The 115,343-nt window shown below is 70.9% G+C and carries 74 protein-coding genes, 3 tRNA genes and 3 pseudogenes (2 of these 80 running past the window's edge); 30 read left to right on the forward strand and 50 right to left on the reverse strand.

Annotated elements, in window-relative coordinates:
• Positions 1-141: pseudogene (locus QQG74_RS30560) on the reverse strand (NAD(P)-binding domain-containing protein) (its annotated part extends 723 nt beyond the left edge of the window); the annotation flags it as partial.
• Positions 142-213: 72 nt separating this feature from the next.
• Here QQG74_RS30560 and QQG74_RS30565 point away from each other — a divergent pair.
• Both QQG74_RS30565 and QQG74_RS30570 read left to right on the forward strand, forming a co-directional pair.
• Positions 214-885 (forward strand): MerR family transcriptional regulator, encoded by a 672-nt coding sequence (locus tag QQG74_RS30565; protein WP_341718077.1) that lies wholly within the window; start codon positions 214-216, stop codon positions 883-885.
• A gap of 89 nt (positions 886-974) precedes the next feature.
• Entirely contained in the window at positions 975-1,727 is a 753-nt protein-coding gene (locus QQG74_RS30570) for a DUF559 domain-containing protein (RefSeq protein ID WP_341718078.1), read from the forward strand.
• A gap of 858 nt (positions 1,728-2,585) precedes the next feature.
• Here the strand turns inward: QQG74_RS30570 and QQG74_RS30575 are convergent.
• From QQG74_RS30575 to QQG74_RS30605, 7 genes are all read right to left on the reverse strand, one after another.
• Positions 2,586-3,848: a sigma-70 family RNA polymerase sigma factor gene (locus QQG74_RS30575; RefSeq protein ID WP_341718079.1), complete on the reverse strand. Its 1,263-nt coding sequence runs from the start codon at positions 3,846-3,848 to the stop codon at positions 2,586-2,588.
• Positions 3,845-4,180 (reverse strand): YciI family protein, encoded by a 336-nt coding sequence (locus QQG74_RS30580; protein WP_341718080.1) that lies wholly within the window; start codon positions 4,178-4,180, stop codon positions 3,845-3,847. Before QQG74_RS30580 ends, QQG74_RS30575 begins: the two co-directional genes overlap by 4 nt.
• Positions 4,181-4,301: 121 nt before the next feature.
• Positions 4,302-4,835 (reverse strand): alpha/beta hydrolase, encoded by a 534-nt coding sequence (locus QQG74_RS30585; protein WP_341718081.1) that lies wholly within the window; start codon positions 4,833-4,835, stop codon positions 4,302-4,304.
• Between the two features lie 190 nt (positions 4,836-5,025).
• Positions 5,026-5,880 carry a hypothetical protein gene (locus QQG74_RS30590; protein WP_341718082.1) on the reverse strand — a complete coding sequence of 285 codons (855 nt, stop codon included), beginning with the start codon at positions 5,878-5,880 and terminating at the stop codon, positions 5,026-5,028.
• A complete protein-coding gene (locus QQG74_RS30595) occupies positions 5,877-6,518 on the reverse strand; it encodes a hypothetical protein (RefSeq protein ID WP_341718083.1) in 642 nt (213 codons plus the stop codon). The genes QQG74_RS30590 and QQG74_RS30595 overlap by 4 nt, the downstream gene beginning before the upstream one ends.
• Positions 6,519-6,573: 55 nt before the next feature.
• Positions 6,574-7,206 carry a hypothetical protein gene (locus QQG74_RS30600; protein ID WP_341718084.1) on the reverse strand — a complete coding sequence of 211 codons (633 nt, stop codon included), beginning with the start codon at positions 7,204-7,206 and terminating at the stop codon, positions 6,574-6,576.
• A gap of 41 nt (positions 7,207-7,247) precedes the next feature.
• Positions 7,248-9,200 (reverse strand): metallophosphoesterase family protein, encoded by a 1,953-nt coding sequence (locus QQG74_RS30605; protein ID WP_341718085.1) that lies wholly within the window; start codon positions 9,198-9,200, stop codon positions 7,248-7,250.
• A 213-nt stretch (positions 9,201-9,413) separates the two neighbouring features.
• Here QQG74_RS30605 and QQG74_RS30610 point away from each other — a divergent pair, with 213 nt between their 5' ends.
• Positions 9,414-9,938 carry a hypothetical protein gene (locus tag QQG74_RS30610; protein ID WP_341718086.1) on the forward strand — a complete coding sequence of 175 codons (525 nt, stop codon included), beginning with the start codon at positions 9,414-9,416 and terminating at the stop codon, positions 9,936-9,938.
• A 106-nt stretch (positions 9,939-10,044) separates the two neighbouring features.
• Here the strand turns inward: QQG74_RS30610 and QQG74_RS30615 are convergent, their stop codons facing one another.
• Positions 10,045-11,688 (reverse strand): hypothetical protein, encoded by a 1,644-nt coding sequence (locus tag QQG74_RS30615; RefSeq protein WP_341718087.1) that lies wholly within the window; start codon positions 11,686-11,688, stop codon positions 10,045-10,047.
• Positions 11,689-11,864: 176 nt separating this feature from the next.
• Between QQG74_RS30615 and QQG74_RS30620 the strand changes: the two genes are divergently transcribed.
• Positions 11,865-14,606, forward strand: coding sequence for a hypothetical protein (locus QQG74_RS30620; protein ID WP_341718088.1), 2,742 nt, complete (start codon positions 11,865-11,867; stop codon positions 14,604-14,606).
• Between the two features lie 79 nt (positions 14,607-14,685).
• Here the strand turns inward: QQG74_RS30620 and QQG74_RS30625 are convergent, their stop codons facing one another.
• Entirely contained in the window at positions 14,686-15,990 is a 1,305-nt protein-coding gene (locus QQG74_RS30625; protein ID WP_341718089.1) for an NYN domain-containing protein, read from the reverse strand.
• Between the two features lie 88 nt (positions 15,991-16,078).
• Here QQG74_RS30625 and QQG74_RS30630 point away from each other — a divergent pair, with 88 nt between their 5' ends.
• On the forward strand, positions 16,079-17,026 hold the full coding sequence (locus QQG74_RS30630) for a DUF817 domain-containing protein (protein ID WP_341718090.1): 948 nt from the start codon (positions 16,079-16,081) through the stop codon (positions 17,024-17,026).
• Positions 17,027-17,190: 164 nt separating this feature from the next.
• Positions 17,191-22,656, forward strand: a complete 5,466-nt coding sequence (locus QQG74_RS30635) for a carboxyl transferase domain-containing protein (protein WP_341718091.1) — start codon at positions 17,191-17,193, stop codon at positions 22,654-22,656.
• Between the two features lie 73 nt (positions 22,657-22,729).
• Here QQG74_RS30635 and QQG74_RS30640 read toward each other — a convergent pair whose 3' ends face one another.
• From QQG74_RS30640 to QQG74_RS30650, 3 genes are all read right to left on the reverse strand, one after another.
• A complete protein-coding gene (locus QQG74_RS30640) occupies positions 22,730-23,671 on the reverse strand; it encodes a hypothetical protein (RefSeq protein ID WP_341718092.1) in 942 nt (313 codons plus the stop codon).
• 214 nt (positions 23,672-23,885) lie between these two features.
• Entirely contained in the window at positions 23,886-25,043 is a 1,158-nt protein-coding gene (locus tag QQG74_RS30645; RefSeq protein WP_341718093.1) for a HAMP domain-containing sensor histidine kinase, read from the reverse strand.
• Positions 25,040-25,696 (reverse strand): response regulator transcription factor, encoded by a 657-nt coding sequence (locus tag QQG74_RS30650; RefSeq protein ID WP_341718094.1) that lies wholly within the window; start codon positions 25,694-25,696, stop codon positions 25,040-25,042. The genes QQG74_RS30645 and QQG74_RS30650 overlap by 4 nt, the downstream gene beginning before the upstream one ends.
• 159 nt (positions 25,697-25,855) lie before the next feature.
• Here QQG74_RS30650 and QQG74_RS30655 point away from each other — a divergent pair, with 159 nt between their 5' ends.
• From QQG74_RS30655 to QQG74_RS30670, 4 genes are read left to right on the forward strand one after another with little or no spacing between them, the layout of a single operon-like run.
• Complete coding sequence (locus QQG74_RS30655; RefSeq protein ID WP_341718095.1) at positions 25,856-26,389, forward strand: hypothetical protein; 534 nt, start codon at positions 25,856-25,858, stop codon at positions 26,387-26,389.
• 14 nt (positions 26,390-26,403) lie between these two features.
• The gene (locus QQG74_RS30660) at positions 26,404-27,456 is read left to right on the forward strand and encodes a peptidoglycan-binding protein (protein WP_341718096.1); all 1,053 of its coding nucleotides are present in this window, start codon (positions 26,404-26,406) and stop codon (positions 27,454-27,456) included.
• Positions 27,453-28,148 carry an ABC transporter ATP-binding protein gene (locus QQG74_RS30665; RefSeq protein WP_341718097.1) on the forward strand — a complete coding sequence of 232 codons (696 nt, stop codon included), beginning with the start codon at positions 27,453-27,455 and terminating at the stop codon, positions 28,146-28,148. Before QQG74_RS30660 ends, QQG74_RS30665 begins: the two co-directional genes overlap by 4 nt.
• Position 28,149: 1 nt before the next feature.
• The gene (locus tag QQG74_RS30670) at positions 28,150-29,370 is read left to right on the forward strand and encodes an ABC transporter permease (protein WP_341718098.1); all 1,221 of its coding nucleotides are present in this window, start codon (positions 28,150-28,152) and stop codon (positions 29,368-29,370) included.
• Between the two features lie 51 nt (positions 29,371-29,421).
• Here QQG74_RS30670 and QQG74_RS30675 read toward each other — a convergent pair whose 3' ends face one another.
• Positions 29,422-29,553 (reverse strand): hypothetical protein, encoded by a 132-nt coding sequence (locus QQG74_RS30675; protein ID WP_341718099.1) that lies wholly within the window; start codon positions 29,551-29,553, stop codon positions 29,422-29,424.
• A gap of 142 nt (positions 29,554-29,695) precedes the next feature.
• Here QQG74_RS30675 and nhaA point away from each other — a divergent pair, with 142 nt between their 5' ends.
• Positions 29,696-31,012 carry a Na+/H+ antiporter NhaA gene (nhaA, locus tag QQG74_RS30680; protein ID WP_341718100.1) on the forward strand — a complete coding sequence of 439 codons (1,317 nt, stop codon included), beginning with the start codon at positions 29,696-29,698 and terminating at the stop codon, positions 31,010-31,012.
• Between the two features lie 82 nt (positions 31,013-31,094).
• Here nhaA and QQG74_RS30685 read toward each other — a convergent pair whose 3' ends face one another.
• From QQG74_RS30685 to QQG74_RS30710, 6 genes and pseudogenes are all read right to left on the reverse strand, one after another.
• A complete protein-coding gene (locus QQG74_RS30685; RefSeq protein WP_341718101.1) occupies positions 31,095-32,753 on the reverse strand; it encodes an ABC transporter permease in 1,659 nt (552 codons plus the stop codon).
• Positions 32,753-33,667 carry an ABC transporter ATP-binding protein gene (locus QQG74_RS30690; RefSeq protein ID WP_341721452.1) on the reverse strand — a complete coding sequence of 305 codons (915 nt, stop codon included), beginning with the start codon at positions 33,665-33,667 and terminating at the stop codon, positions 32,753-32,755. The genes QQG74_RS30685 and QQG74_RS30690 overlap by 1 nt, the downstream gene beginning before the upstream one ends.
• A gap of 111 nt (positions 33,668-33,778) precedes the next feature.
• On the reverse strand, positions 33,779-34,180 hold the full coding sequence (locus QQG74_RS30695; protein WP_341721453.1) for a hypothetical protein: 402 nt from the start codon (positions 34,178-34,180) through the stop codon (positions 33,779-33,781).
• A 96-nt stretch (positions 34,181-34,276) separates the two neighbouring features.
• Positions 34,277-34,459, reverse strand: a pseudogene (locus QQG74_RS30700) (helix-turn-helix domain-containing protein); the annotation flags it as partial.
• 144 nt (positions 34,460-34,603) lie between these two features.
• Positions 34,604-36,138 (reverse strand): annotated as a pseudogene (locus QQG74_RS30705) (non-reducing end alpha-L-arabinofuranosidase family hydrolase).
• 303 nt (positions 36,139-36,441) lie between these two features.
• A complete protein-coding gene (locus tag QQG74_RS30710) occupies positions 36,442-37,638 on the reverse strand; it encodes an MFS transporter (RefSeq protein WP_341718102.1) in 1,197 nt (398 codons plus the stop codon).
• 86 nt (positions 37,639-37,724) lie between these two features.
• Here QQG74_RS30710 and QQG74_RS30715 point away from each other — a divergent pair, with 86 nt between their 5' ends.
• On the forward strand, positions 37,725-38,318 hold the full coding sequence (locus QQG74_RS30715; RefSeq protein ID WP_341718103.1) for a TetR/AcrR family transcriptional regulator: 594 nt from the start codon (positions 37,725-37,727) through the stop codon (positions 38,316-38,318).
• A gap of 443 nt (positions 38,319-38,761) precedes the next feature.
• A complete protein-coding gene (locus QQG74_RS30720) occupies positions 38,762-40,615 on the forward strand; it encodes an alpha/beta hydrolase-fold protein (protein WP_341718104.1) in 1,854 nt (617 codons plus the stop codon).
• A 60-nt stretch (positions 40,616-40,675) separates the two neighbouring features.
• Here the strand turns inward: QQG74_RS30720 and QQG74_RS30725 are convergent, their stop codons facing one another.
• Together QQG74_RS30725 and QQG74_RS30730 are read right to left on the reverse strand one after the other, a co-directional pair.
• Entirely contained in the window at positions 40,676-42,487 is a 1,812-nt protein-coding gene (locus tag QQG74_RS30725) for a HAMP domain-containing sensor histidine kinase (RefSeq protein WP_341718105.1), read from the reverse strand.
• Positions 42,484-43,191 carry a response regulator transcription factor gene (locus tag QQG74_RS30730; protein WP_341718106.1) on the reverse strand — a complete coding sequence of 236 codons (708 nt, stop codon included), beginning with the start codon at positions 43,189-43,191 and terminating at the stop codon, positions 42,484-42,486. The genes QQG74_RS30725 and QQG74_RS30730 overlap by 4 nt, the downstream gene beginning before the upstream one ends.
• A 91-nt stretch (positions 43,192-43,282) precedes the next feature.
• On the opposite strand from QQG74_RS30730, the gene QQG74_RS30735 reads away from it, so the two are divergent.
• From QQG74_RS30735 to QQG74_RS30745, 3 genes are read left to right on the forward strand one after another with little or no spacing between them, the layout of a single operon-like run.
• Entirely contained in the window at positions 43,283-44,491 is a 1,209-nt protein-coding gene (locus tag QQG74_RS30735; RefSeq protein ID WP_341718107.1) for an efflux RND transporter periplasmic adaptor subunit, read from the forward strand.
• An 11-nt stretch (positions 44,492-44,502) separates the two neighbouring features.
• Complete coding sequence (locus QQG74_RS30740) at positions 44,503-45,210, forward strand: ABC transporter ATP-binding protein (protein ID WP_341721454.1); 708 nt, start codon at positions 44,503-44,505, stop codon at positions 45,208-45,210.
• Positions 45,207-46,424: an ABC transporter permease gene (locus tag QQG74_RS30745; RefSeq protein ID WP_341718108.1), complete on the forward strand. Its 1,218-nt coding sequence runs from the start codon at positions 45,207-45,209 to the stop codon at positions 46,422-46,424. Before QQG74_RS30740 ends, QQG74_RS30745 begins: the two co-directional genes overlap by 4 nt.
• A 112-nt stretch (positions 46,425-46,536) precedes the next feature.
• On the opposite strand, the gene QQG74_RS30750 is transcribed toward QQG74_RS30745, so the two are convergent.
• Both QQG74_RS30750 and QQG74_RS30755 read right to left on the reverse strand, forming a co-directional pair.
• On the reverse strand, positions 46,537-47,124 hold the full coding sequence (locus QQG74_RS30750; RefSeq protein WP_341718109.1) for a hypothetical protein: 588 nt from the start codon (positions 47,122-47,124) through the stop codon (positions 46,537-46,539).
• A 127-nt stretch (positions 47,125-47,251) separates the two neighbouring features.
• Positions 47,252-49,054, reverse strand: a complete 1,803-nt coding sequence (locus QQG74_RS30755; protein ID WP_341718110.1) for a carbohydrate-binding domain-containing protein — start codon at positions 49,052-49,054, stop codon at positions 47,252-47,254.
• A 790-nt stretch (positions 49,055-49,844) separates the two neighbouring features.
• On the opposite strand from QQG74_RS30755, the gene QQG74_RS30760 reads away from it, so the two are divergent.
• Together QQG74_RS30760 and QQG74_RS30765 are read left to right on the forward strand one after the other, a co-directional pair.
• Positions 49,845-52,202 (forward strand): non-reducing end alpha-L-arabinofuranosidase family hydrolase, encoded by a 2,358-nt coding sequence (locus QQG74_RS30760; protein ID WP_341721455.1) that lies wholly within the window; start codon positions 49,845-49,847, stop codon positions 52,200-52,202.
• 152 nt (positions 52,203-52,354) lie between these two features.
• The gene (locus QQG74_RS30765) at positions 52,355-53,704 is read left to right on the forward strand and encodes a ricin-type beta-trefoil lectin domain protein (RefSeq protein ID WP_341718111.1); all 1,350 of its coding nucleotides are present in this window, start codon (positions 52,355-52,357) and stop codon (positions 53,702-53,704) included.
• Between the two features lie 174 nt (positions 53,705-53,878).
• On the opposite strand, the gene QQG74_RS30770 is transcribed toward QQG74_RS30765, so the two are convergent.
• Genes QQG74_RS30770 through QQG74_RS30830 form a run of 13 tightly spaced genes read right to left on the reverse strand, consistent with a single transcriptional unit; the run spans position 53,879 to position 90,568 of the window.
• Positions 53,879-55,342, reverse strand: coding sequence for an MFS transporter (locus QQG74_RS30770; RefSeq protein ID WP_341718112.1), 1,464 nt, complete (start codon positions 55,340-55,342; stop codon positions 53,879-53,881).
• Between the two features lie 45 nt (positions 55,343-55,387).
• Positions 55,388-56,605, reverse strand: a complete 1,218-nt coding sequence (locus tag QQG74_RS30775; protein WP_341718113.1) for an ATP-grasp domain-containing protein — start codon at positions 56,603-56,605, stop codon at positions 55,388-55,390.
• Positions 56,602-57,834, reverse strand: a complete 1,233-nt coding sequence (locus QQG74_RS30780) for a hypothetical protein (RefSeq protein WP_341718114.1) — start codon at positions 57,832-57,834, stop codon at positions 56,602-56,604. Before QQG74_RS30780 ends, QQG74_RS30775 begins: the two co-directional genes overlap by 4 nt.
• Positions 57,831-62,639 (reverse strand): amino acid adenylation domain-containing protein, encoded by a 4,809-nt coding sequence (locus QQG74_RS30785; RefSeq protein WP_341718115.1) that lies wholly within the window; start codon positions 62,637-62,639, stop codon positions 57,831-57,833. Before QQG74_RS30785 ends, QQG74_RS30780 begins: the two co-directional genes overlap by 4 nt.
• Positions 62,636-63,583, reverse strand: coding sequence for a zinc-binding dehydrogenase (locus QQG74_RS30790; protein ID WP_341718116.1), 948 nt, complete (start codon positions 63,581-63,583; stop codon positions 62,636-62,638). Before QQG74_RS30790 ends, QQG74_RS30785 begins: the two co-directional genes overlap by 4 nt.
• Positions 63,584-63,593: 10 nt before the next feature.
• Positions 63,594-64,346, reverse strand: a complete 753-nt coding sequence (locus tag QQG74_RS30795; RefSeq protein ID WP_341718117.1) for an alpha/beta fold hydrolase — start codon at positions 64,344-64,346, stop codon at positions 63,594-63,596.
• Entirely contained in the window at positions 64,343-66,535 is a 2,193-nt protein-coding gene (locus tag QQG74_RS30800; RefSeq protein WP_341718118.1) for a lantibiotic dehydratase, read from the reverse strand. Before QQG74_RS30800 ends, QQG74_RS30795 begins: the two co-directional genes overlap by 4 nt.
• On the reverse strand, positions 66,532-66,747 hold the full coding sequence (locus tag QQG74_RS30805; protein ID WP_341718119.1) for an MbtH family protein: 216 nt from the start codon (positions 66,745-66,747) through the stop codon (positions 66,532-66,534). The genes QQG74_RS30800 and QQG74_RS30805 overlap by 4 nt, the downstream gene beginning before the upstream one ends.
• The gene (locus tag QQG74_RS30810; RefSeq protein WP_341718120.1) at positions 66,734-71,101 is read right to left on the reverse strand and encodes a condensation domain-containing protein; all 4,368 of its coding nucleotides are present in this window, start codon (positions 71,099-71,101) and stop codon (positions 66,734-66,736) included. Before QQG74_RS30810 ends, QQG74_RS30805 begins: the two co-directional genes overlap by 14 nt.
• Positions 71,098-77,400 (reverse strand): amino acid adenylation domain-containing protein, encoded by a 6,303-nt coding sequence (locus QQG74_RS30815; RefSeq protein WP_341718121.1) that lies wholly within the window; start codon positions 77,398-77,400, stop codon positions 71,098-71,100. Before QQG74_RS30815 ends, QQG74_RS30810 begins: the two co-directional genes overlap by 4 nt.
• Complete coding sequence (locus tag QQG74_RS30820) at positions 77,397-83,498, reverse strand: AMP-binding protein (protein ID WP_341718122.1); 6,102 nt, start codon at positions 83,496-83,498, stop codon at positions 77,397-77,399. Before QQG74_RS30820 ends, QQG74_RS30815 begins: the two co-directional genes overlap by 4 nt.
• Positions 83,495-88,786 (reverse strand): SDR family NAD(P)-dependent oxidoreductase, encoded by a 5,292-nt coding sequence (locus QQG74_RS30825; protein ID WP_341718123.1) that lies wholly within the window; start codon positions 88,784-88,786, stop codon positions 83,495-83,497. Before QQG74_RS30825 ends, QQG74_RS30820 begins: the two co-directional genes overlap by 4 nt.
• A gap of 6 nt (positions 88,787-88,792) precedes the next feature.
• Positions 88,793-90,568, reverse strand: a complete 1,776-nt coding sequence (locus QQG74_RS30830; RefSeq protein ID WP_341718124.1) for an ABC transporter ATP-binding protein — start codon at positions 90,566-90,568, stop codon at positions 88,793-88,795.
• Positions 90,569-90,673: 105 nt separating this feature from the next.
• Here QQG74_RS30830 and QQG74_RS30835 point away from each other — a divergent pair, with 105 nt between their 5' ends.
• Positions 90,674-93,463 carry a BTAD domain-containing putative transcriptional regulator gene (locus tag QQG74_RS30835; protein ID WP_341718125.1) on the forward strand — a complete coding sequence of 930 codons (2,790 nt, stop codon included), beginning with the start codon at positions 90,674-90,676 and terminating at the stop codon, positions 93,461-93,463.
• A gap of 54 nt (positions 93,464-93,517) precedes the next feature.
• Here QQG74_RS30835 and QQG74_RS30840 read toward each other — a convergent pair whose 3' ends face one another.
• The gene (locus tag QQG74_RS30840; protein ID WP_341721456.1) at positions 93,518-94,486 is read right to left on the reverse strand and encodes a TerC family protein; all 969 of its coding nucleotides are present in this window, start codon (positions 94,484-94,486) and stop codon (positions 93,518-93,520) included.
• Between the two features lie 409 nt (positions 94,487-94,895).
• Between QQG74_RS30840 and QQG74_RS30845 the strand changes: the two genes are divergently transcribed.
• Positions 94,896-95,651 (forward strand): alpha/beta hydrolase, encoded by a 756-nt coding sequence (locus QQG74_RS30845; protein ID WP_341718126.1) that lies wholly within the window; start codon positions 94,896-94,898, stop codon positions 95,649-95,651.
• Positions 95,652-95,735: 84 nt separating this feature from the next.
• Here the strand turns inward: QQG74_RS30845 and ygiD are convergent, their stop codons facing one another.
• The 3 genes from ygiD to QQG74_RS30860 all read right to left on the reverse strand — a co-directional run bounded on the left by ygiD (position 95,736) and on the right by QQG74_RS30860 (position 97,792).
• Entirely contained in the window at positions 95,736-96,617 is an 882-nt protein-coding gene (ygiD, locus tag QQG74_RS30850; protein WP_341718127.1) for a 4,5-DOPA dioxygenase extradiol, read from the reverse strand.
• A gap of 224 nt (positions 96,618-96,841) precedes the next feature.
• A tRNA-Arg gene (locus QQG74_RS30855) sits at positions 96,842-96,914 on the reverse strand.
• Between the two features lie 530 nt (positions 96,915-97,444).
• Complete coding sequence (locus QQG74_RS30860) at positions 97,445-97,792, reverse strand: hypothetical protein (protein ID WP_341718128.1); 348 nt, start codon at positions 97,790-97,792, stop codon at positions 97,445-97,447.
• Here QQG74_RS30860 and QQG74_RS30865 point away from each other — a divergent pair.
• Positions 97,779-98,027, forward strand: coding sequence for a hypothetical protein (locus QQG74_RS30865; protein ID WP_341718129.1), 249 nt, complete (start codon positions 97,779-97,781; stop codon positions 98,025-98,027). The genes QQG74_RS30860 and QQG74_RS30865 overlap by 14 nt on opposite strands.
• Before the next feature lie 90 nt (positions 98,028-98,117).
• Here the strand turns inward: QQG74_RS30865 and QQG74_RS30870 are convergent.
• A tRNA-Ser gene (locus QQG74_RS30870) sits at positions 98,118-98,208 on the reverse strand.
• A gap of 617 nt (positions 98,209-98,825) precedes the next feature.
• Positions 98,826-99,221, reverse strand: coding sequence for a hypothetical protein (locus QQG74_RS30875; protein ID WP_341718130.1), 396 nt, complete (start codon positions 99,219-99,221; stop codon positions 98,826-98,828).
• Between the two features lie 16 nt (positions 99,222-99,237).
• On the opposite strand from QQG74_RS30875, the gene QQG74_RS30880 reads away from it, so the two are divergent.
• Positions 99,238-99,882 carry a hypothetical protein gene (locus QQG74_RS30880; protein ID WP_341718131.1) on the forward strand — a complete coding sequence of 215 codons (645 nt, stop codon included), beginning with the start codon at positions 99,238-99,240 and terminating at the stop codon, positions 99,880-99,882.
• A 33-nt stretch (positions 99,883-99,915) separates the two neighbouring features.
• Here the strand turns inward: QQG74_RS30880 and QQG74_RS30885 are convergent, their stop codons facing one another.
• Positions 99,916-100,686, reverse strand: coding sequence for a CPBP family intramembrane glutamic endopeptidase (locus tag QQG74_RS30885; protein WP_341718132.1), 771 nt, complete (start codon positions 100,684-100,686; stop codon positions 99,916-99,918).
• Between the two features lie 148 nt (positions 100,687-100,834).
• On the opposite strand from QQG74_RS30885, the gene QQG74_RS30890 reads away from it, so the two are divergent.
• A complete protein-coding gene (locus QQG74_RS30890) occupies positions 100,835-101,953 on the forward strand; it encodes a globin domain-containing protein (RefSeq protein ID WP_341718133.1) in 1,119 nt (372 codons plus the stop codon).
• 153 nt (positions 101,954-102,106) lie between these two features.
• On the opposite strand, the gene QQG74_RS30895 is transcribed toward QQG74_RS30890, so the two are convergent.
• Complete coding sequence (locus QQG74_RS30895) at positions 102,107-103,621, reverse strand: peptide deformylase (RefSeq protein WP_341718134.1); 1,515 nt, start codon at positions 103,619-103,621, stop codon at positions 102,107-102,109.
• 390 nt (positions 103,622-104,011) lie between these two features.
• Between QQG74_RS30895 and QQG74_RS30900 the strand changes: the two genes are divergently transcribed.
• Complete coding sequence (locus QQG74_RS30900; RefSeq protein WP_341721457.1) at positions 104,012-104,734, forward strand: hypothetical protein; 723 nt, start codon at positions 104,012-104,014, stop codon at positions 104,732-104,734.
• A 51-nt stretch (positions 104,735-104,785) separates the two neighbouring features.
• On the opposite strand, the gene QQG74_RS30905 is transcribed toward QQG74_RS30900, so the two are convergent.
• Positions 104,786-106,597, reverse strand: coding sequence for a hypothetical protein (locus QQG74_RS30905; RefSeq protein WP_341718135.1), 1,812 nt, complete (start codon positions 106,595-106,597; stop codon positions 104,786-104,788).
• Positions 106,598-106,807: 210 nt separating this feature from the next.
• Between QQG74_RS30905 and QQG74_RS30910 the strand changes: the two genes are divergently transcribed.
• Positions 106,808-107,518 (forward strand): class I SAM-dependent methyltransferase, encoded by a 711-nt coding sequence (locus QQG74_RS30910; RefSeq protein WP_341718136.1) that lies wholly within the window; start codon positions 106,808-106,810, stop codon positions 107,516-107,518.
• 107 nt (positions 107,519-107,625) lie between these two features.
• Here the strand turns inward: QQG74_RS30910 and QQG74_RS30915 are convergent, their stop codons facing one another.
• Positions 107,626-108,159 (reverse strand): YbhB/YbcL family Raf kinase inhibitor-like protein, encoded by a 534-nt coding sequence (locus QQG74_RS30915; RefSeq protein WP_341718137.1) that lies wholly within the window; start codon positions 108,157-108,159, stop codon positions 107,626-107,628.
• A 129-nt stretch (positions 108,160-108,288) separates the two neighbouring features.
• Here QQG74_RS30915 and QQG74_RS30920 point away from each other — a divergent pair, with 129 nt between their 5' ends.
• The gene (locus tag QQG74_RS30920) at positions 108,289-109,029 is read left to right on the forward strand and encodes a phosphotransferase (RefSeq protein ID WP_341721458.1); all 741 of its coding nucleotides are present in this window, start codon (positions 108,289-108,291) and stop codon (positions 109,027-109,029) included.
• Positions 109,030-109,308: 279 nt separating this feature from the next.
• Entirely contained in the window at positions 109,309-111,069 is a 1,761-nt protein-coding gene (locus QQG74_RS30925) for an RNA-binding domain-containing protein (RefSeq protein WP_341718138.1), read from the forward strand.
• Between the two features lie 289 nt (positions 111,070-111,358).
• On the opposite strand, the gene QQG74_RS30930 is transcribed toward QQG74_RS30925, so the two are convergent.
• Positions 111,359-111,445: transfer RNA gene (locus QQG74_RS30930), tRNA-Ser, on the reverse strand.
• A gap of 149 nt (positions 111,446-111,594) precedes the next feature.
• On the opposite strand from QQG74_RS30930, the gene QQG74_RS30935 reads away from it, so the two are divergent.
• Positions 111,595-112,572, forward strand: coding sequence for an NAD(P)H-quinone oxidoreductase (locus QQG74_RS30935; protein ID WP_341718139.1), 978 nt, complete (start codon positions 111,595-111,597; stop codon positions 112,570-112,572).
• Between the two features lie 125 nt (positions 112,573-112,697).
• Here QQG74_RS30935 and soxR read toward each other — a convergent pair whose 3' ends face one another.
• Positions 112,698-113,135 carry a redox-sensitive transcriptional activator SoxR gene (gene soxR, locus QQG74_RS30940; protein ID WP_341718140.1) on the reverse strand — a complete coding sequence of 146 codons (438 nt, stop codon included), beginning with the start codon at positions 113,133-113,135 and terminating at the stop codon, positions 112,698-112,700.
• 46 nt (positions 113,136-113,181) lie between these two features.
• On the opposite strand from soxR, the gene QQG74_RS30945 reads away from it, so the two are divergent.
• Positions 113,182-113,910 carry a transketolase gene (locus QQG74_RS30945; RefSeq protein WP_341718141.1) on the forward strand — a complete coding sequence of 243 codons (729 nt, stop codon included), beginning with the start codon at positions 113,182-113,184 and terminating at the stop codon, positions 113,908-113,910.
• Positions 113,911-113,912: 2 nt separating this feature from the next.
• Entirely contained in the window at positions 113,913-114,803 is an 891-nt protein-coding gene (locus QQG74_RS30950) for a transketolase (protein WP_341718142.1), read from the forward strand.
• 4 nt (positions 114,804-114,807) lie between these two features.
• Here QQG74_RS30950 and QQG74_RS30955 read toward each other — a convergent pair whose 3' ends face one another.
• Positions 114,808-115,343 carry the 3' portion of a glycosyltransferase family 2 protein gene (locus QQG74_RS30955; RefSeq protein WP_341718143.1) on the reverse strand. The gene runs 169 nt beyond the window's last position, so the window shows 536 of its 705 coding nt (coding positions 170-705); its start codon lies off the right edge, out of view; its stop codon occupies positions 114,808-114,810.

Below are 115,343 nucleotides of genomic sequence, written 5' to 3' on the forward strand. Positions count from 1 at the left end.
GTCGGTCGCCTTCCCCGCCGTACGGTTCCACACCGTGGTCGGATGCCCGTCGGCGAGCAGGGCCGTGGCCAGTGCCCGGCCCATCAGGCCCAGCCCGAGCACGGTCACCGGGGTACGGCTGCCGTCGTGGTCGTGCATCATCTGCTCCCTCGAAGTTCGGTCCTGGTGGGTATCGTCAACCTTCACATCGATATGAAGGTCAAGGGAGCCGCTGTGCTGATCGGGGAGTTGAGCCGACGGACCGGCGTCAACCCGCACCAACTGCGCTACTACGAGAGCCAGGGCCTGCTCGAACCGACACGCGGCCCGAACGGCTACCGGGAGTACGCCGAGGACGCCGTGCTGACGGTGACCCAGATCCGGCGGCTCCTCGCGGCCGGCCTGTCCACTGAGGACATCGCGTACCTGCTGCCCTGCGCCACCGGAGAGGGCCCCGACCTGGAGCCCTGCCCCGAGTTGGTGGCCGCCCTACGCGCCCGCCTGAACGCCCTGGACGACCGCATCAACGCCCTGACCCAATCCCGCCACGCCCTCCACACCTACCTAACCGCCACCACCACCCCCACCCCCGCCCTAACCACCCCCACCCCCACCCCCACCCCGGCCCCCGCGCCCGCGCCCGCGCCCGCGCCCGCGCCCGCGCCCGCGCCCGCGCCCGCGATCTTGCACTTTCGGTCGCTGAAATGCCACTTATATGGCATATGCGGGGGCAGGAAGTGCAAGATCGCCGAGGGTTTCGGGGTGGGCGGGAGCGCGGCGTGGGGATGGGGGCATACCACGGGTGGAGGGGCGGATGGGGGTTATCCACAGAAGGGATGGTTGTCCACAGGGAGGCGGGGTCGGGGTCGCACGTTCGCCCGAGGGCGGCGGATGGTGCCGGGATGACTGCTCATCTGTGGCAAGTGCAAGATCTGATGCGGACGCTCAGCGCCCGACGGCTCCGGACTCGGCTGGGTCGGGAGGAGTTGCGCCGCGTGCGTCGCGGTGTCTACACCGATCAGCCCTTCGACGACGAGGACGAGCTGCGTGCTCTCCTGCTGTGCCTGCCGGAGGGGGCCATGTTCGCCCGGCAGACGGCGGCCAGACGGTACGGCTTCGGTGTGCTGCGCGACCACCTCGTACACGTCCAGGTGCCGGTCAACGTGTCGAAGCCACGGCTGCCCGGCCTGGTCGTACATCATTCCGTGTTGCCGGTGCAGCCGGTGTTCGTGCAGGGGCTGCCGTACGTGCCGGCGGCACGTTGCGCTGTCGACCTGGCACGTACGGTGCGGCGTCTCGACGCGCTTCCCGTGCTCGACTGCGCCCTGAGATCCGGCACGGTCACTCGGGACGACCTGCTGACTGAGGCCAATGCCCATCGAGCGCTACGCGGCGTGCGGCAGGCGCGCGAGTTGGTGCCATTGGCCGACGAACGGGCGGAATGCCGCCAGGAGAGCCAATTGCGGTTGGTGCTGCTGGACGGGCGGCTTCCGCCACCCGAGCCGCAACTGCGCGTCCACGACGCCTACGGCTTCCTGCGCTATCGGCTGGACCTGGGCTACCGCGAACGCAGGATCGGCATCGAGTACGACGGCGCCTCGCACCTCGACCGGGAGAGTCTCCGCTACGACCGGGATCGCGTGAACTGGCTCGATGAGCAGGGTTGGCGGATGCGCTACTTCACCGACCGCGACCTCTATCGCCGCCCCGCCCACATTGTCGCCACCATCCGGGCCGCCCTCTCCTGAGCGCCCCACGCCCGACCTCACCTCCGCCGATCTTGCACTTTCCGCCGGGGCAAATCCCCCCCTTCCAGGACATCTCAGCGACCAAAAGTGCAAGATCGGCGGGGGCGGGGAGGGCGGGGAGGGAGGAGGGAGGGAGCGAGGGAGGGCGGGGAGGGAGGGGAGGGAGGGGGTGGGGGTTAGGCGGGGTGGGGGTGGCGCGGAAGGTGATTGTGTAGGTGAAGGAGGTTCCGTCTACCTGGAAGGCGTAGCAGCCGGGACCGGTGACCGTGGTGGTGGCCGGCAGGTCGGTGTCCGGGCGGGTCAGCACGGCGTGGTGGCCACCGTCGCGGGGCTCACCGAGGTAGGAGAACTCCACGGAGGCGGTGCCCGGCCCGTCGATGCGTCCGGCCCGCACCAGCACCGGCCCGGTGTAGCCGGCGGAGATCCAGCGGAGCTTCACGGTGTAACTGCCGTCCCGGTTGCGGTCGCCGTCGCGCAACGGCAGGGCGTTGTCGGGCAGGTAGTCGGCGACCGGGTAGACCGGGCCAGACCCGAGCACCCGGCTGGCCTGGTCGGGGTTGGCCCAGGGCTGCGGCTCGGCGATCGGGCAGGGGTCACCCGGTGCCACGCTGGGCAGCCGCAGGGGTGGCACCGGGAACTCGCCGGGCAGGGCGGACCCGGTGGAGCCGGCCGGGGCGGAGGGCAGCGGGGAGCCGGTCGGGGCGGAGGGCAGCGGAGAGCCGGTCGGGGCGACCGCGGGAGTGCCGTCGCAGGCCGTCAACGCCCACCCGAGCACCGCCGTCACCGCCCACCCGAGCACCGCCGTCACCGTCACCGCCACCCGGGCACGTCGCATCACATCCGCAGTATCGACCAATCTCACCGGACCCGCTGCCCGGCGCGGTCCAGCAGGGCTCGGCGCTCGGCGTCGCCGGGGGTGCGGGCCGCCGCCGCCCGGAACAACTCCGCCGCCCGCTCGCTGTCGCCCTGCCGGGCCAGCAGATCCGCCTCCACCGCGAGCACCAGCGGGTAGCCGTCAAGCGCACCACCACTGCGGGCCTCGGCGAGCCGGGCCAACCCGACCGCCGGCCCGTACGCATAGCCGTGTGCCACGGCACGGTTCAGCGCGACCACCGGGCTCGGTTGGAGCCGGACGAGTTTGTCGTAGCAGTCCGCGATCCGCTGCCAGTCGGTCTCCTCGGCGTTCGGCGCGGTGGCGTGACAGGCCGCGATCCGGGCCTGCCAGGCGTACGGGCCGGGCTGCGACGACCCGGCGAGCAGGCGTACCCCCTCGGTGATCGCGTCGGTGTCCCAGCGCAACCGGTCCTGCCGGTCCAGCGGGACCAGGTCGCCGTGCTCGTCCCGGCGAGCGGCGCGCCGGGAGTGCTGCAACAGGAAGAGCGCGAGCAGCGCCGGCACCTCCGGCTCATCCGGCATCAGCCGGACCAGGAGTCGGGCCAACCGGATCGCCTCGTCGGCAAAGGCCGGCTCCCCGTCCGCGTCGTAGCCCTGGGTGAAGAGCAGGTAGAGCACGGCCAGCACCCCGGGTAGCCGTTCGGTGAGGGCCGGGCCCTGCGGCACCCGGTACGGGATCCGCGCGGCGGCGATCTTCGCCTTGGCCCGGGTCAACCGGCGGGTCATCGTCGACTCGGTGACCAGGAAGACCCGGGCGATGTCGGCGGTCGGCACCGCACAGATCGTACGCAGGGTCAGTGCGACCCTCGCCTCGATCGCGAGCGCCGGATGGCAGCAGGTGAAGATCAGCCGCAGCCGGTCGTCCACGACCTCCTCCCCGCCCGGCTCGGCGGTCGCCGCTGTGAGCGCCAGCACGGCCAACTCACGCAGCTTGCGCCGCTCGATCGAGGCACGCCGCAGCACGTCGAGGACCCGGTTGCGGGCCACCGTCATCAGCCAGCCGCCCGGATTCGTCGGTACCCCCTCGACCGGCCAGCGATCCAGGGCCCGGACCAGGGCCTCCTGCGCGCTGTCCTCGGCCAGCGTCCAGTCACCGGTGATCCGGATCAACGCCGCCACGATCCGGGGGTACGCGTCGACGGCCGCAGCCGCGACGGCTTGCGCCGCCGCGGCCCGGTCCGGGGCGCTCTGCTCGTCGGTGCTGCGGTCGCCCCCGGAGGCGGTCACTGATCGTCGTCGGCGAACGGTCGGAGTTCGATGCGGCCCGCCCAGGCCATCGGATGGGCGCGGGCCACCTCGATCGCCTCGTCCAGGTCCGCGCACTCCAGCAGGTCGAAGCCGACGATCATCTCCTTGACCTCGGCGAACGGCCCGTCGGAGAGGAGCAGTTGACCGTTGCGGACGCGGACCGTGGTGGCCGCCGAGGCCGGGGCGAGTCGATCGCCCTGGAGCCGCCGGCCGGCGGCGTCGTTCTCCGTCACCCACTCCTCGATGTCGGGGTGGTTCGCGTAGTCCTGGTCCGGCTCGGGGTCGGTGCAGACGAGCATCAGATACTTCACGTCAGGTCCTCCGTGTCTTCGTCATGGGGTGTCGCACCCGCATGACGAACGGCCCGCCACCGTCCGGACAAGCCGTCCGAACAAGCCGTCTACGAATGTCAGATGCCATTCTCGAAACGACTCAGCCGAGTTCGCTGATCAGCCGTTCGCCGTCCGGCCAGGGGCCGAAGCCGGTGGCGCTGTCGAGATGCCCCACCTCGCCCGCGTCGACGAGCTTCGCACCCCAGTCCCGGGCGTACTGCTCAAACTGGGGGAAGGTCGTGTACGGGTCGGTCCGGCTGGCCACCACGACCGCCGGGAACGGCAGCCGGGTGCGGGGCACCACCCAGGGCAGGTCTGACGGGTCGTCCGGCTCGAACCCGTCGATATAAGGCGGCGTGACGAGCAGCGCGCCGCAGATCCGGTCGGCGTACTCGGCGTGGTTGGCCGCCCAGACGACGGTGCTGATGCAGCCCGCGCTGTGGGCGATGAGGACGGCCGGCTCCGCCGACTCACCGACCGCAGCGTGCAGGGCCGCCACGTGGTCCCGCAGCACCAGCGGCGGGCCGGGCGGCTCCAGCGTCCAGCGGTACGTCGGATGGCGGCCGGCGAGCCACCGGAGCCAGTGCTCCGGTCGGGGCACCCCTCGGCCCGGCACGAGCAGGTGGCGGGTCATGCCGCCGACCGTAGCCGTGGAACACCGCTCCGGTCGACGGAGAATTCGTAGCCGCGCGGCAGGTCCGGCCGGTGCGACGCTTCCTTGATACCACGCGACCCCGGCGCTGGGCGTGACCGGCCGGAACTCGCCGCACTGGTCCGGACGCGGTCCGGTGCCGTGGCACCCGCCCGGTCGGATCGGGGTACGGCTAGGCGGTGAGGGCGGAGACGGCGGCGGCCACGTAGAGGCAGCCGCCGAGACAGACCGCCACACCGGCGATCGCCGGCGTCCAGGCGGAGACGGTGGACGCCATGGCCCACCTTTTGGTGTGCCCGGCCAGCAGCCGATGGCCCCGGATGGTCAGCACCCCCACGCCGGTGAGGGTCAGGGCCATCCCGGTGCCGAAGGCGAGCACGATCACCACCGCGCCGACCGAGCGACCGGTCAGCAGCCCGCTGACCAGGATGAGGAAGGCCGACGGGGAGGGCAGCAGTCCGCCGGAGAGACCGAGCGCAACCAGCCCGCGACGCGACCACGGATCGACCGGATCGTGGCCGTGGCCGTGGGCGTGGGCGTGGGCATGGGCATGGGCGTGGCCGTGGGCGTGGCCGTGATCGTGATCGTGGGCGTGGGCGTGGGTATGGGCGTGGCCGTGAGCATGGGCGTGGGCGTGGCCGTGATCGTGGCTGTGGGCGCGCCGGGTCAGGTGCCGGCGGATCAGGTGTGCGCCGACGCCGATCACGACGACGCCCGCCAGGACCTGGAGGCCGGCGGTGATCGTCGTGGTGCCGAGGCTGGCCGCCCCGCTGAACCCCGTCCAGGCCAGCGCCAGCACCAGGACGGAGAAGGTGTGCATCACCGCGACGATCACACCCAGGCGGAGTGCATCCCGGTATCGGCCCCGCGTGCCGACCAGGTAGGCGGCGGTGATGCTCTTGCCGTGCCCAGGTGCCACGGCGTGCGCGGCGCCGACGCCCACCGCTGCTATCAGCGCCACCCAGAACAGGGTGGCGTTGTCGAAGAGAGCCAGCAGTCGCTCGTCGAGCCCGCTGAGGCCGTTCATGTCGTGCTCCGGGTACGTCGTCGAGACAGGAGAAGAAGCAGCGCGCCGAGCCCACCGAGGGCGGTGATCCCGACGGTCAGGGTGGCGGTCGGGTCGAGCCGTCGGCCCGACCGCGAGAAGTCGACCCGGTGGGTGCCGTCGGTCGCGGTGAAGAGCGCCTCGGCCGGTGTCGCCGCCTCGGCGCGCAGCACCGTGCGGTACGCCTGGTTGAGGTCGGTCAGCGCGGTCACCGTGATGTCGAGCGTGCGCACCGGCCCGGGGCAGTCGAAGGTGAGGCGGGCGCCCCGGGCGAGCAGGTCGTCCAGCGGCTCCAGTCGGCCGGGGCAGGCTTGGCCGTCCTGACTGACCGTGATCCGCTGGCGGAGGTAGTCGCCGACCGTGCTGGAACGCGCCAGCTTCTGCTCGCCGGTGAGTTTTGTGGTTACCGCGCCCGTGCTCGGGTCCTCGAACGCGCCCAACGACTGGCCGAGCGCCACCCAGTCGTCCTCGGCGGGTTGCCAGGACAGGTCGACCCGGGTGCCGTCGGCGGCGGCGCGGGCCACCGTGGGCGGGCCGAAGGGATGTGCGGCGGCGGGTGCGCCGGGGCCGAGCACGGCGGCCAGGGCCAACCCGCTGGCCAGCATCGCGCGGTAGTTCATCGTCTTCTCCCGAGGAGCGGTGGGGGCCGCCGGGCGGCGTCCCCCACCCGGGGTGTCACTCGAACAGGGACAGGGTCAACGTCGAGGCGTACTCACCCGCCGCCACATCAGCCGGCGTACGCAGGAACAACTCCGCGTTCACCGTGAACTCCCCACCCGCCACGGCACCCGAGTCGAACGTCGAGACCAGCAACTCCTGATCCACCAGACCCACGTTGTTGCCCGGCTGGGTCGGCTCGTCGACCACCGTCACCACCTCCTCGCCCTCGGCCACCAGACCGGTGTCCCCACCGTCGAGCAACTTCGGCCGCCAACCCAGATGCCCGGCACCGATCGGCGCCTGACCACCAGCGGCAACAAAATCCGTGGCGCTGCCCAGCACCGCCCACGCCGAACCCGCCGGCACCTCGTCAGCGGTCCGCGTGTCGGTCACCGTCACCGTCGGCAACACACCGACGAACTGCCGCACCAGCAACGTCGACCCGTCCTCGGACAACGCCACCGAGTCACCCGCCACCGACATGGCCAGCACCCCCGGCTCCCTGACCTCCTCGATGTCGACGGTCACCTCGACATCCGCACTCTCCCCCGGCTCCGCCGACACCGGCGACGCCACCGCCACCGAACCGGCCACCATCACGCCCGCGGCCACCACCGCGAACAAACGACTACGCCTGGCTGTACTCATATCCATGCTCCGTTGACCTTCGTGATTGGGAATGAGGCGGGTCAGTCGCAGCTCAGCGCGGTGTACTCCGCCGCGATCTGCATGGTCACCGGCGCGCCGTCGACGGTTCCGGTGACCTTCACCGTGGCGGTACCGGCCGGCACCGACCCGGCGCGGGAGTTGAACGACTGGTTGGCCGACTTACCGGGCGCGACCCCGGCGACGGTCCGCGACCCGTACGGCGTGATCAGCTCGACGGTCAGCGGCACCTCGCCGCCGTTGCGGACCTCGACCGCCACGTACACGTTCGTGCCGACGCAGCGGGTACGGGCCTGCGCGTCGACGTTCCACCCGGTCACCGTGACGGCCGGGCTGGTGATCTTCTGGTTGGGGCTGGACAGGAACACCTCGTAGGCCCGCCCCGTGGTGACGGTGCCCGGAACGGTCAGCTCGTAGCTGATCCGGCCCAGTTCGTCGGCGGTCAGGTTGGCGACCAGGGTGCCGTCCGCATCGCTGCCGACCGGCCGCAGGTGGGCCGCGACCTTCTCCGCCGGGTCGTAGCCGTACGCCTTGACCTTGACCTTGCCCTTGGCCTCGACGGTGGTCCGGTCGACCGTCACCTGCTGACCGACGGTGTTCTGCGGGGTGCGCAGCTCGTTGACGGTGCGCTCACCGGCGTCGTTCTTGCGGATCAGGAATCCGTCGTGGTGCTCGCCGTTTGCGTACCGGGACTCGTAGCGCAGGGTGCCCGCCGCCACGTCGATGAGCTGGTAGAGCTGGGTGTTCTGGCTGGTGCTGGTCACCTCGGCACCGTTGCCGGTCCAGTTCTGACCGTTGTTGAGCGCGTACATCTTGCCGCCGGAGACGGAGACCGCGTACACCGTGCCCTCGTGCACCGAGGCCGACCGGCGGTTGGTGGCCACGTTGCCCCGGCCGTACGAGTGGTCGTGGCCCTGGAGCACCAGGTCGACGCCGTACTGCTCGAAGAGTGGACCCCACTGGCTGCGGACGTTCGGGTTGTTGCGGGTGCCGGTCGTCGAGTAGACCGGGTGGTGGAAGGTCACCACCGTCCACTTGTTCGGGTTGTCCCGCAGCACGCCTTCCAGCCAGGCGGTCTGCGCGGCCATCAAGGTGGCGTTGCTCTGGTGGTTGGAGTCCAGGGCGATGAAGCGTACGCCCTGGTAGTCGAGGTAGTAGACGGTCTGCTTCAGCTCCGCGTTACCCGGCCCGTTGTCCGGGTACGGGAACTGCGGCCGCCAGAACTGCGACAGGCCGCCGGAGTACTCGTGGTTGCCCGGCACCGAGATGTTGTTGATCTGGCCGTCGATGAAGCCGCTGGCCTTGTACCACTGGCCCCACTGCTCCTCGCTGTTGGCGTGGTCGATGAGGTCACCGGCGTTGACGATCACCTTGGCCTGCGGGCGCTCGGCGAACGCCTGCCGGAACACCCGGGGCACGGCCGAGTCGAGGTAGTTCTGCGCGTCTCCGTAGTAGATGAAGGAGAACGGCTCGAAGTCAGTGGCCGCCGTCGTGAAGTCGATCCACTCGCTCCAGTTGGTGCCGTCGCCGACCCGGTAGGTGTACCGGGTGCTCGGCTTCAGGCCGGTGAACTCGACGGTGTGGTAGGTCGAGGCGTACCCCAGGGAGGTGTTGACCGGGGTGCTGGAGAGGGCGGAGAGCCGGGTCACCGCGCCGCTCGGCGGGACGACGTCACCCAGCGCCCGAGGGGCTTCGAGGAGTTCGGCCCGGGCCCACTCGGCGGGAGCCTCGGCCCGCCAGGTGACCCGCTGCGAGGTGGAGGGCGTGGTGGTCGGGGTCAGCATGATCCGGTCCGGCACCGGGGACGGCTTGTGGATCTCGGCGGCGGGGAACTTGGCGGGCGGAGCTTCACCGAAGGCGGCGGGGCTGAGCGCCACGCCGCCGACGAGCAGAGCTGCGGCACCGATCGTCACGATCTTCGTCCGGCGGGCTCCGATGCGCCAGGCGAACGTCTGGTCGGTCACGACGTTTGTCACCCTTCAAAGAGGAGGCAGACGACACCGCCGACCACCTGGGGGTGTTCGGCGGGTCGTCGCCATTCGCCCAGCTCGGATCGACCGGACGGCGACAAGATCCTTTCCGGCGGATGAACAGGTGGGATGTGACCAGGAGTGTTGGCCGGCCCGTCACCTGCCGGTCACCGGCGTCTGGCGGCCATTCAGGAATTCGTTCCTACGATCGGCGGCACCATGACCGATCAGGGCACCTTCCCCCGGCAACCCGTCCGCCCCCGGCGTCGCCTGCTGCGCGGTGCCGGTGTCCTGCTCTGCGCGGCAGGGCTGCTCGCAACGGCGGTCGCCAGCACCACCCCGGGCGTCGCGGTGGTCAAGGACGAGCACTTCATCACGGCGCAGACGCCGGGCATCCTCGACATCGAGGGCGGCGAGTGCTTCGACGACCCGGCCGAGATACCGGAGGCCGTGGGCGTGGTGGTCCGCTACCGGCCGTGCGCGCTGACTGCGGACAACCAGTCGTACGGCTTCGTGCACGTCGACGACGACGCACCCTGGGATCCGGCCGCGCTGAGCGCGTTCGCCTGGGACGCCTGCCGTCGACTTTTCGACCGGACCTGGCCGGGCGAGCAGAGCGACGGGCTACGCCTCTACCCGATCATGCCGACGGTGGAGACCTGGGCCGACGGCGACCGGGACGTGATGTGCGTGGTCTACCGGCACGGCGGCCGGTTACCCGGCTCGATGCTGCCGAAGTGGTGAGCGGCTGCGCCGCACCCGACCAGTGGTGGCGCGCCTGGAACCGACACGCGCCCCGGCGGACCCGCTCACCGGGCCGCCGAGGCGCGTGTGCGCGCCGGGTCGACGATCAGCCGATCGCGTACGCCCGGATGATCGTCACGTCGGTGTAGCCGCCGTTGGTGACGGTGACCCGGACCCGCAGCGAGACCGCACCGGAGGCCGGGTTGCCGACGATCGCGGTCCACTTTCCGTTGATCTTCTTGACCTTTACCGATCGCCAGGTCTTGCCGCCGTCGAACGACGCCTTGGCGCCTATCGACTTCACCTTCGGGCTCGTGCCCAGCTTGGTGTCGGCGTACATCTTGGACCGGTTCAGCTTGAGCTCGACGTTCGTGGTGCTGCCCGGCTTCGCCCGGTTGTAGAGGTCCAGCCCGGCCGGCAGCATGGCGACCCCGTAGACGGGCGCGACCACCGACGTGTTCGGCTTCGCTTTGAACTTGTACGTGACGCTGGTCTTCGGCGAGAGCATCCCGGCCGGGAAGGTGATCTCCGGGTAGTACCGGCTCGCGGTGTTGGTGAGCTTGTACCAGCCGGCCTTCTTCACCTTGTAGCTCAGGTCGGTGCTCTCCGGCTCCCAGCCCCGGTCCTTGACCGTCTTGACGGTCTTGCCGCCGAAGATCAACGTCGCGGTCGCCTTGTCGCCGCCCTCGACGTTGCCGCGCGGGTAGCCGGGATCGGCGAACATCTCGTTGAGCGAGTAGTTGATCCGGCCGTAGACGGTGGCCGGCACGTACGCGGACGGGCCCCAGGCGGAACGGAAGAAGTTCAGGCTGTACGACTTGCCCGCAACGATCTTCCGTGGCGAGTAGTAGTGCCCGATGTTGTAGGACGAGCCGTCCTTGGCCGACCCGGAGCTGTGCACCGGGAAGTCCCACTTGCCGGCCGACACCTTGATCTTCGTCCGGTACGGCTCGTTGTTGTTCAACAGGCCGTGGTACATGTCGCCGCACGGGCGGTCGATCGGCTGCACCGCCAGGCTGCTGTGATCGCCTGCGGAGGGGCCGCGCCGGGACGTCACGTTCACGGTGGCGAGCGAGGACTGCTTGATCGTCCGCGACGGCTTGCTCGGCACACCGGTGGTCGCGTACATCACCGCGTACTGGGTGGACCCGGGGTAGCCGGATCCGTCGGCCCAGGTACGCATCGCGGCGAAGGCGTACTTCTTGGAGGAGTTCGGGATGACGTAGAGGGTGCCGTTGAAGTCCGAGCCCTCGACGGAGTAGCTGGCGGAGTCGGACCTGGTGCAGATCTCGACAGTGGTCTGCGCGTAGAGCGCCACGCTTGTGGGTGCCGGGCTGAGGCCGATCGTGACCTTCTTGCCCTTACGCGCGTCCACGGTCGTCTTGCTCGCGCCGGAAACCTTCACCGTACGCGCGCCGAGCGTCACCGTGGCACCGGTCTTGATCGAGGCGAGCACCGAGTAGTTGCCCTTCGGCAGCTTCTTCGGCTTGTTGGACTTCACCTTGTAGCTGGAGTTGGTGGCGAGGTTTACCGCCGTCGCGTTGACGGTGACCTTCTTGCCGTTGCGGTCCAGCGTGGTGAGGGTGAGCGTGTTGCTCGCGGCGACCGCCGGGACGCCGGCACCGAGCACGATGGCCGGCACGAGAGCCACGGCGAGCAGCTTGCTTGCCGCGCTGCGGCGGGAACGGAACGACGAGCCCAGGGCCGGTCTGGCCCGGGAAGGCAGAGAGAACAATTCCACGATCCCCATTGGTGGAGGGTGATCCCGGCGTACGACAACGACGGGGAGCTTGATCCTAGGCCAGGTTCGACCGATCCCGCTGTCCCGTTTTTCCTGGCTGCGATCAGGGCGCACGTTCGTCGGACCGGTGTGCGATCATGCTCGCCTGGCGTCCAGCGACGCCCATCCATAATGGGGGATTTCACATGCCTACCTATTCGGGCATTCATCGTTTTCTGGCGCTGACGACGGCATCCGCACTGGGAGTCGGCATCGCCGTGGGCGTCGCCGCCGCACCGGCCGCCGCCGCGGTGACCGCACCGACCGACCTGAAGAACGCCAACCAGCCGTGCACCACGACTGCGCCGGGGCCCTACCTGAGCCCGGAACGGCTCAACGACGCCCAGGCAGTGGTGCTCAAGGGCACCTTCGACCGCACCGGCGCCGGCACCGACCTGCGGGCCGACTTCGAGGTGTGGGACATCGCCGACCCGGAGCACCGTCAGCAATGGCTGCGCACGGTCGGCGACCAGAGCAACGAGGTCTACGTCCAACTTGAGGACCGCGCCCGGCAACTCGACGGCGTCACGTACGCCTGGCGGGTGCGGGTGCTCGACGGCGCGCAGGCCGGGCCGTGGAGCGAGACCTGCCACTTCACCGTCGATCGCAGCGGCGGACCGGCGCCGGTCGTCACCTCGGCCGAGTATCCCGCCGGCAGTTGGAACGACGTCGGCGCGATCGGCATCCCCGGCGAGTTCAAGCTGACCGCGGCGGCCGACGACACGGTCAGCTACCGGTACCGCTTCTACTCCGGCGAGGCCGGCGGCGACGACGACTACTCCACAGTGGAGGCCGACGCACTCGGCGGATCGGCCACCATCCGGTGGACCCCGCAGGTGGCCAGCTATCACTCGCTCACCGTCCACGCGGTCGACCGGGCCGGCAACTGGTCCGAGCGGACCGTGCACGAGTTCTCCGTCCGGGAGACCCGGCCGTCGATCTTCTCGGCGGCGTACCCGGACTACGGCGCGAACCTCGACTACAACGTCGGGGTGGCCGGTGCCTTCGAGTTGAGCAGCAATCTGCCCGACACGGCGTCCTTCGGCTGGCGGATCGACGACGACGGCCCCTCGGGCACGGTGCCGGCGGACGAGAACGGACGAGCCACCGCCATGATCACCCCGGCCCGGGCCGGCCGGCAGACCCTCTACGTGCACGCCGTCACCCGCGACGGCACGGCGCACCCCGCCCGCGCGTACCAGTTCCTGGTCGACAACGGTCCATGGCTCACCGGCGACACGGACCGGGGCGTGGTCATCGGATCGTCGCTTACCTTCCACCTCGCGCCGCGGGCAGCCGACGTGCGGGCGTACCTCTACTGGCCGGAGTACTCCGGCCTGGACGAGCGGCCGATCCAGAAGATCACCATTCCGGCCCGCGCGGACGGCACCGCCGATCTCACCTGGACGGCCACCGAGACCGGCCTCTACGGGCTGCGCATCCAGAGCCGCAGTGCGGACGGCACGCTCTCGGAGCCCCGCTGGACCTCCGTCTCGGTCGACGGGGCGGAACCGACGCTGACCCGCACCGGCGGCACCGACCTGGGCACGACGGCCAGCTTCACGGCCCGCACCCGGATGGTGAACGTGGACAGGTTCGTCGCCACCCTCAACGGCGATCCGGCCACCGAGAAGGTCGTCAAGCCGACCGCCGACGGCAGCGCCACCTTCACGTTCACTCCGACGAAGGGCGGCTACACCTACGTCCACGTGTTCGCCCAGAACGCCGCCGGGGTCCGCACCGAGACGGGTGGCACCTCCTGGACGGTCCTGGACGGCCCCATGGTCACCTCGACCGACTTCCCCACCACCGGCAGCGGCCGGCTCGCCGAAGGCACCTTCACCCTCACGCCCCGCCTGCCCGGCACGACCCGGTACGAATACTCGATCAACTCCGAGCCGTACGCCACGATCGTCGCTGAGCCGACCGGCACCGCGACGCTTACCTGGACGCCGACCTGGGAGGGTCGACAGGTTCTCTCCGTACGCAGCCTCACGGCGACCGGCACCCGCTCGGCCGACACGAGGTACGTGTTCACCGTCGAGGGTTCCGTCGTCGCCACGGTCACCTCGGTGACGCCGACCACGCTGCCGGCCGGCGGCGTCCGGACAATCACCATCAACGGCACCGGCCTGCATCTGCGCGACAAGATCGAACTGGCCCCGGCCACCGGAAAGGTCCTGACCGCCACGGTGCAGACGGTCTCGCCGGACGGCACCACGATGACCGCCGGGGTGAACCTCGCCTCGGCAGCGACCGGTCCGGCCACGCTTACCCTGCGCCCGTACGGTGCGGGTGACTCGTTGGTGCCCGTCGGCACTGTCACCATCGCCCCGCCCCCGGCGCTGCGCGCGGTCAAGAAGCCGACGATCAGCGGCACCGTGGCGGTCGGCAACACCGTCAAGGCGAATCCGGGCGAGTGGACGCCCGCGGCGACGTCCTACACCTACCAGTGGCTGGCGAACGGCAGCGCGATCAAGGGTGCCACCGCGGCGACGTACAAGATCCCCGCGTCGCTGCTCGGCAAGCGGCTCACCGTCACCGTGACCGCGAGCCGCAGCGGCCACACCGCCGCGAAGGCCACCTCGGCCGCCACGGCGGCGGTGGCCAAGGGCAAGGCACCCAAGGCCACGAAGAAGCCGAAGGTCGTCGGTACGGCAAAGGTCGGCCGGACCGTCAAGGCAAGCGTCGGCGCCTGGTCACCGAAGGCGAGCTCCTACCGGTACGAGTGGCGGCTCAACGGCAAGCTGATCAAGGGTGCCACCGGCCGCACGCTGAAGCTCAAGTCCTCGATGCGGAACAAGAAGATCACCGTGACCGTGATCGCCAAGAAGACCGGGTACGCCGACGGCCGCGCCACAAGCAAGGCGGTGACCGTCCGCCGCTGATCCACTCGGTGTGCAGCGACGTGGCGGTACCGGGCGGGCCCGGTACCGCCACGTCGCCTGACGGACGCGGTCGACGGACTCAGTCGGTCGTCGACGGAGAACGTGGCGCCTGGTCCGCACCGGCACCGAGCCAGGCGCGGACGGTGGCGATCTCCTCGTCGGAGAGGGGCAGTTCGGCGGCCTCGGCGCGGTTGAGGACGTTGCCGATGAAACCCGCACCGATCTCGGCTGCGGTGGGTGGTGGCTGGCGGTGCAACGGGGCGCCGCCGAACGACGCGCCGCGCACGACGAACGCGACGGCGTTGCGGCTGACCGGCACGCCCTGGTCGCGTAGCTGGTCCCGACACCAGCTGGTGCACTGGGTCAGGTTGAACCGGTGGGACTGGGCGTAGTCGGCGAGCGTCTGGTAGATCGCCGGCCACCAGGACTCGGGCAGCCGGGGCAGGTCCAACTGGTCGACCAGGCGCTCGACGGGCTCCGGGAGCGCACCCTGCGGCGACGTGGCGGCGGCCTCGGGAGCCTCGTGGCGACTGTCGTCCCAGAGCAGGTGCTGCGACATGCGCAGGTTCGGCAGCGCCAGGCTCTGCACCGCCCGGGCGAAGCTGCCGAAACCGAACCAGCCGCTGGCGCTCACCGAGCGACCCAATTGGGTCCGCAGCCGGTAGGCCAGCGAGGCCATGTTCAGCGGCTCGGCCGCCCCGTCGTACTCGTGGGTGACGACCGAGCGGAACTCCTCGTACGCCTCGCGCTGGTCGGCGGCAGCTACCGCGCCGTCGCCTCCGCCGTCGAACTCGGTGCTCACCTCGTCGGCGGTGTCGTCGTCGAAGTCGACCGACTCGCCCTGGATCAGCGCCAGCAGATGCTGACTGCCCAGCACCTGGTCGGCGATGGAGGTGAAGGCCTCGGCCGCGTCGGCCGGCGAGACGATCATGGTCCGGCGGTCGGCGCGGCGCAGCCGTTGCAGCAGCGGCGTCATGTCGGAGTCGCCGGAGGCGATGACGAACTCGTCGTACCGGGTGTCGGCGGTGAGCGCGTCCAGGGCGTCGACCACGATCCTGATGTCGGCCGCGTTCTTGGTCCCGCTGTACCGCGGGCAGTCGATCACCTCGAAGCCGGCGCGGACGAACGAGGGCCGGAACCGGGAGAAGAACAGACGCGGCTGCTCACCCGTCGAATCCGGGTGGAAGACCCAGCCGGCCGGGTTGAGGTAGCAGCGCAGCACCAACCAGCGCCGGGGCGCCTGGATCGTCGAGGTGGTAGCCAGTTGGCGCAGCCAGCCGCCCGGGTCGGTCGCGAACTGGACCGCCACCTCCGGGTCCAGCTTGTAGAGCCCACCGAACACGTTGTCGAAGTCGAGGTAGAGCGCCGCTCGGGTGTGGCTCATGACGGCAACCTACCAACGTCGGGTCCGCGTACGGCCACGCCACCACCGGCGATCGGCATCCGGGCCAGCGGCGATAGCGTCTGGGTCGATGCGTACTCCTGGCGAACCGGCCGCCCTCACCACGGCCGAGCGCGCGATCGACGCCCGCTTCCGCTCCGCCCTGGGCCGGCTGCCCCGGCGCGGACCGGCCGGATGGCTCACCGAGTTCGTGGTGTTCGGGCTCAAGCAGGCGTGGGCGTGCGTCTTCGGCGCGGCGATGCTGGCGGTCATCCTCGCGGCGCACCTCTGGTACCCGGCGGAGGCGGCTCTCGCCCGCAACGACTTCCTGACGCTCGCCGCGGTCGCCATCCAGATCGCCATGGTCGCCGGGCGGCTGGAGACCGTACGCGAACTGCGGGTGGTGATCCTGTTCCACCTCGTCGGCACGGTCATGGAGGTGTTCAAGACACACATCGGCTCGTGGACCTACGAGCCCGACGGCCTGCTCCGGATCGGCGGCGTGCCGCTGTTCAGCGGCTTCATGTACGCCGCGGTCGGCTCCTACCTGGTCCGGGTGAACCGGCTGTTCGACCTGCGGTTCACCCGGTACCCGAGGCGGTGGCTGACCGCGCTGGTGGCGGTGGCGATCTATGTCAACTTCTTCACCAACCACTACGTCCAGGACGTCCGATGGCTGCTGATCGCGGTCGTCGCGCTGGTGTTCGGGCGCTGTGTCATGCAGTTCCGCATCTTCCGGTTCCACTTGCGGATGCCGCTGCTGCTGGCCTTTTTCCTCGTCGCCTTCTTCATCTGGCTGGCGGAGAACATCGCCACCTGGTCGAACGCCTGGCTCTATCCGACCCAGCTCGACGGCTGGCATCCGGTCTCGCCCTCGAAGCTCGCCTCCTGGTTCCTTCTCATGATCATCTCGGTGGTGCTGGTCACCTGGGTCGCACCGCCGCAGCCACCCGATCCGCCGACAGCGGACCAGCCACCTGGCCCGGCTCCGGAACGGGGCGGTAGAAATCACACCTCAGCCGGCCACTCAGTTGGTTGATCAGCGGCGGCTGCCAAAAGATTTTGTCGGGTTCCTACAACCCGGGCCGCTCCGGGTTCGGCGAATACGGTATGGCGCGGCCGGGCCGCAGGCAGAAAGGTGATGACTGCCGGGGGTCGACGTCCACCGGCGTTCGTCGTACGTCTACCGGAGGGGTCGCTCGGGTGTTCAGCCGTATCGCCATCGTCAACCGTGGTGAGGCCGCCATGCGGCTCATCCACGCGGTCCGAGAGCTGGCTGCGCAGACGGGAGCGCGGATCGAGACCGTCGCGCTCTACACCGACGTGGACCGTACCGCCACCTTCGTGCGCGCCGCCGACATCGCCTACGACCTCGGTCCCGCGTCCCGGCGTCCGTACCTGAACCTGAAGGTGCTCGAGCGTGCGTTGGTGGAGACCGGGGCCGACGCCGCCTGGGTCGGTTGGGGCTTCGTCGCCGAGGATCCGGCGTTCGCGGAGCTGTGCGAGAAGCTCGGTATCGCATTCGTCGGGCCGCACGCGGAGGCCATGCGGCAGCTCGGCGACAAGATCGGCGCGAAGCTGATCGCCGAGGAGGTCGGCGTGCCGGTGGCGCCGTGGAGCCGCGGCGCGGTCGAGAACCTGGACGCCGCACGATCCGCGGCGAGCCAGATCGGCTACCCGCTGATGCTCAAGGCGACCGCGGGCGGCGGCGGGCGCGGCATCCGTGTGATCAACAGCGAGGCCGAGTTGACCGACGCGTACGAGCGCACCAGCCAGGAGGCGGCCCGGGCGTTCGGCAGCGGCGTCGTCTTCCTGGAGCGCCTGGTCACCGGTGCCCGGCACGTCGAGGTACAGGTGATCGCCGACGGTCAGGGCACCGCGTGGGCGCTTGGCGTCCGGGACTGCTCGGTGCAGCGGCGCAACCAGAAGGTCATCGAGGAGTCGTCGTCACCGGTACTCAGCGCGGAGCAGGCGGCCGAACTGAAGGCGTCGGCCGAGCGGCTGGCCGTCGCGGTCGGCTACCGGGGCGCGGCGACCGTCGAGTTCCTCTACCACCCCGGCGACCGCATGTTCGCCTTCCTGGAGGTCAACACCCGTCTCCAGGTCGAACACCCGATCACCGAGGCGACCACCGGGTTCGACCTGGTCAAGGCACAGTTGCAGGTTGCGCTGGGTGAGCGGCTGGTGGGTACGCCGCCGGTGGAACGCGGGCACGCCATCGAGGCCCGGCTGAACGCCGAGGACCCGGACCGCGACTTCGCGCCCTCCCCCGGCCGGATCGCCCGGCTGGACCTGCCCGCCGGGCCGGGCATCCGGGTGGACACCGGGGTCAGCGAGGGTGACACCATCCCCGCCGACTTCGACTCGATGATTGCGAAGATCATCGCGTACGGCCGGGACCGCGACGAGGCGCTGGGCCGGCTACGCCGGGCGATGGCGGACACCACGGTGATCATCGAGGGCGGTGCCACGAACAAGAGTTTCGTGCTCGACCTGCTCGACCAGCCCGAGGTGATCGACGCCAGCGCGGACACCGGCTGGATCGACCGGGTCCGTGGCGAGGGCCGGCTCGTCGGGTACCGGCACTCCGCCGTCGCGCTGGCGGCGGCCGCCATCGAGGCGTACGAGGAAGAGGAGCGCGCCGAGCGGCAGCGGCTGCTGGACACGGCAGCCGGCGGTCGTCCGCAGGTGCGGCACGCCAGCGGCCGGCCGTTGGATCTCAAGCTGCGGGGCGCAACGTACCGCACCCGGGTGGCCCGTATCGGCGCCCACCGGTTCCGGGTCGGCATCGAGGCGGGCAGCACCGTCCGTACCGCAGACATCGAACTCGACCGCTTCGACCGGCACACCGGGCAGATCGTCGTCAACGGTGCCCGGTACCACCTGCTCACCGGGACGCACGGACCGGAACACCTGATCGAGGTGGACGGGGTGACGCACCGGGTCAGCCGGGACGAGGGCGGCGTCGTGCGCTCACCGATGCCCGCCCTGGTGGTCGCCACGCCGTTGGAGGTCGGCGCCGAAGTCGAGGCGGGCGCGCCGGTGCTGGTGCTGGAGGCCATGAAGATGGAAACGGTGCTGCGGGCACCGTTCCGGGCGCGGCTACGGGAATGTTCCGTCTCCGTCGGGAGCCAGGTGGAGGCCGGCGCGGCGCTGCTGCGCCTGGAGCCGCTCGCCGACGGGACCGCCGAGGCGGCCGAGGCGCCGACGGCCGCCGCGGTCGAGCTGGACCTGCCCACCGCGAACGGCAGCGTCCCGGCACCCGAACGCATCCGGCGCTGCCAGGAGGACCTGCGCGGCCTGCTGCTCGGCTTCGACGTCGACCCGCACGACGACCGTCGGGTGCTTGACGACTACCTCACCGCCCGGCAGGCCGCCATCTCCGACGGGCACCGGCCGCAGGCCGAGGAGATCGACCTCGTGAACGTCTTCGCCGACCTCGCCGAGCTGAGCCGCAACCGGCTGACGGGCGAGGACGGCGGTGCCCACGAGCACAGCGCCCGCGAGCACTTCCACACCTACCTCCAGAGCCTCGACGTGGAGCGGGCCGGACTGCCTGACGCGTTCCAGGCCAAGCTCTCCCGGGCGCTCGGCCACTACGGCGTCACGGAACTGGAGCGCTCCCCCGAACTTGAGGCCGCCGTCTTCCGGATCTTCCTCGCCCAGCAGCGCGGGTCCGCCGACGCCACGGTCGTCGTGGCGTTGCTGCGGGCCTGGCTGCGCGAACCGCCGCCGGACCAGACGCTGCGCGAGCCGGCCGGTCTGGCGCTGGAGCGGCTGGTCTCCGCTACCCAGGTCCGCTTCCCGGTGGTCGCCGACCTCGCGCGGGGCGTCGTCTTCGCCTGGTTCGCTCAGCCGCTGCTGCGTCGCAACCGGGCCCGCGTCTACGCCGAGGTACGCGGCCACCTGCGCCACCTCGACGCGCACCCGGACGCGCCGGACCGCGCCGAGCGGGTGGCGGCGATGGTCCGCAGCACCGAGCCGCTGGTCCGGCTGCTCGGCCAGCGGCTCGTCCGCGACCACCTGGACAACGCGGTCATGCTCGAAGTGCTGACCCGGCGGTACTACGGCAACAAGCGACTCAACGCGGTGCACACCCGAAACGTCGCCGGCTGCACCTTCGTGGTCGCCGAGCGGGCGGACTCCAGCGTGGTCTCCGCCGCGGTGAACTTCGACGCGCTGGGTGGTGCCCTGCGCGGGCTCGCCGAACTGGCGAGCGACGGGGACGCCATCGACGCCGACATCTACCTCGCCTGGGAGAACCAGCCCGAGGACTTCGACGCGACCGTCGCCGCGCTGCTCGACGTCATCAACGCGCACCCGCTGCCCCGCCAGGTGCACCGGCTCACCACCACCGTGGCGGGTCGCGGCGGAGCGGTGATGCACCACCACTTCACGTTCCGGCCGAGCAGCGCCGGGATGGCCGAGGAGCGGCTGATCCGCGGCCTGCACCCGTACATCGCCCAGCGGATGCAGCTGGAGCGGTTGCACAAGTTCGACCTGACCCGGCTGCCGTCGGCGGACGAGGAGGTCTACCTCTTCCAGTGCGTGGCCCGGGAGAACCCGTCCGACGAGCGCCTCGTCGCGTTCGCGCAGGTACGCGACCTGACCGAGCTGCGCGACCAGGAGGGCCGGCTGGCCGCCCTGCCGACGACCGAGGACACCGTCGCCGCCTGCCTCGACTCGATCCGCCGCGCGCAGTCGCGACGACCGTCGAAGACGCGCTTCAACACCAACCGGATCGTGATCTACGTCTGGCCGCCGAGCGAACTCACCCGCGCCGAGATGGAGATGATCGCCGGGCGGGTACGTCCGACGACCGCGGGTGCCGGGCTGGAGGAGATCCTGTTCATCGCGCGGCAGCGCGACCGCAGCACCGGTGAGCTGCTCAGGGTCGCCGTGCGGATCTCCTTCGACGGCACCGGCGGAGCCGAACTGGCGATCGGTGAACCACCTGTCGAACCGATCGAACCGATCGACGACTACCGACTCAAGGTGCTGCGGGCGAGCAGCCGCAACACCGTCTACCCGTACGAGCTGACCCGCCTGCTCGGCACCTTCGTCGAGCACGACCTCGACGACGACCACGCGCTGGTCCCGGTCGACCGGCCGAAGGGACGCAACAGCGCGGCCATCGTCGCCGGGGTGGTCAGCACGCCGACCTCGCGGCACCCGCAGGGCATCACCCGGGTCGTGCTGCTCGGCGATCCGACGAAATCGCTTGGTGCCCTCTCCGAGCCGGAGTGCCGGCGGGTGATCGCCGCCCTGGACCTGGCCGAGCGGATGCAGGTGCCGCTGGAGTGGTACGCCCTCTCCGCCGGGGCCCGGATCTCCATGACATCGGGCACGGAGAACATGGACTGGGTGGCGGCGGCGCTCAAGCGGATCGTCGAGTTCACCCAGGCCGGCGGCGAGATCAACATCGTGGTCGCGGGCATCACCGTCGGCGCCCAGCCGTACTGGAACGCCGAGGCGACGATGCTCATGCACACCAAGGGCATCCTGGTGATGACCCCGGACTCGGCGATGGTGCTCACCGGCAAGCAGTCGCTCGACTTCTCCGGCGGGGTCTCCGCCGAGGACAACTTCGGCATCGGCGGCTACGACCGGGTGATGGGCCCGAACGGGCAGGCGCAGTACTGGGCGCCGAACCTGACCGCCGCCCGGGACGTACTGATGGCGCACTACGACCACACCTACGTCGTACCGGGTGAGGCGGGGCCGCGCCCGACGACCACCAGCGACCCCGTCGACCGCGACATCTCCGACTTCCCGCACGCGGTGACCGGCAGCGAATTCAGCACCGTCGGCGAGATCTTCTCCAGCACGGCCAACCCGGAGCGGAAGAAGCCGTTCGACATCCGGACCGTGATGCGGGCGCTCGCCGACCAGGACCACCCGGTGCTGGAACGCTGGGCGGGCATGGCCGACGCGGAGACCGCGGTGGTGCAGGACGTGCATCTCGGCGGCATCCCGGTGTGCCTGCTCGGCATCGAGTCCCGGGCGGTTCCCCGACGCGGCTTCCCGCCCACCGACGGCCCGGACACCTACACGGCGGGCACGCTCTTCCCGCGCTCGTCGAAGAAGGCCGCACGGGCGATCAACGCGGCCAGCGGCAACCGCCCGCTTGTGGTGCTGGCGAACCTGTCCGGCTTCGACGGTTCACCCGAGTCGATGCGGAAGCTGCAACTGGAGTACGGCGCCGAGATCGGCCGGGCGATCGTGAACTTCCGCGGCCCGATCGTGTTCTGTGTGATCTCGCGCTACCACGGCGGCGCGTTCGTGGTCTTCTCGAAGGCGTTGAACCCCAACATGACCGTGCTGGCCCTGGAAGGCTCCTTCGCCTCGGTGCTCGGCGGCGCACCGGCGGCGGCCGTCGTCTTCGCCGGTGAGGTCAAGTCGCGCACCGCGGCCGACCCACGGGTACGCGAACTGGAGGCCCGGGTGGCAGCCGCCAGCGGTGCCGACCGCGCCGCGTTGACCGCCGAACTCGACGAACTTCGCTCCTCGGTGCACGCCGAGAAGCTCGGCGAGGTGGCCACGGAGTTCGATCAGGTGCACAACATCCAGCGCGCCGTCGAGGTCGGCTCCGTCGACGCGGTCATCCGCGCCGCCGAACTCCGCCCCCGGGTGATCAACACCATCAAGGCCCACCTCCCCCAGCCCTGACCACCTGACACACCCCGTATACCCACCGGGTCCCGGCCGTCGAAGGGCGGCCGGGACCCGGTGCGGGAAACCGTCAGGCGGCGTCGACAGCCGTGATGGAGAAGGTGGTGGCGTTGTCGGACGGGTCGAGGTCCAGCGGCGGCTGCGGTTGCCACGGGTCGGTCTGGACCTCGATGCCGGCCTCGCCCAGGTGGCCGAGTGGCGTGTCGGCCGGCCCGGTGAAGATGAGATCGAAGCTGCGCTGCTCACCCTCCATCAACTGGCCGCCCGGTACGCAGAAGTGGGCGCAGCCGTCGAACGGGTCGGTCTGCATCTCGTAGACGCCGGGCGGCAGGTTGCTCGTGATCAGGTAGTGCGCGTGGTGCGGCGCGTCGGTGCGGTAGCCCACGGTGATCGGCAGGCGGCCCTCGAAGGTGCCGTCCGGCTGCCGGACCAGGGTCAGGTCGCCGGTGGTGATGCCCGCATCCGGCTGGGTGTCCCGGACGTACGGCTGGGGGTCCTTGAGCGACCCGGTGGCGGACCGGAAGCGGGTCCGGAAGGTCTCGTCGGTGACCACCTGGCCGTCGACGGTCACCGCGAGTCGCCCCTTGCGGGCCTTCATGGCGTACGGCTGGACCGTGGTCAGGACCTCGAAGTCGATGGTGAAGTCGCGCACCTCACCGGGCTGGAGCTCGCCGCCCGGCACGTCGCACTCGACCCGGATCCGACCGTCCGACAGCCGCTTGCCCCCGCTGTAGCAGGTGATCCCCCACTCGTCGTTCTGATAGGAGCCGGGGATCGGTTCGGTGATGACGTAGCGGGCCCGCCCCGGTGCCGAGCCCTGGTAGGTCAGCTGGACGTCGAGGGAGCCGCGGTAGCCGAAGTCGGTCGGCTCCAGGACGAGCCGGTCGGCCACAACGGCGGTCGAGGCGGCGTCGGCCGGTGCCGGCGCGGCCTGGGCGGCCGGGATCCCGACCGAGAGCGCGGTGGCGAGCCCGAGCAGGCTGGCCAGCAGGGCGGGTGGTCTGAAACGCATGGAAACTCCCCGTGGTGTGGCGATCGGACGAGGACCGGACGGGCAATCGCCTTCGTCGATCCACGAGCCGAATCATGCCAGTCACCACCTCGGTCGCGCTGTCCCGCCCGATTCGCGCTGAACACCGCTGGACACCGCTGGGTGCCGCTGGGTGCCGCTGGGCACCGCTGGGTTCCGCTGGGCATCGCTGGGCACCGCTGGGCACCGACCACGCTCAGGCCGGCGGCAGCGACACCGTGACGGTCAGGCCACCGCTGGGACGCGGTTCGGCCTGGACGGTGCCGCCGTGCGCGCGGGCCACCGCCCGCACGATCGACAGCCCCAGCCCGAAGCCCCGGGCGCCGGCCAGCCGTTCCCGACCCAGCCGCCGGAACGGCTGGAACATCGTCTCCACGTCGTAGCCGGGCACCACCGGACCGGTGTTGGTCACCACGAGCGTCGGCCGTCCGGCCGGGGTCCCGGTCCGCACCTCCACCCAGCCGTCGGCCGGCACGTTGTGCCGTAACGCGTTCTCCACCAGGTTGAACGTCAGCCGCTCCAACAGCACCGGGTCTCCCACCGTGCCGGCCGGACCCAGCGCCCGGCGTACCGGGACGCCGGGCGCGGTCGCCCCCGCCTGGTCGATCACGTACGCGGCGACCTCGGCCAGGTCCACCCTGGTCCGTTCGGTCAGCTCGTTCTCCGAGTCGGCGAGCGTGAGCAGGCCGTCGATCAGCCGCTCGTGCCGCTCGTTCACCGCCAGCAACGCCTCACCGAGGCGACGCACGTCGGCCGAGGCGTCCGGCCGGCTCACCGCCAACTCCACAAGCGCCCGGTTGATCGTCAGCGGGGTACGCAGTTCGTGGGAGGCGTTCGCCACGAACCGCCGTTGCCCGTCGAAGGAGCGGTCCAACCGCTCCAGCATCTGGTCGAACGTGTCGGCGAGTTCGCGTACCTCGTCACGGGGGCCGGTAAGCGCGATCCGCTCGTGCAGCCCACGGCCTGCGGAGTTCGCGCCCGCGATGCGGCGGGCCGTTCCGGTGATCTGGTGCAGGGGTTGCAGGGCCCGGCCCGCGATCAGCCAACCGATCACGACCGCCGCCGCCGAGACCACCACCAACGCGAGTCCGCCCTGGGTGAGCAGTGACTCCAGGGCATCCCGCTTCGCCTCGCGCTGCACGTCCTGGATCAACAACCGGACCTGATCGAAGCTCTGCTCGGTGGGCAGGATGCGGGTGGGCACCGTATGCCGCTCCTGGAACCCGGCCTGGAGTCCCTGCGTCGTCCGCTGGTCCACCAGCACGTACGTGACGCCGAGCAGGACGATGCCGGCGAGCAGGAAGAGTCCGCCGTAGACCAGGGTGAGGCGGGCACGAAGGGTGAGACGCTTCATCGGATCTGGTACCCCACTCCGGGCACGGTCTCCACCACCGGCGGGTCGCCGAGCTTGCGCCGCAGCTTCATGACGGTGACCCGTACCACGTTTGTGAACGGGTCGATGTGCTCGTCCCAGACCCGTTCCAGCAGTTCCTCGGCGGAGACCACCGCGCCGTCCGCGCGCAGAAGTTCGGCCAGCACCGCGAACTCCTTGCGGGTCAGCCGCACGTGCCGGCCGTCGCGGTGCACCTCGCGGCGGGCCGGTTCGAGCACGATCCCGCCCCGGCGCAGTGCCGGTGGTGCGGCCGGGCCGACCCGTCGGGTCAGCGCGTGCACCCGGGCGGCCAGTTCCACAAGCGCGAACGGCTTCACCAGGTAGTCGTCGGCACCGAGCGCGAGGCCGGCCACCCGGTCGCGGACCGCCGCCGCCGCGGTGAGCATCAGCACCCTGGTGTCGCCACCGGCGTCGACGATCGCCCGGCACACGTCATCGCCGTGTATTACCGGCAGGTCCCGGTCGAGCACGACCACCGCGTACGCGTTCACGCCGAGCCGTTCCAGCGCGCCATCCCCGTCGTACGCGACGTCCACCGCGAACGCCTCCCGGCGCAGCCACTCCGCGATGGCGTCCGCCAACACGTCCTCGTCCTCCACCACCAGCACTCGCATCCGTCAATGGTGCCGTCAGCGGCGGTAACGCCGGCGTAAACAGGTTCGGTTACGCCCGCGATACGCGGCGTGGGCTGGACTGGCCGGGTCGTCCGGCGACTGCACCGGACGCACCGTCCGGCGAAGGCCGCCGGACGACGGGAAAGAAGGACACCGACAATGCGACGGAGAACTCTCCTGCTCCCCGTACTGCTGGCGCTCATCCTGGCCGGATGCGCCGGCCAGGGCGACGACGGGACCGGGGTGGCCACGGCCGGCGGTGCCGACGCCACGCCCTCCGCCTCCGCGAGTGACGGGACCGACCACAGCGACCGCGAGAAACGGCTCGCATTCGCCCGGTGCATGCGGGAGAACGGCGTGGAGATGCCCGATCCCGACGGCGACGGAGGGCTGCTGTTCCGTTCCGACGGCAGCACGGACCACAACAAGATCGAGGCGGCCATGGCGGAGTGCCGCGAGTTGCTGCCCAACGGCGGCGAGCCGCCCCGACTCAACGCAGAGCAGCTCGAACAGATGCGGACGATGGCCAGGTGTATGCGGGAGAACGGCGTACCGGACTTCCCGGACCCGGCACCGGACGGTCGGATCCAGGTCGATCGAAACAAGTTCCGGTCCGACCTGGACGATTCGACGTTCAAGGCGGCGATGGAGAAGTGCCGGCAGCACGTGCCGCAGTTCGGCGGCGGTCGGTGAGCCGGTCGGTCCGGATGCGCAGCGTCGTGGGCGGGGTGGCCCTGCTGGGCGTCGTCGCGGCCGGGGTGGCCGCCGCGATCGGCTTCGGTGGCGGCGCAGCCGGTGACCCCGCCGGCGCCGGTACCGCGCCGCCGGCCAGCGCCACCGTCACCCGGCAGACCCTCGCCGACGCGGAGACCGTCGACGGCGAACTCGGGTACGGCCCGAGTCGGACCGCCGCCTCCCGGCTGCCCGGCACGATCACCGCGCTACCGGAGACCGGCACCACCGTCCGGCGCGGCAAGGCGCTCTACGCCGTCGACGGTGACCCGGTGCTGCTCCTGTACGGCAAGGTGCCCGCATACCGGACCCTCCAGTCCGGCGTCGAGGGCCCGGACGTCAAGCAGTTGGAGCGGAACCTGAAGGCGCTCGGCTACACCGGTTTCACCGTGGACGACGAGTACACCTCGGCCACCGCCGACGCGGTCCGGGCCTGGCAGGACGATCTCGACGTGGCCGAGACCGGCCGGGTCGAGCTGGGCCGGATCGTCTTCGCCGACGGTCCGGTCCGGATCGAGGCGCACCAGCTCGACGTGGGCGCGGCGGTCCAGCCCGGCCAGGCGGTGCTCACCTACACCGGCACCGATCGGCTGGTCACCACGGAACTCGACGTCGACGACCAGCGCCTGGCCGAACGGGGCGCGCCGGCCGAGATCACCCTGCCCGACGGCCGATCGGTGGTGGGAAAGGTCAGCACGGTCGAGACGGTCGTCGCGAGCGGCACGACTGCCGACGCCGGCACCGAGACGAAGATCGAGGTGGTTCTCACCGTCGCCGACCAGAAGGCGCTGGCCGGCTTCGACCGCGCCTCCGCCGAGGTGAGGTTCACCGTAAGCGAGCGCACCGACGTCCTTACCGTGCCGGTTGCCGCGCTGCTGGCGCTGGCCGAGGGCGGGTACGGGCTGGAGATCCTGGACGCGGGGTCGAGCCGGATCGTCGCGGTCACCACCGGGTTGTTCGCCGACGGCCGGGTCGAGGTCACCGGCGACGGCGTCACCGAGGGTACGACCGTCGGGATGCCGCGATGAGCGGGGACGTGATCGTGCTCGACCAGGTCGGCAAGCGGTACGCGGGCGACGTGGTCGCCCTCGCCGACGTGTCGCTGCGGGTCGGCCATGGCGAGTTGGTGGCGATCGTCGGGCCGTCCGGCTCGGGCAAGTCGACAATGCTCAACGTGATCGGCACGCTGGACCGGCCGACCTCGGGCACCGTGCTTATCGACGGGCACGACGTGGCGCGGCTGACCGACCGGCAGCTCTCCGCGCTCCGGGCCACCCGGATCGGCTTCGTGTTTCAGCAGTTCCACCTGGCCCCGGGCGTACCGGTGCTCGACAACGTGGCGGACGGGCTGCTCTACGCGGGCGTACCCCGGCGCCAGCGGCGGCAGCGCGCGGAGGCCGCGCTGCACCGCGTCGGCCTCGGCCACCGGCTCGGTCACCGGCCGCACCAGCTCTCCGGCGGCGAGCGGCAGCGGGTCGCGGTGGCCCGCGCGGTCGTCGGCGAGCCGGCCGTACTGCTTGCCGACGAGCCGACCGGCAACCTCGACACCAGCTCCGGTACGGCCGTGCTCGACCTGCTGCACGGGTTGCACCGGGCCGGCACCACGGTCGTCGTGATCACGCACGATCGGGAGATCGCCGCCGGCCTGCCCCGTCAGGTGCAGATGCGCGACGGGCGGCTGTGCGCCGACTCGCGGCCGGTGCCGAGCGGGGTGAGTTGAGATGACGCTGCTCTCCCCGGGCCGTACGCCCCGACTCGTTCCGGCCCGGCTGCCGGCGGCGGACGTCGTCCGCGTCGGCGGGATCGGGTTGCGGACCCGGCCGCTCCGGGCGTTCCTCTCGGCACTGGGCATCGCCATCGGCATCGCCGCGATGATCGCCGTGGTCGGGATCTCGTCGTCGTCGCGGGCCGAGCTGGATCGCACCCTCGCCGCGCTCGGCACCAACCTGCTGACCGTGTCACCCGGGCGGACGCTCTTCGGCGGGGACGCGCAGCTTCCGCCCGAGGCGGTGGCGATGATCGGCCGGATCGGCCCGGTGACCCGGGCGACGGCCACCGGCCAGGTCGACGGCAACGTCTACCGGACCGACCGGATCCCGGCGGCGGAGACCGGCGGCCTCGCCGTCCGGGCGGCGCAGCTCGGGCTGCTGGAGACCGTCGGGGTCGAGGTGGCGAGCGGCACCTGGCTCAACGCGGCCACCGCCCGGTACCCGGCCGTGGTGCTCGGTGCGACCGCTGCGCAGCGGCTCGGGCTTGCCGCTGCCGGGCCGGACGTGCGGGTCTGGCTCGGTGGCCGCTGGTTCACCGTGGTCGGCATCCTCGCCCCGGCACCGCTCGCACCGGAGCTGGACAGCTCGGCCCTGGTCGGGTGGGAGGTCGCGAGCAGCCGGCTGGGCTTCGACGGCCATCCGACCACCGTCTACACCCGTACCGAGGCCGACCAGGTCGAGGCGGTCCGCGCGGTGCTCGGGGCAACGGCCAACCCGGAGGCACCGAACGAGGTCGACGTCTCGCGTCCGTCGGACGCCCTGGCCGCTACCCGGGCCACCGACGCGACGTTCACCGCCCTGCTGCTCGGCCTGGGCGCGGTGGCCCTGCTCGTCGGCGGGGTCGGGGTGGCCAACACCATGGTCATCTCGGTCCTGGAACGGCGGGCCGAGATCGGCCTGCGCCGTTCGCTCGGTGCCACCCGGGGACAGATCCGCACCCAGTTCCTCGCCGAGTCGCTGCTGCTGTCGGCGCTCGGCGGAACCGGCGGGGTGCTGCTCGGCATCCTGGTCACCGCCGGCTACGCCCGCTGGCAGGGTTGGCCGACCGTGGTGCCGGCGTGGGCCACGCTCGGCGGCGTCGCCGCCACGCTGGTGATCGGCGGGCTCGCCGGCCTCTATCCGGCGATCCGCGCCTCCCGCCTGGCACCCACCGAAGCGCTCGCCACCGGGTAGCAGCGGGCCCCCGGTGCCACGCCCGGCACCGGGGGCCTTCGGTGCGGTGCGTCAGCGATCGAGTTGGAGGCGGTCCCACGCGGCGACGGTCAGCGCGGCGAAGCCGACGGGCATGGCGGCGACCAGAACGAGCTGGGCGGGAGAGACGGTTTCGGACGAGGGCGGTGACGATATCGAAGTCACAGCACGATGCGAGCCCCTAACATTCTGCTGGTCGATGGTCGCCGAGAAGCCGCATGCCCGGCCGCCAGATAGAGTGATGACCGGTGTGCCGGGAAGCCTGGTCGGCAGAGATTAATGATCAATCCGACCTCCCGGAGCATTGATGAGAAACTCCTTCCCTCGTGGAAGACGCCTGTTCAGCCGCGGCACATGGCCCGAGGTCAGCCGGATCGCCGGCATCCTGCGGCAGGAGACAGTGGGCGGCGGGCTGCTGCTCGCCGGAGCAGTGCTCGCCCTCGTCTGGGCCAACTCACCATGGTCGGATACGTACCAGTCGGTGCGCTCATACACCGTGGGGCCAGCGGCACTACACCTCGACCTGTCGCTGGCCACCTGGGCAGCGGACGGCCTGCTCGCGATCTTCTTCTTCGTTGCCGGGCTGGAACTCAAACGCGAGTTCGTTGCCGGTGACCTGCGAAACCCGGTCCGCGCCGCAGTGCCGATCATGGCGGCGGTGGGTGGCGTCGTCGTACCTGCCCTCTTCTTCGTCCTGATCAACCTGCGTGATGGTGGGGACGCCCTGCGCGGCTGGGCGATCCCCACGGCCACGGACATCGCGTTCGCGTTGGCGGTGCTCGCGGTCGTCGGCCGGCACCTGCCGATCGCGATGCGGATCTTCCTGCTCACGCTCGCGGTGGTCGACGACCTGATCGCGATCATCATCATCGCGGTGTTCTACACGGTGAACCTCGCCGTCGTTCCGCTGTTGGCGGCACTGCTCCCGCTGGCGCTCTTCGCGGTGCTGGTCCAGCGCAGGGTCCGGTCCTGGTGGTTGCTGCTCCCGTTGGCCGCCGCCACCTGGGTCCTGGTGCACGAGTCGGGCGTGCACGCCACCGTCGCCGGGGTGCTGCTGGCCTTCACCGTTCCCGTGGGACGCCCGGGCCCGGACGGGATTCCGGCGGACAAGTGTCTCGCCGAGGCGTTCGAGCACCGTCTCCGGCCCATCTCGGCGGGGCTCGCCGTGCCGATCTTCGCGCTGATGTCGGCCGGGGTCACGATCGGTGGCCTGAGCGGCCTCGCCGACTCGCTGAGCGACCCCGTCGCCATCGGCATCGTGGCGGGTCTGATCGCGGGCAAGGCGGTCGGTATCACCCTGTTCACCTGGATCGTCTCCCGCGTCACCCGTACGCCCCTCGGGTCGGGCATGAACTGGACGGACGTTCTCGGCCTGTCGATGCTGGCCGGCATCGGGTTCACGGTTTCCCTGCTGATCGGGGAGTTGGCTTTCGGCGCCGGAACCCCGCAGGACGACAACGTCAAGATCGCCGTGCTCACCGGAAGTCTCATCGCGGCCCTGCTGGCAACCGTCGTCCTGCGGCTGCGCAACCGGACCCACCGACGCATCCGGGAGATCGAAACCGCCGACCTGGACCGCGACGGCGTTCCGGACATCTACCAACGCCGGCCCGGACAGGCCTGAGCAACCGCCACGATCGGCGTCTCTCAGGTCGTGGACGACCTGCCCGGTGGTCCGAGTCGGATCACCGGGCAGGCCCGGTCGCTCAGGCCCCCGCCGACAGGTCCCGTCGCCGAAAGGCAACCACTGCCGCCTGGAGTAGCAGCACGGATAGCACGCTCAGCGACACGACCGCGACGACGCTGACGTCTTCCAGTGGGTACTCGCCGATGTGTTCGAACGGCGACAGCCGTAGTGCGGCGTCGGGGATGTCGAGGATCGGGGCGAAGTATCCGACGATCAGTGACCAACCGAGTACCACCCAGATCACCGGCAGTGCTCTCGGTGCCGCCGCGTAGAGCAGGGTCGTGGCGGTGAGGACGAGCCAGACCGCCGGGGTGTGCGCGAGATGACCAAGCAGCAGTTCGCCGATGAGCCCGGCGTCGCCGATGCTGATCGCTGCGCCCGTACCGAGGCCGAGTCCAGCGACCAGCAGCAGCCAGAGCACGCCGACCGCCGCCACGGCGACGTGACTCGCGAGCCAGGCCGTCCGGCTCACTGCGGTGGCGAGGACCGGCTCGGCCCGCCCATCGGCCTCCTCGGCGCGCAGCGCCTGCACGGCAAGCACTGTGTAGACGCCGACCACCAGCGCCATGGTCAGGCCCATCATGCCGAGGTAGCCGTCCAGCATGTTTTCCGAACCCCCCATGACGGCCAGCAGATCCTCGGGCGCGTCGGCGAAACCGTCGAGCAGTGGCTGGGTGAACGAGCCGTACGCCAGCCCGGCCACGAACAGTGCCGCACTCCATCCGATCAGACTGGCCCGATTCAGCCGGAATGCGAGGGCGAGCGGGCTGGCCAGCCAGACGGCGGCCCGGGGTGAGCCGGGGCGGGGTGGCACCAGACCGGCACCGAAGTCCCGACGCGCCGACAGTGCGTAGCCCACCGCACCGGCAGCCATCGCGAAGACCAGCGAGATCGCCAGAGGCCACCAGCGGTTGTGGACGTAGGGCGCGGTCTGCTGGGACCAGCCGAGCGGCGACAGCCAGGACAACCAGGACGGTCCGCGGCCCTGCACCGCCGCCATGTCACCCAGCCCACGCAGGACGAACGCGGCGCCGAGGGCGGCGCCGGCCAGGCCGGAAGCGGCCCGTGGGTACTCGGAGAGCTGAACGGTGACCGCGGCGATGCCGGCGAAGGCCAGCCCCACCGCACCGATGGACGCGCCGAACAACAGCGACCCGCCCGCATCGAACCCGCGGCTGGCCATCGTCCCGGCGATCAGTAGCGCGACAAGCATTGCCATCGTGGCGGTGAGCACAAGCGCGGCGGTGAGTTGGGCATGTCGGCCGACCACATTGGCACGGATCAGTTCGGCCCGGCCGGACCGTTCCTCGACGCGGGTGTGCCGCACCACGGTCAGCAATCCCATCAGGGCGGCGCCGATGGCCGCGTAGAGGCCGTACTGGCCGGCGAGGAAGCGCTCGATGGTCAGGTTGTCGAAGCCGAGTCCGGGCCCGCCGAACAGCGCGCCGGCCGGGCTGGCGGAGAAGGCGCTCAGCCCCTCCAGGTCCGCCGGACTCTGCACGATCGCGTCCAGGGCCGTGGCGAAGTACGTCATCAGCAGCGCCAGCCCGAGGGTCCACGCAGGGAAGCGGATCCGATCGCGACGCAGCATGAACCGCAAAAGCAGGCCAGTCCCGGTGACGGCGCTCGTCCGCGAGCGCGTTGCCGCCGCCGGGCGCGCGGCCGTCGTGGTGGCCATCACGCCACCTCTCCAGCGCCGTTGTGGGCGAACTGGTCACCGTAGTGACGCAGCAGCAACTGCTCCAGCGTCGGCGGCCGGACCGTCAGACCCTGCACATCGAGAGCGCCGAGCCGGCGCACCACAGCCGCGAGTTGGTCGCCGTCGACCTCGAAGCGGACGTGGCCGTCCTCGGACCGAAGGCCGTGCACCCCGGGCAGATTGGCAAGCGAATCGACCGGCCGGTCGGTGATCGCGTCGATCGAGGTACGGGTCAGGTGGCGCAGCTCGGCCAGCGAGCCGGTCTCCACGATCTTCCCCTGCCGGATGATCGAGATCTGGTCGGCGAGGACCTCGACCTGGGCGAGGATGTGGCTGGACAGCAGCACGGTGCGGCCGGCGTCCTTGGCCTCGCGGATGCACTCCTGGAACACCGCCTCCATCAGCGGGTCCAATCCGGCGGTGGGTTCATCGAGCAGGAGCAGCTCGACGTCGCTGGCAAGCGCCGCGATCAGGGCGACCTTCTGCCGGTTGCCCTTGGAGTAGGTGCGGCCCTTCTTGCTCGGATCGAGGTCGAAACGCTGGCACAGCTCGTCGCGACGAACCGGATCGGTGCCGCCGCGCAGCCGGGCGAACAGGTCGATCGCCTCGCCGCCGGTGAGGTTCGGCCACAGTTCGACGTCGCCCGGCACGTACGCGAGCCGACGGTGCAGGGCCACCGCGTCGGCCCACGGGTCACCGCCGAGCAGCCGAACCTGGCCGGCGTCGGCGCGCAGCAACCCGAGCAGGATCCGGATTGTGGTTGATTTGCCGGCACCGTTGGGACCGAGGAAGCCGTGCACGGTGCCCGTGCCGACCCGCAGGTCGAGTCCGTCAAGCGCCTTCACCCGACCGAAGGACTTCTCGAGCTGGTTGATGTCGATGGCAGCAGTCATGGTCACCAGGCCTCATTCGAGGAGGGCTCAGGGCAGCCTGAGCGGTGATGGGGTCGATCACGCAGGATCGAAGAAGAAGGAGGAGGGGCCACGCCCGGAAGGCGGGTGGTGCTAGCGCGCGTCGCCGGCCGGTGGCGGATCAGGGACGTACATCAGGTACTCGTCGAGCATCGACCGGTCGACGAGCAGCCCTTCGCTGAACACTTCAAGCGCCGGCAGCATCAGATCGCCCATGTAGCGACGGAACAGCGCCGGAAACTCCTCCGGCGCGGCGTCGGCCCCGTGCAGGGTGAACCACAGCAGCAAGCTGCCCGCCGACTGATAGGCCAGGTACCTCGTGCGGGCGGCCCGGTCCCGGCTGGGCCGGATCACCCCAGCCGCCTCACCCGCCGCCAGATACTCCTCGGCATCGGCGACCATGTGCTCGATCAGGGTGGCCGCCAGTTTTCCCCCGGCCTGCAGGCTGCGCAGCAGGTACTGCACCATCGGCGCGAACCGCTCGACCTCGGCCATCTGCGCCAGCAGGGTGGTGGCGGTGCCGTCGGTCAGCGCCCTCGCCTTCTCCGCGCGCACCACCGCGAGCACGTGCTCGTCACAGGCGTGCTGTAGCCCGTCCTTGGAGCCGAAGTGGTGGACGATCAGACCGGCGGTGACGCCCGCATCGGCGGCGATGGTGCGCAACCCGACCCGGAACCCGTCGCGGGCGAACCGGGCGATGGCGGCGTCACGGATCCGGCCGGCGGTGGCGAACTCGCCGTCGCGTTCCTGCGGATCCACGCCTCTCGACGCCATGACATCAGATTAAACAGACGTTCAACGACCCCGCAAGACCCCACGCATCCGTCGAACCGCGCCCCGGTCGAGCCGGCTGAGACCCGGGGCGGAGATGGCCACGGGCGGGCTCGGTCTGCGACCGAGCCCGCCCGCGTCAGTGGTTCAGCGTTGGAGGGTGAGTAGTCCGGGGCGGTAGGGCAGGAGGCCGTAGTCGCCGCCGGAGTTGGGGGAGCGGCCTTGGTAGAGCAGTTGGAGGTTGCAGGGGTCGATGGTCATGGTTTGGTCGGCGTTGGTGCGGATGAGTTCGCCGTGGCTGATGTCGTTGGTCCAGGTGGCGCCGCTGTTGGCTTTGCCGGCGAAGGGGTTGCTTTCGGTGGCGGCCTGGGGGGTCCAGGTGCCGCCGAGGCTGGTGGCGGTGAAGGAGCGGAAGTAGCGGCCTTGGGAGCCGATGGCTTCGACGATCATGAGGTAGCGGTTTTGGCCTTGGAGTTTGTAGACCTGGACTCCTTCGAACAGGTTGTTCGTGGTGTCGGTCATGATGGTGGTGTAGTTGGAGCCGAAGCTGCCGGGAAGTTGCCGATGGGCATGCTGGCGCGGTAGATGCGTCCGTTGTCGCCGGCGAAGAAGAGGTACATGTTCTGGTCGTCGCCGATGAGTGCCTGGTCGATCGGGCCGGTGCCGGAGTTGGAGATGCTGCCGGTGAACAGGGTTTGTGCTGCTGACCAGCTGTTGACGTTGGTCGGGTTGGTGGAGGTGCGGTAGGAGAAGGCGGGTCCGCCCCACTGGTAGGCCAGGACCCAGATGTTGCGGGGGGCGAAGTAGAACAGGCTGGGTGCCACGGCGGAGAACGGCATGGCGTTCTGGCTGGCCGAGCCCATCTGGTTCCAGTTGGAGAACAGGCCGAAGTTCATCGAGCCCCAGCTGGTGCCGGTGTCGTGGGTGGTGGCGTAGACCAGGTGCTGACCGTTGTACGGGGCGTGGGTGAAGTCCTTCAGTGACACCCAACCCGCCCGCGGCTGCGCCAACGCGCCGGTGGAGGACCACCGGTACGACGACGGCAGGTTGCAGTTACCCGACGGCGGCGGCGTCGTCGGCCCCGGCGTGGGGTTGGTCCCGCCGTCGACCCGGACGAGCTGCCACTGCTGGTTGGCGCCGTTCCAGTCGTCGTACTGCACGATGTTGCCACCGTCGGCGGTGGAGGCGCCCTGCACCTCAAGCACCTTGTTGCTGTTTCGGTTGATCAACCGGACGTGACCACCGTCGGAGTCGGCCAACCGGAACTGCTGGTTGGTCCCGTTGTGATCCGTCCACTGCACGATCGACGCACCGTTGGCGGTCGAGAAGTTGTAGACATCCAGCACCTTGTTCGACAGCCGCGACTTCAACCGGTAGTAACCACCACCGGAGTCCACGAACTGCCACTGCTGCTGGTTACCGTTGTTGCGCGTCCACTGCGTGATCCGCGCACCGTCGTTCGTCGCCAGGTTGTACACGTCCAGGGCCTTACCGCTGTTGCGGTTGACCAGCACGTACCAGGCGTTGGTGTCGACCGTCGCCGCCGCCGCGGGCGTCGAGACCACCGCTGTGGCGGCGGCACCGACCATCATCGCTGTCACGCCAGCGGCGATGACCCGCGGCAAGAACCCACGCCGCCGCGACGGCGGCGCGAGTGATGGGGACCTACCAAGGGCAGACATGATCCTCCTCAATTGACCAAGACCGAGCGGTACGCCCGAAGCAGGGCACACCACGACCCGACCCGTCACCAGACGCCAGCCGCTGCGTGTTAGCGCTAACATCGACAGTTACACGTCCTGGCGCACGCCTGATCCGATGTACGACGAAGCAGGCTCGCCCGGTAAGCCACTGGCATCGTCGTCCTTGACCATCGACTGTGGGCGATAACATGACGTTCGTCAAGACGTAACTTTCCGGAATCATGTGATCGTCGTACGTTGCACCTCTGGCCGGCTTGATCGCGCTAACATCGACGAACCCGGCTAGCGCTCGGAGCGTCGACACCCGCCGGCCACCACCGGCGTCGGACGGACCGCAGGGCGAATGGCGGTGCCGAGCACGCCGAGCGCCGCGAAGACCAAGAAGCCGACGACATGGCCGACCTCCTCGATCAAGGCACCGGCGATCGGTGCACCGAGGGCCTGCCCGACGGCGAGGAACAGGAATGCGGTGCCGACCCCGATGGCCGCCCGGCCGACGAACAGTTGCGTGCTCCACAACAGGGCGAGCCCGCAGAGCATGAGGTAACTGGCACCGAACATCGCGGCGGCGGTGAGGGCCAGCGGCAACACGGCCGGGGCTGCGGCCAGGAGCGCGGTCGCGGCGGCAAGGGCGAGCAGGGTCAGCTTCCAGGACCGCGCCAGACCGAGCCAGTTGATGAGGTCGGCGCTGGCCGTGCCGACGAGACCGCTGATGCCGATCACGATCCACATCGCGGCGGAGGCGGTCGGTCCGGCATCGCCGAGCACGCTGATGATCTCGCGGCCGAAGGTCCAGACCGGAGCGCTGGTCAAGCCCACCAACAGCGCGGCCGACAGCAGGCGGGCCGCGTCGGGCGGAATCGATGCCCGGCGGCGGGTGGCGTCTTCCGGTGTGGTTGGCGTCGCCGCCGCGGATTCGGTGTTCGGTACGGTCGCGGCGACCCACAGCGTGACCGCTGCGCAGATGAGGGCAAACAACGCCCAGGCCAAGCGCCAGTTCTCGGTGAACACCAGAACGATGGGGCCGGAGAGGACCACGCCGACCGCGGTTCCGGCATTGACGATCGACTGGGCGCGATCGCGCTGTGCTTCGCGGACCCAGCGGGCGACCGCGGCAGCCATCGGCGGGGAGGCCAGGCCGGTGCTCAAGCCGGCCACGAGGATCCCGGCAGCCAGGACGACGCCGTTTGGCGCAACGGCCACGGTGGCGGTACCGAGCGTGGCGACGACGCCAGCGGCCAGAGCGATCGGCCGGGCCCCGAGTCGAGCAGTCACCACCAGGCTGACCACGATGGCCAGACAGTAGCCGACGTAGCTGCCCGATCCGACGATTCCGGTGAGTGCGGGCCCCATCGCGAACTCGTCCTGAAACGCCGGAGCGAAGAGGCCGTAGGAGAAGCGAGCGAACCCGTAACAGACACCGATCAGCGCGGTCCCGGCACCGACCATGGCCCAGCGGTCTGCGGGTTGCGCGGTCACGGTTGGGCGAAACCGCCAGCTCACGGGGCATCTCACCAACCAACAGTAGAACGATCGCTCTACCCGGTCAATTGTAGGGTGGGCCCATGCCGCAACAGGGGCGATCGAGAGGCTCGGCGCGCGAACGCCTGCTGCGCGCAGCGGACGAACTGTTCTACGCGCAGGGCATCGCTTCCACCGGGGTGGATGCGGTCGTCGGGCGGGCAGAGGTGGCCCTCGCGTCGCTGTACAAGTCCTTCGGCAACAAGGACAACCTGGTCGCGGCGTACCTCGCGGAGCGTGATCGCCGGTGGCGCGAGCTCTGGGAAGCGGAGATCTCACGCGCCGACAGCGCCGAGGGCCGACTGCTCGCGGTCTTCGACGCGTTGCAGGTCTGGCGAGAAACGATCGGGATGAACCACGGCTGCGCGATGTCGGCCGCAGCGGTGCAGATCACCGATCCGGCGCACCCCGCCGTCAAGGTCATCACCGAGCAGAAGGCGTGGATGCTGCGACGGCTGGGTGAGTTGGCCGCCGACTACGGGGTGTCCGCACCAGCTCAGGTGGCCGAGCAACTGCTCATAACCTACGAAGGTGTGCTGGCCCGCGCCTCGCTCGGGGACCTGGCGGCCATCGATTCCGGTCGCCAGCTGGCTCAGGCCCGGCTCATGGTCGAGACCCTGGTCGCTCCGCGCGAGTAGCGCCGCCCGATCGGCGTCCGGCGGCGTCGACCTGGCCCCATCGACCGGGTGACCAGGAGCAACCGACAAGGCGACCGCCTGGAGCACCCTTGACATCGACTGGCGCACACAGCCACACTACCGCCGAGCTAATTCGATTTAGCTTCGTAGCAGGTCCAGAGAGTGCCGGACCGGGCCAGCGCGGGGGTGAGCAAGCCCGCGTGGCCCAGGAGGAGGCTCTGCATGCCCGACCACCACCTCGTCCCGTCCCGCAGACGTCTCGGCAGTGAGCCGGATCAGGAAATGTCGCGTCACCGCTTGGGCTTCATGAATCGGTTGCAGGTGAAGCAGGGAGGCGCCCAGCGGCCACTGTCCGAATGAGAGCACAAGATCCGAAGAGGGCCACGAGAAAAGACCAAGAAGGAGTCCTTCAGATGGAGATAGCGATCGGAAGGCGCAGGCTCATGCGTGCCGCCTCGTTGCTCGCGGTCATGTCACTCGGTGCCGGCACCATCGTTTCCGCGCCAGCCGCCGCCGCCGGCAAAACCAAGATCGTGGAAGGCGCAACCGTCACGGCGGATCGCAGTTCACCTACCGGATACACCGTCAAGTTCGTCTACCGCAATCCCAACGCCACCCAGGTTCGCCTTGCCGGCGACCTGACGCTGCTCGACGTGAACACCGGCAACACCCGGTACCAGCCGGAAGAGTGGCAGCCGGGGCGGTACCACGCCGGCGGCACCGAATTCCTCAGGGACATGACCAAGGACTCGAAGGGGTACTGGTCGGTCTCGCTTCCGCTGCACGCCGGGAGCCTCAGCTACTGGTACCGGGTCTGGGACCCGACGCAGGGCTGGGAGAACAAGCGCATCTGGGATCCCGCCTCGACGAACCCCCGGCCGCCGGGCGAGTCCTCGTTCCGGGTCCGGAACAACGACGTCCTCGACGCCGTCTACGTGCCGTACGCCGACAAGCAGAACGACCCGGTGCTCAAGGAGCGCGCGGAATACGAGCTGCCGATCAAGGACCGCACGAAGCGGGGCACCGTCACGTACATCCCCTACACCACGATCCTCGGCGACAGCGGCCATTACCTCGGCGTCTACCTGCCGGCGAACTACGATCCCCACCGCGCAGAGCCGTACAAGGTCGCGTATCTGGCGCACGGCATCTTCGGTGACGAGACCGACTTCATGGTCCCGGCGAATGTCCCGCACATCCTGGACAACATGACGGCGAAGGGCGAGATCGAGCCGACCGTCGTGGTCACCATGGGGAACCACTTCACCGGCACCAGCCTCGGCTTCGGCTCGTACAACCAGACCAACGCCGCAAACAACCTGGTCCAGACGATCCTCCCGCTCATCGAGGAGCGGTACAACGTCGCCACCACCCGGGAAGGGCGCGCCTACGCCGGCTTCTCGTACGGCGGCATGACGGGTGCCCACGTGATCCGGGGTTACCCCACCACGTTCGCGTTCTACGGGCACTTCTCCGGTAACCCGTCGCTGAGCACGCAGGACTACGACAACGTCGCGGCTGCGGTCGGGGACGACGACCTCTTCGTGTTCCTCGGCAACGGTGTCTTCGAGGGCAACCTCAACGTCCAGAACGGCATCGCGGACAACTTCCGCGCTCGCGGGTACGCCGCCGCCACGGCCCAGGTCCCCGGCGCGCACGACGGGATGACGGCGAGCCAGCTGTTCACCATCTTCGCCCGGGACCACCTGTGGACGGGTGTCGACTCCGTGTCGGTGACGCCCGCGACGGTGAACCTGACGAAGGGCTGGAACTGGACCAGGCAGTTCAGCGCCAAGGTGACCACCAACGAGGGCGTGAGCCCGGCGGTGACGTGGTCGGTCGAGGGCGCGACCTCGCACGACACCACCATCTCCGCGGACGGTCTGCTCTCGGTCGCCGCCAAGGAGAAGGCGTCGTCGCTCACCGTGGTGGCGACGTCGGTGGTCGACCCGACCAAGTCCGCCTCGGCCCGGGTCACCCTGAAGGCCCCGGGTACGGCGAAGACCGTGGTGAAGGCGAAGGCCGCTCCCGCGTCGGTCGCCCGGGGTGGCACGTTCACGCTCGACGTCGACGTGCGGGCGCAGCACCAGCACAAGAAGGCGCCAAAGGTGACCGGCGAGATCGCCGTCACCTTCGCCGGTACCACGCAGGTGGTCGCGCTGACCAACGGCAAGGCGGTCGTCAAACTGCCGACCACCGGCCTGTCCGCAGGAAACTACCGGGTCCACGTCGCCTACTCCGGTGACCCGACCTACGCTCCCGCTGCCGCGGTCCACCAGCAGCTGCGCGTTCGGTAGTCGATAGGCATGGTGGGCCGGCGACCTCCCGTCGTCGGCCCACCATCGTCTCGCCGACCGTCAGGTGGGACCCGGCCCCGCCACGGTCTCCGGTAGCCGGACGGTGAACAGGCTGCCCTGGCCGGGGGTACTCCGCACCGTCAGGGTGCCGCCGTGCGCTTCGACCAGGTGCTTGGTGATCGCCAGACCCAGACCGCTGCCGCCGGTCGCCCGGTTGCGCGACTCGTCCGCCCGCCAGAACCTGTCGAAGATCTTCGACAGGTGCTCGGGAGCGATGCCCACGCCGCTGTCCCGTACGGTGATCGTGGTGTCGTACGCGCCGACGGTGACCGACCCGCCGGGCGGGGTGTAGCGGATCGCGTTGGAGACCAGGTTGCCGACGATCTGGCGTAGCCGCACCGCGTCGACCGAGAGCACCGGATCCGCGTCGATCCGCATGGTCAGGTCGAGGTCGGCCGCCTGTGCCCGGCCCCGGTGGCTGTCCACCACCTGGCTGAGCACGTCCCGCACGTACGTCGGCTCGGGATGGATCCGCAGCGTTCCCGCGTCCGCGGCGGCCAGATCGGTCAGGTCGTCGATGATGTGCTGGAGCAGCACCGCCTCCTCGTGCAGCAGCCCGAGCAGCTGGGCGTCGGTCGGGGCGAGATCGTCCTGGGCCGCCTCCAGCCAGCTGCGGATGTTCGTCAGCGGCGTACGCAGTTCGTGCGCCACGTCGCTGACCATGGCTCGTCGCTGCGCCTCGGCCCGGTCGCGGCGGTGCACCGAATCGTTCAGAGCACGGGCCAACCGGCCGATCTCGTCCGAGCTGGACACCGGGGCGGGGCGCTGCCGGTCGACGGCGTCGGTGAGCGCCTGCAACGGCCGGACCAGCCGACGACCCACCAGCACCGTGACGATGATGGTGGCGACCAGCACCGCCCCGGTCACCGTGACGATGCGGATGGTGTTCTCGCCGGACAGGGTGAACGTGGTCTGGTCGACACCCGTGTCCGGGGCGGTGATGAACAGCAGCACGGCCGGGGCCACGTACGGCTGGAGCAGGGTCCGCCGGGACTTCTCCACGCAGCTGTTGACCCGCGCCGCACCGACCGCGTCCAGGTAGCCGCGGCTTTCCTCGGCTGGCACCGGCCGCGCGTCGCGCAGCGGAATCAGGTACGCCGTGAAGTCGGGCAGGACCTCCAGGCGCTGGGTCTTCTCGTCCAGGTCGACGCAGCGGGCCGCCAACCGGCCCAGCGACCGTAGCGCCTTGCCTTCGGATCCGGTGGCTGGCTCAGGCGTACCGATCCGGCATCTGCTGGCCACTCCGATCGGGTCCGGAGTGGCCACGATGATCTCGAATCGGCCGTCGGGCTGCTCCTCGATCTCCCCGTCGTTTCCCATCTTCCGCAGGCAGGCGAGCTGCTCGTCGGCAACCGCGCGGAGCTTGGCACGGACGGCCGGCGACACCTTGAACGGTCCGACCGCCCGGCGGTCGATGCGGTCCGTACCGCCGGTCAGGCCGAGGTCCAGGTTCAGCGGGTCCACCACTGCGGCCGGCCGGGCGGTACGCAGCGACGGGCCGGGGAACGTGTCGGCGATGACCGCCCGGTCCTCGGTCATCAGGGTGATTCGGCGGTCCAGTTCGGCGGCACGTTGTTCGATCAGCGGCTGCACCCCGGACCAGTCCGGATGGCTGGCCGCGTACCCGATCAGCAGGTCGTACACGCTGCGGTTCTCGGCGAGCGAGCGGCCCTGTTCCTGGCTGATCGCCCGGGTCGCGGTCCGGGTGGCCAGCCAGGCGGTGGCCGCGATCGCGGCGACCGCGATCAGCACCGAGGTGACCAGCAGCCGGGTCACCAGCCGGTGCCGGATCGGCACTCGACCGCCGCTCACCGTGCCGTCGCCGAACCGCCGGTCAGCTTGTAACCGACGCCGAAGACGGTGATCAACCAGGCGGGGCGCTGCGGATCGCGTTCGATCTTGCGCCGCAGGTTCATCACGTGCACATCGATTGTCCGTTCGGTCGAGCTGCGGTCGATGCCGTGGGTGTGGTGCAGCAGTTGGGCCCGGGTGAAGACCCGGTTCGGTTGCTCCGCCATGGCCGCCAGGATGGCGAACTCGCCACGGGTGCAGGCCACCCCGACGCCGTCCACGGTCACCTGGTGCGCCGCCGTGTCGATCTCGATCGGACCGATCCGCCGCAGCGCGGTCCCGGCCGGGACCGGCACGCCCCGGCTGGCACGCCGCAGCAGGGTACGCACCCGGGCCATCAACTCCCGCGGGCTGTACGGCTTGGTCAGGTAGTCGTCGGCACCGAGTTCCAACCCGATCAGCAGATCGTCCTCCGTGGTGCGGGCGGTCAACATCAGCACCAGCAGGTCCGACTCCCGGCGCAGGGTCTGGCACACCTGTAGGCCGTCAAGTACCGGCATCATCACGTCCAGCACCAGCAGGTCGGGCCGCAGCCGCCGGGCAGTGTCAAGCGCCGCCCGGCCGTCGTGCACCACCACTGCGTCGTGGCCTTCGGCGGTCAGGTACCGGCGTACCACCTCGGCCTGGCGGAGATCGTCGTCGGCGACCAGAACCTGCGCGCACATGGCGGCGATGATAGGTCCGGGCAGCCGTCGCGAGCGGTCCCGGACGCGATACCTGACAGGTTTCTAACGACCGCTGGACACGCTCGTCGGCATGCATCGGAAGCTTGACGACCCGACCGAGTTCATCCCGCGCGGGTCGGATCCGCCGGCCCGGCGGCGCGGAATGCGCTGGTTTGCCGTGGGGCTCGTGGTGGCCGGGCTGGCGGTCGGGTCCGGGTTCGCGGTGACCCGGCACCGGGCCGCCGCCGAGCCGGGGCCGGAGGAGCCGAGCACCGTCGCGACCACGCCGATCGTCCGCCGCGACCTCTCCACCACCCGGACGCTGCCCGGCACCATCGGGTTCGGCGCGGCCCGCCCGCTCGCCGGACACCTGGCGGCGACGGTCACCTGGTTGCCTGCGGCCGGTGCCACGATCAAGCGGGGTGGGCAGCTGTTCCGGGCCGATGACCGGCCGGTGGTGCTCTTCTACGGCAGCATGCCGATGTACCGGGACATCGCCGGGCACAACCTGGTCGGCCGGGACGTGCGGATCGTCGCGGAGAACCTCAGCGCGCTCGGCTACTCGATCGGGCGGCAGCCGGCAGCCGGCGAGCGGGTGACGCCGCACCCGCCGGCCGGGAACTCCACCACCGATCCCGGCGCGGCGGATGCCGGGCCGCAACCGCAGCGGGTACGCAGCGGCGAGGGCGTCCTCACCGCCGCCCTGATCGCGGCGATCAAACGGTGGCAGACCGATCTCGGGGTACCGGCGACCGGCACGATCCCGGTGGGTCACGTCGAGGTCTCCAGCGGAGCGATCCGGGTGGAGTCGATAAGCAGCCAACCCGGCGACCCGGCGAACGCACCACTGATGTCGGTGACCGCCATCCGCAAGGTGATCACGGTCGGTGCCGAGCTGGCCGACGCCGCCACGATCAAACGCGGCGACCGGGTGAAGGTGGGGCTGCCCGACGAGCGTACGGTGCCGGCCCGGGTCGTCTCCGTCGGCCGCGATCTCGTCGCGGCCGAGAACGGCATCGTCACCGGCCCACAACTGCTGACCGTGACGGTGGCGGTCGACAAGCCGAAGGCCATCGCCGACCTCGACTCCGGCGAGGTTCAGGTGGTCTTCGTCGGGCGTACCGCCGCCGACGTGCTGGCCGCGCCGGTCGAGGCGCTGGTGGCCCTGCGCGAGGGCGGCTACGCGGTGCAGACGCCAAGCGGACTGGTCGCGGTGCGCACCGGCATGTTCGCCGACGGCTGGGTCGAAATCACCGGCGCCGGGTTGACCGAGGGCACCGAGCTGGTGGTACCCGCGTGAGCAGCCGACCGGTGCTCTCGGTCCGGGACGCGTCGATGGTCTACCCGGGTGGGGTCACCGCGCTGAGCGGGGTGAGCCTGGACGTCGCCGCCGGAGAACTGGTGGCCATCGTCGGTCCATCGGGCTCGGGCAAGTCCACCCTGCTCAACATCATCGGTACCTTGGACCGCCCCACCTCGGGCACCGTCCACATCGGCGGGCAGCACGTCGCGACGCTGGGGGACCGTCAACTGTCGGCGCTGCGGGCCCGGGAGATCGGCTTCGTCTTCCAACAGTTCCACCTCGCCGACGGCCTGAGCGCGGTCGAGAACGTGGCCACCGGTCTGCTCTACGCCGGGGTGCCGCGTCGACAGCGGCGGGAACACGCGCTGCGTGCCCTGGCCCGGGTCGGCCTGGCGCACCGCATCGGGCATCACCCACGGCAACTGTCCGGTGGCGAGAAGCAGCGCGTCGCGATCGCCCGCGCCCTGGCCAACCGACCCTCGCTGGTTCTGGCCGACGAACCCACCGGCGCGCTGGACACCGCCACCGGGCAGTCCGTGCTGCGGTTGCTGCGCCGGCTCAACGAGGAGGGCACCACCATCGTGCTGATCACCCACGACCGCGACATCGCCGCATCGCTGCCTCGGCGGATCGAGATCCGCGACGGCCGGCTGGTTCGCGACGATGCCGGGTCGTCGACCTGGCCGGCGGTGCGCGCCGGGGCGGCGGACCGGTGACCGGGCAACTCGACCGGGCACCACGGCCCGCCCGGCTGGCCGTGCCGGACCTGCTCGCGCTCGGCTTGACCGGCCTGCGTACCCGTCCGCTGCGGGCGGTGCTGTCGGCGCTGGGCATCGCGATCGGCATCGCCACGATGATCGTGGTGACCGGCATCCCGGCGTCCAGCCAGGCCGCGCTGCTGGCGGAGTTGACCGCACTCGGCACGAACACCCTCCAGGCGATGGCCGCGCCGGACCGCGATCCACCGACCCGACTGCCGGCATCGGCGGTGGGAATGGTCAAGCGCATCGGCCCGGTCACCGCGGTCAGCGCGGTCGGCAACACCCACACCGTGGTACGCCGAAACGACCGCGTCGACCCCGCGAACGGCTCCGGCCTCACCGTGCTGGCCAGCCACCTGGATCTGCTGCCCACCATCAACGCACGGATCCGGGCCGGCAGTTGGCTGAACCCGGCCACGGCGAACTTCCCCACCGTCGTGCTCGGTTCCGTCGCCGCCGCCCGGCTCGGCATCGCCGACCTGCCCGCCGGCCAGCCCCCGCCGCAGGTGATCATCGCGGACCGCCGGTTCACCGTGATCGGCATCCTGGCCGAGACTCCGCTGTCGCCGGACATCGACCGCTCGGTGCTTGTCGGGTGGGAGGCGGCCCGCAGCGAGTTGCGGTTCGACGGTCACCCGACGGTGATCTACGTGCGCTGCGTGGAGTCGCAGTTGGAGGCGGTCCGGGAGGTGCTTGCGGAGACCATCGCACCGGAACGACCCGGCCAGGTGGTGGTCAGCCGCCCCTCCGACGCGCTGGCCGCCAAGCGGGCCACCGAGGGCAGCTTCGCCGTACTCTTTCTGGCCCTGGCCGGGGTCGCCCTGCTCGTCGGCGGCATCGGGGTAGCCAACACGATGGTCGTCTCGGTCCTGGAACGGCGCACGGAGATCGGCCTGCGGCGGGCGCTCGGCGCGACCCGTGGGCAGATTCGAGCTCAGTTCCTTACCGAATCGGTGCTGCTGGCGGTGCTCGGCGGACTGGTCGGCACCGCGTTGGGCCTGCTCGCCACCGTCGGGTACGCGACCTGGCAGGGTTGGCCGTTGGTGGTGCCCGGAGAATCGGCAGTTCTGGGGGTTGGCGGCGCGGTCGTGATCGGGGTGTTCGCCGGTGTCTACCCGTGCGTACGCGCGGCTCGGCTACCCCCGACGCAGGCCCTCGCGGCCGGCTGAACCTGCCCGCTCGCGGTGCTCGCCCGGGATCCGACGGCGGTGTTGGCCCGGGATCCGAACGAGTGCGGCGGCCGGATCCCCCCGGCCGCCGCACTCGCGGTACGCCCCGACGTCATTTCGACGCGGCGGCCACCTTGCGCTCGCACTCGGGTGCGAGGTCCAGGCCCAGGCTGATCGAGCGGGGATCGTTCTGGTCACCGCCGAGGGCCAGGGAGATGCCGTCCTCGCTGACCTCCACGTACCTGACGCCCTTGTCCTTGAGGCACCTCACCACGTTGAGCGCGAAGTCCCGGGCCTCCGGGTTGGCCGGATCCTTCTCCCACGGCGGCAGCGGATAGAACTGCGGTTCACAGATCCGGTTCGCCGCCTCGAACTTCTCCAACTCCTCCGGGCTGGCAACCCGGGGCCGGCCGACGGGGGCGTCCCCGCCCGCACCGGTCTTGTTCGGGAAACCCTGCTCCTCCAGGCACCTGTTGTACGGTCCGAGCAACGCCTGGAACTCCTCCGGCGTGGTGTCGAGCCGCTCGCGCGGGCGTTGTTCCTTCGGTTGCGCCGAACCGGTCCGATCCGGCTCCGGAGTGGCCAGGGTGGCCACCTGCGTCCCGCCGTCGTCGGCCTGCTTTTCGTCGCCCGTCGCCCCGCAGGCCGAGAGCGCGACCAGCATGACGGCACTCACCCAGAGCGCCCGACGTCTCCGCATGACATCGCCCCTTCCATCCGGTCGGCCGGGCCGCTCCCGGACCGCTCCGGCCGGCCTCCCGGCCGACCGGAGCCAGCTTTGCGAGCGGAAGTGAGGAACATGTCAGCTTCGCGGTGGCGCTACCTGATCAAGATGCGGTGCAGGTCAGGGTCGGGGCGCTGTTGCTGCCGTTCCAGGAGCCGAGGAAGCCGAAGGTGGTGCTGCCCCCGGCACCGAGTGAGCCGTTGAAGGAGACGTTGCTCGCCGTCACCGCCGAGCCGCTGGCGCTGATGGTCGCGTTCCAGGACTGGGTGATCGTCTGGCCGTTGGCGAAGGTCCAGGTCACCCGCCAACCACTGATCGGGGACGAGCCGGCGGTGACCCGTACCTCGCCCTGGAAGCCGCCCTGCCACTGGTTCTGGATGGAGTAGGTCGCCGTGCAGCCGCGAGCGCCGGGCGGCGGCGTCGTCGGGTTCGGCGGCGGGGTGGTCGGATTCGGCGGCGGAGTGGTCGGCGGTGGCCAGCCGGGGCCGCCGGGCGGCCAGCCGACCAGGCCACCGCGGTACTGCCCGGCGGTGACGGTCATCAGCCGGGTGGCTCCCGCGATGCTGCCGCCGGTGGTGGCCATGCCGCCGATCGTCGTGCCGGAGAGGCTGCCGCCCAGGTAGACCTCGTAGGTCTGCCCGTGCTGGATCCGGTTGGAGGAGAAGACCACCTCCCGGAAGCTCTTCGGAGCGCGGTAGGAAACCAGCACCTGCCCGCCGGAGACCAGGTGGAGCAGGGTGCCGGCGCCCTGGCTGCTGGACAGTTGGGGAGCGACCCAACCCTGGCCCGTGGTCGGCGGCAGGCTGAGCACCGCCATCGAGGTCGAACCGGCCCCGAGCATCGTGCCGCCGTTGAAGTAGACCGGGCCGTTCGAGTCGAGCGCGCCCTCGCCGGGGCTGCCGGTGCTCGGCCCGCTGACCACGACCGTGCCACCGGCGAAGGTCACCGAGCCGTTGGAGTCGATGCCGTCGATGCTGGAGTTGACGATTGTGGTTCCGCCGGTGAAGCGGACGAACGCGTTCGGTGCCACGTCGAAGTCGCCGTACCCGTCCTCGACCGCGTTTATCGCGTCGTCGCGTGCGGTGACGTTGACGCTGCCACCGCTGATGGTGATCTGCTTGCTCTCGATCGCCTCGTAGGAGTTGGTGACGGTGACGCTGCCACCGGAGATGGCGACGGTGTTCTCGCCCTTGATGGCGTCGTCGCCCGCGGTCACCCGCACGGTGCCGTTCGTGATGGCGAGCCGGCCCCGGCCCGCCTCGTCGTCGTCGGACTTGATGCCGTCGCCGCCGGCGGTGACGTCGATGTTTCCGCCGGTGATGTCGAGGAAGTCCTTGCCCCGGATGCCGTCGTCGACCGCGTTCACGGTGATCGTGCCCGACTCGATGACCAGGCCGTCCTTGCTGGTGATGCCGTCGTACGCGTTGCCCCGCACGGACAGCGCCCCGGATCCCGTGATCCGCAGGTCGGACTTGCTGAACAGGGCGGCGTTCGGCTCGTCGATGCTCGGATCCGGATAGACGTACCGGGTCGCGTCGGTGAGTCGGCTGGTGGTGCCGGCGGCGAGCGTGATCACGACCTCGTCGGCGTCGGCGACCTGGAGGGCCGCGTTGCTGGAGTTGGTGATGGCGGCGCCGTTGAGGATCAGTTCGACGGTGCCCGGGGCGGAGGTGTCGACGTTGAGGTAACCGTCGTTGAGGGTGCCGGTGATCTCGTAGGTGCCCGGGGCGGTGATGGTCACCGCCCGACCGGCGATGGAGACGTCGGCGCTGGGGCTGGTGGCACTGGCGCCGGTCAGTGTGATCGGGACGGTCGCCTGCGCGGTGGCCGGTGCCCCCAGCGGACCGGCGATCAAGGCGATCGCGAGCCCGGCGGGGAGCACGGCTCTCAGCGGGATGCGTGTCATGGGTCTGTCCTGACTCGGATGGTGGGGACGGGACGCGCGCGTGAATGCATCGACAACTATAGATGAATGTAACCGATTTCGCGGTTACCAACAGTGATCAGGTGGGCGGAACGACCCGCCTGAGGCTTACCGGCGATGACCTCGGCAGCCAGCCCGAACAGAGAAGAAACTGCGGCTAGCGCGGGGGGCTCGCCCACCCGCGCCGATGCTGCCGCACGTTCGTCACGCCGAACTACGGTCGGTGACCGAGGTGCCGTGCCCTCGCCAGCGACGTGCTGGGACGCCAGGGCTTCCGCGACGAACCACCTCGAGCCCCGGACCGAAACTCTCGGATGCTTTCCTCGGAAGTTTCCGATAGATACGCTAGCGCGGCCTTCGATCGTCGTCAATGCACCCCGGCTGAGGCCACCTCCGGGGGCGCACACCCTGCCGTGGCGGTCGCTCGGCCGAGCTGAGCTGGGACGGGCAGCCAAAACTTCCGCTTGAAAATCCGGGAATTCTCTGAAAATCTGAATTCATCGATTTGTGAGCGCTAACACACCTCGGTCCGCCAGCCCAACCACTGGAGGCACCTGCACCGATCAGCAGCGGTCCACCTCCCGCAGCCACCACCAAGGCCCGGGCGGGCGGTCGGGACCAGCCGACACCCACTCACCTCCGAGCTGACCAGTTCGTCCCAGCCATCCCTTGGAGGATCATCATGATCTCCCGGACCCGTCCCTCCGGGCGTCGACTTCGAACGCTCTCCGCCTCCGGCACTGCCGCGATAGTTGCAGTCCTCGTCGTGTCGATGCTGCCGAATCTCGCCCAGGCCGCGGAAACCACCCTCGCGGCAGCCGCCAACCAGTCGGGCCGGTACTTCGGTGCCGCCGTTGCCGCGAACAAGCTCAACGACAACGCGTACACGACGATCTTGAATCGGGAGTTCAACAGCGTCACTCCCGAGAACGAGATGAAGATCGACGCGACCGAGCCGCAGCAGAACAACTTCACCTTCGGCAACGCGGACCGGATCGTCAACCACGCCCTCTCCCGGGGCTGGAAGGTCCGGGGCCACACCCTGGCCTGGCATTCGCAGCAGCCCGAATGGATGCGCAACATGTCGGGCACCCCGTTGCGCAACGCGATGCTCAACCACGTCACCCGGGTCGCCTCCTACTACCGGGGCAAGATCCACTCCTGGGACGTGGTGAACGAGGCGTTCGAGGACGGCAACAGCGGTGCCCGGCGCGACTCGAACCTGCAACGCACCGGCAACGACTGGATCGAGGCGGCGTTCCGCGCCGCCCGTACCGCGGACCCGGACGCCAAGCTCTGCTACAACGACTACAACACCGACAACTGGACCTGGGCCAAGACCCAGGCCGTCTACAACCTGGTGCGCGACTTCAAGCAGCGCGGCGTGCCGATCGACTGCGTCGGGTTCCAGTCGCACTTCAACGCGCAATCGCCGTACAACAGCAACTACCGCACCACCCTGTCCAGCTTCGCCGCGCTCGGCGTGGACGTGCAGATCACCGAGCTGGACATCGAGGGCTCCGGCACCACGCAGGCCAACACCTACCGCAGCGTGGTAAACGACTGCCTCGCCGTCGCTCGGTGCACGGGGATCACCGTGTGGGGTGTGCGGGACTGCGACTCGTGGCGCTCCGGCGGCACGCCGCTGCTCTTCGAGTGCAACGGCAACAAGAAGCCCGCCTACACGGCCACCCTGGAGGCGCTGAACAGCGCCGGCCCCGCGCCCACCCCCACCACGCCTGGGCCCACCCCCACCACGTCACCCACCGGATCACCCGGCTCGGCCAACGAGATCGTCGGCACCCAGTCAGGTCGGTGCATCGACGTGCCGAACGCCGCACGCACCAACGGCACCCGGGTCCAGCTCTACGACTGCAACAAGCAGACGAACCAGTCCTGGACCTACACCGCAGACAGGCAACTACGGGTCTACGGCGACATGTGCCTGGACGCCGGAGGATCCGGCAACGGCGCCGCCGTGCAGATCTACAGCTGCCACGGACAGACCAACCAGCAATGGAACGTCAACTCCAACGGCACCATCAGCGGCGTCCAATCCGGCCGCTGCCTGGACGTCTGGAGCACCGCCAACGGAGCCCAGGTCCAGCTCTACGACTGCCACGGACAAACCAACCAGCAGTTCCGGCTCGTCTCGCTCGGCGGTCCCACCCAGTCGCCGACCCCGACGCCCACGACCACCACGACGCCGCCGCCGTCGGGTAACTGCAACCTGCCGTCGTCGTACCGGTGGTCCTCCACCGGCGCGTTGGCGCAGCCGCGGGCGGGTTGGGTGTCACTGAAGGACTTCACCCACGCCCCGTACAACGGTCAGCACCTGGTCTACGCCACCACCCACGACACCGGCACCAGCTGGGGCTCGATGAACTTCGGCCTGTTCTCCAACTGGAACCAGATGGGCTCGGCCAGCCAGAACGCCATGCCGTTCTCCGCCGTGGCACCCAGCCTGTTCTACTTCGCCCCCCGCAACATCTGGGTCCTGGCCTACCAGTGGGGCGGACCCGCCTTCTCCTACCGCACCTCCACCAACCCGACCAACGTCAACAGCTGGTCAGCAGCACAAACCCTGTTCACCGGCAGCATCTCCAACTCCGGCACCGGCCCGATCGACCAGGCACTCATCGGCGACGACCAGAACATGTACCTCTTCTTCGCCGGCGACAACGGACGCATCTACCGCGCCAGCATGCCCATCGGCAACTTCCCCGGCAGCTTCGGCTCCAACTACACCACCATCATGACCGACACCACGAACAACCTGTTCGAAGGAGTCCAGGTCTACAAACTCCAAGGCCAAAACCGCTACCTCATGATCGTCGAAGCCATCGGCTCCCAAGGCCGCTACTTCCGCTCCTTCACCGCCACCAGCCTCGGCGGCACCTGGACCCCCCAGGCCGCCACCGAAAGCAACCCCTTCGCCGGCAAAGCCAACAGCGGCGCCACCTGGACCAACGACATCAGCCACGGCGAACTCATCCGCACCAACGCCGACCAAACCATGACCATCGACCCCTGCAACCTCCAACTGCTCTACCAAGGCCGCTCCCCCAACTCCGGCGGCGACTACGGCCTCCTGCCCTACCGCCCCGGACTACTCACCCTCCAACCCTGACGCACGCAGCTCCGGCTCGGGCACAGCCGGAGCGGGCGGGCCCGGCACCAAGCCGGGCCCGCCCACCTCACCCACACCACCACCACCAGGAGGTACCGAAAGTGCGAGGACACGCACCTCCCCCACCCTCGGAAAACATCCGTGCTGACCGAGTGCCCGCCGGCCTGCGAGGGCGGCTGCTCAAGCTCGCCACGGCCGGGATCGCAGTCGCCGTCGGGTTGTTCACCGTGACGGTGGCGACCGGATCGGCGTCGGCCGCCGACAACCCGTACCAGCGGGGGCCGGACCCCACCCGGACCAGCGTCGCGGCCGTGAACGGCCCCTTTGCCAACACGTCGGTGAGCGTCCCGACCGGGTACGGCTTCAACGGCGGCAGGATCTACTACCCGACCGACACCAGCCAGGGCACCTTCGGGGCCATCGCGATCTCGCCGGGCTACACCGCGTTGTTCTCCGCCGAGCTGGCCTGGATGGGACCGTGGCTGGCATCGCACGGCTTCGTCGTGATCGGCATCGAGACCAACAGCCGTAACGACTTCGACACGGCCCGAGGCACCCAGTTGCTCGCCGCGTTGGACTACCTGACCCAGCAGAGCCCGGTACGCGACCGGGTCGACCCGAGCCGGTTGGCCGTCTCCGGTCACTCCATGGGTGGCGGTGGAGCGCTCAGCGCAGCCATGCGGCGCTCGTCGTTGAAGGCAGTGGTCGGCATCACGCCGTACTCGCCGTCGTCGAACCTGGCCAGCAACCAGGTGCCCACGATGATCATCTCCGGGCAGGCGGACACGGTGGTCACCCCGTCCTACGCCCTCGGCCTCTACAACAGCCTCCCGGCCAGCACGGAGAGCGCGTACCTGGAGGTTGCCGGTGGTGACCATGGGTTCATGGTCGGGCGGTCGAACCCGGTGCTGATCCGGACCATGCTGCCGTTCCTGAAGATGTTCATCGACAACGACGCCCGGTACAGCCAGTTCCTCTGCCCGCTGCTGGACAACAGCGGCGTGGTCACCTACCGCAGTACCTGCCCGCTGCTGCCGCCGGGGGCGACCACTCCGCCGCCGACCGGTACGCCGACGCCGACCCCCACCACCACCCCGACCACGCCTCCGCCCGGTTCCGCCAGCGAGATCGTCGGAGTGCAGTCGGGCCGGTGCCTCGACGTACCCAACGCCTCGCGCTCCAACGGCACCCGGGTCCAGCTCTACGACTGCAACAAGCAGACGAACCAGTCCTGGACCTACACCGCGAACAAGCAACTACGGGTCTACGGCGACATGTGCCTGGACGCCGGAGGATCCGGCAACGGCGCCGCCGTCCAGATCTACAGCTGCCACGGACAGACCAACCAGCAATGGAACGTCAACTCCAACGGCACCATCAGCGGCGTCCAATCCGGCCGCTGCCTGGACGTCTGGAGCACCGCCAACGGAGCCCAGGTCCAGCTCTACGACTGCCACGGACAAACCAACCAGCGGTTCAACCTGGTGTCCCTGGGAAGATGATCACGAGCGCTTGACGGCGGCGGGATGTCCGCCGACCACTGCATCACCGATCCGGCCCGGGGCGTGCGCTCCGGGCCGGACCGCAGTGTCGGCGGCGCGCCGGCAGCGCTGCCACGCGCGCTCGTCGGGTCGGCGCACCGAGGACGCAGTTGCTCAGATGACCGAGGCGCCCGGTCACCCACGGCTGGTCACCTGGTCGAGGATGAGCTGCATGACGCGCCGTTGGGCATGGTTCATGTGCTCCATTGCGACAGCATTGAGGATCTCGGCGTTCGGCTGACCCGCGCGGCTCTCACCGATATCCGGGAGCGCCTCGGAGTGGGCGGCGGCAAAGAATCCGTTGAGCGCGGTAACCGCACGGTTGGCGAGCGAGACGATCTCGCCCTCCGATGCCTCGGCGGGCAGTGCAAGGAGCGCCGTGTTGATGCGCAAAAACTCTTCGGGTACGCCCTTCAGTGCCTCGACGAGGCTTATCGTCTCCTCGCGCGGAATCAGGTGGGTCAGCACGATCGCGACGTTACGTGCGGCGGGGTCGCGTCCAAGTGCCTGCATGGTGAGCAGCGCTTCGGGCGACAGGTCGGGGGAGACGCCGAGCCGGATCAGCTCATCGACCTCGGAGCGGATGCGTTCGAGCGCAGCGATTCTGCTGTCGAGTTCCGCACGAAGTCCGACGAACACGGCCGCCGCGAGGACCAGCCAAGGTGCTGCCATCAGGCCAATCACGGTGAATCCGATGCCACTGCCGACCATGCCGATCACGAACCAGGTCCGACGCGACACCTTTCCCACCGTCGCCGCGTAGACGCCTGCGCTGAGCAGGCTGCCGACGGCGATGCCCAGCGCGGCGAAACCGCTGAACTCGGGCAGGTTCTCGCTCGTGAAGTAGGCGGGCAGGATCGTCGCCTGCAACGCTGCGATCACCGCGACAAACACCGCCGTCAGCAGGCTCACGCCCAGCACCAGTCGATGCCCGAGCAGGAACCGCCACCCGGTTCCGAGATCAGCCAACATCCCACGGACACCGGCCCGCGCAGAACCCGCTCCGGCCTGGGGGATTTCACCCGCCCGAGGGGACATCGCAAACGACAGCAACGCCGCAGCAAGGCTCATCGCGGCGGTGATGACCAGGGCGGCGGAACTCACGCCGACCAGCCACACCAACAACCCGCCCAGGCCGGGGCCGATCAGCACAAGCGCACCCGACAGCGACTCGCGTACGCCGACCAGCCGGTCCAGTGCGCCCGGCTTGCCGCCGTCGAGCTGGACGAGACGGGGAAGCAGGGTCTCCCGCGCCGTCATCCCCGGCATGTCGCCGAACGAGCCGATCACGCCGAGCGCGATGAACCAGGTCAGGTTCAACCCCCACAACTCATCCACCACCGGAACCGCCGCGACCGACCCCGCCGACAGCACGTCGCTGACGATCGACACGGTGCGTCGGTTGACCAGGTCAACGACCACCCCTGCCAGTACGCCGACGACCGCCGCGACGGCGGCTGTCACCGAGGCAAGAATCCCGGCGGCGAGGACGTCACCGGTCCTCGCGAGCACCAGCAGCGGGAACAGCACCGACGCGATCCCGTTTCCCAGCAGAGACAGACTGTACGAGCCCAGGTAGGCCCAGGTGCTTCGACCCATGAGTCGATCACAAACTGTGCCGCCACGGCACAGTCAAGCCCTGGCTCAGCCCCCAGTCACGATCCGGACGGTCGCCAGCGCGCTGCGCGCGGTCCGGGTCGCCTCGTCGAGGGTCGCGCCGATCGCGGCCACCCGGCCCGGAATTCGCGGGATCGAGACCAGCTCCCCCACCTCGTCGCCCGCTCCGACGGCCAACTCCACGGCGAGCACGCCGGGAAGAGCCGCGGCCTGCGCCGTACCGTGCACAGCCGAAACCCTGCCCGGCGAGGCCGGGACACTCAGGGCGACCGTCGCGTGCCTGGCCGGTCGTGGCGGGACGGCCGGCACCGGACCGCCGGACATGACGGCCAGGTAGTCAGCCATCGTGTCGACCTCGTGCGCATAGCCGATCAGCAGCATCATCAGGCCGCCGGGGAAACGTCCGGCGGCCTCGATCAGCCACGGCGTGCCGTCCCGCACGATCCATTCGATGTGTACGAAGCCGGTGCCGAACCCGGCGGCCACGGTGAGCCGGCGACCCGCGTCGACGAGGGTGTCGTGCAGCTGCGGTGCCAGCCCGGGATCGACGAAATGGGTCACCGGCACGGGATGCCGGCCGGGCGTGACGTGGGCACCGGTGACGTTGGCGAAGCGCACCTCGCCCCGGTCGAGCAGCAGGTTCGTGCTGTACTGCTCGCCGATCACGCGCTGCTCCGCCAGATAGGTCTCGGCGTCCGAGCGAAACATCCGCTGCCAGGCGGCAGGGAGCCCGGCGGGTTCGGCGACGAGCTCCACACCGGACGAGCCGGCTCGGGCCGCCGGCTTGAGGACGATTTCGCCGCCGGCCCGCTCGGCGAAGGCCGTCGCCTCGGCGACGTCGCGTACCACCTGCCAGGCCGGGGAACTGACGCCGGCCACGTCGGCGAGCTGCCGCAGCCGCCACTTGTCCGACAGGATCACCGCCGGGACGCCGCCGGAGCCGGGCAGACCGAGCCGTTCGGCGAGGCGGGCGGCGAACGGGACACCGGTGTCGTCGGTCGGCAGGATCGCACGCGCCGTCAGCTCCGGATGCCACAGGTGGAACAGGTCGGCGGCGAGCGGACGACGGTATTCGAGTTCGTAGAGTTCGTGACCGGGCCAGGACTCGGCCAGGTGCTGCCGGACGCGCCGGTCACGGACCACGGCCGGCTCCACGACGAGCAGCACGCGTGCGCCGGGCCACAGCCGCTCGATGTGGTCGAGCCAGGTACGGCCGTACCCGACGAGGATCACGTCCGCGTTCATGCGGTGGTCACGATCTCGACGGCGGCCAGCGCGGCCTCGCCGACCCGGCACGCCTCGGCGACGTCCGTCCCGTGGGCGACCACCCGGGCGGCGGCACTCGGCAGCGAGATCAGCTCGGTGAGCGTCTCCCCCTCGCGGACCATGACCTCCAGCGCGGCCACGCCGGGCAGGGCGGCGGCGCGGTCGGCACCGCGTACCGAAAGCACCCGGCCCGGACGCACCCGCTTGGTGAGCATGACCGCGGCCCGGCGGGGTCGGCGCGGCAGCGGGCCGGGCGACTCCCCGGCCATGAGCGAGAGGTACGCGGCGAGCACGTCGAAGCCGAATGCGTATCCGATCATCACCATGATGGGGTTGCCGGCGAGACGACCGGCGCACTCGACGAGGTGCGGCACACCGTCCTCGACGATCCACTCGCTGTGGATGAAGCCCGTGCCGAATCCGCTCGCCTCGACCAGCCGCCGAGCCGCTCCGACGAGCGCGTCGTGGTGCTCCGACGGCTCGGGGGTGAGGGTCTCGGTGACCGGCACCGGGTGGGTCCCGGTCGCGACGTCGGTGGCCACGACCGCCTCGAAGATGACCCGGCCCCGCTCCACAAGCAGGTTCACGTTGTACTGCCAGCCGGTCATCCGGCGCTCCGCGAGGTAGGACTCGGTCGCCGGACGACGAATGCTGTGATGTGCCGGCGGCCCGGTCATCTCCTCCCAGGCTCTGCGTAGCCCGCCCGGGTCGGGCACGATCCGCACCCCGGACGAGCCCGCCCGAGCCGTCGGTTTCAGCACCACGCTGCCGACCCGCCCGGCGAAGGCGACCGCCTCGTCCGGCTCGCGGACCAGTCGCCAGTCCGGATTCGGGATGCCTGCGGCGTCAGCCACCTGCCGCAGCAGGTACTTGTCGCGCAGGATGCCGGCGGGTGCCGGGCCTGCGCCGGGCCGGCCGAGACGCTGGGCGAGCCGGGCGGCGAACTCGACTGCGGTGTCGTCGATCGGGATGACGGCTGCGGCGGCCAGCTCGGGATGCCACAGGTGGAACAGATCGGCCGCCATCGGGCGCTGGAACTCCAGCTCGTAGAGCTCGCACTCCGGCCAGTGCTCGGCCAGGTGGGCGCGGGCGCCGCGAGCACGGGCCACGGCGGGCTCCTCCACGATGACGACGCGGCGGTCCGGGACGGCCCGCCGCAGCAGGGACAACCAGCCGGAGCCGTAGCCCACGAGAATGAGGACAGTCATCGGGACGCTTCCTGGATCGCCTTGGTCAACGAGTGGACGGTGGGGTTCTGGAACAGCGTGGTCAGCCCGATCGTGCGGCCCAGCGCTCGGCTCAGCCGCGCCTCGACCTCGATCAGCGCGAGTGAGGTGCCGCCGGCCTCGAAGAAGCTGACATCCGGGCCGATCACGGTGCGCCCGAATGCGGCGGTGCAGACGCGGGTGACCACAGCGGCGAGATCGGCGTCGAGGGCCTCCGCGGCGGGCGCGGGTTCGCCGGTACGCCGAAGCGCGGCGACGTCCGGCTTGCCGTTGCCGGTGAGCGGGATCTTGCCGACCACCCGGAGCTCCCCTGGGCGTACCGCGGGCGGCAGCATCGCCGAGAGATGACGGCGCAGGTCGGCGGGGGTCAACTCGGGTATGCCGGAGGCTGCGGCAGCGAGCTGTTCACCGTCGAGGTACGCGACCGCGTCGTGCACGCCCGGGTGTTCGCGCAGGATGGCCTCGATCTCGTCGAGCTCGACCCGGTTGCCGTGGACGGAGATCTGGCGGTCGGCGCGACCACGGAACTCGATGGTGCCGTCGGGGCGGCGCAGGCCCAGGTCGCCGGTCCGGTAGGCGCGGACACCGGGTTCGCCGTACGGGTCGGGCAGGAAGCGGCGGGCGGTGCTGGCGGGATCGCCCAGGTAGCCCAACGCCAGGTAGGGGCTGCGGACCCAGATCTCACCGGCACCGTTGGCCGGCGCCGGCCGGCCGTGGGAGTCCATGAGCAGGAGTTCGGCGGTGGGGGAATCGGTGCCCACGATCGGTCCGGTGCCGGTGGTGAATCCGGTGCCGGTGGTGTGGTCGACGGTGGCGGCGACCTGAGGTGTCTCCGTCGCGCCGTAGTGCGAGACGATCCGCGCTGCCGGGCACAGCCTGGCCAGGCCGGTGACGTCGGTGGCGTGGACCGGGCCTCCGCCGAAGGCCACCAGCCTGACGGTGGGGAGGGTGGCGCCGGAGGCGGCGAGCAGCCTGCCCAGGGTGGGGCTGAGGTGGAGGACCGTGATCCGCTGCGCGGACAGCCAGGCCACGAGGGCGGCCGGGGTGGCGGTGTCGGCGGGCGAGGGCAGGTGCAGGGTGGCACCGGCGCACAGGGCTGGCAGGATCTCGCGCAGCAGCGGATCGTGGCCCACGCCGGACAGCGCGGAGAAGCGGTCGTTCGCGGTGATGGCGAAGGTCTCCGGATACCAGCGCAGCAGTGCCGTGAGCGGGGCCGCGGAGGCGAGGATCGGCCTGGGGTGGCCGGTCGAGCCCGAGGTGAAGGCCACGTAACCGGTTCCGGGCGGGACCGCGATGCCGTGCGGCGCGGGGGTCGGTTCCGGATGGACGACAGGCGTCCGGGCGGTCGCTGCTATGCGCAGCGGGTTTTCCACGGCGGTAAGCATCCGCTGTTGCCGAGCCGCCGGCAGGTCGGCGTCGATGAGCAGGTACGGGCGGTTGCCGGTGAGCGCCGCCAGCAAGGCGATGACCAGGGCCGGGGTGCGTGCGCCGACGATGGCGGCTGGACGGCGGCGGTCGGGGTCGGCCGCATCGAGGTCAGCCCGGCACCGGTCGATGGCCGCGCGCAGCTCGGCTGCGGTGAGCGTGTGATCGGCCGCGACGAGGCACGGCGCCCCGGCGTCGGCTGCGACGAGGCACGGCGCCCCGGCGTCGAGGCACGGCGCTCCGGCGTCGGTCGCCGGGGCCGGGCGGGACGGCACAGTCCGCCAGGGCGAACGGACCGCAGGCGCGTCCGGTCTCAGGTCGGCCAGTGGGCGGTCCGGGTCGGTGCGGAAGGCGGTGAAGGTTGCCACGAGGTCGTCGGCGAGGGTTTGTACGCGGTCCTCGTCGAAGAGGTCCGCGTCGTGGACCAGGTCGACCTCCACGCCGTCGGCGGTGTCGGTGAAGTATGCGGAGAGGTCGAAGAGGGCGCCCGGCACCGGAGCGGTTTCGGTGGTGACCGTGACGTCATCGCCCAGGTTCGGCGGGCTGATGGGGTAGGACAGCATGTTGGACCAGATCTGGAAGATCGGGTTGGCACCGGGGATGCGCGGCGGGGCCAGTTCGCGGACGAGTTCGTCGAAGGGCACGTGCCGGTTCGCCAGTGCGTCGACGATGGTGCGCGCCACGGTGCGCAGGTTGTCCCGCACCGGCCGGCCCGGGTCCAGCGACAACCGCAGCACCAGCGAGTTGTTGAAGAATCCCACCGAGTCGCTGGTCTCGGCACCGTCGCGGCCGGCCACGGGGGTGCCGAGGACGAGATCCTGCTGGCCGGTGAGCCGGTGCACAACCGCGGCAAGGCCCAGGGTGAGCAGGGGGAACAACGGGACGCGGTAGGCCGCCGCCAGCCGGCGCAGGGCCTGCGCGGTCGTCGCGTCGAGCCGGCGGCGGACCCGGCCGGCCCGGAACCGGGGCGTGACCGGCCGCCGCCGGGTGAACGGCAGCCGGATCGGCTCGGGCAGCCCGGCGAGCCGGTCCCGCCAGTACTCCAGCTGTCGGGACACCTCGGCCCGGTGGCCCGCAGATCGCAGGGCGGCGGCGACCGCCGGAAACTGCACCGGCTCCCCGGCCGGGAGTTCACCGCGGTAGGCGAGGCCGATGTCGCGCTGCACCACCTCCATCGACCAGCCGTCGACGACGATGTGATGCCCGACCAGGGCGAGGTGGCAGACGCCGTCCCCGGTGATCAGGGCCTCGGCGCGGAACAGCGACGCATCCAGCGCGAACGGCCGCCGGACCACCTCGTCGGCCCACTCGGTGACGTTCGCCGCGTCGCCCCGGTGCACGGTGAGCGGCGGCTCGGTGGGTGGCTCGGTGACCATCTGCACCGGGCGGTCGGCGACCGTGCCGATCCGGGTACGCAGCGCGGCGTGCCTTGTCACCACGGTGGCGATCGCGCGGGCCAACCGGTCGAGGTCGAGCGGACCGTCAAGGCGCAACAGCGCGGGGACGTGGTAGGCGGAGCAGTGCGGGTACATCTGGTGCAGCAGGTAGAGACCCTCCTGCTGCGGGGCGAGCGGGGCGCTGCGCCGGGCGACCGGAGCGGGCGGCACGGCGGCCGGAACGGGCCCGGCCGGGAGCGTGTCGAGCAGCTCGGCGAAGGCGGCGACGGTCGGCGCGGAGAGCACGTCGGCGACCGTGACGCGGCGTCCGGTCTCGCGCTGTACCCGGTCGGCGACGACGATCGCCGACAGGGAGTGGCCGCCGAGCGCGGTGAACTCGCTGTCCGCGGTGAGCCGGCGAGCGCCGAAGACATCGGCCCAGACACCGGCGACGTAGCGCTGCCGCACGGTCAACCGCGCTTCGATGTCAGGTGCCTCCGACGCTTCGGCGTCGGCTGCCAGCAGCTGGGCGACGGCAGCGCGGTCGGCCTTTCCGCTCTGGTTGCGCGGCAGGGTCGGCAGGGTCAGCAGGCGTACGGGCACCGCCGCGGCGGGCAGGACGGCAGTCAGCAGGGATCGCCAGGAATCCGGCTCGACCGGCGCGGCCACCGCGGCCTCGATCTGCGACGTGCCGTCCGGGGTGGTGCTCAGCAGGGCCACCGCGTCGGCGACGCCGGGCAGGCCGCGTAGTTCGTGCTCGATCTCGCCGAGCTCGATCCGGATTCCTCTGATCTTGATTTGGTGGTCGCGGCGGCCCAGGTAGGCAAGCGCGTCGCCGGGAAGTTGCCGCACCATGTCACCGGTGCGATAGGCGCGGCTGCCCGGCGGGCCGGCCGGTTCGGGGACGAAGGCGAGCGCGGTCGACGCCGGGCGACCGAGATAACCCCAGGAGACGCCGGTGCCGGAGAGCAGCAGTTCACCACGCTGTCCGGTGGGGACGTCGCGGCCCGCCAGGTCGACGACCCGGGCCCCGAATCCGGGCAACGGCCGGCCGATTACCGGTTCCGGGGAATCACCGACCCGGGCCACGACGGCGTCCACCGTGCACTCGGTCGGGCCGTACACGTTGAAGGCGACCATCCGGCCGGTGCGTCGCCGCTCGGCGAGGGCGTTCCACAGCTCGCCGTCGATCGCCTCGCCGCCGACGAGGAGCCGCAGGCGCGGCAGGCCGGCGCGGTCCAGGTGCGGCAGCAGCAGGCGCAGGTGGGTCGGGGTGATGTCGAGGTCGGTGACCTCATGACGGCGCAGCACGTTCACGAGGTCTGCCGGGTCCCGGCGCTCGGATTCGCTAAGCAGTACCAGCGTGTCGCCACGGAGCAGCCGCACCCACTGCTGCACGGACGCGTCAAAGGACAGGCTGGCGTTCCACGCCACCACGTCGTGGCCGGGGCCGGCCGCACCGCAGCGCACCAGCGCTTCGCCGAGTGCGCGAACGGCCTTGTGCGGCACCAGCACGCCCTTCGGCCGCCCGGTGGAGCCGGAGGTGAAGATGACGTAGGCGAGGTCGTCACCGGTCGGCCGGGGCAGCGCGGCGAGCGCTTCCGGATCCGCTGCGACCTCGCCACGCAGCGCAGCGCCGACGTCCACCACCTCGACGCCGTCCGGTGGACCGGCGGCCAGGTCGGTGATCAGGTGTCCGGCTGCCGACTCGTGGATCACCATGGCCTGTCGGCGTGGTGGATGCGCGGGATCGACAGGCAGGTAGGCGGCGCCGGACCGGAGCACCCCGAGCACGGCGGTCACCATCGCGGCGGAGCGTTCCATCCGGAGCGCGACCACGTCGCCGCGCCGGACGCCCCGGGCGGCCAGGGCGACCGCCACCGCGTCCGCGCGGCGGTCCAGGTCGGCGAAGGTGAGGCGGTCGCTGCCGCTGATCACCGCCAGCCGACCGGGATGGGTGCGGGCCGCAGAGATGTTCACCGTCACGCCGCGACGGTCAGGGTGACCTTGCCGATCGTGGCCCGGTCCCGCATGTCCCGCACGGCCTGGGCGACGTCGGCCAGGGGATAGTCGCGGCCGGTCTCGGCGTCCAGCTGCCCCTTTTTGATCATGCCGAACAGGCCGATCATGGTTTCCGGGAACATCTCGCGGCGGAGCGTGCTGAGGTTGTACGCCGAAAAGCCGGCGAGGATCCGGGTGCCCGCCATCAGCCCCTCGGGGCGTACCGGCGTGGCCTGCTCACCGGAGGCGGCGCCGTAGACGACGCAGCGGCCGAACGGGGCGAGCGCGGCGAACGCCGAGTCGAAGCGGGGACCGCCCTGCATCTCAAGGATCACGTCGAGCTGGCGGCCACCGTTCGCCTCCACCAGCTCGGCACCGATGTCGGCGGAAGTGGAGTCGACCGTGACGTCGGCACCCAGGCGCTTGGCGTGGTCGCGCTTCTCCGAGGTGGAGGCGGCGCCGATGACGCGACGGGCACCCCACGCCTTGGCCAACTGCACCGCGATCGAGCCCACCCCGCCGGCCGCGCCGGTCACCGCGACCGTGTCGCCGCGAGTGACGCGGGCGACCGTACGCAGGATGTGCCAAGCGCTGTAGCCCTGCGTCGCCATGGCCAGGGCGGCCCGATCGCTGACGAAGTCGGGCAACTCGACGACCTGCTCGCTGAGCATCCGCTCGGCCCAGGCCCCGGCGCCCGCCCGGGCCAGCACACGCCGCCCGTCGTCGGTGGTGCCGACGGCCTCGATGCCCGGCTGGTGCGGCAGCGGCGGGTTGAACGAGTAGGTGCCCTCGACGATGTGCACGTCGGAGAAGTTGACGCCGGCGCTGCGTACCCGGACCAGGGTCTGGCCGGCGGCGGCGACCGGGCCTGGCAGATCCTGGATCTCCAGGCCGTCGGCGCCGTGGCGGGTCAGCACTGCTGCACGCAAGGGGTCCTCCTCAGTTTCGGGAATTCGTGGGGCGGGGCACGGCGGCGAGGACCTCACGGACCGTTCGCAGCACCTCGGTACGGGCGGTGTGCACGAAGAAGTGGCCGCCGGCGAAGTAACGCTCGACCGGCTGCTGGGCGGCGTGGCGGGCCCAACCGTCGGCCTGGTAGTCGGTCACCGCCGTGTCGCTGACGCCGCGCAGCACCGTCATCGGGATGTCCAGTGGCGGCTCCGGCGGCGGGGTCCAGGTCTCCAGGAGCTGGTAGTCGGCGCGCAGGATCGGCACGAAGACGGCGAGCAGGTCGGGGTGCGCGGTCAGGTCGTCCGGCAGGCCGCCGTAGTCGGCGGTGTGCTGGATCAGCGCCGCGTCCGTCATCAGGTGCACCTGCTCGGGGTCGCGACGGCAGGGGCTACCGGAGCCGGAGACGATAAGCGCGGCCGGGGAGGCGTCGGCGTGGCGCAGCTCGCGGGCGAGCGCGAAGGCGATCACCGCGCCCATGCTGTGCCCGAAGAGCACCACCGGGCGAGGATGCAGCGCGGTCACCAGCGGGGCAAGTGCCCGCACCACCTCGGGCACGGACCGCAGCGGCGGCTGGTCGAAGAGCTGCTCACGACCGGGTAGCAGCACGGTGGTGACGCTGGCCAGGTCGCCGAGCTCGCCGGCCCAGTCGCGGAACGGCGCCGCGCCGCTGCCCGCGTACGGGATCACCACCAGGACCGAGCCGTCGCCCGGCGGCGGCGGAGGTACGAGTCGCACGCTCATCGGCGCTCCACACAGGCTAGGCGGAACTCGGCGGTGTAGCGCCGACCCCGCTCGTCGGTCAGCCACAGCTGGTCCGGGCCAGGCAGCATCTCGGCGAGCGTGACGGTCCCGTCCGGGTCGCGGCGGCGGCCGGAGCGCAGCTGCGAGAGCAGGACCTCTGCCGACAGCGGGTTGGCAAGGTCGACGTGGAACGGCTTGCGCTCGCCGTGAACGGTGGCGAACAGGTGCCGGGGCATACCGTGCTCCGCGCAGACGCGGCGCAGCGCGTGGTGCAGCCGTTCGGGAGGCAGGCTCGTGTCGGGCAGCTCGTCGTGGGTGAGGGTCCAGCTCTCGCGCTGCACGACCAGATCGTCGATTGTCACGCGCGGCCGGTGGGCGGCGGCGGGTAGCAGGCCGAAGCGGGTCGCGGCGGCGTTGGCCACGAAGTCGGCAAGCACCCCGGCCAGGTCGGCGGACCAGCCCGGATCGGTCACCGACCGCACGGTCACGGTGTCCCCGTCGGTCACCACCCGCAGGGCCGAGACGGGCAGGAGCCGCGATCCCCGGGGGTGGTAGGCCGGGCCGGTGCCGAGCCCCAGGTAGGACGCCGAGGGCGGCAGGTAGGCGGGCGGTGGCACCGTACGCGAGTTGACCTGCTCGTGATCAAGCGGATAGAGCGGGATGACCCGGTCGTCGCCGCCCGCATCGTCGATCCAGTCGTGCAGCGCCGCCCGGTCGGGATGCCACGCATCGGCGGCGAGCACCTCCATGGTGTTTGCCGCCGGGTGCAACTCGCCGAGGACGGCGAACAGCTCACCGGTGGGCGTCGCCGCGAGCATCAGATCGGGGCTGAACCATCGCATGCCGCGCCAGGCGGCCGGATCGTGGTCGAAGGTGTGGTCGACCGCCGCACGCAGGTCGGCGGAGTGGTGCGTGACGCGACGCTGCCCGGCCGGGACGTCGCGGAGCAGCAGGGACCGCCATTTCTGTCGCAGCCGCGCCGCAGCGGCGTCGGCCGGCGAGTCCACACCCCAGGCGCTGGCCGGGCCGATCTTGTCGAGCACCTCGGCCAGGGGCACACCGAGGCCGGGCGAGACTTCCCGGGTCCGCACCACGTCGGCGGCGAGCCGGGTGAACTCCCGGGCCACCTCGCGGGTGAACCACGAGGCGCCGTGCAGCAGCAGCTCCAGCGCCGGGCGGATCCCGTCGAGCAGGTCCATGCCCAGGCGCACCGGCAGGTCGCCGAGACAGTCCTCGTAGACGGGCTGGCGTCCGGCGTAGAACTGGCCGGCGTCGGAGCGCACTGCGGCCTGGTCGCAGATCCGCTCGAAGACCGCGTCGAGTTCCTCGAGCGCGTCGCCCAGCTCGCCGCCAGCCGCCACCCGGTCACGCGCGGCGACCAGCGAGGCAAGGTCGGCCAGGGCGGCAGTGCGGCGCACCGGGTCGCCGACACGCAGGAGCTGACCGCGCAACGCCACCTCGGCGTCGAGGCGCCGCGGCACGACCAGGCCGGCGGTGAGCACGCCCATGGCGCGCAGCCTGGCCAGCACGGACCGCACCTCCGCCGCGTCCGCGTCCGACAGTTCGGCAAGCAGGTCGTCACCGGTCCGGCTGCCGTCGGCGAGCTCGACGACCCGCCGGGACAGCACGTCGAGGCGCAGCGGGCTGCCGTCGGCGAGCAGCACTCCGTCCGGCACGACCGTCACACCGGCGGCCAGCCGTGGGGCGGTCCACGGGCCGAGCCCGTGGCGGGTCTCCAGGGCGGCGGCGACCGCCCGCAACGCCCAGTGCTCGAAGAACACTCCGCGCCGACGCATCCGGCCGGTCACCGGGCCGATCTCGGTGGCACCGGCGACGATCGATCCCCACACGATCGGGCCGAAGAAGCCGATGGTGTCGTTCTTGGCGCAGTAACGCGCCGCGTACGCCCAGAGCCGGCGCTGCGCCTCGCGACGCCGCCACCCGCGCGCCGAGCCGAGGTTGCGCGTGGCCTGCCGGAGCATGTCGCGGTTCTGCCAGGTCAGCGCCGCGGTGAAGGCCGGCTCGCGGAGGATCCGGCCAAGTGCCTGCTCGCCTGCCGCACGGGCCGCCGCGTAGTCGTCCGGCGCGTCGATCTCGAGCCAGTCGAACGGCATCCCCGCGACCCGGGCGAACACCGACGGCACGAGCGACCATCTCGTGCCGTACGGCAGCAGGGTGGAGACCGTCACCGCGGCTCCAGGGCACGGCGCAGGCTCAGCGGACGCATGTCCACCCAGACCTTCTCGATGTGGTCGAGGCACTCGCGGATCCGGCCGCTCACGCCGTCCTCGCGCCAGCCGTCCGGGATCGGCCGGTCGACCGGCCACACCGAGTACTGCTCCTCGTGGTTGACCACGACGGTGTAGATGATGGTGTCGTCGTCCTCGTCAAACAGCGCCATGGCTGTCCTCCTCCTCGATGTCGTCCGGCAGGTTCTCGAGTTCGTCGACGAACAGGGCGGCGAACTTCTCGATCGAGCCCTGATCGAAGTGTGCGGAGCTGTAGTTGACGGCGAACTCCAGCCGCCCGTCGGCGATGCCGCTCTCGATGTCGATGAGCTGGTCGCGGCCGGTGCTGGGGTCGGCGGTCAGCGCGGGCACCGGCAGCACGGTGAGGCCGTCGCGCGCTGCGGTGTCGGCGGACATCGTGCCGGTGTGGTTGAACGCGATCTGTGGCAACGCCAGGCCGGTGAGGGCCGACGGTGCGCCGGTCAGCTCGGCGCTGCGGTGCAGCAGGCCGAAGGACGAGACCGGCTGGGGTACGGCTTCGAGCAGCCGCCGGACCTCCTGCCAGACACCGGCGTACGAGATCTCGGGCCGGTAGCGCACGGTGACCGGGTAGAGCGCGGTGAACCAGCCGACTGTCGCGCTGACGTCCACCCCGCCGAAGGACCCGTCCCGCCCGTGGCTCTCCACGAAGAGGTAGAGGTCCTCGCCGGTCCACCGGCCGTACGCGCGGGACAGCGCCGCGAGCAGCGTGGTGAGCACCGGGCTGGCCGTGGCGCCGGGAGCGCGCAACCGGTGCAGCCGTGCGGTGGCCTCACGGGAGGCCGACGCGGTCGAACTGCGAACGCCGCCGAGCGTGTTGGGGCCTTCCCCGGTGACCGGAACCGGCCGGGGTGTGCCCACCACGGCGAGCCAGTCGGACGCCAGGTCGCGGATCCGCGCGGTCTCGGCCGCCGCGGCCAGGGCGTACTCCGGGTAGCCGGGGGACGGCTCGCCGTCGAGCTGCCCCGCATAGGCCCGTAGCAGGTCCTCGACGATGATCCGCCACGAGTAGATGTCCATGACCAGGTGGTGCACGGCCAGGTAGAGCGTCGTCCGCCCGGGGTCGAGCACCATCGTGCCGGACCAGGGTGGCGCTGTGGCGAGGTCAGCGCAGGCGCGCAGACCGGCCACCACGTCGTCGTGCGGGCGCGGCTCCGCACGCTGGTCGATCAGCCGGAAGGTGACCTGCGGTTCACCGGTGAGCCACTGTTGCCAACCGGTCGAGGTGCGGTCGAAACGCAACCGCAGCGCGCCGTGTCGGCGGGCGACCGCGATCAGCGCCTCCCGCAGCGTCGACGGGTCCAGCTCCCGGTCGAGTTGGATGCCCTGGACCATGTCGTAGTGCGCCGGGTCGGCACCGGCCTCGTCCAGGAAGATCCGCTGCACCGGCAGCAGCGGGATGTTCGTACCGGACGCGGCGTGCTCGGCCTGCGGCGTGGGCGCGGCGGCGTCGACGTGTGCGGCCAGTTCGGCGATCGTCTGGTGACTGAAGACGTCCCGCGGCTGAAGGTCGATGCCGCGCCCGGCGGCCCGGCCCTTGACCCGCAGGCCGGCGATCGAGTCGCCGCCCAGGTCGAAGAAGTTGTCCCGCACCCCGATCCCGGTGACCCCGAGCACCTCCTCCCAGACCTCGACGAGAGCCTGCTCGGTCGGGGTGGCTGCGGCGACGTGCCCGGTCGGCTGCGGGCCGGTCCACTGCGGCAGGGCGGCGCGGTCGAGCTTGCCGTTCGCGGTCACCGGCAGCACGTCGATGCGAGCCACGGCCGGCACCGCGTAGGACGGGAGCACCGCCGCCGCGTGCCGCCGCAGCACGTCGCCATCGGCGTCGCCGGTCACGAACGCCACGAGCCGCCCGTCCCGGACCGTCACCGCCGCGCCGGTCACCTGGGGGTGCGACCGCAGCACCGCCTCGACCTCCTGCGGCTCGATGCGGTGGCCGTTCACGGAGAGCTGCGCGTCGAGGCGGCCCAGCAGGAACAACCGCCCACGGTCGTCAATGGTGCCCGCGTCGCCGGTGCGGTAGGCCCGGCCGCCGCGCTGCCCGGGACGCTCGTCCGGCACGAAACGTATCGCGGTGCGGGCCGGGTCGCCGTCGTAACCTCGGGCCAGGGTCCTCCCGGCGAGCCACACCTCGCCCCGGGCGCCGCGCGGCACCGGCCTGCCTCGGCCGTCCACCAGGAACGCTTCCGTCCCCGGATAGGTGCTGTCCAGCCAGAGCGGATCGGTGCGGCCCACCCCGCGCAGCACGGCGTACGCGTTGTCGATCCCGGTCTCGGTGATGCCGTACGCGTTGATCACCCGGGTGGCCGCGCCGGTGAGCTGGGTGAGACGCAGGTAGTCGGCCGCGTGCCAGGCCTCCCCTCCGACCAGCACCGTGCTGAGCTGGTCCAGCCGCTGCCCGGACAGTTCCGCCTCGTCGAGCAGTGGCCGCAGCAGGCTCGGCGGCAGGTCCACCACGTCGATCTCCTCGTCGAGCAGCAGGTCGAGCAGCGCCGCCGGGTCGTCACCTACCGCCCGTGCGGCGATGACCAGCGTGCGGCCCGCGCACAGTGCCCGCAGCACCTCGGCGATCGCCACGTCGAACGCCGGGTTTTGCAGGTGCAGGTGCCGCTCGGTGCGTCCGGCGAAGTCGTGCGCGGCCTCCCACCCGGCCACCGCGGCGGCGAGCGCGCCGTGCGGGACGACGACGGGCTTGGGCTGCCCGGACGTCCCGGAGGTGAAGATCGTGTACGCGGCCTCGGCCGGGGAGACCGGCGCGGCATCGTCGCCCGGCGGACCCGCGCTCAGCGAGGCGGTCGTGATGTCGCCGTCGTCGGACACGACAAGGGCGGGCGCGGTGGACTCCAGCAGGGCGGTGACGCGGGCCGCCGGCCACGCCGGGTCCAGCGCGATGAACTGGCTGCCGGCGAACCAGACGGCAAGCATCGCGACCACCCGGTCGGCGGACCGTTCGGCGATCAGCGCGACCGCCCGGCCCGGCCCGGCACCGTGCTCCCGCAGCCGCGCCGCCCCCGTTTCAGCCGCCGCGACCAGTTCGCCGTAGGTGAGCCGCCGCGTCCCGTCCACCACCGCGACCGCGTGCGGAGAGGCCGCCGCGACGGCCCGGACGGCCACGGGAACCAGCACCGGCGAACCGTCCACACCGGACGGTATGGCCAGCGGTGGGGCGGCGGGCACCGCGTCGAGCAGCTCCGGCACTGTGGTGTCCGGGTCGCCGGCCAGCCGGCGCAACACCGCCAGGAACCCGTCGAGCATCGCGCCCGCCGCGATCGGGGCGACCCGGGCGTGATCGTGGAAGAGTTCCACCGTGACCCGGTCGCCCGAGGTCACGCTCAGCACCAGCGGATGCGCCAGCTCTTCACGGGACGTCGCCGCCCGTACGCCCAGCGGCGGCTGCCGGTCGGAGAACCGGCTGTCCGTGATCAGCGGATAGTTCTCCACCACCACGATGCTGTGGAAAAGTCCCTGATCGCGGGGCACCGCGCAGGCCGCCCGGATGTCCCGCAGCGACATCTCCTCGAATTCGCGCCCCGCGAGGAACCGCCGTTGCAGATCCTGCAACCACGTCGTGACCGGCACCCGCCCGGCGATGCGCACCCGCACCGGCAACGTGTTGATGAACAGCCCCACCATGGTCTCCGCGCCGGGCAGCGTCGCCGGCCGTCCCGACACGGTGGCCCCGAAGAGCACGTCGTCGCGTCCGGCGAACCGGGCCAGCACCACCGCCCACGCGGCCTGGGCCAGGGTGTTGAGCGTGACCCGCTCCCGCTTGGCCCGGGCGGTCAGCGCCGCTGACTCCGCTGGGGTGAGCGTCGCTTCGATCATGCCGCGGCCGGCCCTGGCCGTCCCCGGCAACGGTGCCGGCAACGGCGTCGGCTCACGGAACCCACGCAACGCCCGCCGCCAGTGCGCGAGCGCAGAGGCCGGGTCACGACCGGCCGCCCAGGCGACGTACGCCCGGTAGCTGGGCGCCGGGGTCAGCTCGATCGGCCGTCCCGCGCGGCGCAGGCCGTAGCCGACGAAGACGTCGCTGATCACGATCGGGATGGACCAGCCATCGATCATGATGTGGTGCGAGGTCCACACCATCTCCCAGCCGCCGTCGGCCCGGCGCAGCACCCGGACCCGGTGCAGCGGCGCCCGTTCCAGGTCGAACCCGGCGTCGAGGTCCGCGGTCAGCCAGGTGTCGAGCGCGTCGTCGTCGAACACCCCCTCGGCCACCGCGAACAGCTCGCGCGGCTCGCGGTAGACCGCCTCCACCGCCTGGGTCAACCCGGTGTAGGCCACGCAGGCTCGCAGTGCCTCGTGCTTGGCCGCCGCTGCCGTCCACGCCTCGGCGAGCGCGTCGGTGTCGAGGTCACCGTCGAGGGTGTAACGGACCTGGCTGAGGTAGGCCCGCGCGTCGCCGGCATCGAGCGATTCCAGCAGCATGGCCTCCTGAAGCGGGGTCAGCGGGAAGATGGCCTCGACCGGACTGGCCTGGGTCATCGCTGGCGCTCCTCTCCGGCGCGGCCGAGCCGCGCGATCAGGGCCCGGGCGGTCGTCTCGTCGAGCCCGGCAAGGCCGACGTCGACCCCGTCGAGCTCGGTGGACGACGACGGCTCGGCGGCACGAACGGTCTGCGCGGCGTCGGTGGTGGCGATCTCCGCGAGGGTCTTCGGGCCGAGGATGTCGGCCACGGACACCGCGACGCCACGCATCCGGGCGCGGGCCACCACCCGCAGCGCCGAGATCGAGTCGCCGCCCAGGTCGAGAAAGTTGTCCCGCTGCCCGGCCGCCGCCACGCCGAGCACCTCCTGCCACACCTCGGCCAGCACCCGCTGGGCGTCGGTCGAGGGCGCCGCGTACGGCGCGACGGTCAGGTCCTCGGTGGCGGACACCTCGGGCAGCCGACCCCGGTCGACCTTGCCGTTCGGGCTGAGGGGCAACGCCTCGACGCGCACGAGGCGGGGCACCAGCGGGGCGGGAAGCCGGTCACGCAGGCGGGTACGCAGGGCGGCCAGGTCGACGTCGGCGGACGTCACGACGAAGGCCACGAGTTCGCCGTCGCGCAGCACGACGGCCGCCCGCGACACCTCGTCGATGCCGGTGAGCACCGCCTCGATCTCGCCTGGCTCGACTCGGTGGCCGTGCACCTTGACCTGGTCGTCGACCCGGCCGAGGAAGACCAGGGTGCCGTCGGCGCGGCGGTGTGCGAGGTCTCCGGTGCGGTACATGCGAGCGCCGGCCACGCCGTACGGGTCGGGCACGAACCGCAGCGCGGTCCGCGCCGGATCGCTCAGGTATCCCCGCGCCACGCCGGCCCCGCCGAGGAACAGCTCGCCGGGCATCTCGTCCGGCGCCATCCGCAGGCCGCGCCCCAGCACGTACGCGCTCTCGCCCGGCAACGCCGTGCCGATCGGTACCGTCGCCGAGCTGAGGTCGTCGCCGGTCAGCGGTGCCACAGTCGACCAGATGGTCGTCTCGGTCGGCCCGTACCAGTTGCGCACCGTCCCGGCCCGCTCCACCAGGTCACGCCCGAGCGTCGCGGTCAGCGCCTCGCCGCCGGTCCACGCCTCGACGCCGGTCAGGTCGGCCGGCCCGTCCAGGATCTCCCGCCACAGCGACGGCGTCGCCTGCACCAGGTTGACCCCGGTCTCCTTGACCGTGGTCCGGAAATCGGCGCAGTCGAAGCCACCACCCCGGTCGAACACGACGATGGCGCTGCCGTGCGCCAGCGGCAGGAGCAGCTCGGCGATCGAGATGTCGAAGGTGGCGCCGGTCGCGGCCAGCACCACGGTCTCCGGCCGGTAGCGGTCGCCGATCGCCGCATCGAAGGCCGCCAGCGCGGCGTGCGGGATCATCACGGCCTTCGGCGTACCGGTCGAGCCGGAGGTGAACATCAGATAGGCCAGCTCACCGGGCTCAAGCTCGGGCCACGACCCGGCCGGGGTGGGATGGGCGGTGAGCTTCCCGATGTCGAGCAACGGCACGTCGAGGTCGAGCGGTCCGGCGGTGATGACGTGCCGGAGCCCGGCCACGTCGCGGACGGCCCGCTGCCGGGCGGCCGGCTGGTCCGGCCCGAGCGGCACGTAGACCGCGCCGGCCGCCAACACGGCCAGCACGGCCACCACGAGCCGGTGGTCGCGGGGCAGGCAGACGCCGATCGTGTCGCCCCGGGCGACCCCGGCCGCGTGCAGCCCAGCCACCGCCCGGTCCACGAGGTCGTGCAACTCGCCGTAGCTCACCGTGCAGCCGGTCGTGTCCCGTACCGCCGTGCGGTGCGGCCACCGCGCGATCCGCTCCGCGATCACGTGCGGCAGCGGGGTGACGGTCACCGGCACCGGCCGGTCCGGCGGCCCGACCGGCTCGACCGAGCCGGTCGGCGCGTCGATGTCCCGTGCCATCGCCGTCAGAACGGTGCGGTAGCAGGAGAGCAGCGACGTCACGGCCGCGTCGGAGAAGTGCCGCGGCGACGCCATCATGATCAGCGCGAGGTGGTCGTCCCCGCCGGCCCCGTGGTCGAAGGAGACGTAGAGCGGATAGTTTGTCGGCGCGTCCTCCTCAAGATGCCCGACCCGCCGCACCTCTCCGCCGCCGCTGACCCGCTTCATCGCGTGGAACCGCGTGTAGTTGAAGGCCGTCGTCATCAGCTGCTGCCGCCCGTGGGCGAGTTCCGCCGCCACGCCCGGGTAGGTCCGGTGCCGTAGCAGTTCGCTCTCGGTCCGCAGACACTCACGGGCCAGCTCGGCGAACGTACGGCTGCCGACCGTGACATTCATCGGCAGCGTGTTCAGGTAGAGGCCGCGCGTCTCGGTGCCGGCCGCCGACTCCGGCCGCCCGTTGACCACCAGCCCCAGCGTGACCCGGTCGGCGTGCGACAACGCCGACATGACGACCGCGTGCGCGGCAAGCAGGAGGCTCTTCATCGGCACCCCCAGCCGGGCCGAGGCCGCCGCGAGACCCTCGCGCACCTCCTCGTCGAACGGCAGCAGCGCCCGATCCCGGTGTGCCACGCCGCCGCTGATCGTCGGCACGCGCACCGGCGCCGCGTCGGCGAGGATCCGGTCGAACGCCGCGATCGCCGCCGGATCGTTGAGCGCCGCCCGCTCCCGCCACACCTGGTCGCCGAACGATTCGGCCGGCGGCTCCGGGCGCCGCAGCGGCCGGTTGTCCCGCTCGGCGGCGCAGAGCACGTCGTACTCGTCGAGCACCTCGGTGAGCGTCGAGGTGAAACTCCAGCCGTCCAGGATGGCGTGGCACTCCACGGCGCTGAGCCAGAACTCGGTGTCGCCGGTGCGGTGCGCGGTGAACCGCAGCAGCGGCGGCCGGCTCAGGTCGAGCGGCTCCCGGCGCTGTGCGCCCATCCACTCCTTGAGGTCACGGCGCACCTCGTCCGCCGGGCGACCACGCCAGTCCAGCACCGGGAAGTCGACGGCCACGTGCCGCCAGACCAGCTGCAACGGTTCCGAGAAGCCGGCCAGGTCGAACCCGCTGCGCAGCACGGGATGCCGCTGCACCACCCGGTCGTACGCCTGTCGCAGCAGCTCTGCGTCGAAGACCTGGCAGCTCACCCGCGTGGTGGTGACGTTCAGATAGCTGTTCTGCTCGAACTGGTGGAAGAGCATCCCCTGTTGCAGCAGGGTGAGCGGATAGGCGTCCTCCACACCGGCGGGCAGCGACTCGCGGTCGGCCGGGGCGAGCATCGGCCGGTGGTCGGCGGTTGCGGTCGGACGCGACTCCGGACCGGTCCCGCCCGAGGCGGCGATCAGCGCGCGGATCGTCTGCCGGTCGAAGATGTCCGCCACCGTCACCGGGATGCCCTGCGCCGTCATCGCCGCGGCCACCCGCACCGCCAGGATCGAATCCCCGCCGAGCCGGAAGAAGTTGTCGGTCACGCCGACGCGCGCTGTGCCGAGCAGTTCCTGCCAGACGGCGGCCACCGCCCGCTCCCGCTCGCCGGCCGGCGGCACGTGGCCCGCCTGCTCGTCGACGCTGCTCACCGACGCCAGGTCGCGCAGCACGCCCCGGTCGAGCTTGCCGTTCACCGTGCGCGGCAGCAGGTCCACCCGGTGCAGCCTCGGCACCATGTGGGCGGGTAGCCGGGCACTCGCGAAGTCATGGATGGCGTCCAGGTCGACTCCCGCGTCGGCCTGCACGAAACCGACGAGTGCCGGCCCGGACGTCCCGGCGACCACCCCCGCCGCCGACACCGCCGGATGTTCCAGCAGCACGTGCTCGATCTCCGCCGGCTCGACCCGGAAGCCGCGCACCTTGAGCTGGCCGTCGAGGCGGCCCAGATAGTCGAGGTCCCCGCCGGCCCGAGCCCGCACCCGGTCACCGGTGCGGTACATCCGGCCGCCCCCACCGGCCAGGTCCGGGATGAAGCGCAGCGCCGTCAGGGACGGCGACCCGCGGTAGCCGAGGCTCACCCCGACGCCGCCGACGAGCAGTTCTCCGGGGAAGCCCAGCGGTTGCGGACGCAGGTCGGCGTCGGCGACCACCGCGCTCAACGTCGGCAGCGGGCCACCGATCGGACTGGTGCCGCCATCGACGTCCGCCCGGGTGATGTCCCGCCAGGTCACGTGAACCGTGGTCTCGGTGATCCCGTACATGTTGACAAGCCTCGGCCCGTCGAACCATCCGGTGAGCGTCGACGGCCGGAGCGCCTCCCCGCCGAACACCACGAGCCGCAGGTCGGGCAGATCGGTGGGGCTGGCCAGTGCGCTGATCGCTCCGAACGCGGTAGGCGTCTGGTTGAGCACGGTGATCCGGCGGTCGCGCAGCAGCGCGGAGAACCGCTCCGGCGCCCGGGCGACAGTCCGGTCCACCGGCACCACTGTCGCCCCGGTCACCAGCGGCCCCCACAACTCCCACACCGAGAAGTCGAACGCGATCGAGTGGAAGAGGCTCCACCTGTCGTTCTCGGTCAGGGCCAGCAGTTCGCGTGCGCCGTCGATGAGGGAACCCAGGTTCTCGTGGGTGACCTCGACGCCCTTGGGCTCGCCGGTCGAGCCCGAGGTGTAGATGCGGTAGAGCGGCGCCGTCCAGGGAATCGCCGGCCGGCTCCGATCGCCGGGGAGGTCTGCGGCCCGGCAGGCGTCCGCGTCGACGACCCGCAGTCCCGGCGGCGGCTCCACCTCGCCGGCGGTCACGATGATCTCAGCGCCGGACGCCCCGAGAACGCGCCGGATCCGCTGCGGCGGATGTTCCGGGTCGATCGGCAGGTAGGTCCGCCCGGCCTTGGCGACCCCCAGGATCGCGGCCACCATGGCCGCCGTGCGGCCGGTCAGCACGGCAACCGGCGAAGTCGTTGCGCTGCGATCGATCTCGTACGCCACCCGGTCCGCCCAGGCGTCCAGCTGCGCGTAGCTGACCGGCTCGTCCCCGTCGACCGCGACCCGATCGGGCGTGTTCGCGGCCCGGTCCTCGAACCAGCCCACTACGCCCCGCGTCCCGACCGGCGTCCACGTCGGTGCGATCGGGGCAGCGGCGCCCAGGCTCACCTCGCCCAGCGTGGTGTCCGGCCGGTCCGCGATGGCGGCAAGGGCGAGCAGGCAGCTGTCCAGCACGGACTGGGCCACGTCGGCGGGATAGCGCGAGCGGTCGTGTTCCAGCCAGATCCGGGTCCGCTCGTCGCCCTCCTCCACCTGAAGGGTCAGATCGAATTTCGTGGTACCCAGGTCGACGTCGAGCCGCCGCAGCGCCAGATCGCCGATCAGCACCTCGTGCCGGGTCCGAGTGCGGTGGTGGGTGAAGACGACCTGCACCGGGGCCTCGTCCCGGAGCAGTTTGGCAACCTGGTCGAACGGGGTGTCCCGGTGCGCGATCGCCTCGATCAGCATCTGCTGCTCGGCGCGGAGCAGATCGGCCAGCCGCATCGCCGGCCGGAGCGGGTTGCGCAGGCAGACCAGGTTGGCGAAGTTGCCGAGCGCGGCGGCCTGCTGCTCGGTACGCAGGTTCACCGGCGTCCCGATGAGCAGGTCATCGTGGGCGAACAGCGCCCGCGTCACGATCCGGAAGGCGGCGGCGAAGACCGCGGGCCGCGTCACGTCGTACGCGCGGGCCACCGCGTCGACCCGCTCGCGCACCGTCGAGTCCAGGTCGGCGCCGATCCGCCGGCCCCGACGGGGACCGGCCGAAGCGGGCTCGGGCAGCGTCGCCCCGGCAAGCCGAGCACGCCACCAGTCGAGGCTGGAGTCGGCGGCCGGCGCGGGGGCGGGCGCGGCGATCGGTGCGGTTGCCGGTTCGCGGCCGGCGTAGCGGGTGAAGAGTTCGGTGCCGAGCAGGTCGAGCGCTGTCCCGTCGACCACGATGTGGTGCGCGGTCAGCAGGACGACCTGCTGGTCACCGGCTGCGGCGAGGCGCAGCCGAACGAGCTCGCCAGCCGCGAGATCGAACGGCTCGACCGCGGTACGGCGCAACCAGGCGTCGAGGTCGGCGACGGTTTCGACCGCGAGGCGTGGCGGCGGCACCGGCACGGTTTCGGCGTACGCCTTGCCGTCCACCTCGCCGAAGCGGGTCCGCAGCTGCGGGTGGGCCGCGACCACGCTGGCGAAGGCGGCGGCGAGCCGCTCGGTGTCGAGCCGTCCGGAGACCGCGACGGCCACCGCGACGATGTAGTCCGGGCTGCCCGGGTGCATCCGGTCGAGAAACCAGAGGCCGGCCTCGGTGGGTCGCAGTTCCCGCCGCCCGGATTCCTCGGCCCGGGTCTCGGGTGCCGGGGCCGTCGGGGAGGTCAGGCCGGCGGCGGCGAGGCGACGCTGGAACTCGGCGAGCCGGTCCGGGTCGTTCATCTGCAAGGTCATGAGCCGAACACCTCCAGCGCGATGGCGGCCGTCGGTTCGGCCCGGTCCCCCGCGATCACGCGAATCTCCCGCGCCATCGCGTCGACCGTGCGGACCCGGAAGGCCTGCGCGATCGGGAAGGAGATCGAGAAGAGCCGTTCGAGGGTCTCGACGACGTGCAACAGGGCGATCGAGTGCCCACCGGCCTCGAAGAAGTCGGTGTCCGGCCCGGCCACCTCGACCCCGAGATGCGCCTGCCAGACCGCGGCCACCAGCCGCGACACGGCATCCCCGTCGTCCGGCGCGCCACCGTCGGGCGCGCCACCGTCCGGCGCCCCGCCGGCCCGGTCGAGCAGGCTGGTCACGGCGCTGCGGTCGACCTTGCCGTTCTCCGTCACCGGCAGCTCGGCGACCGCGACCACCGCCGGCACGGCCTGGGGAACCAGCCGGCTCTCCGCCCAGCGCCGCACGTCGGCGGTGAAGCCGGCCGGTTCGGGCTCGTGCGGGACCACCGCGGCGACCAGCCTGGTGGCGCCGTCCTCACCGGTCAGCGCCACGGCTGCCGCCCGGACGGCCGGATGCCCGGCCAGGCAGCTTTCCACCTCGCCGAGTTCGATGCGTACGCCCCGGACCTTTACCTGGTCGTCGGCACGACCGATGAACCGCAGGGTGCCGTCCGCCGCACGCCGCGCCCGATCGCCGGTGCGGTAGCGCCGGGCGCCTGCGGTGTCCGGCACGAACCGCAGTGCGGTCAGCCGTGGATCACCCAGATAGCCCCGGGCAACCAGCGGTCCGGCCACGAAGATCTCGTCGTCGTCGATCGGCATGCTGGTGCCGGGCAGTTCCCGGCCGACGAGGCCGGACGTCGGTTCGCCCTCGACCGGGCCGATCGCGCAGATGATCGTGCACTCGGTCGGCCCGTAACAGCAGCTCACCTCGGCTCCCGCCGCCCGCAACGCGAGCAGCGTGGCGGCCGGCACGAGTTCGCCGCCGATCGCCACCGCGACTCCGGCAAGTGACTCGGGCCCGACCCGCAGCACCTCGCGCCACAGGCTCGGCGTGGCGAAGGCGGCGGGCGCCTGACCATACCGGCGGGCGTTCTCCAGAGCGCGTACGACCGCGGACGGGTCGAAGGTGACCGACTCCTCGGGATAGATCACCGGCTGTCCGCGCCGCACCGGCCAGCACATCTCCATGACGCTCGCGTCGAAGGTGGACGCGGCGAGGCCGACCAGGCAGTCGGCGCCCGCCCAGCCGGCATAGTCACCGAACGCATCGAGGAACGCGGCCAGCTGCCCGTGCTCCACCACGACGCCCTTCGGCTCCCCGGTCGAGCCCGAGGTGTGGATGACGTACGCGGCGTCCCAGGCGGACAGCTCCACCGAGGGAAGGCCGGCTTCGTCGGCGGCACAGGGCCAACCGATGACCGCCGGGCCATCCTCGACGACGCCGTGGCCGTCGCCGTCGATCCGGTCGGTGATCAGGTGGCGGGCGCCGCTGGTGGCGGCGATCCGGCGTACCCGGTCCGCCGGGGGTGTGGCGCCGAGCGGGACATGGATCGCACCGAGACGCCAGAGAGCATGCGCGGCGACCAGCGTGTCCACCTTGTTCGCCAGCACGACGAGCACCGGGTCGCCCCGGCGTACGCCGGCCGCGTACAGGCCGGCGGCGGTTCGCGTCACCGCACTGTCGAGCGCGGCGAAGTCGAGCGCCCGGTCCCCCTGGACCACGGCGGTGGCCTGCGGCCGGGTGGCCACCAGCTCGGTCATCCGGCCGACGACGTCACGGGGACCGACCAGTTCGGACGCCAACAGGTCGGCCAGTTCGGCAGCGCGGCCCGGCCCGACGCGCGCCCGGTCGTAGCGCAGCGTCAGGCGGTGCCCCTCGCCGGCCGTGACGATCAGGACCAGCGGGGCGGGCAGGCCCAGCGGTGTCGGCTCGAACCAGTCGACGTGCAGGTCGCCAAGTGCGACCGAGCGGTGGCCAGCTTCCCACCCGAGCATGGTCTGGAACACCGGGGCGTCCGGTGCCCGGCCCGGTAGGGCGGCGAGGGCAGCGGCCACCTGGTCGAACGGCACCTCGCGACGGGCGTACGCGGCGGTGAGGTCGGCGTGGACCCGCTGCGCGTGCCGGCCCGGGTCACCGTCGAGTGGCACGGCGGCCACGGCGACCGTGTTGAGGAACGGGCCGAGCACGCCGGCGTCGTCCGGTTCACGGAGCGACACCGGCAGCCCGACAGCGAAACTGTCCCGGCCGGTCCAGCGGATCAGGGCACGCTGCCAGGCGGCCATCACCACCGAGTACGCGGTCACCTGCTGCCGCCGGGCCAACTCGGCGGGCCGGTGCGGTTGCACCGCAACGGCGAGCACGCCGATGCCGGCGGCGTCCGGCTGCCCACCGGCGGCGGAAAGATCCAGCGGCACGGTGCCGGCCAGCTCGGCGGCGGCCTGCTCGGCCGAGATCGTCGTGCCGCGGGTGATGTCGGGATACTGCCGGGCCGGTTTGTCGCCGACGGGTTCGCCACGGGTTGCCGCCGCATAGGTCGTCAGCAGCTCGGTGACGAGCGCACCGACCGAATCGCCGTCGACCGCGATGTGGTGGACGGCCAGGTGCAGCACGTGGCCGCCGCCGGCCAGCCGGGTCAGGTAGGGACGGAACCAGCCGGACCGCAGGTCGAACGACTCCTGGATGTGCGCGGCCACGGCCCGGTCCGCGGTGGCCGCGTCGGGGGCGGTCCGCTCGGCGAGCTGGTCGGCGAGCAGCCCGGCATCGACGTCGACGACCTGTGCCCGCACCCCGTCACCCCAGCCGGTGATCCGGCTGCGCAGCACACCGTGCCGGCGCACCAGGGCCGTCACCGCCTTCGCCAGGGCGGCGCGGTCGAGCGGCCCGTCGAGCCGCAGCGGTATCGCGACAACCTGCGCCGCCGCACCGTCCCACCGCGAGGCGAACCAGAACCGCTGCTGCGTCGGCGTCAGCGCACGTGCCTCACCGGCCCGGGGCCACCGGGCCGTCACCTCGGCCGACGCGGAATCTCGGCCCTCGTCGGCGCCGGCAGCGGCACGGCCGACGCCGGCACCTGCGGTGACGGCGGCAGCTGGCGCGCCGCCGGAGACCACCGCAGCTTGCGCGTCTTCGGGGCCTGCGGTGATGACGGCGGCCAAGCGGCGGGGGGTGGGGTGCTCGAACACCGTGGCGAGGTCGATCCGGACGGCGAAGGTTGCGGTGCAGCGGGCCGCCAGCCGCGCGGCGGTAAGTGAGTCGGCGCCGGCCGTGAAGAAGTCCGTGTCCGGGCCGACCGGCGCGTTCACCAGTTCGGTGGCCATCGTGACCACCGCAGCGGTGGTGCTGTCCACCTTGCCGTCGGCGGGCGCAGCCGGGATGTCGGGCAGCTGCCGCAGGGCCTGGCGGTCGACCTTCTCGCCCGCTCCGCGCGGCAGTGTGTCCAGGATGTGCACGCGGCGCGGCACGGCGGCGTGCGGTAGGTGAGCTGCGGCGGCGGCACGCAGTTCCGCCTCGCCGGCCCGGGCCCCCGGGTGCAGCGTGACCCAGCCGATCAGGTGGCTGTCGCCGACGGTCGCGGCTGCCTCCCGCACGTCGGGGTGGCTGCGCAGCGCGGCCTCGACGTCGCCGAGTTCCACGCGGATTCCCCGCACCTTCACCTGGTCGTCCACCCGACGCAGGAACTCCAGGCCGATGCCGCCAGGGGTGCTGCGCACCAGGTCGCCGGTGCGGTAGACCCGCTCGCCGGGCTGGTACGGGTGCGGCACGAACCTCCGGGCGGTCGCGCGTGGATCGTCGAGATAGCCGGTGGCCAACAGTCCGCCGACGTAGAGCTCGCCGACCTCGCCTGGGCCGGCCGCCTGCCAGGACCGGTCGCGGACGAGCAGGTCGTGCCCGGCCACTGCGGTACCGATCGGTGGCCGGGCCGGCGTCGGTCCGTCGACCGGCACCTCCCCGATGGCTGCGGTGATCACCGATTCGGTCGGCCCGTACGCGTTGAGCAGCGTGATGTGCCGCGGTGCATGCGCGGCCCAGCGGGCGACGGCCGCCGCGGTGAGGGCGTCGCCGCCGGCCATCACGATCCGCAGAGCGCTGGCGGCGAGGTCTGCCCAGCCGCTGATCCGGGCGAACCATGGCGTGGGCAGGTTGGCGACGGTGACCCCGGTGCGTCGGGCCAGCGCGCCGAAATCAGCCGGGTCCCAGGGCTCGTCGCCACGGGTCACCAGGGTCGCGCCGCTGAGCAGTGGCACGAGCACCTGTTCCAGCGCCGCGTCGAAGGCGTGGTCGGCGAACTGCAAGTAGCGGTCGGCGGCGGTCACGCCGAGCCGGTCGGCGATCGCGCGGGCGTGGCGGACCAGGGTCGCGGCGGGCACGTGCACGCCGCGAGGCGTTCCGGTGCTGCCGGACGTGTAGATCACGTATCCCGGTGCCGCGACCGGGCCGGCGGAGACCCGGCGCAGCTCCAGCGCGTCCGGCTTCTCCCCGGTCAACAGCCAGCCCGCCGTCATCACGGCCCGGCGCGCCGGCGGCAACTGGCGGGACAGCGGCACGTACACGGCGTCGACGGCGAGGCAGGCCAGCAGCGCCACGACGGCGGTCGCCCCGCGAGCCGTATCGGCGGTGACCTGCTCACCGGGCCGCACCCCGGCAACCCGTAGCCGTTCCGCCAGGACGTCGACCGCCGTGACCAACTCGCGGTAGTCCAGCTCGCCGTCCACCGCGACGCCGTCGTGCGAACGGATCACCGCGAGCACGTCGACCGGGTCCGGCGCCGGGAGTGGCTGGCTGACACCTCGCGCGGGAGCGTCGAACCCGATCAGCCGTTCCACCTCGGTCCGGTAGGCCGCGCCGAGCACCGCCACGCTCGCCGGAGCGTAGAGTTCCGGATCGAAGATCAGCTTGGCGTGGTAGCGCCGTCCGTCGTCCGCGATCTCCAGCACGAGCGGCCGTTCCGCGGCCCCGGGTGACGGCGGCCTCGGGATCAGGTCGAGCACCTTCGGTTCGATCGCGAACTTGTTGAAACACACGCCCGGCGAGACTCCGGCCCCGTACCCGGCCCGGGTCACCTCCTCCAGCGGGGCGTGCAGGTTCTCCAGCGCGGTCGCGATCGCCGCGGCACCGGCGGACACGTCCGCGTCGGCCCGCACCCGGACCAGCACCGTGTTGACGAAGAGTCCGACCATCGCGGCGACGTCCGCGTCGTCGCGGGTCGACACCGGCAGCCCGAGGACCAGATCCTCCTCGCCGGTCCAGGCCCCGACGACCCGACTGAAGGCGGTGAAGAGGACCGCCGTGTCCGAGACACTCAGCCGCCGCGCAACGTCGCGCGTCTGCTCGGGCAGGTCGAAGTGGTGTTCGAAGGCGCCGTCCACGGCTCCGCGGGCGAGGTCGGCCGGCAGGCGTACCGGCCGTGGGGCCCCGGCGAGCGCCGCCACGGCCCGCTCGACCTGTGCCCGGCGGGCGGCCTTCTGCTCCGGCGCGTCGAGCCACATCGCAAGGTCCGGATAGTCGGCGCCGCCAGCCGCCACCGGTACGCCGGTGATCAGCTCGCCGACCAGCACGGACAGCGACTGCCCGTCGCAGGTCAGGTGGTGCACGGCGACGATCAGCTGGTTCGGTTGCTCCGGCATCAGCAGCAGGGTGAACCGCAGCAGCGGCTCGTGCTCCGGCTCGAAGCGATGGACGGCCGCCGCCGCAGCGAGCCGATCGGCCTCGGCCGTCGCCTCCGCCTGCGTCCGGCCGGTGAGGTCGACCACCTCCGGCCGGAAGTCGTCGATCGGCCGCAGCCGGATGCCGGGCACCCCGTCGTCGTCGACGACGACCCTGCTCCGCAGGGACGCATGCCGGCCGACCACGGCCCGGAAGGCGGCCTCGATGTCAGCGCCCCCGGCGGTGACCGACAGCCGAGTGCTGAGCGTGAAGACCGGCGACGGGCCGGCGAGCCGGTCGGCGAACCACACCCGGCGCTGGGCGTCGGTCATCGGCAGCACATCGGGCAACGAGTCACGCCGGGCGAGGCGGGCCACCGGGCGCTCGCCGGCCCGGGCCGCCATCGGGCGTTCGCCGGCCAGGATCCGAGCCCGCAGCTCCGCGCGGGACGGCCTGGGGGTGCTCATCGGGCCTCCAGTTCGTCGAGCAGCGCGTCCAGCCGGACATCCAGCACCGCGGCGAGCCGCCGCACCGTGGAGTGCTCGAACAGCTCGGCCACTGACAACTCCACCCCGAAGCGTTCCCGCGTGCGGGAGGCGAGCTGCACCGCCGTGAGGGAGGTGCCGCCGAGCACGAAGAACTCGTCGTCCAGGCTGATCTCCGTGATGCCCAGCGACTGTGACCAGAGCTGGGCCACCGCGACCTCGACGTCGGTCTCCGGCGGCACGTACGCGCCGAGGCTCGCCGGCCGGGCCGACCCGGCCACCGGTGCGGCGTCCTCATGCGCCGACACCACGTCGGTCGAGAAGGTGCGCATCTGGTCGATTCGGCGCTGCAACGGCCCGGCCGAGTTGATCAGCTGCGGCTGGTCGGGGACCGCCATCATCCGGCGGAACAGCTCGACACCCTGCTCGTTGCCGATCAGCGTGAGGCTGCCCGTCGTGGTGGCGACCGGAGCGGGAGCGCCGGCCTGGGCGGGCAGCTCCTGCTGGGCCCGCAGCGTGTAGCCGCCGACCGTCGCGCAGATCCGGCCGTCCGCGTCCACGATGACCTCGTCGATCTCGATGAACTCCGGCTGCCCGGGATCACCGCGATGGGTCTGCACGACCCACGCCTCGGCCGGGATCGGTGCCCAGACCCGCACATCCGCGTAGGAGAACGGCAGATATCCGACGCCGCCCTGGCCGCGCAGCCCGTGCGCGGCCCGGTCCAGCAGAGCCGGGTGCAGCCAGAGCCCCTCCTCGAAGGGGGCGCGCAGGGCGACCAGGCCGGTGTCGCCGGTCCGGTGGTACTCGCGTACCACGTCGTAGCGGGGTCCGAAGTCGACAAGTCCGGCCGAGGCACGCTCGACGCTCGCCGGTTCCAGCTCGGGCAGCTCGACCGGTGGCGGCGGCTGCTCGGTCAGGACACGCACCATGCCCCGGCAGTGCACCCGCTCGCCGACCGTCACCTCGAAGACGCCGTCGGCGGGGTCGAGCGACAGGGTCAGCGTCATCGGCCCGGTCACCACGATCGGGTCGATGAGCAGCACGTCCTGGATCCGGATCGGCACCGCGCCGAAAGCGTGATGCGCCGCCGCGCGTACGCTCTCCAGCAGCATCGTGGCAGGCACGACGGCCTCACCGGCGATGCGGTGCTCGGCGAGCGCCCAGTGCCCGTCCGGCTGCAACGTGCCCCGGTACCGGTGCCGGCCGGAATCCTCCACGGTCACCGAGGACAGGAACGGGTGCTCGATCCGCTCGGCCTGGCCGTCGAGCCGCATGGCCCGCAGCGCCTGCACGCCCTCGGAGGCGCCCTGTTCGGAGACCATGCCGACCTCGCGCCAGCCCAGCCAGTTGATCGAAACGACCCGGGGGCCGTCCGGCCGGTCGGCTACGGCGTGCGCGAAAGCGTCCAGGTAGAGGTTGGCGGCGGCGTAGTCACAGAGACCGTACGCCGAGGTCACCGCCACGATCGACGAGCAGAGCGCGATGAACTCCACGTCGGCGGCGCTCTGGTACAGGGCGACCAGCGCGTCCACCTTGGGCCGCAGTACCCGTGCCGCGGCGTCCTGGTCGTGCAGCGCCAGCAGCTGACCACCGGGCAGGCCGGCTGCGTGCACGACGCCGTGCACCACCCCGAACTCCGCAGTCGCCGTCGCGAAGACTTGCCGCAGCGCCTCGGCATCGGCCACGTCCGCGGCCAGCACCCGTACCTGCGCGCCGCAGGCCTCCATCCGCCGCACCGCTTCGATCCGGTCGCGCAGGACGGCGTCGGTGTCGTCCGCCTCCAGCAGCTTGGACCAGGTCTCCCGGTCGGGTAGGCCGCTGCGCCCGACCAGGACCAGCCGGGCTCGGTCGACCCGGGCCAGGTCCTCGGCGATCGTGGCGCCGATGCCGCCGAGACCGCCGGTGATGACGTAGACGCCACCTGACCGGAACACGGACCGGGTGACCTCGACGTTCGGCACGGTGTCGTAGGAGCGGACGTGCCGCCGGTGGCCGCGCAGCGCGACCACCTCGTCGCCCGCGTGGCGGATTTCGTCCACCAGGCGGGCGGCCGGCGCGAGTCCGTCGATGTGCCGCACGCGCGCCACCGGAAGCTCGGCGGGCAGCGATCCCAGCGGCCCGAACGCCGTCGCGGCCGAAGGATCCGCCGACTCGCCCGCGATCGAGAACATGCCGTGGGTGACCGCGACGATCTCGATCGGCTCCCGGACCACGTCCAGCAGCGCCGAGGCGAGGACGGCGGACCGCCGGTAGTGCCGGTGCGCCGCCGCCGCGTCGAGGGAGGCGGCAGGGGGGCCGAGGTCGAGCACGATGCGATCCGGCACCGGCCCGGTGGCCCAGATGCGCCCGAGCACCGCCTTGATCTGCGCGGCGTCCGCCAGGTCCGCGATGAACCCGTGGAAGTCCTCGATGAGCAGTTCCCCGGGGTCGAGCCGGGTGACCGTCACGCCGAACGACAGGGCCGCCGGGCCGAAGTCGGCGTCCGCGCCGACGACCAGCCAGTGCTCGCCGTACACATCGGCCGGCTCCCCGCCGCGCGGCACCTGCTTCCAGACCGGCACGTAGAACGGAGTCAGCATCGGGTCGGTGGGGATCTCCGCCTGCTCCGTCCCGGCCGCACGGGCCGCCGTTGGATCGGGGTCGACCCAGTGCCGCCGTCGCTGATACGGATAGCCGGGCAGGACGACCCGCCGTGGCCCGTCCGGGGTGCGCGGCGGCGCCACGTCGACCGGCACCCCAGCTGCCCACAACGCCCCCACCGCGCCGAGCAGATGGTCCGGCTCCGCCGTCCCGTCGCGCCCGGCGGGCAGGCTGCCCGCCCACGCCGGGTTGCGCCCGTCGGCAATGCCGGCCTGCCGCGCGAACCCCCCGAGCGCCCGCCCCGGTCCCACCTCGAGCAGGAACGGCTCACCACGCCGCAGCAACCGCGTCACGCCGTCGGCGAAGAGCACCGGCCGCCGCAGCTGCGCGACCCAGTAGCCGGGCTCCATCACCTCGCCCGGGTCGGCCCAGTCGCCGCTGACGTTGGAGAGGAACGGGATCTGCGGGGCACCGAACCGCACGCCTTCCAGGACCGAGGCGAACTCGTCGAGGACCGGATCCATCGCCCGCGAGTGGAACGCGTGCGAGGTCCGCAGCCGCGTGCCGGTGATGCCGATGTCGTCCAGTTCGACCGCGAACCTGTCGATCGCCTCGGCTGCGCCGGTCACCACGCACGCCGACGGCGAGTTGGCCGCGGCGACCTCCAGATCGGTCGGCAGCAGCTCGGTGACCGCGTCGGCGCTGAGCGGCAGTGCGAGCATCGCGCCGGGCTGCGCCGACTGCATGAGTCGGCCACGCGCGGCGACCACCCGCAGCGCGTCCTCCAGCGGGAACACCCCGGCGATGGTGGCTGCGGCGAGTTCGCCGATGCTGTGCCCGATCAGCGCCGACGGCGTCACGTCCCGGCTGCGCCACAGCGCGCTCAGCGCCCACTCGACCGTGAAGATCGCCGGCTGGGTCAGCGAGGTCTGCGCCAGCGCGGTCCGGGCCTGGGCGTCGGAGGGGTCGGCGTGCAGCAGCTCGCGCAGGTCGAGGCCGATCAGCGGGGCAAAACCCGCAGCGCACTCGTCGACGGCCGCGCGGTAGACCGCTTCGGTCCGATAGAGCTCGTGGCCCATACCTGGGTACTGCGCGCCCTGCCCGGGCAGGAGGAAGGCGACGTCGCGGCGGCCCGCGACCGGGCCGGCCGGCCGGCCGACGGACTCACGCAACGCTCGGGCGGCCTCGGCCGGGTCGCGGGCGACCACGGTACGCCGGAACGGGTGCACACCACGCCCACGCGCCAGTGTGTACGCCGTGTCGTCGAGCCGGACCTCGGTGCGGTCGAGGTGGTCCGCGAGCCGTCCGGTCGCCTCGTCCAGCGCCTCCGCTGAGCGGGCCGACAGCGTGAGCAGGTGCGGCCCGTCGACCGGCGGGCGCGACGCCACCGGCGGTGGCCCGGTCACCACCACGTGCGCGTTGGTGCCGCCGATGCCGAACGAGCTCACCGCCGCGATCCGCTCCGCCGCCGACGCCTCCCACGTCTGCCGCGACGTGGCCAGCTCGAACGGGCTGCTGTCGAGGGCGATCGCCGGGTTGACCGGCGCCCAGTTGATGGTCGGCGGGATGATCCCGTCGCGCACGGCCAGGGTGGCCTTGATCAGGCCGGCCACTCCTGCGGCCGGCCCGAGGTGGCCGACGTTGCCCTTGACCGATCCGATCCGGCAGAAACCCGTGTCGCCAGTGTCCTGCCGGTAGGCGTCGGTGAGCGCGTTGAACTCGATCGGGTCACCCACGACCGTGCCGGTGCCGTGCGCCTCCATCAGCCCGATCGCCCGCGCGGTGAGCCCGGCGCGGTCCAGCGCCGCCCGGACGACCTTGATCTGCCCGTCGGCACCCGGCGCCGTGAAGCCGGCCCGCTGGTCGCCGTCGTTGCTGATCGCCGAGCCGAGCAGCACCCCGTGGATGACGTCGCCGGCCGCCAGCGCGTCGGCGAGGCGCTTGAGCACCACGGTGGCGCCGCCGTTGGAGAAGATGGTGCCGGACGCGTCGGCCGAGAACGGGCGCACGTGACCGTCTGCGGAGCGGATCCCGCCCGGCTCGTGGAGATAGCCGGTCTCCAGTGGCAGATCGACCTGCACGCCGCCGGCGACCGCCACGTCGATCTCGTCGAGCAGCAGCGCCTGGATGCCGAGGTGCACCGCCACCAGCGAGGTGGAGCAGGCGGTGTAGACGGAGACGCTCGGGCCCTGGAAGCCGAGTTTGTAGGAGACCAGCGGTGCGATGTAGTCGGCGTTGTTGCCGATCCGGATGCTCATGCCACCGGCCGCGGCCGCCACACCGGGGTTCGCCTCGATGTACCGCTCCCGGTAGTCGCCGGCCGCACTGCCACCGTAGACACCGACCCGGCCCAGGTCGCGCGTCGGCTCGTAACCGGCGGCCTCCAGCCCGGCATGCGCGAGCTCCAGGAAGAGCCGGAACTGTGGGTCGGCCAGGGCCGCCTCGCGCGGGTTGAGGCCGAAGAAGTCCGCGTCGAACAGGTCGAGATCGGTCGCGCCCGCGTAGACCCGCCGGTAGCCCGGGGCGGCGAGGGAACTCGCCTTCGCGCCGTGCCGGAGCGAGACCTCGTCGTCGGTCTCCACCATCGCCTCGTGCCCGGCGAGCACGTTGGCCCAGAAGGTCTCCACGTCGCCCGCGCCCGGCACCCGGGCGGCCATTCCGACAATCGCGATCGCGGCCTCAGTCATGAAGAATCAGCCTTTCGTTGCGGCTGGAGAGGGGTCGGCGGCGGCCGCCAGTAGCTGGGTGGTCGCCAGGGTGCGGTAGAGGTCGTCGTCGCGGAGAAGTTCGGCATGGGTGCCGCGGGCCCGGACGCGCCCGTGGTCGAGCAGCAGGATCTGCCGCGCCGTGGTCACGGTGGAGAGCCGGTGGGCGATGATCAGGACGGTGCTGATGCCCGCCACCTCGTCGATCGCGTCCCGCAGGCTCAGCTCGTTGATGCCGTCGAGCGCCGAGGTCGCCTCGTCCAGCAGCAGGATGCGTGGCCGCCGCAGCAGGGCGCGGGCGATGGCGATGCGCTGCCGTTCTCCGCCGGAGAGGGTCATGCCGCGATGTCCCACGCGGGTGTCGAGCCCGTTGGGCAGACGGTCGACCAGCTTGTCCAGCCGGGTGGCGGCGATTGCGGCGGCCAACTCGGCGGGGCCGGCGTACGGGGCGGCGAAGAGCAGGTTCTCCCGCAGCGTGCCGGAGAGCACCGGAGCGTCCTGCTCGACATAGCCGATCTCGGCACGCAGCCCACCCAGGTCCAGCTTGCGGACGTCCTCGCCGGCCAGCTCGACCACGCCGGCATCGGCCTCGTAGAACCGTTCGATCAGGGCGAAGATCGTGGACTTGCCGGCACCGCTCGGGCCGACCAGGGCGGTGATGCCACCGGCGGGCACCTCGAAGTCGACGCCGTCGAGCACCGGCGGGCCGTCCTCGGTGTACCGGAAGGAAACCGAGCGGAAGGCCAGCGCGGGACCACTGCGGGTGTGCACACCGGCGACCGCCTGGTCGCTCTCGGGCTCGGCGGGAAGCTCGTAGACCTCGGTGATCCGGTCGACCGCGGCGATGCCGGCCTGGAGGCCGCTGACGCCCTGGACCACCTGGTTGATCGGCGAGTAGAGGTAGAAGAGGTACATCAGGAAGGCGATCAACGAGGAGACGGGCAGGTCGCCGGAGGCCACCCGGGCACCGCCGATGCCGAAGACAGCGAGGAACGAGAGCTGGACGACCAGGCCGGAGGCCGAGCCGGCGAGCGCGCTCCACCGGGCGGCCAGGGTCCCCTCGGCGCAGGCGGCATCGATGCTGCGGTGCATGGTCGCGGCCTCCCGCCGCTCGGCACCGTTTGCCTTGATGGTGCGCAGGGCGCCGAGCGCCCGCTCCAGCGCGCCGCCGATGTCGCCGACAGCGTCCTGGGCGCGCCGGTTCGCGGCGCCCAACCGGGGCAGCACGAGCAGGACGGCGGCGCCGACCACCACCATGACCGCGGCGACCACGCCGACAAGTACCGGGTCGAGGTAGGCCATGAAGCCGACCATGCCGAGCAGCACGATCAGGCCGAGGACCAGGTCGACCAGGTCGTTCGTGGTGGCGTGCCGCAGCAGGGTGGTGTCGGAGGTGACCCGGGCCATCAGGTCGCCGGGCGGGGTGCGGTCGACCGCCGGCACCCGCAGCCGCAGCAGCCGGGAGACCAGGTCGAGCCGCACGTCGCGGACGATGCGCTCGGAGGTGCGGTCGATGACGAAACGGCCGGCTGCGGAGATCACGGCGGCACCCAGGACGATCGCGCACAGCAGCACGCTGAGCCAGAAGACCGGGCGGCCGGAGCCGAGCCGGTCGACGAACTCCTTCGCCAGCAGCGGGGTGGTCAGCGCGCCGATGCCACCGACCGAGCTGATCACCGCGCCGAGGATGAGTACCCGGCGGTGCGGGCGGGCATAACCGAGCAACCGCCGGAACGAGGACAGCGCGGGGAGACGCAGATCCATACGGAGCGGTGCCTCCTCGAGCGGTGCCAGGAACAACGCGGCGAAAGCTACAACGGAGGGCGCACATGCCTGGTACATCGCGCGTACATGGGTAAGCTTTCGCAGGTGGCGCTCCGGGCGAATCCCTCCGCAGCAGCGTCCTGTCGCTTCGACCTGCTCGGTCCCCTGCGGGTGTCTCGGGAAGGCGAGGAAATCCCGCTCGTCTCGGTTAAACAGCGCCTGCTGCTGGCCAGCCTGCTGCTGCGCCCGGGAGAGGTGATCAGCACCGACGAGCTGAGCGCGGCCCTCTGGTCGGACGACCCGCCGGCCTCCGCTGCGGCAAACCTCCGGACCTACGTACGCGGTCTGCGGCAGCTTCTCGGCAGCGACCGCCTGCCGTCCGTGCCCGGCGGCTACCAACTGGTGGTCCAGCCCGGCGAGCGCGACCTGGACCGCTTCGACGAGGTGACCGCGCGTGGCCGAGCGGCGCTCGCCGAGGGCCGGCCCGAGGATGCGGCGGCTGACCTGGCCGAAGCGGTCGACCTGTGGCGGGGCGCGCCGCTCGCCGACCTGCCGCTCACACCCGTGCTGGCCCGCCGGGTGCGGCGGCTTGAGGAGCACCGCCTGCTCGCCGAGGAGGACCACGCGGCCGCCCTGTTGCAGGCCGGCGCAACGGCGAAAGTGATTCAGCGGCTACGGACGCTTGTCGACAAGCATCCGCTGCGGCAGCGCGCGTGGGGGCAGCTGATGACGGCGCTCTATCGCACCGGCGACGTCTCCGGCGCCCTCGACGCCTTCCAACAGGCCAGGCAGGCGCTGGCGGAACAGACCGGGCTCGACCCGGGGCCGGAGCTGCGCCGGTTGCACCAGGACATCCTGCACCATCGTGCCGGCCCGGCCCCGGCCGAGGAACAGCCGCCCGGCCGCCGGCCCGCACAGCTGCCGCTCGCGGCGACCGGCTTCGTCGGTCGCGAGCCGGAACTGGCCCTGCTGGACGCCGCAGTGGCCGCAACGGAGCCGGCCACCGTGGTGATCTCGGCGATCAGCGGTATGGCCGGCGTCGGCAAGACCGCGCTGGCGCTGCGCTGGGCCCACCGGGTAGTCGACCGCTTCCCCGACGGCCAGCTCTACCTCAACCTGCGCGGCTACGACGAGGCCGAGGCAATGACCCCGGCCGAGGCGCTACGCAGCTTCCTTGAGGCCCTCGGCGTGCCCGATGCCCGCATTCCGGTCACCACCGACGCCCGGGCCGGTCTCTATCGCAGCCTGTTGGCGGCCCGCCAGATGCTCATCGTGCTGGACAACGCCCGCGACACCGAGCAGGTGCGCCCGCTGCTGCCCGGCACCGGCCACGGCGCCGTCGTCATCACCAGCCGCGACCAGCTCACCGCCCTCGTCGCGGCGGAGCGTGCCCGCTCGGTGACCCTGGACGTGCTTACCGACGAGGAGTCCCGGCGCCTGCTGCGCAACTGGCTCGGCGCCGACCGGATCGCCCGCGAACCGGCCGCGGTCGCCGACATCATCGAGGCCGCGAGCCGCCTGCCGCTCGCTCTGTCCATTGTGGCGGCACGGATCGCCGCCAAGCCGGCCTTCCCGCTCGCCGCATTCGCCGCCGAACTGCGCCCGCGCGACTCCCGACTGGACGCCCTCGCTGACGGCGATGTGCGGCGCGTGTTCTCCTGGTCCTACCGGGCGCTGAGCGAGCCGGCCGCGCGGCTGTTCCGCCTGCTCGGCCTGCATCCCGGCCCCGATTTCACCAGCCCGGTCGCCGCGGCACTGACCGGCGTCGAGCCGGCCAGGGTCCGCTCGACGCTGCGCGAGCTGACCCGGCTGCACCTGCTCATCGAGCATCAGCCCGACCGCTACACGCTGCATGATCTTCTGCGGACCTACGCGGCCGAGCTGGTCGGCGAGTCCGAGCCGGACGATCAGCGGGAGGCCGCCCTGCACCGCCTGTTCGACTACTACCTCCACACGGGCTACCCCGCAGCTCGCCTGCTCCAGCCGCAGTGGCAGCCGATCACGCCCGAGCCGCCGCTGCCGGCGAGCTTCGCGACGCCGCCGACCGCCCGCGAGACGGCCCTCGACTGGTTCACCACCGAACACCACGTGCTGGTCCGGATCGTGCGGCAGGCGGCCGAGTTCGGCTTCAACTCGTACGCCTGGCAGCTCGCCTGGGCGGTGACGGCGTTCCTCGCTCCGCGCGGTCTCTGGCAGGACCAGCTCGCCGTCCAGGAGGTCGCCGTCTCCGCCGCCGAGAAAGCCGGCGACGAGTCCGGACAGGCTCTGTCGAACCGCCTGCTGGCCCGCGCCGCCCTGCGCCTCGGCAGGCACGACGACGCCGAGACCCGGCTGGAGTCGGCGTTGTCACTCTACGAGCGGATCGGTGACCTGGCCGGGCAGGCGCAGGTCCTGCACAGCCGCACCGAGTTGGCGTACGAGCGAGGCCGCCCCGACGAGGCCATCGCGCACGGTGAGCGAGCCCTGGTGCTGCACCGCCTGGCCGGCACGCCCGCCGGTGAGGCGCGCACGCTGAACGCGATCGGCTACATCCAGGCGACGACCGGCGACTTCCACCGGGCCATCACCCACTGCACGGAGGCCCTGAGCATCCTGTGGAAGATCGACGACCACAACGGGCAGGCGGCCACGCTGGACAGCCTGGGCTTCGCCTACGCCGGGCTGGGTGATCACGGCCACGCCGCCGAACTGTACGAACAGTCGATCCAGCTGTTCCGCGACTCCGCCGACCGCTATCACGAGGCGGAGACGCTGACCCGGCTCGGCGACGTCCGGCTGGCCATGGGCGACCGCGAGGCGGCCCGCTCGGCGTGGCAGCTGGCCGTACGCATCTACGAGGCCCTGGACGACCCGGCGGCGGACGACGCCCGCCGCCGGCTCTCCCAGCTCGCTTAGCGAAGCCATTCTCGGTCGAGGTTCACTCCCTGCTTTACCGCGGCCCCTTCGTGGTCATCGCCCGCCCGGCGCGTTTGTGGAAGGCTCGGCCGGCGCGCCGTCGATGGTGGTACCACGGGTACTGCGCAGGCTCGAGACGATGGAGACGGTGATCGTCGCGACGATCACGCCGAGGGTGACCGGGATGGGAAGCTTGCCGACCGGGGTCTCGGACAGGATGAGCTTGACGCCCGCGAAGACGAGCAGGACGGCCAGGCCGTAGTGCAGGTGCACGAAGCGGCGCAACAGCCCGGCCAGGCAGAAGTAGAGGCTGCGCAGGCCGAGGATGGCGAACGCGTTGGCGGTCCAGACAATGAACGTGCTTGTGGTGATCGCCAGGATCGCGGCGACGGAGTCGATGGCGAAGATCAGGTCGGTGGCCTCGACCGCGATGAGCACGACGAACAGCAGGGTGGCGACGCGCTTGCCGTTGACTCGGGTGAAAAATTTGTCGCCGTGGTAGGCCGGGTCGGTCGGAATGACGCGGCGGACCAGGCGCACAGCGGGGTTACGGTCGGGCAGAGTCTGCTCGCCGTGCTGGAACGCCATCTTGTAGCCGGTGTAGATCAGGAAGGCCCCGAAAACGTACGCGGTCCAGAAGAAGGTCTCCAGCAGTTCGGCGCCGACGAAGATGAACACCAACCGGAACGCCAGGGCACCGATGACGCCCCAGAAGAGCACCTTGTGCTGGAAGGCGGCGGGGACGGCGAAATAGCTGAAGATCAGCGCGAAGACGAAGACGTTGTCGATCGACAGCGCTTTCTCGATGAGATAGCCGGCGTAGTAGGTGCCAGCCACTTCGCCGCCCTGCCAGGCCCACAGCACGACGCCGAAGAGCAGTCCGGCGGCGATCCAGATGCCGGACCAGATCGCGGCCTCCCGGAAGCCGATGACATGGTTGTCGCGGTGCAGGAACAGATCGATCGCGAGCATTGCGGCGATCGCCAACATCAGCAGCGCCCAGACCCACCAGGAGACGGTCATGCGGGAATGCCTTTCGTCCAGCCGGCCGGGCAGCAGCCGGCACTGTCGGACGAAGGTCTCCCCGGGCCACCGCATCGGTGGCTGCGCGGCCGGAACCCGGATAGGCCGAGAACGTACTGACGGCGGCGCGTGGATCGTCGGGTACTCCCCCTCGAACTACGATCCATTATTCACGAAGCATGCTTCCCATGTCAACGCCCACCCGTCTGTGCGGCCATCCGTGGGAACTCCTGGTTCTTGTGCGCTCGCTGGCTCCCCGCACGTGTCGCAGCCTGATCGTAGGCTCACCGTCATGACGACGAGACGGACAATCACCCTTGCCGCGCCCGGTGTCGACCTGGTCTATGACGTGCGCGGACCACTCCCGCCAGCTGGCGGTCGGCCCGCACTACTCATGATCGGTCAGCCGATGACGGCGGAGGGCTTTGACGCCCTCGCCGCTAACTTCACGGACCGCACGGTTGTCACCTACGACCCGCGCGGCCTGGGCCGCAGCATCCGCACGGACGGCCGGTCCGACCACACGCCGCAACAGCAGGCAGCCGACCTTCACCTGCTGATCGAGGCGCTCGACGCCGGGCCGGTCGACGTATTCGCGAGCAGCGGCGGCGCGGTGACCGCGCTCGAACTGGTCGCGACCCACCCCGGCGACGTCGTCACGCTGGTCGCACACGAGCCGCCGATCAACGCCGTGCTGCCCGACGCCGCAGGCGCCGAGCGCGCCCGGGCCGCCTTTCACGAGGCATACCAGGCGAACGGCTTCGGCGCGGGCATGGCCGCATTCACCGCGATGACGTCCTGGCAGGGCGAGTTCACCGACGACTACTTCGCCCAGCCCATGCCTGACCCGGCGATGCTCGGCATGCCGGCTGACGACGGCACCCGCGATGATCCGTTGTTGTCGAAGAACTCGTGGGCGATCAGTGACTACCGACCCGACCCGGGCCTGCTCACCGCGGCATCGACCCGAATCGTGATCGCGGTCGGAGAGGAGTCGGCGGGAACCTATACCGCGCGTACGGCCATCGGCACTGCGGCGTTGCTCGGCCAGGAGGCCGTGGTGTTCCCAAGCCATCACGGCGGCTTCCTCGGCGGTCAGTTCGGTTACGCGGGCAAGCCCGAGGAATTCGCCGCGAGGCTCCGCGAGGTTTTGGCCGCCGGCTGACGATCGCCGGTCCACGTAGTCGGTGTCGCGCTCTTCTCGGCTAAGAGCGTATGCGCCGGTCGGTCGCCGGCCGCGCGTGCCAGGTCAGATGTTCGAGGTGTCGGGCGGCAGGTCGTCCGGAGGCCGCGGGGACCCTTTTTCGCTGGTGACCTCTGGGCAGGCGAGACCGAGGGTGTAGGCCGTCATCGAAAGCGAGCCGTAGGCGTAGCCGTCCACCAGCACGTCGATGTCGGAGATGCCCGAAGCCGAGGCGAGGCCGGCGAGGTACAGCGCCGGGATGAAGTGGTCGGGCGTCGGCACGGCGAGGCGGTAGTCGCGGTGGCTGTCCAGGGCCGCGAACTCGGCGGGGTCGCTCAGCATGCGGGCCTTGGCGTCCTCGTCGAAGCGTCGCGCCCAGTCGTACCCGTCGTCGGTGAGTCTCCAGTCCATGCTGCGGAGGTTGTGCACCACGTTCCCGCTGGCGACGATGAGAACACCCCGCTCACGCAGCGTGGCCAACTTGGCACCGAGCTCGACGTGGTAGTCGAACGGCTTGTCGGCGTTGATGCTGAGCTGCACGACGGGGATGGACGCGTCGGGAAAGGCGTGCGTCAGGACCGACCAGGTGCCGTGGTCGATGCCCCAGCTGTCAACGTCCGCGCCGATCCAGGTCGGGTGGACGACGTCGCTGATCTCGGTGGCCAGCTCGGGCAGCCCGGGCGCAGGGTACTGGACGTCGAAGAGTTCCTGCGGGAACCCATAGAAGTCGTGGATCGTCCGGGGCCTGGGCATGGCGGTGACCGCGGTGGCGTTGATGTACCAGTGCGCGCTGACGACGAGGATGGCCCGCGGGCGGGGCACGGACGCGCCAAAGGCCCGCCAGGCCGTGGTGTAGCGGTTGACTTCGAGGGCGTTCATCGGGTTGCCGTGGCCGAAGAACACCGCGGGCATGAGACCCGTCGACCCGTCGGTGGCTGATGCGCTCACGATCGTGGCCCTCCTCGGTGCGCGTGTCGCCTGCCAGCGAACGGCAGGTGGCCGTGCCGGGCACGCCTTCAGACTAGGGCTTCCGGCAGAGCCAGGGGATCGTCAACGGCTCTGGCGTACTCGGCCACACGGCAGCTGAGCATTCGGAACAGGACGGCAACGACTCGACAAAAAGCAAAGGCGTCTGACCTACACTTCCGCAGGTCAGACGCCTTATGATCTTGCGCGCCCGAAGGGACTCGAACCCCTAACCTTCTGATCCGTAGTCAGATGCTCTATCCGTTGAGCTACGGGCGCTGGTGCTCGGCCAGTTTACACACCTGGCCTTCGCGTGCAGACTTCGGGACCCGCCGGTCGACTCGTCCCAGATCGCCTGCCTTCGGCGACCACGTTACCCGACCAAGGTCCCACCCACGCAACGGGGTTCCGCGTTGCTGCCACCTCCCCGCCCTGGCCGCCGCCGACCGACAGGCAGCCACGTACGCAGCCGTGAGCCAGGCTCCGGTCTCGCTCGACCGGGGAGAACAAAGCGACGATCCACGCGGCAGGTTGCCTTGGACATTTCTCGATCCCTCGCAACAATCGGGCAAAACACGCTAACGGCCCGCTGGCTCTCACGGAAGTGAGATCACTATGAAAAGGTCCATTCGGATAGGCGGCGCGCTGGGCATCGTCACCCTTGCCCTCTCCGCCTCGGCCGCCGCGACGTCGCGCCCGCTGCTGCCACCAACCACCGGCTGGGCCGAGGGCGACCTGCCGCCGGTGACCCAACCGTTTCCCACTCCTGGGTCCGAGCCCAGTTGGCAGGGGTACGTGGCACCGCCGCGCTACCCGATGGCCACGCCGTCGAGCGCCTCAGCGCCGGATCCGTCCCGCTCGACTGCAAAACCCGTGCCAGGCCCGACCGGCCGCGTCGGTGAACCTGCGCCAAGCTCGACCGGCGCCCCCGCGAAACCCGCGCCAAGCCCGACCGGCACCCCCGCGAAGCCGCAGGAGAGGCCAGCCACGAAGCCGCAGGAGAAACCAGCTACGAAACCGAAGGACAGGCCAGCTACCAAGCCGAAGAAGACGCCAGCTGCGAAGCCGGAGGTCGTCCGGCTCACCCCGGTCACCGCGCTCGGGTCGCAGGCGACCATCGACCGGCGAAGGTTGGTGACCTGGATGACGTCGCCCACCTGCCTCCTCGCGGGGCACGACTACGCCGGCTGGGACTGGATCGACGACCTGGAGAAGGGCACGATCGTCAAGGTCACCACCGGCCCGTGTGCCGGACGCTACCGAGTGACCGGCCACCGGTGGCAGGCACGCAAGGGCGGGCCGATCCCCTCCTGGATGAGCCGCACCGACCTGGTTCTTCAGACCTGTACCGGAGCTTCGGGCACCGGCTTCAGCCTCGCCCGGCGACTCTGATCGGCTGCGGCGCAGCACAAGAAAAGCCGCGTCCCAGCGGACGCGGCTCAAGATCTTGATGTTGGACGATGTTCCGCCCGGCCTTTCGAGCGGAGACTCCGGGATTCGAACCCGGGAGGGGCTTTAAGACCCCAACCGCATTAGCAGTGCGGCGCCATAGACCAGACTAGGCGAAGTCTCCCCGGTGGCCCGCAGACCACCGCGCCCGAGGATACAGGCCACGCCCGGCCGGGGGCAAAGCGACTACCGGAACGAGGCGTCCGAGGTCGGATCGGCCGCTTATCACCGCTGTGCGCAGCCGTGATCAGGACTACGCTCCATCGACATGCAGGAGCAGCCGCCCAGCGAGGAGACCAAGCCGGAATCTGCCGAGCGAGCACGCCGGCGCTCCCCGAAGGCGACCTTCACGCCGCCGCCCGTACCCACACCGCCGGCCCAGGACCCGCCGGGTGACTCCGACCCGCCGCGCCGTCGGCGAACGAAGGCCGCCCCGAGCGTGTTCTTCCAGCCGCCGCCGGCCCCGGAGCAGTCGCCGCCAGTCCCCGGATCGGTCGTACCGCCGGTGACGTCGGCGGCGCCGTTCGCGGTGGCCCCGGCAAACGCCGAGGAGCACCGGGACGCGCAGCCGGCACCGGCACCGAACGCCCGGGGCCGCCGGTCGACTGCCGCCGCAGCGTCGAGCCCCACCTCGACGGGAGGGCGGGCCGCCCCGAGACCGAGGAAGACCGCCGCCAGGAAGGCCGGGCCACAAGTTACCGAAGCCGAGCAGACCGGAGCCGAACCACAAGTGACCAGCCCTCAGCCGACTGAAGCCGGGACCGAAGCGGTTGCCGCCCCACCGGCCGAGGCCGGCAAGGATGCCGCACCGGGTCGGGCCAAGAAGGCAACGGCCAGGAAGACGCCCGCGAAGAAGACGGCGGCGGCACCGGTCAAGGCCACGCGGGCCCGAAAGGCCAGCACACCCGCCACGAGCACGAGCACGGACACCGCCACAAGCACGGACACAGCCACGGCCACGGCCACGGGCACGGACACCGCCACGAGCACGGACACAGCCACGGGCACGGGCACGGGCACGGACACCGCCACGGGCACGGGCACGGACACCGCCACGGGCACGGGCACGGACACACCGACGGACACAGCCACGGCCACGAGCACGGACACACCGACCACGGACACAGCCACAGCCACCGTCCCGAGCACAGGTATGGGCACGGAATCGGAGCTGCGGGCGCTCGTGGCGCGCGTACGCGATCATCCGGGTTTTGCTCCGGAGTTGCTGGCGCTGACCGCGGTGGAGGCGCTCGGCCCACCGGCCGGCGCGTGGGCCCGGCGGCTGCGGGAGACCTACCCGCAGGCGGACGGCGACGGGCTGGCCCGGCTGGCGACCCAACGGTTCGTCCGGCAGGCCGCGATCGGTGGCGCAAGCGCCGCCCTGGCCGGGGCCTTCGCTCCGGCGGTCGAGTTGGCTGCGGTGCTCTGGTCACAGGCGAACCTGGTGCTGCACCTGGCGGCGGCGTACGACCGCGATCCGGCGCACCCGGAGCGGGCGGCGGAGCTGCTGGTCCTGACCCAGGTGCATCCGGACCTGACAAGCGCGCGAATGGCGCTGGCGGCGGCGCGGGCGGCCGACGGGCCAGCTGAGGCGCCGGGGCCGCGCGCGGTGGAGGCCGCCTGGCGGCTGGCCGCCCCGCTTACCGCGCAGGCCAGTGGCTGGCTGGCCCTGCGGCTGGTGTCCCGACTGATCCCCGGTGCGGCGGTGCTCGCCGCGGCAGCCGGTGACTCGGCCGCCGCGCAGCGCCTGGCCGCCCGCGCCATCGCCAGCTACCGCCCACCCCGCCGGCCGAGTTGACCGGAGGCCGGGTCGAAGCCAGGTGAACCCGGGTCAGAGCCAGCTGAACCAGGACTTGGGCAGCAGGGTGTAGCCGAGGAAGGCGAAGATGTCGAGCAGGGCGTGCGCCACGATCAGCGGCATGACCCGGCGGGTACGCAGGTAGAAGAGGCTGAACACGACACCCATCACCGCGTTGCCGACGAACGCGCCGAAGCCCTGGTAGAGGTGGTAGGAGGCGCGTAGCAGAGCGCTGGTCGCGATGATCGCGGTGACCCGCCACTGGAGTTGGCGCAGCCGGGTCATCAGGTAGCCGACCACGATCACCTCCTCCAGGATCGAGTTCTGGAAGGCGGCGAGGATCAGCACCGGCACCGTCCACCAGAGGTCGGGCAGCGCGGCCGGTACCAGTGTGGCGTTGAGTCCGAGCTGGGCCGCCGCCCAGAACAGCGCCAGGCCGGGCAGACCGATCAGCGCCGCCAGCCCGGCGCCCTGGGCGAGGTCGACCCCGGGTCGCCGGCCGTCCAGGCCGAGGGTCCGCACCGGGTCGCCGGGGTTCCGCGCCAGCAGGTGTACGGCGAGCAGCACCGGCAGCAGCGCGAACACGATGCCGAGCAGCTGGTACGTCAGATCGAGGTAGGGCCGGGCCGACGCGGAGGTGTTCAGGGCGGCGGTCTGCTTCGACAGCCCACCCTCGGCGGTGAGCTTCGCGATGATCGACACGGTGGCGTAGACGGCGGACTGCCCGAGCGACAGGCCGAGCACCAGCAGCGTCTCGGTGCCGAGCGTCCGACGGGACACCGGACGGGTGAGCTCAATGGTCACCGGACCACTCTGCCCGACCGGGCGCGCTGGTGACAGCCAGGGCCGCGAGTCATCGTCGCGAGCCGATCGCACATTCTGTGCGACCTGTCGACACGCTCCGTGGACATTCTATGCGGGCCCGATCCGCCAGCAGAAGTAAGGAGCGCCCGTGGACACCTTCGCGCGGCTGCTGAAGGAGAGCTGGACCCTGATCGAGCAGGATCGGATCCGGCTGACCGAGCACTTCTACGCCCGGGCCTTCCTCCTCGACCCGGAGCTGCGCAGGCTCTTCCCGGTGCAGATGAGCGGCCAGGGTGACCGGCTGCTGGAGGCGATCATCGCGGCGATCCACACGGTGGACGACCCGGAGGGCTTCGACGAGTTCCTCCGGGCGCTCGGCCGGGACCACCGCAAGTACCACGTCGACCCGGCCCACTACGACACGATGGGCGAGGCGCTGCTCGACGCGCTGCGCAGCACCGCCGGGGACGGCTGGAACCTGGCGTACGACCAGGCGTGGCGGGACGCGTACGCGGCGATCGTGGAGAAGATGCTCGCCGGGGCCGCCGCGGACACCAACCCGCCGTTCTGGCACGCCGAGGTGCTTACCCATCAGCGGTACGGTTCGGACACCGCCGTCTTCACCTGCCGGGCCCTGCAATTTCCGCTCTCCTGGAAAGCGGGGCAGTACGTCAGCGTCGAGGCTCCCCGCTACCACCCACGGGTGTGGCGGACGTATTCGGTGGCGAACGCGCCGAACGACGAAAACGTGCTGGAGTTCCACGTGCGTACGCCGGAGGGGGCCGGTTGGCTCTCCGGTGCCCTGGTTCGTCGGCTGAAGCCGGGTGACCTGCTGCGGGTGGCCGCGCCGATGGGCTCGATGACGTTGGACCGGTCGTCGGAGCGGGACATTCTCTGCGTCGCCGGCGGTGTGGGGCTGGCCCCGATCAAGGCGCTTGTGGAGGAGTTGGCCAGCTTCAACCTGGCCCGCTGGGTGCACGTCTTCTACGGTGCCCGGACCGAGGCGGACCTTTATGGCCTGGATGGGTTGCGGGATCTGGTGACCGCCCATCCGTGGCTGTCGGTCACCGCCGCGTGCGGCGACGATCCGGACTTCGACGGTGAGCACGGCGACATCCCGGAAGTGGTGTCCCGCTACGGTCCCTGGACGGCGCACGACTGCTACGTCTCCGGTTCGGCTCCGATGGTCCGGGCCACCCTGCGGGTACTCGCCGCCGACGACGTCCCGCCACAGCGCATCCGGTACGACACCTTCGGCAACCTGTAGAGCTTTCCTCCCCCCGAACCGGGGCGCGTGCCCCTGCCCCCTGGGGCACGCGCCCCGGTCCCCCCCGATCGGGCGGACCCGCACCGCCCCGCGCGACCATGTCCGCCCGCCGTCGTTCCCACCGGGCGGGCATGGTCGCGCCTTCGGGGTGGGTCAGTACCGCCAGGGGTGGCCGGATTCGCGGTACTCCTCGATCGGCACCAGCGGCACCCCGGGTGCCATCCGGTCGACGTAGAGCCGCCCGTCCAGGTGGTCGACCTCGTGTCCCACCAACCGGGCCATGCCGAACTCGAACGAGGTGATCACCCGGCTGCCGTCGAGCTGCGCGTGCTCCACATCCAGTCGTAACGGTCGGGGCACCAGTCCACGATGGTCGAAGAAGGAGAGGCAGCCTTCGTACTGTTCGTCGGTGTCCATGGAGGCGTCGACCATCCGGGGGTTGAGCAGCACCACCGGCTCGGCGGTGCGATCGGCCGGGCGGATCACCGCAGCCGCGCGGTCGATGCCGAGCTGCGGGGCGGCGATCCCCACCCCTTTGGCGAACGGATGCAGCTCGTCGAGTCGGGCCAGGGCGGTGAACAGGCGTTCGACGGTCTCCCGGGCGACCGCCTCCTCGGCGGGCAGGTCGAACGGACGGGCCGGCTGCCGGAGCAGGTCCGCGCCGCGCTGCACGATGCCGAAGGCGCGCATCCGCTCGGACGGTTTCACCCGCTCGGCCTCCGGGTCGAGGTCCGGCTGGGCGCGGAAGCGCCACTGCAACCGGTACCGCGCGTTCAGCGGTGGTTCGTCGGTGGCCCACTCGAAGATCGCCCGTTCTCCCTCGTCGTGCCGGACGATCGCCGTACGCAGCGGTCCCTCCTCCGCCGAGAGCGAGGTTTCCGCACCCCAGACCTGTGGGTCCAGCTCCGTCGGCAGGTCCAGCCGGATGGCGAGGTGACGGGTCGGTACGCGGACCGCCCGCTGGAACCAGGGACCCCACTTGTCCCGCCCGACCAGGTACGTGTACTCGATTGTGGCCCGCCGGCCGGGGTAGAGCGGGAAGCGCCGTTCGGCGTTCTCGAAGAGCAGCCAGATCTCCTTGAACGCGTCCCGGTCGTGCTTGGCCCGCCAGTGCATGGCCTCCTGCTCGCCGGCTTCCTCCCGGTACGCGCGCAGGTGCAGCTCGGCGAAGGTGAGCGGGCGTTCCCGGTGGTGCCGGTTGGACCGACCCGGATCGTTGGGGTAGCGGTCGACGGCGACCCGGACCAGGTAGCGGGTGACCGGCTCGGTGCCGGCGTTGTACAGCTCGCGACGCACGACGCAGCGGTAGCCGCTGTCGGTGTGGATCAGGTTGGCCGTCTCGCGTTCGACGATGAGTCCGGTGCCGGGCGGCAGCCAGCGGTCGGGTGGGGTGGGCTCCCGTTGGCTGCGCTCGGTGCGGGCGTGGCGCAGGTGGTCGTACTCCCGGAAACGCTGCCAGATCGCGCCGCTGGCTTCCAGCACGGCCTCGGCCCGGCGGGCGAAATCCTCGGTGGGCCGGTGCCGCCGCCCTTCCACGTGGCTGACGTAGGAAGGGTCGAAACCCATGAGCGTCGCCAGCTGTTTCTTGGAAAGCCCCCGCTCCATCCGGTGCCGTGCGAGCTCGGCGGCGAAGGAGTCGGCAGCCCGATCGAGCGGTGAGGTCGTCATCAGCTTCCTCGTGGCCGGGAGTACAAGTTTCACGTTTGGCTGCCGGACACGCACAGGTACTGGCACCTTCTCGACAAGACGCTTGACCGGTGAGCGATTTCTGCCGATACTGCGCCCAGTCTCCGGATCATTACCCTCAGTGACACATCCCGAGCGATGCGCCCGATTGCCCCACGCTGGGTGACCCCTACGCCGCGCGGCAGTCGGTGCGAGTGATTCGAACCTCTGTCTTTGCCACCTCATCGAGGGTTCCCCACCGCCAGGAAGTGTGGTTAGGCTAGCCTTAGTCGACAGCTGGCGTGCCGGACGGAGGTGGAGCAGGTGACAGCCGTGCTGCCCGTGAACCCCCCGGCCACCCCACTCGGCCCGGTCACCGCGACCCTGCGGGCCATGTTCGGCACCGACGTCCTCCCCGGGCTCGCGCCGGGGCTGCTCGTCGCCGACGAGGCCGGCTGGGCTCCGGCGACCACCCTGACCGACGGCAGTCGGCTGCCGGAACTGCTCGACTCGGCCGCCCGCCTCTGGGGCGGCACCCCGCACGCCTCCGCGGCACTCGCCTGGAAGGCGTACAGCTACTGGGCGGCGCTGCCGGTGGTGCTCGGCTGGGCCGCCGCCCGGCGGGTGCCTCTGCTCGATCCCACCGACACGCTCATCCACTTCGCGGATCGGCGCACGCTGGTGACCCTGGGCCTGCGCCGGTCGACCCCGATCGCGGTGCTGCCCACCGACCCGTTGGCGGTCACCGGGGCAGCTGAGGTGCAGGTGGTGGCCGACGAGCAGGAGTTGCTCGGCACGCTGCGCAGCACGCTGCTGGACGCCCACCTCACCCCGATGATCACCGCGATCCAGGGCGAGGTCCGCATCGGCACCCGTACGCTGCTCGGCTCGGTGGCCTCCGGCATCGCGTACGGCCTGCTGCACGCCGCCGACGGGCTGCCCGGCTCGGCGGTCGAGGCGGTCGACACGCTGCTCGACACGCTCGACCTGACCGACCTGGTGGAACTGGTGCCCGGCCCGAAGGGTGAACCCACCGTGCAGCGGCGCACCTGCTGCCTGGCCTTCACCCTGCCCAAGCCGAAGGTCTGCCAGGGCTGCTGCATCCGTACCCCCTGACCATGCCCCCGAGCCGCATCCGCACCCCCTGACCCACGCCCGCCGATCGGCTCAGTCGGTAAGCGGGCGGACGTCCCAGAGCCACACGCCGCCGGTGTGGGTCGGCTCGATCCCGGTCAGCTCGGTCATTCCCGCGCGCAGCGCGTCCGCGCGCTCGTGCCGGCCGAGGATCACCACGCCGGCTCGCCAGTAGCGCAGGTCCTCGACCGCGTTGCGGCGGGTCTGCGCAGTGACCGCCGGCACCTCGCCGGTACGCCGGATGCTCGCGAAGAAACTGCTCGTCGGGCGCGGCGGCGCGGTGAACAGGGCCACCCGGTCCTTGCCGGGCCGGGTGTCCGGCCCGAGGAAGTAGCCCCGGGCGATCGGCATCGCCAGCCGGGTCTGCGCGGACCAGCGCAGCGGCTCGGTGTACTCGGTGTCAGGCAGCGGCAGGGTCACCACGCTGCGCCCGCCGGCCAGATACGGCCGCCAGGCACCGGAGGTGACGAATTCGGGAGTCGGTTCGAGGCGTCTGGTCGGCAGCGGGGTGGGCAGCAGCGGCACCAGCGCCATGGCCAGTACGGTCACCGTGCCGAAGCGGATCTGCGAGCGCCGGTCCGGATACCTGGCGGCCAACTCCCGGACCCGCTCCGCGCCGTACGCGAGCAGCAGCCCGATTATCGGCGTGATGGCCAGCGACCAGCGGGTCGGCACCACCGAGTGCAGCACGGGCAGGTCCTCCAGCAGCGCCCACGGCCCCGGCACACCGGTCCCCTTCCGCTCGAAGCGGATCTCCCGACCGAGGGACAGCAGCGCGAAGACCAGGCCGAGCGCCGCCAGGCCGAGCACCACCACGTTGCGGCGCAACCACCAGACCAGCGCCGCCACCAGGATCAGCAGCGGCCAGCCGAAGAAGGCGTTCTCCTCGGTGGGGTTCTTGGCCAGCCCGGCCGCGCCGCGTGCGTCGCCGGCCAGCGACTCCCGGGAGTACGCGAAGAACGAGGCGAGGTCGGTGGAGTAGCCGCGGATCACCCAGGGCAGCCCGCGATAGGCGCCCGGACCGAAGAACTGCACGTAGAGCGGGTACGCCAACAGCCCGCCGGAGATCAGCACGGCCACGCCCAGCCCGGCCAGGAACGGACGGGCCCGACCGCGCACCTCGGGCCGACCGAGCACCAGCGCGACAACCACCACGCCGAGGCCGATCGCGGTCATCAGCAGGATCTCCAGATTCAGGAACGCCTGCCAGACGATCACCAGCGCGAGCAGCGCGCCGTTGCGCAGCCAGCGGCCGGGCTCGGCCAGCCGCACGGTACGCCAGATGATCAGCGGCACCACGTACTGCGACACGATGTTCGGGTGCGCGTTGGCGTGCGAGACCATGGCCGGCGCGTACGCGCAGAACGTCGCGCCCAGCCAGGCCGGCCCACGCGCGCCGATGAGCACCCGGGACAGCACGAAGTACCAGGCGGTCGCCGTGGCGATCATCCCGAGGGTGAGGAAGAGCAAAAAGGCGGTACGCGTACCGAAGAGCAGGGTGATCGGAGTCATCGGCAGGGAAACGGACAACACCGAGGTGTTTGCCATGAGATTTACCGATTCGGGGACATTCATCCGATCTGATGAGAACGGGTAGGCGAGTTCGGTGACCACCCGGGCGCCGTGCGCCATCATCCATTCGAACTGGTCCATATCGGTTGGATTGTCGCGAATGCCGTCAGCGGGATTTCGCCACATCCGGGCCGTGATCCAGAAGCCGAACGCCGCGAAACTCACCACGGCAAGCACGTCCCGCCACCACCCGGGACCCGACCTCCCGAGCCCTTCGGCCCGCTCGGGCCGCACGGACTCCTCGGCAGATCGGCCCGAATCAGGAGTAGTCATAGCAATTCAGAGCGTAGTTGGCGCAATGCCGTCAGCGTGCAGGGTTCGGGCCCCTCGCGTAGTATCTTGCGGGTTCGCTGACCACCACCGATCGTGCCCATAACCCCGACCAATTCGGCCACCGCGGGCCCCGATATCCCCGCCTTCCGCGCGGATGGTTCACTCAGTCGGTCCCGGCGCGGGTCGAGTCGTATCGTGAGGAATCGACGCATGGCAGAAATCACTGGGGATCAGCGCGTGCAGTCCGAGGTCCTGGAGGGCCTCGCCACCGCGGTCAACCACCGACGCTGGTTCGTCGAGCTGGCACTGCCCTACCTCGGCGACAATCCGATCGAGATCGGCAGTGGGCTCGGTGATTACGCCCTTGAGTGGTCCGACCATCTCCCCCGCTTCACCGCCACCGAAGCCGACCCGGACCGCCTGGTCGCGCTGAAGGAGCGGCTCGCCGACCGGCCGAGCATCGAGGTACGCCAGATGCTGCTGCCGCACTCGGAGCGCAGTGACTACAGCGCTGCCGTCTCGTACAACGTCCTGGAGCACATCGAGGACCACGTCGGTGCGCTCAGCAGCATGCGCCAGCTGGTCCGGCCCGGCGGTGCGGTGATCATCATCGTGCCGGCGTTCGAGTTCGCGATGAGCCCGGCGGACATCGCCACCGGCCACGTCCGGCGCTACACCAAGAAGACCCTGTCGACGGCGATGACCGAGGCCGGTCTGCGCGTCGAGAAGATCCACTACGCGAACGCGCTCGGCCTGATCGGTTACTTCATGGCCACCAAGGTCTTCCGGCTGATGCCGAAGGAGGGCCCGATGGTGAAGGTCTACGACACCCTCGTCCTCCCCGCCACCAAGGCCGCCGAGCAGGTCGTCCGCCCACCCTTCGGCCAGTCCGTCTTCGCCGTGGCCCGCACCCCCTCCTGACCGCCCCTTTATTTGACGTCGATCAAGAGGTTTGCGTCAGAATCCGACGGGTCGCTGACGCAAACCTCTTGGTCAACTAGCGGGGCTGGCCGGCGGCCGGGGCTGGGTCAGCCGGCGATCTGGTAGGTGGGGCGGGTGGTGGCTCGGGCCAGGGTGTGGAAGGCAAGGTTGAAGCCGACGTAGGCCGGCGTGGCGTCCGGGGTGACGTCGAGGCGCTCCACGTCGAGCGCGTGCACCGCGAAGACGTACCGGTGCGGCCGGTCCCCGGGCGGCGGCGCGGCACCGCCGTAACCCTGCTCGCCGTAATCGTTGCGCACGGTGAACGCCCCGTGCAGATCGTCACCGGAAGCGCCGCGCGGCAACTCCGTCACCTCGGCCGGCAGGTTGACCAGCACCCAGTGCCAGAACCCACTGCCGGTCGGCGCGTCCGGGTCGAAGCAGGTCACCACGAAGCTCTTGGTCTCCGCCGGAAAATCCGACCAGGCAAGCTGCGGCGAGACGTTGTCGCCGCCGGTGCTTGGGTGCGCGTGCGCCGCGTCCATCGGCTCACCGTTGCGCACGTCATCGCTGGTCACGGTGAACGAAGCAACGGTCGGCAGCAGCTCGTACGGGTCCGGGGCGATCGGTCGTTCCAGGGACATCGACACAGGTTCCTTCCGGTGGATGTGCTTCTCTGCGCACCCTTCATACCCCGCGAGCCGCCCGCATTCGAGCAAACCGCATACCGACTCTGGTCCTGAGGAGGGCACCACATGGAATTTCGGGGCGGAATGAACGTCGTGCACCGGCACGGTGACGTCGTCCACCGGCCGGTGTCACCAGCCACGCCAGCGATCCATCGACTCCTGCGGCACCTGCACGACCACGGGTTCCATGGCGCTCCCGAGCCACGCGGCTTCGACAGCGAGGGCAACGAGATGGTCACCTTCCTCGACGGTGCGGTGCCCGACGCGCTCACGCCGGAGCTGCGTACGCACGATCTCCTCACCTCCGCAGCCGCCCTGCTACGGGCTCTGCACGACGCGAGCGTCACGTTCCGGCCGCGCCCCGACGACCCCTGGCTCGTGCCGGCCCGGCACCCGGCCGAGGTCATGTGCCACGGCGACGCCGCCCAGTACAACTGCGTGGTCAGGGACGGCCGGGCGGTCGGCTTCATCGACTTCGACGCGGCCCACCCGGGACCACGCAGCTGGGACGTCGCCTATGCCGTCTACCGGTTCGCACCGTTGCAAGGGCCGGACAACCCGGAGAGCTTCGGCACACCGCAGCAGCAGGGCCGTCGGGTCGCCGACTTCTGCCGCGCGTACGGGCCGCAGGTGGGTGCCGAAGTCATCGACGTCGTCCCGGACCGCCTACAGGCGCTCGTCGACTTCATGCACGAGCAGGCCAGCCAGGGCAACGAGGCGTTCCAGCGGCACATCGCGGAAGGGCACGCCGATCTGTACGCGGCGGACATCCGCTACGTACGGACCCACCGCGACATCCTGCGCGCCGCCTTCGAACCGAGCTAGCCGATGCGCGGCGGGCACCAGTCACGCCATCCACCGGTCGGCGGCCAATGGTCGGTCATGATGACCAGCGGGTCTGTCTCAGCCGACGAACGCAGGAGACTCCAGCAGTCCGCGGAGCGCAGCCGAGGTCCGGCGTCGGCTACGTCGCTGTCGCTACAGAGAAGCAGGGGCGCTCCGTAGTCCTACAAACACGCCGCATCACCACACCGGACCTCTAACCTTTGAGGCGACTTTGGGGCTAGTCTGCTTCTGTCACTTCCCCCAAAGGAGTCCCAAAGGGTGTCCCACGCTGTACATCAGGATCTTGAGGCCATCCTCGCCGGCACTGCGGCGCGGAAGCGTGAGAGCAGCATCCTCGACTTCAAGGTGGCCAAGTCCGACCTCAAGGAGGCATGGGCAGACTTGGCCGAAGCGGCCGTCTGCTTCGCGAACGCATCCGGCGGAACAATAGTCGTCGGAGTTTCCGACACCCCGGGAGGACCTGGGGCGTTCATTGGGTGCGAGCTGGACGAAAATATCTTGCGTCAGCGCATCTACCGCCTTACAGTGCCGGGGCTTCTTGTCGAGGTAGAAGTGGTCCGCTTCGCCGACAAGCGCCTCCTAGCAGTCAGGGTGCCAGAAGGGTTGGAGGTGTATTCCACCACTCGCGGATACACCTACCACCGAGTCAATGACGAATGTCTCCCTATGCGTCCCGCCGAGGTAAGCCGGCTGACAGAGGAGCGCAGAGGAGTCGACTGGTCTGCAGCGTCCAGCTCACGCTCTTTAGAGGATGTCGATCCTCTTGCTCTTAGACAGTGCAGGCGCCTTCTCTCCAATTCCGTCGACTCTCGACGCCAGTCATACGCGCGCCTTTCGGACAATGACCTACTCCGATCATTGAAAGCAGTAGGCGACGACGAAAAGCTGACCCACGCGGGTGAACTACTACTTTGCACAGCTGCCTCGTCCGCCCCGGTAGATGCAGTAGTTTATCAACATAGAAGGACCCAGGCAGGGGAGCCCGATGCCATCATGCGTCTGGGCACCCCGCTCGTCCTCGCGTTCGATGAGCTCCTACAGGCAATCCGCGCACGCCAGGGAATAACCCCAGTGACGCTAGCTGATGGACAGCAGCTTCAGATTGAAGACTATCCGATGGCTGCGGTGCGGGAAGCCGTCGCGAACGCCCTCATCCATGGCGACTGGCGCGCCCGCCTGCCTGTCTCGGTCGAGCACTCGACGCAGTACCTGAAAGTGACATCCCCCGGACCACTGGTAAGTGGCATCACTGTCAACAACATACTGACCAAGGGATCCAGGGCACGCCATCCTGCGTTAGCCTCCGCTTTTCGCCTGCTTGGCCTGGCAGAAGAAGTGGGGCAGGGCGTTGACCGCATGTACCGGGAGATGATCCGGTCCGGTCGAGACACACCTCTTATCTCCGAAGACAACGACCAGGTAACCGTTCTTTTTCGCGGGCAGGCACCCAATACTCGCATTACGAAATTCCTAGCGACGCTTCCTCCGGAAGAACAGGACGACACGGACGCCCTCCTGATTGTCCTCGTTCTTTGCTCTAAACGAACGATCACAGCGAAGCAGCTAGCGCCAATCATTCAGCGCTCCGAACTGGAAGGGCAGGCCGTATTGCGACGCCTGTCAAGTGATCCGTCCATGCTATTGGAGCCAACTAGGGGAACAGCGAATCGCACTCAACCAACCTACCGGTTAACAGCTGACGCCCTCACCCGTCTAGGAAACGCCGTTTCTTACCATGGGCGCACGAGCGATGAGGTAGACCGGAAGATAGTCGAACACATGCGGGACTATGGCGAGATCAACAACAGAACAGTGCAACGCCTGTTTGATGTCGACGTGTACGCGGCACGCGACATTCTAAAAGACTTGGTCGAGAGGCAGATCATTACCCGAACGTCCGAGCAAACACGCGGAGTCGCTGTTCGGTACGGCCAGGGTTCACTTTTTCCGACGGTAGGCAAAAAGGGGAGCTTCCCGAAGAGCAAGAAGGTCACCGACTCAGGAGATAAGCTTTTCTAGTCTCCGCTAAGACCGGTGATGCCCAGCGAGCCCGCCGGTGGCAGCCACGGCTTGCAGGACCGGTGCGGGGTCTGGTTTCATCCGGTCCCGGATCGGCGTATCCCCGGCCGACCACCGGCGACACGTACGCGGTGAGCCGGTGCGCCGCCTGCTACGCGCTCACCGCGCCAGCCGAGTTGTTGCCAACCGTGCGTCTTCTGCGGCACCGAGCGAGACAAAGTGAGACTCATGGAAGCGCCCCTGATCAGCGTTCGCGCTGATCAGGGGGCGTTTTTGTGGTTCTGGGATGCGGAGGGTGTGGGATTCGAACCCACGAAGACATCGCTGCCTTACCGGTTTTCAAGACCAGCGCCATCGGCCACTAGGCGAACCCTCCCGAGCCGCGCACCGCGCGGCCGTGCCTAGTCTGCCATGCCCGCCGGACCGGGGAGCGGCCGAGGGCTACCCGATCGGCCATGATCACTTACGCTGCGTGGCGTCGGAATGGTACGTGGTAGGGCGGGTTGATCGGGTATGACTGGGCCTATGCGTGCGATCACGATCCCGGAGCCTGGCGGACCCGACGTGCTGAGCTGGAGCGAGGTGCCCGACCCGGAGCCGGGGCCGGGCGAGGTGCTTGTCGACGTACGCGCCACCGCGGTCAACCGGGCCGATCTGCTGCAACGGCAGGGGCACTATCCGCCGCCACCGGGCGCGCCCGCGTACCCGGGACTGGAATGCTCGGGGGTGGTGAGCGCGACCGGTCCAAAGGTGACCGACTGGCGGGTGGGTGACCAGGTCTGCGCGCTGCTGGCCGGCGGCGGGTACGCCGAGCGGGTGGCCGTGCCCGCCGGGCAGTTGTTGCCGGTGCCGGCCGGGGTGGATCTGGTCGATGCTGCCGCGCTGCCCGAGGTGGCGTGCACGGTCTGGTCCAATGTGGTTGGTGTGGGCCGGCTGGTGGCCGGCGAGACGCTGCTGGTGCACGGCGGTGGCAGCGGGATCGGTACCTTCGCGATTCAACTGGGCAAGGCGCTGGGCGCGACCGTGCTGGCGACCGCGCGGTCGGTGAAGCATGACCGGCTGCGCGACCTGGGCGCCGATCATCTGATCGATTATCGGGAGCAGGACTTCGTCGAGGAGGTCCGCAAGGTCACCGACGGGCGGGGCGCGGACGTCGTGCTCGACATCATGGGTGCGTCGTACCTGGGCCGGAACGTCGCCGCCCTGGCACCTGACGGGCGGCTCGTGGTCATCGGCATGCAGGGCGGGCGCAAGGGTGAACTGGACCTCGGCGCGCTGCTGGCCAAGCGGGGCACGGTGGCCGCCACCGCACTCCGCTCCCGCCCGCTGGAGCAGAAGGCCGCGATCGTCAAAGGGGTACGCGACCAGGTCTGGCCGCTGATCGAGGCGGGCCGGATCCGCCCGATCATCGACCGCCGACTCCCCATCAGCGAGGCCCCCGCCGCCCACCACCTGGTCGAGTCCAACGACCACCTGGGCAAGGTCCTGCTCACCCTGCCCTGACCCATCCCCGGGTCACCGCCGGCAACTTCAACGCCGACAACTTCAACGCCGACAACCGGCAGGCGCCGGGGCCGGCAGAGGACAGGCGAGGGACCGAGGCTGGCAGGGCAGGCAGAGGCCGGGGGTCAGCGGGGGAGGGTCAGGCGGGGGCCGGGGCCTTCGTCGGAGAGTTGGTCCTCGGGGTTGTAGAGGGAGCAGCGGCGCAGCGACAGGCAGCCGCAACCGATGCAGCCGTCCAGGTCGTCCCGGAGCCGGTTCAACAGCCTGATCTTCTCGGTCAGCCGGTCCCGCCAGACCGTGGAGATCTGCGTCCAGTCGTCGGCGGTGGGCGTACGCGCGGCGGGCAGCGAGTCCAGCGCGGCCCGGATCTCCTCCAACGAGATGCCGACCTGCTGCGCGATCCGGATGAAGGCCACCCGGCGCAGTTCGCCACGGTGGTAGCGACGCTGGTTGCCGCCGGTGCGGTCGGCCCGGATCAGCCCCAGCCGCTCGTAGTAGCGCAACGCGGAGGGCGCCACCCCGCTGCGGGCGGCGAGTTGTCCGATGGTGAGAGCTTCCTGCATCACTCTGCCTTGAGTTGAACCGCGCTTCAACTTGCAGGCTATCCGTATGACCTCACTCGCCACCATCACGCACCGGATCACCGAAGCCGCCGCCCCACTCGACGGCCGACACCAGGTTGCGCCGCTGTTGGAGCGGATTCGCGCCGGTCGGGAATTCGGCTCCAACGTGTACTCGACCCTCGACGTGCTCTGGGTGCTCTACGACCGGGTGCTGCGGATCACACCCGCCACGGTCGACGCGCCCGACCGGGACCGGTTCCTGCTCTCCAAGGGGCACGCGGTGGCCGGCTACTACGCGGTGCTGGCCGCCAAGGGTTTCGTCCCGCCCGACTGGCTTGACGATCAGGGTGGTCCGGAGAGCCGACTGGGCGACCACCCGGACCGCACGCTGGTGCCGGGGGTGGAGATCGGTTCCGGCTCGCTCGGGCACGGCCTCGGCCTGGGCGTCGGCACCGCGCTCGGGTTGCGCGCCCAGGGCCTGCTCGACCCGCAGGTGTACGTCCTGGTCGGCGACGCCGAACTGGACGAGGGCTCCAACCACGAGGCGATCGCGTACGCGGGTGCGGCCGGCCTGGCGAACCTGACCGCGATCGTGGTGGACAACTCCTCCGCCACGCACGGCTGGCCGGGTGGGGTGGCGAGCCGGTTCACGGTAAACGGGTGGACCGCCGCCACGGTCGACGGGCGGGACCACGAGGCCCTGCACGCCGCGCTCACCGGACATCACGGCCACCGGCCGCACGCCGTCGTCGCGGTCGTGGACACCAAGGAGTAGCCATGCGACAGAGTTTCATCGACACCACCACGGCGCTGCTGGCCGAGAATCCGCGTACCGCGCTGGTGCTCGCCGACATCTCCGCCGACGCGTTCGCACCGGCCGCCCGACGGCACCCGGATCGGGTGATCAACGTCGGCATCCGGGAGCAGTTGATGCTCGGTGTCGCGGGTGGGTTGGCGCTGACCGGGCTCCGGCCGATCGTGCACAGCTACGCGCCGTTTCTCGTCGAGCGGGCGTACGAGCAGATCAAGCTGGACCTCGACCACCAGGCGGCGAGCGCGGTGCTGGTCAGCGTGGGCGCCTCGTACGACCGGGCGGCGGCCGGGCGGACCCACCTCAGCCCGGCCGACGTGGCGCTGTTCGACACGCTCTCCGGCTGGACGGTGCACGTGCCGGGGCATCCGGCCGAGGTACCCGACCTGCTACGGACCACGGTGGCCGGCGACTCCTCGGCGTACCTGCGATTGTCGACGCGACGCAACGCGCGCCCGTACGGCGGCGACGGTGACCTGGTGGTGCTGCGGGCCGCGGGGGCCGGCGCGCCGCTGCTGGTCGCGGTCGGCCCGGTGCTGGACGCGGCGCTCGCGGCGACGGCGGACCTGCCGGTGACGGTGGCGTACACCCATCGGCCGCGCCCGTTCGACACCGCCGGCCTGCGTGCCCTGGCCGGCAGCGAGGTGATCCTGGTCGAGCCCTACCTGGCCGGCACCTCGGCCCGGGTGGTCACGGCGGCGCTGGCGGACCGGCCGCACCGGCTGCTCGCGCTCGGGGTGGGCCGGGAGGAGCTACGGCGTTACGGCTCGGCCGAGGATCACGACCGCTGGCACGGGCTGGACCCGGCCGGGCTGCGCCGCTCGCTCACCGACTTTTGCGCTCCCGCGCTGGTCTAGCGGGCTACCGGGTGCGGGTGGCGGGGCGGCGGCGGGTGCGTTCACGGCCGAGGATCCAGAGCGCCTCGACCCCGTCCCGCCAGGTGATCTTCTTGCCTTCCTCCCGCCCCCGGGCCCGGTAGCTGATCGGCACCTCGAAGGGGCGGATCCGGCGGCGCAGGAGCTTGCCGGTCACCTCGGCCTCCATGCCGAAACCACGGGAGCGGATGTCCAGCGAGCGGTACAGCTCGATCGGCATCAGCTTGAAGCAGGTCTCCAGGTCGCCGATGTAGGAGTTGAACAGCACGTTGGCCGCCATGGTGACGCCCTTGTTGCCCATCACGTACCAGAAGCTGTAGGCGCTGTGGCTGCCGAAGGTGCGGTTGCCGTAGACCACCGTGGCCCGCCCGTCGAGCACCGGGGCGAGCAGCGTGGGAATGTCCTGCGGGTCGTACTCCAGGTCGGCGTCGAGGATGACCATGTATTCACCGTCGGCGTTGGCGACCGCCGTCTTGATGGCCGCGCCCTTGCCCGCATTGCGCTGATGGGTGATCACGCGCA

This window comes from Micromonospora sp. FIMYZ51, assembly GCF_038246755.1.
Classification (GTDB): domain Bacteria; phylum Actinomycetota; class Actinomycetes; order Mycobacteriales; family Micromonosporaceae; genus Micromonospora.

What these genes read in the sequence shown, in the direction of transcription:
- QQG74_RS30730 (WP_341718106.1), bottom strand. Translation starts at nt 43,191, where the DNA reads ATGTGCGCGCAGGTTCTGGTCGCCGACGACGATCTCCGCCAGGCCGAG.
- QQG74_RS30775 (WP_341718113.1), bottom strand. Translation starts at nt 56,605, where the DNA reads ATGAACGCGGACGTGATCCTCGTCGGGTACGGCCGTACCTGGCTCGAC.
- QQG74_RS30945 (WP_341718141.1), top strand. Translation starts at nt 113,182, where the DNA reads ATGACCTCACTCGCCACCATCACGCACCGGATCACCGAAGCCGCCGCC.
- QQG74_RS30905 (WP_341718135.1), bottom strand. Translation starts at nt 106,597, where the DNA reads ATGACTACTCCTGATTCGGGCCGATCTGCCGAGGAGTCCGTGCGGCCC.
- QQG74_RS30595 (WP_341718083.1), bottom strand. Translation starts at nt 6,518, where the DNA reads ATGAACTACCGCGCGATGCTGGCCAGCGGGTTGGCCCTGGCCGCCGTG.
- QQG74_RS30720 (WP_341718104.1), top strand. Translation starts at nt 38,762, where the DNA reads ATGCGTGCCGCCTCGTTGCTCGCGGTCATGTCACTCGGTGCCGGCACC.
- QQG74_RS30830 (WP_341718124.1), bottom strand. Translation starts at nt 90,568, where the DNA reads ATGGATCTGCGTCTCCCCGCGCTGTCCTCGTTCCGGCGGTTGCTCGGT.
- QQG74_RS30615 (WP_341718087.1), bottom strand. Translation starts at nt 11,688, where the DNA reads ATGGGGATCGTGGAATTGTTCTCTCTGCCTTCCCGGGCCAGACCGGCC.
- QQG74_RS30610 (WP_341718086.1), top strand. Translation starts at nt 9,414, where the DNA reads ATGACCGATCAGGGCACCTTCCCCCGGCAACCCGTCCGCCCCCGGCGT.
- QQG74_RS30620 (WP_341718088.1), top strand. Translation starts at nt 11,865, where the DNA reads ATGCCTACCTATTCGGGCATTCATCGTTTTCTGGCGCTGACGACGGCA.
- QQG74_RS30755 (WP_341718110.1), bottom strand. Translation starts at nt 49,054, where the DNA reads ATGACACGCATCCCGCTGAGAGCCGTGCTCCCCGCCGGGCTCGCGATC.
- nhaA (WP_341718100.1), top strand. Translation starts at nt 29,696, where the DNA reads ATGAGAAACTCCTTCCCTCGTGGAAGACGCCTGTTCAGCCGCGGCACA.
- QQG74_RS30820 (WP_341718122.1), bottom strand. Translation starts at nt 83,498, where the DNA reads ATGAGCACCCCCAGGCCGTCCCGCGCGGAGCTGCGGGCTCGGATCCTG.
- QQG74_RS30655 (WP_341718095.1), top strand. Translation starts at nt 25,856, where the DNA reads ATGCGACGGAGAACTCTCCTGCTCCCCGTACTGCTGGCGCTCATCCTG.
- QQG74_RS30670 (WP_341718098.1), top strand. Translation starts at nt 28,150, where the DNA reads ATGACGCTGCTCTCCCCGGGCCGTACGCCCCGACTCGTTCCGGCCCGG.
- QQG74_RS30760 (WP_341721455.1), top strand. Translation starts at nt 49,845, where the DNA reads ATGCTGCCGAATCTCGCCCAGGCCGCGGAAACCACCCTCGCGGCAGCC.
- QQG74_RS30625 (WP_341718089.1), bottom strand. Translation starts at nt 15,990, where the DNA reads ATGAGCCACACCCGAGCGGCGCTCTACCTCGACTTCGACAACGTGTTC.
- QQG74_RS30935 (WP_341718139.1), top strand. Translation starts at nt 111,595, where the DNA reads ATGCGTGCGATCACGATCCCGGAGCCTGGCGGACCCGACGTGCTGAGC.
- QQG74_RS30585 (WP_341718081.1), bottom strand. Translation starts at nt 4,835, where the DNA reads ATGACCCGCCACCTGCTCGTGCCGGGCCGAGGGGTGCCCCGACCGGAG.
- QQG74_RS30770 (WP_341718112.1), bottom strand. Translation starts at nt 55,342, where the DNA reads ATGGGTCGAAGCACCTGGGCCTACCTGGGCTCGTACAGTCTGTCTCTG.
- QQG74_RS30630 (WP_341718090.1), top strand. Translation starts at nt 16,079, where the DNA reads ATGCGTACTCCTGGCGAACCGGCCGCCCTCACCACGGCCGAGCGCGCG.
- QQG74_RS30895 (WP_341718134.1), bottom strand. Translation starts at nt 103,621, where the DNA reads ATGACGACCTCACCGCTCGATCGGGCTGCCGACTCCTTCGCCGCCGAG.
- QQG74_RS30910 (WP_341718136.1), top strand. Translation starts at nt 106,808, where the DNA reads ATGGCAGAAATCACTGGGGATCAGCGCGTGCAGTCCGAGGTCCTGGAG.
- QQG74_RS30805 (WP_341718119.1), bottom strand. Translation starts at nt 66,747, where the DNA reads ATGGCGCTGTTTGACGAGGACGACGACACCATCATCTACACCGTCGTG.
- QQG74_RS30845 (WP_341718126.1), top strand. Translation starts at nt 94,896, where the DNA reads ATGACGGCGGAGGGCTTTGACGCCCTCGCCGCTAACTTCACGGACCGC.
- QQG74_RS30735 (WP_341718107.1), top strand. Translation starts at nt 43,283, where the DNA reads ATGCATCGGAAGCTTGACGACCCGACCGAGTTCATCCCGCGCGGGTCG.
- QQG74_RS30660 (WP_341718096.1), top strand. Translation starts at nt 26,404, where the DNA reads ATGCGCAGCGTCGTGGGCGGGGTGGCCCTGCTGGGCGTCGTCGCGGCC.
- QQG74_RS30920 (WP_341721458.1), top strand. Translation starts at nt 108,289, where the DNA reads ATGAACGTCGTGCACCGGCACGGTGACGTCGTCCACCGGCCGGTGTCA.
- QQG74_RS30865 (WP_341718129.1), top strand. Translation starts at nt 97,779, where the DNA reads ATGACGTCGCCCACCTGCCTCCTCGCGGGGCACGACTACGCCGGCTGG.
- QQG74_RS30665 (WP_341718097.1), top strand. Translation starts at nt 27,453, where the DNA reads ATGAGCGGGGACGTGATCGTGCTCGACCAGGTCGGCAAGCGGTACGCG.
- QQG74_RS30825 (WP_341718123.1), bottom strand. Translation starts at nt 88,786, where the DNA reads ATGACTGAGGCCGCGATCGCGATTGTCGGAATGGCCGCCCGGGTGCCG.
- QQG74_RS30810 (WP_341718120.1), bottom strand. Translation starts at nt 71,101, where the DNA reads ATGACCCAGGCCAGTCCGGTCGAGGCCATCTTCCCGCTGACCCCGCTT.
- QQG74_RS30780 (WP_341718114.1), bottom strand. Translation starts at nt 57,834, where the DNA reads ATGACTGTCCTCATTCTCGTGGGCTACGGCTCCGGCTGGTTGTCCCTG.
- QQG74_RS30880 (WP_341718131.1), top strand. Translation starts at nt 99,238, where the DNA reads ATGGGCACGGAATCGGAGCTGCGGGCGCTCGTGGCGCGCGTACGCGAT.
- QQG74_RS30840 (WP_341721456.1), bottom strand. Translation starts at nt 94,486, where the DNA reads ATGACCGTCTCCTGGTGGGTCTGGGCGCTGCTGATGTTGGCGATCGCC.
- QQG74_RS30750 (WP_341718109.1), bottom strand. Translation starts at nt 47,124, where the DNA reads ATGCGGAGACGTCGGGCGCTCTGGGTGAGTGCCGTCATGCTGGTCGCG.
- QQG74_RS30690 (WP_341721452.1), bottom strand. Translation starts at nt 33,667, where the DNA reads ATGACTGCTGCCATCGACATCAACCAGCTCGAGAAGTCCTTCGGTCGG.
- QQG74_RS30600 (WP_341718084.1), bottom strand. Translation starts at nt 7,206, where the DNA reads ATGAGTACAGCCAGGCGTAGTCGTTTGTTCGCGGTGGTGGCCGCGGGC.
- QQG74_RS30640 (WP_341718092.1), bottom strand. Translation starts at nt 23,671, where the DNA reads ATGCGTTTCAGACCACCCGCCCTGCTGGCCAGCCTGCTCGGGCTCGCC.
- QQG74_RS30645 (WP_341718093.1), bottom strand. Translation starts at nt 25,043, where the DNA reads ATGAAGCGTCTCACCCTTCGTGCCCGCCTCACCCTGGTCTACGGCGGA.
- QQG74_RS30915 (WP_341718137.1), bottom strand. Translation starts at nt 108,159, where the DNA reads ATGTCCCTGGAACGACCGATCGCCCCGGACCCGTACGAGCTGCTGCCG.
- QQG74_RS30795 (WP_341718117.1), bottom strand. Translation starts at nt 64,346, where the DNA reads ATGAGCGTGCGACTCGTACCTCCGCCGCCGCCGGGCGACGGCTCGGTC.
- QQG74_RS30695 (WP_341721453.1), bottom strand. Translation starts at nt 34,180, where the DNA reads ATGGCCGAGGTCGAGCGGTTCGCGCCGATGGTGCAGTACCTGCTGCGC.
- soxR (WP_341718140.1), bottom strand. Translation starts at nt 113,135, where the DNA reads ATGCAGGAAGCTCTCACCATCGGACAACTCGCCGCCCGCAGCGGGGTG.
- QQG74_RS30815 (WP_341718121.1), bottom strand. Translation starts at nt 77,400, where the DNA reads ATGACCTTGCAGATGAACGACCCGGACCGGCTCGCCGAGTTCCAGCGT.
- QQG74_RS30715 (WP_341718103.1), top strand. Translation starts at nt 37,725, where the DNA reads ATGCCGCAACAGGGGCGATCGAGAGGCTCGGCGCGCGAACGCCTGCTG.
- QQG74_RS30950 (WP_341718142.1), top strand. Translation starts at nt 113,913, where the DNA reads ATGCGACAGAGTTTCATCGACACCACCACGGCGCTGCTGGCCGAGAAT.
- QQG74_RS30900 (WP_341721457.1), top strand. Translation starts at nt 104,012, where the DNA reads ATGTTCGGCACCGACGTCCTCCCCGGGCTCGCGCCGGGGCTGCTCGTC.
- QQG74_RS30650 (WP_341718094.1), bottom strand. Translation starts at nt 25,696, where the DNA reads ATGCGAGTGCTGGTGGTGGAGGACGAGGACGTGTTGGCGGACGCCATC.
- QQG74_RS30590 (WP_341718082.1), bottom strand. Translation starts at nt 5,880, where the DNA reads ATGAACGGCCTCAGCGGGCTCGACGAGCGACTGCTGGCTCTCTTCGAC.
- QQG74_RS30685 (WP_341718101.1), bottom strand. Translation starts at nt 32,753, where the DNA reads ATGGCCACCACGACGGCCGCGCGCCCGGCGGCGGCAACGCGCTCGCGG.